Here is a 114,810-nt window from a genome sequence, read left to right on the forward strand (position 1 = left end):
GTGATGTCGGTCCATTTCATGGCAGCTCCTCAGTGCCCGCCTTCGCTGGCGTGATTGATCGTGTATTTCGGGATCTCGACGACGAGGTCCTCGTCGGCCACGATCGCCTGGCACGACAGGCGCGACTGCGCTTCCAGGCCCCAGGCCTTGTCCAGCAGGTCTTCTTCCGTATCGGTCGCCTCGTTCAGCGAATCGAAGCCTTCGCGCACGATCACGTGACAGGTGGTGCAGGCGCACGATTTTTCGCAGGCGTGCTCGATATGGATGTCGTTTTCCAGCAGGACGTCACAGACGGACTTGCCGGCTGGCGTTTCGATCACGGCGCCCTCGGGGCACAGCTTGGCGTGGGGCAGGATGACGATTTGTGGCACTTGTTACCTCTGTTGTTTTATATGTTGTGGCGACGCTTACGCCACCTGGTCCAGCGCCTTGCCGGCCAGCGCGCTGCGCACGCTGCGGTCCATGCGGCGCGACGCGAATTCCTCGGTGCCGTGCGCCAGCGCTTCCACCGCCGCCTTGACGGCCGTGTGATCCACCGTGCCGGCCTGCGACTGCGCCACGATCTCGCGGGTGCGCGCCATCAGTGCATCGACGGCGGCGCGTTCCTCGTCCGACAGCAGCGCGGCATCCTCGTCCAGCGCGGCCTGGGTGGCCAGCAGGATGCGTTCCGCCTCGACCTGCTCCTCGCGCAGCGCGCGCGCCTTCATGTCCGTCTCGGCCGAGGCGTACGAATCCTGCAGCATGCGCGCGACGTCGTCGTCGCCCAGGCCGTAGGACGGTTTGACCGTGATCGACGCTTCCACGTTCGAGCGCAACTCGCGCGCCGAGACCGACAGCAAGCCGTCGGCATCGACCTGGTAGGTGATGCGGATGCGCGCCGCGCCGGCGGCCATCGGCGGGATGCCGCGCAGCTCGAAGCGCGCCAGCGAGCGGCAGTCGGCCACCAGCTCGCGTTCGCCCTGCAGCACGTGCACCGCCAGCGCGGTCTGGCCGTCCTTGAACGTGGTGAACTCCTGGGCGCGGGCGCACGGGATCGTCGAGTTGCGCGGGATGATTTTTTCCACCAGGCCGCCCATCGTCTCGATGCCCAGCGACAGCGGGATCACGTCCAGCAGCAGCCAGTCGTCGCCCGGCGCGCGGTTCCCCGCCAGCAGGTTGGCCTGGATGGCGGCGCCCAGCGCCACCACCTTGTCCGGATCGATGTTGGCGTGCGGGATGGTGTGGAAGTATTCGCCCACGGCGCGCTGCACGTGCGGCATGCGCGTGGCGCCGCCGACCATGACGACGCCGTCGATGTCGTCCGCGTCGATGTTCGCATCGCGCAGCGCCTTCTTCACCGCGTTCATCGTCTTGGCGACCAGGTGCTTGGTGATCTCGGCGAACTTCTCGGCCGTGATCTTCAGGTGCACTTCCTCGCCGGAGGACAGGATCGCGTCGACCGTCACTTCCGCTTTCGTCGACAGCAGTTCCTTGGCCTCGCGCGCCTTGACCATCAGCACGGCGGTGTCCTCGTCGTTCAGGGGCGCCAGCTTCTCCTGCTCGTGGATCCAGCAGAACAGGCGGTGATCGAAGTCGTCGCCGCCCAGCGCGGAATCGCCGCCGGTGGACAGCACTTCGAACACGCCCTTGGACAGTTTCAGGATCGAGATGTCGAACGTGCCGCCGCCCAGGTCGTAGACGGCAAACAGGCCTTCGGACGCATTGTCCAGGCCATAGGCGATGGCAGCGGCGGTCGGCTCGGACAGCAGGCGCAGCACGTTCAGGCCGGCCAGCTGGGCCGCGTCCTTGGTCGCCTGGCGCTGCGCATCGTCGAAATACGCCGGCACGGTAATCACGGCACCGACCAGGTCATCGCCCAGCGCATCCTCGGCGCGCTGGCGCAACGTGGCCAGGATCTGGGCGGAGGTCTCGACGGGGCTCTTGACGCCGGCCACCGTTTTCAGCTGCACCATGCCGGGGGCATCGACGAAATCATATGGCAGGTTCTCGGCGTAGGCGATGTCCTTCAGGCCGCGGCCCATGAAACGCTTGACGGAAACCACCGTGTTCTTCGGGTCGGTGGTCTGCGCGGCCTGCGCCTTGTAGCCGATGTGGGCATGGCCGTTCGGCAGGTAGCGCACCACGGACGGCAGCAGCGGCCGGCCGTCCTCGTCGTTCAGCACTTCGGGAATGCTGCTGCGCACGGTCGCCACCAGCGAGTTGGTGGTGCCCAGGTCGATACCCACCGCCAGCCGGTGCTGGTGCGGCGCCGTCGACATGCCGGGTTCGGAAATTTGCAGGAGAGCCATGTGAAACCTGTTCTTGTTGTGGGCGCGGGCGCGCCGTGCCTGGGAATTACGCTTCGATCGCGTCGAAGGCGAAGCGCACTTCTTCGCCAAATTTTTCAAGGAACATCAGCGCGCGCACGCCCTGCGCGGCGGCGTGGTAGTCGCCGCCGTCCAGCTGGGCCTCGATGACCTGCAGCTGCTCCTTGCGGGCGGCGCGCAGTTGACCATCCAGCTTGTCGAGCAGGTCGGCATCCTTGCCGGCACGCGCCTCGGCCAGTTCCTCGCGCCACTCCATCTGCTGCATCAGGAAGGCCATCGGCATCGCCGTGTTCGACTCCGTCTGCAGGTCCACGCCGTGCAGCTCGCACAGGTACTGGGCGCGCTTCTGCGGGTTCTTCAGGGTCTGGTAGGCCTCGTTGGCGCGCGTGGCCCACTGCATCGCCACGCGCTTCTCGGCATCGGTGGCGTTGACGAATTTATCGGGGTGCACGCGCGACTGCACGTCGCGGTAGGCCGCGTCCAGCGCGGCGCCGTCGAGCGCGAAGCGTTGCGGCAGGTTGAAGAGCTCGAAGTGGTTTTGCACAGTCGTGGCGACGTCAGATGCGGAAGCTTTCGCCGCAGCCGCAGGCGTCTTTTTCGTTCGGGTTGTTGAACTTGAAGCCTTCGTTCAGGCCTTCGCGGGCGAAGTCCAGCTCCGTGCCGTCGATGTACGGCATGCTTTTCGGATCGACGAAGACCTTCACGCCATGCGATTCGAAGACGTGATCGTCGTCGGCCACTTCGTCCACGTACTCCAGCTTGTAGGCCAGGCCCGAGCAGCCGGTCGTGCGCACGCCGAAGCGCAGGCCGATGCCCTTGCCGCGCCGTTCGATGTAGCGGTTGATGTGCTTCGCAGCTTTTTCGGTCAACGTGATTGCCATACTTTTCCTCCTGATGCTGACGGGGCCGAGCCGGCCCCACCCTTTAGGCCGAGTGCTTGGCCTTGTAGTCCTGCACGGCGGCCTTGATCGCGTCTTCGGCCAGGATCGAGCAGTGGATCTTCACCGGCGGCAGCGCCAGCTCTTCGGCGATCTGGGTATTCTTGATCGACAGGGCCTGGTCCAGCGTCTTGCCCTTGACCCATTCCGTCACCAGCGAGCTCGAAGCGATGGCCGAGCCGCAGCCGTAGGTCTTGAATTTCGCGTCTTCGATGACGCCGTCCGCGCCAACCTTGATCTGCAGCTTCATCACGTCGCCGCAGGCCGGAGCGCCCACCATGCCCGTGCCGACGCTTTCGTCGCCCTTTTCAAAGGCGCCCACGTTGCGCGGGTTTTCGTAGTGGTCGAGAACTTTTTCCGAGTAAGCCATTTTGATACTCCTGATGTGATTGTGACGGGGCGCTTAGTGCGCGGCCCACTGGATCGAGTTGATATCGATCCCTTCCTTGAACATGTCCCACAGCGGCGACAGCTCGCGCAGCTTGCCGACCTTGGACTTCATCAGGTCCACGGCGAAGTCGATGTCCGCCTCGGTCGTGAAGCGGCCGATCGTGAAGCGGATCGAGCTGTGCGCCAGTTCGTCGGAACGGCCCAGCGCGCGCAGCACGTAGGACGGCTCCAGGCTGGCCGAGGTGCAGGCCGAACCGGACGACACGGCCAGGTCCTTGACGGCCATGATCAGCGACTCGCCTTCCACGTAGTTGAAGCTGACGTTCAGGTTGTGCGGCACGCGGTGGTCCATGTCGCCATTGATGTAGACCTCTTCGATTTCCTGCAGGCCCGAAGCCAGGCGGTCGCGCAGCGCCTTGATGCGCGCGATCTCTTCATCCATCTCGACCTTGGCCAGGCGGAACGCCTCGCCCATGCCGACGATCTGGTGCACCGGCAGCGTGCCCGAACGCAGGCCGCGCTCATGGCCGCCGCCGTGCATCTGCGCCTCGATGCGCACGCGCGGCTTGCGGCATACGTACAGCGCGCCCACGCCCTTCGGGCCATAGGTCTTGTGCGCCGTGAACGTCATCAGGTCGACCTTCAGGTCCTGCAGGTCGATCGCGACCTTGCCGGTGGCCTGGGCCGCGTCGCAATGGAAGATGATGCCCTTGGAGCGGCAGAAGGCGGCGATCTCCTTGACCGGCTGGATCACGCCGATCTCGTTATTGACCAGCATGACGGAGACCAGGATCGTGTCCGGCCGCACGGCCTCGGCCAGCTGCTCGATCGTGATCAGGCCGTTGTCCTGCGGGTCCAGGTAGGTCGCCTCGAAGCCCTGGCGTTCCAGTTCGCGCACGGTGTCCAGCACGGCCTTGTGCTCCGTCTTGACGGTGACGATGTGCTTGCCCTTGGTTTTATAGAAGTGCGCCGCGCCCTTGATCGCCAGGTTGTTGCTCTCGGTGGCGCCGGAGGTCCAGATGATCTCGCGCGGGTCGGCGTTGACCAGTGCCGCCACGTGGCCGCGCGCTTCCTCGACGGCCGCTTCCGCCGTCCAGCCGTACATGTGGCTGCGCGAGGCCGGATTACCGAACTGCTCGCGCAGGTAGGGAATCATCTTGTCGGCCACGCGCGGGTCGATCGGCGTCGTGGCCGAGTAGTCCATGTAGATCGGGAAGTGCGGCGCGGTGTGAAACTCGACCGGGGCCACCTTGGCGACGTTCTTTTCTGGGGCGTTCATCTTGTTACTCCAAAGGGTTTATCCGAGGGCGGCGTGGTTGCGGTGCATGACCACGACGTTCTGCTCGGCGTTTTTCTGTCTCTGCTGGTCGACCAGGTCCTGCAGCGAGACCGAGTCCAGGTAGTCGACCATCTTTTCGTTCAGCGTGGCCCACAGCTCGTGGGTCATGCAGCGGGCGCCGGTGGCGTGGTCGGCGCCATGGCAGTTTTCCTTGCCGCCGCATTGCGTCGCATCGAGCGGCTCATCGACGGCGATGATGATGTCGGCCACCGTCACCTTGTCGGCGCGGCGGGCCAGGCTGTAGCCGCCGCCCGGACCGCGGATCGACTCCACGATCTCGTGCCGGCGCAGCTTGCCGAACAGCTGTTCCAGGTAGGACAGCGATATGGCCTGGCGCTGGCTGATGCCAGAGAGCGTGACGGGACCCTTGCCCTGGCGCATGGCCAGGTCAATCATCGCAGTCACGGCAAAACGGCCTTTGGTAGTCAGACGCATCACAACCTCGGTTGAGTTCAGACGAGCTCAAGTGAACTGTTGAATTCGGGTAAAAACTCGTGCTCGGCAACCAATCAAAACCTGATTAGTTGATCGATTTAGTCAAGTATAACAGAGTCCTGAAAGGCTTGCCGGAGACGGCCAAGAAGGGGAGGCGCCGGGGACAGGCACCCTCGGGCTTACTCAAGCCCAACGCGCGATTATATCGGAATCCGCCGATGCCTGCAGCCGTCAGCCCCGCCCCAGCAGGTCATGGGCATCCAGGATGGCAAAGGCGATCTCGGGACGGCTTTCCAGGCAGCGCCGGATGGCGGCGGGAATGGCCTGGCGCGTCTTGCGGCACAGGCCGGGCACGGTGGCGATGTCGATGACGAAGCTGCGCACGGTGCGCACTTCGTTCGGGCCCGGTGCGATCGTCACGCGGATGCCCAGTTGCTCCTCCAGGCGCTGGCCGATGCGCAGCAGCTCGGCATAGCTGGCGATGGCCTCGATGCGCTCGATCAGCCGCTTTTCCTCTTCCCTGGTCAGGCGCAGCACGCGCAGGTCGGCCTGCGGATCGTCCAGCAACAGCTCGCGGCGGCAGTCGCAGGCGCCGGGCGGGCACTCCTTGCGTATCGGAAATGGCAGCGTGGACGGCGGCGTCAGCATGGCATCGAAAGGATGATCTGGCGTGAGAAAATCGAGTATCCCGCCGGGGCCAGGCCTTGTCAAACGTACACGACAATAACGGCGCTGGACAACGCGCCGGGAAATGTCATGTTTGACATTCCTGTTGCAGAGTTGCCACGAGGATTGCATTTCGATAAATGAATCGTGTTACACTTTCCGGCGAGCAAAAGCCGCTTCCGTCCTGACCACGATCCCATGTCCACTTCCATCGCGCACGCTGCCGTGCCGCTGTCCCGCTTCCTTTGCCTGCGCGGCATGGGGGCGCACGCGCGCGCCCGGGTCATGCGCGCCTTGGCGTGCGCGCTGGCGGGATGGCTGGCCATCGTGCTGCCGCTGGCCGCGGCGGTCGCGCCGGAGGGTGCGCCGACCGACCGCCGGGTGCTGGTGCTGTATTCGCTCGGCGCCGATTCCGTCTCGGTCTGGCAGCGGCTGGTGCACAAGGGCGTGTACGAAGAACTGGGACGCAACAACTGGGCCGTCGGCCCCGGCATTTTCGAGGAGCGCTTCGATGCCAACCGCGTCGGCGAGGGTGCCGCGCGCGCCGCCATGGCGCCCTACCTGCGCAGCAAATACGTGGACGTGAAGCTGGACGCCGTGATCGCCGAGAACCAGGTCGCGACCCGCTTCCTCAACGACCATCCGGACCTGTTCCCCGGCGTGCCGCGCTACTACGTCAACCACGGCCGCCACGACTGGCAGCCGGACGACGGCACCGGACTCGAAGTGCAACCCGACTTCGCCCGTGCCATCGGCATCATTCCGCAGGTCGCGCCGTGGGTGCGCAAGATCGTCGTCATCGGCGACCAGTCGCCGCGCGTGCGCCAGTGGCTGGCCGACGTGCGCGTGGCCGCCGCGCCGCACGAAGGCCGCATCGCCTTCGAATACCACGACCGCGACACGTTCGCCCAGCTGGAGACGCTGGTGGCGGGCCTGGACCGGCGCACCGCCGTGTTCCTGCTGCCAACGGGCCAGGACCCCAGCGGCGCGCGCATGCCGCCGCCCGCGCTGGCGCGCCGGCTGGCCGCGGCCAGCAATGCGCCGATCTTCACCAGCCTGCAGTCGCTGGTGCTGCCGGGGATCGTGGGCGGCTATGTCGTCAGCGGCGAACGCATCGGCCGCGTGATCGCCCGCATCATGCTGGGCCAGCCGGCCGACATGGGCAACGTGCAGGGCTACCATTTCGACCACCCCACCGTGCGCCGCTTCGGCCTGGGGGCGATCCCGCCCGAGGCCACGCTGGTCAACCGGCCCGACAATATCTGGGACCTGTATCGCTGGCAGATCATCGCCGGGCTGACCCTGATCGTCGTGCAGGGCGCGCTGATCACGGCACTCGTCGTGGCCCTGCGCGACCGCCGCCGCACGCTGGCCGACCTGCACGACGAGCGCAACAACCTGGAAGACCGCGTGCTGCAGCGTACGCTGGAACTGCTGATGGCGAACACCAAGCTGGAGCAGCTGGCCACGACCGACCCGCTGACGGGCATCGCCAACCGGCGCAAGATGACGGACGCCATCGCGGCCGAGCTGGAACGGGCGCGCCGCTTCCAGCACCCGCTGGCGCTGCTGATGGTCGACATCGACCACTTCAAGCGCATCAACGACACGTTCGGCCATGACGTGGGCGACCGCGCCATCGTGGCGATGGCCAACCTGCTGACGGCGTCCTTGCGCACGATCGACATGGCGGCCCGCTTCGGCGGCGAGGAATTCGTCGTGCTGATGCCGGAGACCGACGAGGCCGTGGCCGCCGTCGCGGCCGAGCGCCTGCGCGAGGCGGCCAGCGCCATCCGGCTGCCGGCCGGCGACGGCAGCGACGTCGTGCTGACGGTGACGATCGGCGTGGCCGCCGCGCGCGCGGACGATTCGCCGTCGGCCCTGCTGGTCAGGGCCGACAAGGCGCTCTACCGCGGCAAGAAATCCGGGCGCAACCGCGTGATCCGCGCCACGCAGCCCTGCGATATCCTGCCTTGATGCGCCTGCCCTGACCCTCGCGCCGGTCGGACTTACTCGGCGTCCGGTTGGGCCGACGGGTGGGCCGCCTGGAACGCCGGGATGTCGGCGCAGGTGGCGTGAATGCGCGCGACGTTCGGGTACGGCGCCAGGTCGATATTGAAGCGCTGCGCGTTGAACACCTGCGGCACCAGGCAGCAGTCGGCCAGCGTGGGCGTGTCGCCATGGCAGAAGCGTCCGGTCTCTCCCTGCGCCAGCAAGGCTTCCAGCGTCGCCAGCCCCGCCCCGGTCCAGTGGCGGTACCAGTCCGTCTTGGCGTCCTCGCCCAGGCCCAGCGGCCCGATCAGGTGCTGCAGCACGCGCAGGTTGGTCAGCGGGTGCGTGTCCGCCGCGATGGTCAGCGCCAGCGCGCGCACGCGCGCCCGGCCCGCCGCGTCCTGCGGCAGCAAGGGCATCACCGGATGCATCTCTTCCAGGTACTCGATGATGGCCAGCGATTGCGTCAGCGTGACGTCGCCATCGATCAGCGCGGGAATCAGGCCGCCCGGATTGACGGCCCGGTAGGCCGGCTGGCGCTGCTCGCCGCCGCCGCGCAGCAGGTGCACCGGTACCGCGTCGTAGGCCAGGCCCTTCAGGTTCAGCGCGATGCGCACGCGGTACGCGGCCGAGCTGCGGAAGTAGGTGTACAGCTTCATGCCTGGCCTTTTTCGCCGTAGGGCCGCACCACCTGGTCGATGCTGCCGAAGATGCTGTGGCCGGCCGCGTCCTGCATCGCGATGCGCACGCTGTCGCCGAACTTCAGGAACGGCGTCTTCGGCGCGCCACCTTCGATGGTCTCGTACATGCGCACTTCGGCCAGGCAGCAATAGCCCACGCCGCCGTTTTCCACCGACGAGCCATGCAGGCTGCCCTGCTTGTTCGACACGGTGCCGGAGCCGATGATCGTGCCGGCGCCCAGCTCGCGCGTCGTGGCCGCATGCGCCACCAGCTGGGCGAAGCTGAACGTCATGTCCTCGCCGGCATTCGGGCGGCCGAACGGCTTGCCGTTCAGGTCGACGTTCAGCGGCAGGCGCAGCTTGTTGTCCTGCCAGTGCGCGCCCAGCTCGTCGGGCGTGACGGCAACGGGTGAGAACGCGCTGGCCGGCTTCGACTGGAAGAAGCCGAAGCCCTTGGCCAGCTCGTTCGGGATCAGGTTGCGCAGCGAGACGTCGTTGACCAGCATGACCAGGCGGATGGCGCGCGCGGCCAGTTCCGGCGTGGCGCCCATCGGCACGTCGCCGGTGACCACCGCCACTTCCGCTTCCAGGTCGATGCCCCACTCTTCCGACAGCGCGTAGATCGGGTCGCGCGGACCGACGAAGCTGTCCGAGCCGCCCTGGTACATCAGCGGGTCGGTGTAGAACGAGGCCGGCACTTCCGCGTTGCGCGCCTTGCGCACCAGCTCCACGTGGTTGATGTAGGCCGAGCCGTCGGCCCACTGGTAAGCGCGCGGCAGCGGCGAGTGGCAGGCCGCCTCGTCGAATGGCTGGGCGCCGGCCGCGTCGCCGGCGTTCAGCGCGGCATAGGCGCGCTCGAGCTGGGGCGCGACGTTGTCCCAGTCGTCCAATGCGGCCTGCAGGGTGGCGGCGATGGCGGGAACGGGCTGGCACAGGCGCAGGTCGCGGCTGACGACGACCAGCTGGCCGTCGCGCTTGCCGTTTTTCAGGGTCGCTAATTTCATCGAAGTGTCCGTAAATGAGGTGCCGCTATTAAGCCCCCTGCGCGGCTATTACACAAACGATATTTTTGCCGCGATTTATCATACATTTCAATAAATCCCCGTCGCATCCGGTCGCGCGAACGGCTTCGTGGCAAGCGGTCGGCGCGCGCCGCGCAAGGCCGCCGCTCACGCCTCCAGTTTGAGGAACAGCTCCGGGTCCGGTGCGAAATTGGCGTACAGCGGCAGCAGCGCGCCGCCCAGGGCGCGGGCATCGGAACCGATGATGCCCGCATGCACCGGCGGGCGCTGCACGCCCTCCCAGTTGTAGCGCTCCAGCGCCTCGCCGAGCGCCGCCATCAGCAGTTCGAGCAGCGCACGGCTGCACGAGCCGTCGACGATCACCCCTTCCGGATCGAGCATGCAGCTGGCGCTGGTGACCACCATCGCGATCGCCCCCGCCGCCTGGCTGGCCCAGCGCACGCTGTACTCGGCCCAGGGGGCCTGGGTGGCGCGCTCGTCGTAGGCCGCCGCCGGGTCCAGTCCCGCCGCCTGGTACAGCCGCTCCAGCCCCAGCAACGAGGCAGTCGACAGCAGTTGCGCTGGCGCGCCGCCGCCCGGCGCCGCCACGCCCACCGGCAGCGAACCGATCGCGCCGGCGTTGCCGTGCAGGCCGGCATACAGGTTGCTGTCGATGACCAGTCCGCCGCCGATGAAGGTATCGACGAACAGGTACAGAAAACTCTTGATGCTGCGCCCCCGGCCAGCCACCAGTTCGGCCACGCAGGCGGCGGCCGTATCTTTTGCGAACATCACCGGCAGCCCGGTATCGGCCTCGATGCGACGGGCGATGTCGAGCTGCCGCCAGCTGCTGCCCTGCGCTGGCGCCACCCCCATCAATTCCTGCCAGCTGTCCAGCGACAGCGGTGCCGCCACGCCGATGCCGAGGATGCGGCTGCGCAAGTCCGGTGCCAGTGCGGCCTGCATCGCGCGGACCTGCTCCGCGATCGCCTGGAACACCGTATCCGGTGCGGGAAACGCATAGGCCTCTGAGTAACGCATGCGCACCGTGTTGGCGAAATCGAGCAGCAACACGTCCAGGCTGCGGCGGCCGATCTTGACGCCGATCGAAAACGCGCCATCGGGGCGCAAGGCGATCGGCACCGACGGCTGGCCGATCTTGCCGCGCAAGGGCTCGAGCTTCATGACCAGGCCGTCGTCGTGCAGGCGCGCGATGATCAGCGCCACCGTCTGCGTGCTCAAGGTGGTGAGCCGCGCCAGATCGGCCTTCGGCAGGCTGCCATGCAGGCGGATCGCCTGCAGCACGACGCGCTCGTTGAACTGGCGCATGCCGGTCTGGTTCGATCCACGCGGACGTAGATTGTCGGCGACCGCCTCCTGCGAGATGGCGGCGGAGCGGGGTGATTGCTGCATAGGTACGGCTCCTGCGTGGCGCGATGAGTGATGGTCTGGCAAGACGCGAGTCTGCACGAACGGCCCAGGGTTGGCAATGTCGGGGCAGCCAGCGGACCAGCACGGCGGCAACGGCACAAATGCCGAGCTTGCTGTTGTTGCAACGCGACGCTGGAGCCCGGCGACTAAATAAGAGAACTTGATTTATTAATTACAGCGGCATATATTTTGGTCAGCGCTTGCGCGCACTGCCCGGCTCGATCCGGGCAGCCCCTACAAAAACCAGGAGACCCGCATGACCGCAAAGCACAGGCTCGCCATGGCCCTGATCGCCTCCCTCGCCGCTACTGCCAGCGCCGCCGGCGAACCCGTCGTCGGCCTGATCACCAAGACCGAAATCAATCCCTTTTTCGTCAAGATGAAGGAAGGCGCGCAGCGCGCCGCCAAGCTGCAAGGCGCCAGGTTGCTGACCGGTGCCGGCAAGTCCGATGGCGACAATGCCGGCCAGATCGCCGCGATCGAGAACATGATCGCGGCTGGCGCCAGGGCGATCCTGATCACCCCCAGCGATTCGAAAGCCATCGTGCCGGCGCTCAAGCGGGCGCGCGACCAGGGTGTGATGGTGATCGCGCTCGACAGCCCCACCGACCCGGCCAATGCCACCGACGCCCTGTTCGCCACCGATAACTACAAGGCTGGCCTGCTGATCGGTCAGTACGCGAAGGCGGCGCTGGCCGGCAAGGCGGCGAAGATCGCCACCATCGACCTGTTCCCGGGCCACCCCGTCGGCATCGCCCGGCACAACGGCTTCCTGGCGGGCTACGGCGCGGCCGGGATCGGGCCGAAGACGGTGGAACTGGCGAAAAGTCCCGATGTCGTCTGCATGGCCGACAGCTTCGGCGACCAGGGCAAGGGGCAGACCGCGATGGAAAACTGCCTGCAGAAAAATCCCCACATCAACCTCGTCTACGCCATCAACGAGCCGGCCGCGGCCGGTGTGTACAAGGCGCTCAAGGCGGCCGGCAAGGAAAAGGACGTGCTGATCGTCTCCGTCGATGGCGGCTGCGCCGGTGTGCGCGACGTCAAGGCCGGCGTGATCGCGGCCACCGCGCAGCAGTACCCGCTGAAGATGGCCGGGCTGGCAGTCGAGGCCGGCGTCACCTATGCCCGCACCGGCAAGAAGGCCAGCGGCTATGTCGATACCGGCGTCACCCTGGTCACCGACCGGAAGATGGCGGGCGTGGACAGCCGCGACACCGCCTTCGGCCTTGGCGCCTGCTGGGGCAAGTAACCGTGGGGCGGCGCGCCGCCCTCCTCCGATCTCGCTATAGGAATCCCATGAACGCCCAACCGAATCCCGCGCTGGCGCCCGTCGCGCCGCCCTCCACCCCGGCCACGCCGCCGGCTCGCCAAGCGCGCTGGCAGGATGTGCTGCCACCGGCCGCCATCCTCGGCCCTTCGATCGCCCTGCTGGCCGCCGTGATCTTCTTCGCGACCCAGTCCGAGCGTTTCCTGACCGGACAGAATTTTTCGCTGATCCTGCAGCAGGTCATGGTGGTCGGCGTGATCGCCATCGGCCAGACCCTGATCATCCTGACGGCCGGCATCGACCTCTCCTGCGGCATGGCGATGGCGCTCGGTTCCGTGGTGCTGACCAAGTTCGCCGTCGACCACGGCATGGATCCCTACGCCGCGGTGGCATGCGGCATGGCGGTGTGCGTGCTGATCGGCTATGTCAACGGCGCGCTGGTCACGTCGATCAAGCTGCCGCCGTTCATCGTCACGCTCGGCACGATGAATATCGCCTTCGCCATCACGCAGATCTATTCGCAGGCCCAGACCGTCACGGGCCTGCCGGAAGCCATGACGTTCTTCGGCAATACCTTCCGCATCGGTGCGACCAGCATCACCTACGGCACCGTGCTGATGCTGGGCCTGTACCTGCTGACCTGGCTGTTCCTGCGTGAGACCGCGCCGGGACGGCACGTCTACGCGGTCGGCAACAACCCCGAGGCGGCGCGCCTGACCGGCATCGCCACCTCGCGCGTGCTGGTCGGCGTATACATGGTCGCCGGCCTGTTTTACGGCATCGCCGCGCTGCTGTCGGTGGCGCGCATGGGCGTGGGCGACCCGCAGGGCGGCCAGACCGACAACCTCGACAGCATCACCGCCGTGGTCCTGGGCGGCACCAGCCTGTTCGGCGGACGCGGCTCGGTCGTCGGCACACTGATCGGCGTACTGATCGTCGGCGTGTTCCGCAACGGCCTGACCTTGATGGGCGTGCCCTCGGTCTACCAGATCCTGGTGACCGGCATCCTCGTCATCCTGGCGGTCGCCACCGATCAACTGACGCACAAGAAGGGCTGAACCATGACCACGCACGTATTGGAAGCGCGCGGCCTCGTCAAACGCTATGGCGGCGTGACCGCGCTGGACGGTACCGATTTCGACTTGCGCGCGGGCGAGATCCTGGCCGTCATCGGCGACAACGGCGCCGGCAAGTCCTCGCTGATCAAGGCATTGTCCGGTGCCGTCGTGCCCGACGAGGGCCACCTGCGCCTGGACGGCGAACTGGTGCACTTCAAGTCGCCGATCGACGCACGCCGCCATGGCATCGAAACGGTCTACCAGGACCTGGCCGTGGCGCCGGCGATGACGATCGCGGAAAACCTGTTCCTGGGGCGCGAAATCCTGCGTCCCGGCCTGCTGGGCAAGTGGCTGCGCCTGATCGACAAGAAGCGCATGCTGGCCGAGGCGGTCGGCCACATGCAGGACCTGAAGATCGGCATCCGCTCGATGCAGCAGGCCGTCGGCACCCTGTCCGGCGGCCAGCGCCAGGGCGTGGCGGTGGCGCGCAGCACGGCGTTCGCGAAACACGTCGTGATCCTGGACGAACCGACCGCCGCGCTGGGCGTCAAGGAAGGCAATATGGTGCTGGAACTGATCCGGCGCGTGCGCGACCGCGGCCTGCCCGTCATCCTCATCAGCCACAACATGCCGCACGTGTTCGAGATCGCCGACCGGATCCACATCCAGCGCCTGGGCAAGCGCGTCGCGGTCGTCAATCCGAAGCACATCAGCATGTCCGACACCGTTGCCGTCATGACCGGCGCCAAGGACCCACGCGAGCTGCCGGAGCTGGCCCATGCTTAAAGGCCTCGATCCCCTGCTCAGCCCCGAGCTGCTGAAGGTGTTGGCGGAAATGGGCCATGGCGACGCGGTCGCCGTCGTCGACGCCAACTTCACGGCGATGACGCTGGCGCGCGGCAAGCGCGTGATCCGGCTGCCTGGCGTCGGCCTGGAACGGGCCTGCGCCGCCGTATTGTCGGTGCTGCCGCTCGACCTGCCCGGCCAGCCCGTCGCCTTCATGGCCGTGTGCGACCGGCCGGCCGATTACCGTTCGGCGCTGCAAGGCGAGGTGATCGCGCTGTGCCACGCAGGCGGTGGCGCGGCGCCGGCCCGGTGCGAAGCGGTCGAGCGCTTCGCCTTCTACGAGCAGGTCAAGCAGGCGTATGCGGTCGTCCAGACCGGCGAATTGCAGCCGTATGCCAATTTCCTGTTCCGCAAGGGGGTGCTGACTGGGCCGGCGGACAGCCGATGACGCCGGACGGTGCCTGGCTGCGCCCGTGCGGCTCGAGCCCGAGCGGCATGAGCCATTTCAACGAGCGCGTGCTGCTGCAGGCGATCCGCCTGAACGGCGAATTGCCGCAGGCCGACCTGGCGCGCGTGACCCGGCTCAGCACGCAGGCCGTGGCGCTGATCGTGCGCCGGCTCGCGGCCCAGGGCCTGGTCGCCAGGGGCGCGCCGCGGCGCGGCCGGGTCGGCCAGCCATCCGTGCCGATCGTGCTCGATCCGGACGGGGCCTATTTTATCGGTGTGAAAATCGGGCGCCGCGGCGTCGATCTGTTGCTGGTCGATTTTGCCGGCCAGGTGCGGGCCCGCGATTCGATCGGCTACCGCTATCCCGATCCGGAACTGCTGTTCGGGCAGATCGACGCCGGCCTGCGGGGCTTGCGCGGGCAGCTCGGGCCGCGCCAGGCGGCGCGCCTGCGCGGCATCGGTGTCGCCGCGCCGCTGAGCCTGGGCGGCTGGCAAAGCCTGTTGAATGGCGATGCGCAACAGGCCGGCCGCTGGAACCGGATCGATATCCGCGCCCGGGTACAAGCGTGCAGCGCGGTCCCGGTCGTGTTCGCCAAGGACACGGTGGCCGCCTGCGTGGCCGAGCTGGTGGCCGGGCACGGCCGCAGCCTGCGCAGCTTCGTGTACATCTTCGTCGGCACCTTCATCGGCGGCGCGCTGGTCCTCGACAGCAGCGTGCATGCCGGGCTGACCGGCAACGCCGGCGCGCTGGGGTCCATGCCGCTGGCACGCGGCGACAACGCCGCCGTGCCGGCCCAACTGCTCAGCACGGCATCGCTGTTCGCGCTGGAGCGACGCTACGCCGCCGCCGGCCTGGACGAGCGGGCCGCCCATGATGCGCGCGCGCTGCAGCGGCCCTGGCTGGCGCATACGGAAGCGTGGCTCGAGGACGCGGCGCGCGCGATCGCGTTGGCGACATGCAATGCGGCCTGCCTGGTCGACCTCGGCCATGTCGTGCTCGACGGTTCCGCCCATCCCGCGCTGCTGGGGCGCCTGCTCGAACGCAGCACGCGGGCCCTGTCGCACTATCGCTGGGACGGCGTGCGCCAGCCCACGCTGCTGGGCGGCATGGTCGGCGCCGACGCGCGAGCCGTGGGCGCGGCGCTGCTGCCGCTGCACGCCCATTTCGCGCCCGACCGCGAGCTGTTTTTGAAGATCCTGAGCGCGGCCGCGTAGCCGCTGCTCACGACTATTTTTGGACAACCGGCCGCCACGGCGGCCGATATCAGGAGACATGAAATGGTAGTGACATTCGGCGAAGCATTGGTCGACATGATAGAAATGCCGGACGGCCGCTTTGCCGCGGCGCTGGGCGGTGCGGTGTGCAATTTCGCGATCGCCGCGGCGCGGCAGGGGCTGGACGTGACGTATCTGAACCCACTGTCGCAGGACAGCTTCGGCCAGCGCTTCGTCAACCTGCTCGAACAGGAACGCGTGCACCTGCCCGGCGCCGTGCGCAGCGCCAGCCCCACGTCGCTGGCCATCGTGACGCTGGACGCCAGCGGCTCGCCCAGCTATGCGTTCCACCGCGAGCGTGTGGCCGACCGGGACATCACGCCGGCGCGGGCGCGCGCGGCACTGCCGTCCGGCATGCGCCTGTTCCATACGGGCGGGCTGGCGCTGGTGCCGGACGAGATCGACGCGACGCTGGAGGTCATCCAGGCCGCGGCGGCGGCCGGTGCGCTGGTCTCGGTCGATGCCAACCTGCGCCCGCTGGCGTGCGCCGACCTGCCGGGCTACGCCGCCGGCGTGCGCCGCGCGCTGGCGCGGGCCCACCTGATCAAGGTCAGCGAGGAAGACCTGCACCACCTCGGCTATGAGGGCGTGGCGCCGCTGGCGGCCGCGCGCACGTTGCTCGACACGGTGGACGCGCAGCTGATCGCGTTGACGCTGGGGGCGCAGGGCGCCGTGCTGCTGTCGCGCCGCGCCTGCGTCACGCTGGCCGCGCCCGCGGGCATCGAGGTCATGGACACCGTCGGCTGTGGCGACAGTTTCCTGGCCGGGCTGGTGAGCAGCCTGGCCGCCGGCGGCAAGCTGTCGGTCGCCGCGCTGGCCGATGCCGATGCGGCCGTGCTGGGGCCGGCGCTGCGCCATGCCGTCGCCACCGCCAGCCTGAATGCGATGCGCGTCGGTTGCCAGCCGCCCGAGGCGGCCGACGTCGCGCTCTACCTGCAATCGGGCGCGGTGGCGCAGCCTTCGTAGCCTTCAGGGTGGCGCGATGGGATATCATAGAAAGGGTCTCTCAACAGCCATTTATCAGTATCTTCAATGAATCCTACCCTGCGCCAGATGCGTGCCCTGGTCGCCGTCGCCCGCACCGGCAGCTTTACGCAGGCGGCGGCGCTGCTGCACCTGACACAGTCGGCCCTGTCCGGCCAGATCAAGGAACTGGAGACGCTGCTGGGCGTAAAGGTGGTGGAACGCAGCACGCGGCGCGTCGAGCTGTCCGACGTCGGGCGTGAGCTGGTGCCGCTGTTCGACAAGATGCTGCAGGACCTGGACGGCGCGCTGGCCGACATCGCCAGCCGCAAGGCATTGCGCCGTGGCGTGGTGCGGGTGGCGGCGCCGCAGATGATGGCCTGCACGCTGCTGCCGCAGGCCATCGCCGCCTACCGCGCCCAGTATCCGGACATCCAGGTGCTGCTGGTCGATTGCCCGGTCGACAACGTGGCGCAGCGGGTGTTCAGCGGCGAGGTGGACATCGGCGTGGGACCGGAGCGCGACGCGCTGCCCGACATCGAGGCGCAGCTGCTGTTCGAGATGCCGTTCGTCGCCGTCTGCCCGCCCGGCCATGCGCTGGCCGCGCAGGAGACGGTGCGCTGGGCGGACCTGGGCCGCCATCCGTTCATCGCCTTGCAGGGCCAGTTCACGGAACGCCTGCTGCGCGACATGAAGCGCGGCAGCCTGGCCGACCCGCTGCACCCGTACAGCGAAGTGACGTTCATGACAACGGCGCTGGCGCTGGTCGCGGCCGGCCAGGGCGTGACGGCCTGCCTGCCGTACGCCGCGCCGATGGTGCGCCTGCACGGGCTGGAGATGCGGCCGCTGATCGAACCCGAGCTGACGCGCAAGTTCCATATCCATACCAAGACCACGCGCTCGCCGTCGCCGGCGGCAGCCAGCTTTGCCGCGTTCCTGGCGCGGTTCGTGCAGCGCCCCGGCCTATAATCGCGGTTCCGTCACTTCCCGGTTCGCCCATGTCGCACAACACCATCGAGATCAACCGCGCGATGGATCGATTCGACGGTCACCACAGCGTGTGGCTGTTCGGCTACGGCTCCCTGATCTGGAAAGCCGATTTCCCCTACCTGGAGCGCAGGAGCGCCAGCATCGCCGGCTGGACGCGCCGTTTCTGGCAAGGCTCGCACGACCATCGCGGCACGCCCGAAGCGCCGGGCCGCGTCGCCACGATCGTCCCTTGCGAAGGCGCCATCTGTCACGGCATGGCGTATCTGGTCACGCCGGAGGAGTTCGCCCACCTGGACCATCGGGAAAAGAACGGCTACCTGCGCGTGGCCATCGACATCCGTTTCGACGACGGCGGTGTCGAGGAAGGCCTGGTCTACGTGGCGCGGCACGACAACGCGGCCTACCTGGGCGAAGCTTCCGAGCTGGAGATCGCGCGCCACATCGCCGCCGCGCGCGGGCCGAGCGGGCCGAATGCGGAGTACCTGCTGCACCTGGCACAGGCGCTCAGGGAGCTGGGGCATCGGGATGAGCATGTGTTTGCGATCGAGGATTACCTTGTCGAACTGAGTCGGTCGCGTTGATGACCCATGGTGTCAGGCACCTGTTTGCGAGTCTCCGACTCGCAAACAGGTGCCTGACACCGGGGGTTTCTACCACCGTCCCGAAACCGCGAGCGATCTAGAACAACTCCATCTGCCCCGCCCGCGCCGCCGCCTTGGCGCGCGTACCCGCCGGGGGCGCCACGAGCGGCCGCTTGAACGATGCGCAGTCCAGGTGCTTGAAGCGCATGCCGCGCCCGCCGCCCAGGTCGTAGCGCACGATGGCCTTTTCCACCCGTTGCCGGATCAGGTCGGCCCAGATGCCTTCGCCGTGCATGCGGCTGCCGAACGTGGCGTCGTAGTCCTTGCCGCCGTGCATTTCGCGCACCCGGTTCATCACGCGCTGGGCGCGGTCGGGGAAATGCGCCTCCAGCCATTGCTGGAACAATGGATTGACCTCCCATGGCAGCCGTAGCACGACATAGCTGGCCGCGATCGCGCCGGCGTCACGCGCCGCTTCCATGATCTTTTCGATTTCCGGCTCCGTCACGAACGGGATGATCGGGGCGATCGAGACGCCGACCGGAATGCCCGCTTCCGTGAGCGTGCGGATCGTGCGCAGCCGGCGTTCCGGCGCCGCCGCGCGCGGTTCCAGGGTGCGGGCGATCTTCGGGTCCAGCGTTGTCAGGGTGATCGACGCGGCGGCGAGGCGCTTCGCCGCCATCGGCGCCAGGATGTCCAGGTCGCGCTCGATCAGCGACGATTTCGTGATCAGCCCTACCGGGTGGTTGCACTCTTGCAGCACCTCCAGCACACGGCGCGTCAGCTTGTAGTCGCGCTCGCACGGCTGGTAGGCATCCGTGTTCACGCCCAGCGCGATCGGCTCGACCTGGTAGCCCGGCTTGCACAGCTCGCTGCGCAACAGTTCCGGCGCGTTCACCTTGGCATACAGCCGGCTTTCGAAATCCAGGCCCGGCGACAAGCCCAGGTAGCTGTGCGACGGCCGCGCGAAGCAATAGATGCAGCCGTGCTCGCAGCCCCGGTATGGGTTGAGCGATACGCCGAATGGAATATCCGGCGACTGGTTACGGCTGAGGATGGTTTTCGCCATTTCCTCCGTCACGTGGGTGCGCCAGATCCGCGGCGCCTCGTCCTCGCTCTCCCAACCGTCGTCGAACGCCTCGCGGCCGTTCACCTCGTAGCGCCCCTGGATGTTGGCGACAGCGCCGCGCCCCTTCAGCGGCTGCAAGGGACGGGGCGGCAGCATTACCTGGCCTTCATACTGATCATTACGCATCGACTCACCGATAACTGTATATGCATACAGTATTGTAGGCCGATCCGCCCGCCGCTGCAACGCGCACGTGGCAATTGTGCGGCTCTTGTCATACCGCCAACGCGGTCCCTGCTGGTATCATTCGCCATTCCGCAGGTCGGCGCCGGTACACGGCACGCCCGACCCAACCCAATATCAAGAGCAAAATGAGCACATCGAACAATCTGCCGTCGTTCTGGAGCCGGATTCCCCTCGCCTTCAGCGCCTTCTTCAAGACCCTCGGCGACGCCGAATTCGCCGCCCGCATCCAGCAGGGCCCGGCCCCAGTGCCGGCCGCCGCGCCGGTGACGCCGGCGCCGGCGCCTGCACCGGCGCCGGCGCCGGCCCCGCTGCGCGAAGCGACGCCGGATGCGGCCCTGCAACTGCTCGCACTGCTGCAGCGCGAAGCGCGCCTGATCGACTTCACCCAGGAAAGCCTGGCCGGCTATGCCGACGCCGACATCGGCGCGGCCGCCCGCGTCGTCCACGAGGGCTGCGCCAAGGTGCTGCGCGAGCACTTCACCATCGAACCCGTGCGCAGCGAAGCCGAAGGCAGCCGCGTGACCCTGGACGCGGGCTTCGACGCCGCCGCCGTGCGCCTGACCGGCAACGTCGTCGGCCAGCCGCCGTTCAAGGGCGCGCTGAGCCACCGCGGCTGGCGCGCCACCAGCGTGCGCCTGCCGAAGCTGGCCGAAGCGCATGACGCCAAGATCCTGGCGCCGGCGGAGGTGGAACTGTGAGCGATCCGCGCTACGCCATCGGCATCGACCTGGGCACGACGCACAGCGCCCTGTCTTATGTGGACCTGGCCGGCAGCGACGGCGAGAAGACCCGGCAGGCCGTGCTGGGCGTGCCCCAGCTGACCGGTCCCGGCACCGTTGAGGACCTGCCGCTGCTGCCCTCCTTCCTGTACCTGCCGCACCCGGACGAGATGGCCGCCGCCGAACTGGCGCTGCCATGGAACGCCAGCGGCACCGGCCCGGTGGCGGGCGAGATGGCCCGCGCGCGCGGCGCCACCACGCCGATCCGCCTGGTCTCCAGTGCCAAGAGCTGGCTGTGCCACCCCGGCGTGGACCGGCGCGCCCCGATCCTGCCGAACGACGCGCCGGAGGAAGTCACGCGCGTGTCGCCGCTGGAAGCCTCCACGCGCTACCTGCAGCACCTGCGCCAGGCCTGGGACACGGCCCACCCGGACGCGCCGTTCACGCAGCAGGCCGTGACGGTGACGATCCCGGCGTCCTTCGACCCGGGCGCGCGCGAGCTGACCGCCGAGGCGGCGCGCAACGCCGGCTATGAAGCCGTCACCTTGCTGGAAGAACCGCAGGCCGCGCTGTACAGCTGGATCCAGGGCAGCGACGGCCGCTGGCGCAAGGACGTCAAGCCGGGCGACATCATCCTGGTGGTGGACGTGGGCGGCGGTACCAGCGACTTCTCGCTGATCGCCATCACCGAGCGCGACGGCAAGCTGGAGCCGCACCGCGTGGCGGTGGGCGACCATATCCTGCTGGGTGGCGACAATATGGACCTGGCGCTGGCCCACCTGGTGGCGCGCAAGCTGGCCACCAACGGCACGCAACTGGACCCGTGGCAGCTGCGGGCGCTGACCTACGGCTGCCGCGCGGCCAAGGAAAACCTGCTGGCCGACGCCAGCGCGGAAAGCTGGCCGATCGTGGTGCCGAGCCGCGGCTCGAAGCTGATCGGCGGTTCGATCCGCACCGAACTGACGCGCGCCGAAGTGACCACCTTCATCACGGACGGCTTCTTCCCGAAAGTCGAAGCCTCCGCGCGCCCGGCCGTGCGCACCCGCGCCGGCCTGACGCAACTGGGCCTGCCGTACGCGCAGGACGCCGCCATCACCCGCCACCTGGCCGCCTTCCTGGCCCGCCAGGTCGGCGCGACGGCCGACGTGCCGGGCTTCGCCGAGCGCCAGAACCCGGAGCACACCTTCCTGCATCCGAGCGCGGTGCTGTTCAACGGCGGCGTGTTCAAGTCGGCCCTCTTGGCCCAGCGCGTGATGGACACCATCAACGACTGGCTGTACATGGAAGGCGCCGAGCCCGCGCGCATGCTGGGCGGCGCGGACCTGGACCTGGCCGTGGCGCGCGGCGCCGCGTACTACAGCTACGTGCGGCGCGGCGCCGGCGTGCGCATCCGCGGCGGCACGGCCCGTTCGTACTACGTGGCCGTCGAGTCGTCGATGCCGGCCATCCCAGGCATGGAGCCGCCGATCCAGGCGCTGTGCGTGGCGCCGTTCGGCATGGAGGAAGGCAGCGAGCTGGAACTGCCGGGCCAGGAGTTCGGCCTGGTGGTCGGCGAGCCTGTACAGTTCCGCTTCTTCGGCTCCTCCACCCGTCGCCAGGACCAGATCGGCGACGTGCTGGACTTCTGGGGTCCGGAAGAGCTGATCGAGATGAACGAGATCCAGGCCAACCTGTCGCCCGAAGGCCGCCAGGCCGGCGACGTGGTGCAGGTGCGCCTGCACGCGCGCGCCACCGAGGCCGGCACGCTGGAACTGCTGGCGGTGGCCCGCGACGGCCAGCGCTGGAAGGTCGAGTTCGACGTGCGCGCGCAGGACGCCCAATAAGCCCGCGCGCATGAAGCCGAGCCACGGCCAGTACCTGGTCAGCATCGACCTGGGCACCACCAACACGGTCCTGGCGTATGCCGCGCCGGGGTCGCGCGACATCGAGCTGTTCGCCATCGAGCAGCTCACGGCGCCCGGCGAAGTGGGCGCCGCCACCCTGCTGCCGTCCGCACGCTACCACCCGGCCATGGGCGAACTGGCCGCCGGCGACCTGCAACTGCCGTGGCGCGAGGCCGACGTGGCCGGCGTGCCGGAAGTCGTGATCGGCCGTTTGGCGCGGCGCCTGGGCGCGCAGGTGCCGGGCCGCATGGTGGCCAGCGCCAAGAGCTGGCTGTCGCACCCCGGCGTCGACCGCACGGCGCCCATCCTGCCCTGGGGCGCCAGCCACGAGGTGGCGCAAGTCTCGCCCGTCGCCGCCAGCGCCAGCTACCTGGCACACCTGCGCGGTGCCTGGAACACCCGCTTCCCTGCCCACCCGCTCGAGCGCCAGCAGATCGTGCTGACGATTCCCGCGTCGTTCGACGAGGGTGCCCGCGCGCTGACCCTGGAAGCGGCCCGCCTGGCCGGCCTGGCCGACGTGCGCCTGCTGGAGGAACCGCAGGCCGCCCTGTACGACTGGCTGTACCGCCATCGCGACACGCTGGCGGCCGACCTGCACGACACCCGCCTGGTCTTGGTGGCGGACGTGGGCGGCGGCACCACCGACTTCTCGCTGGTGCGGGTGGATATCGAACATGGCGAACCCGTGCTGACCCGGATCGGCGTGGGCAACCACCTGATCCTGGGCGGCGACAATATGGACCTGGCGCTGGCGCACCTGGCCGAATCGCGCCTGCCGGCCCAGCAGGCGACTGCAGAAGCGGCCCCGGCGCGGCTGACGGCCGGCCGCCTGGCGCAGCTGACGGAACGCTGCCGCGGCGCCAAGGAGGAGCTGCTGGCGCAGGATGCGCCGGCGCAGGTCAACGTCACGCTGCTGGGCAGCGGCTCCAAGCTGATCGGCGGCAGCCGCACCGTCACCTTGACGAAACAGGATGTCGAAGGCATCGTGGTGGACGGCTTCTTCCCGCTGAACGCCGGACAGGAAGGCGCGCGCCGCGGCCGCGGCGCCATCGTCGAATTCGGCCTGCCGTATGCCAGCGACGCGGCCGTCACGCGCCACTTGGTCTCGTTCCTGCGCCAGCACCAGGTCGCCGCGCACGCCGCGCTGGGCAGCGAAGGGGACAGCCTGCCCGTGCCCGATACCTTGCTGCTGAACGGCGGCGTGTTCCGCGCCGATGCGCTGGCGCGCCGTCTCGAGGCCACGCTGGACGGCTGGCGCGGCGCGCCCGTCAAGGTACTCCACAACGACAATCCCGACGTTGCCGTGGCCCGCGGCGGCGTCGCCTACACGCTGGCGCGGCACGGCTTCGCGCCCGCCATCGAGGGCGGCTCGCCGCGCAGCTACTGGCTGCTGCTCGATGGCGACAAGGCGCCCGGCGTGGCGCGCCGCGGCGTCTGCATCCTGCCGCGCGGCACCCAGCCGGGCCGCGAGGTCAGGCTGACCGACCGCACCTTCGCGCTGCGCGTGGGCCGGCCGGTGCGCTTCCACCTCGTCTCCACCGTGGCCGATGCCGGCGAACGCGCCGGCGACGTGGGCGAACTCGATCCGGCCGACTTCATCGCGCTGCCGCCGATCGCCATGGTGCTGCAGCTGGCCGGCAGCGCGGCGCGCAAGGAGGTGCCGGTGCAGCTGGCGGTGGCACTTTCCGAGGTCGGCACGCTGGAGGTGCACTGCGTCGAAGCGGGTCGCGCCGACGGCCAGCGCTGGCTGCTGGAATTCCAGCTGCGCGGCCAGGAAGAGGAAGGCGCCGAGGTGCAGGAAGAGGCGCCGCCGCCGCGCTTTGCCGATGCAGTCGAACGGATCGAGCGCATCTTCGGCGGCCGCGCGCAGCAGGTCGACGTCAAGGAAGTACGGCAGCTGCGCGGCCAGCTCGAGCAGCTCCTGGGCAGCCGCGAACGCTGGGCCACGCCGCTGCTGAGGCGCCTGTTCGACGCGCTGATGGAACGCGCCAAGGGGCGGCGCCGCTCGCCCGAGCACGAGCGCGTCTGGATGAATCTCGCCGGCTTCTGCCTGCGCCCCGGCTTCGGCCATCCGCTCGACGACTGGCGCATCGGCCAGCTGTGGGCGCTGTTCGAGAGCGGCGTGCAGTACCAGAAGGAGCGCCAGGTGCGCGCCGAATGGTGGACGTTATGGCGCCGCGTGGCCGGTGGCCTGGACAAGGACGCGCAATTGCGCCTGCTGGACGACTTCGCGTTCAACCTGCAGGCCAGCGGCGAGGAGCGCAGCCGCCGCCCCGTGACCCTGGTCGAGGGCGCGGAGGAAGACATGCTGCGCCTGGGCGCCGCGCTGGAGCGCATCCCGTCCGCCTACAAGGCGGAGATCGGCAACTGGATGCTGGGCCAGATCGTCGCGCTGCCCGCTGCCGGTCCCAAGTTCGACGCCAAGGCGGCCGCCGCCTTCACGCGCTACCTGTGGGCGCTGGGCCGGGTCGGCGCGCGCCAGCCGTTCCACGGCAGCGCGCACGAAGTCGCCCCCAAGGCCACCGTCGAGGAATGGCTGCAGGCCATCCTGCAGCTGGACTGGAAGAAGATCGAGCCGGCCGGCTTTGCCGCCGCGCACCTGGCGCGCCGCACGGGCGACCGCTCGCGCGACATCGACGACACCTTGCGCGCCGAGATCGTGCGGCGCTTGACAAGCGTGGGCGCCCCGCCCACCTGGGCGGCAATGGTGCGCGACGTGGTGGAACTGGACCACGCCAGCGAACAGCGCATGTTCGGCGAGGCGCTGCCGCCCGGCTTGAAGCTGATCGGCTAGCCGCGCGCCGTGGCCAGCGCCTGCTGCTGGCCGACGAAGCCGTCGAACGCGTTCAACAGCGGCGCATAACGCCCCGTATCGTCTTCCAGCTGCGCCAGCGCGTGCACGGCCGCTTCCAGCGTCGAAAGCTGGCCGGGCGCGTGCGCCTTGCGGATGTCGTACCGCGACGGTGCCACGTCGCGCAGAGCCAGGCGCGGCAAGGCCTGCAATGCCGGATTCAGGTACAGCATCTTGCGGCTCTTGCGCCATGTCGCATCCAGCACCACCAGCAGCAGATTGGCCGGGTCAATCGCCCATGCCGGCTCGAACGGCGGTGGCGGCGCGATGCCCAGCGACGCGTCACCGGGCGTATCGGGGTACAGCAGCACGGCACGGCGCGGGCCGGCCAGCAGGGTTTGCAGCGTGCTGGCCGCGAAGGTTTCGCCGATGACCAGCACGCTGCCGGGCAGCGACAGGTGCAGCAGGCGGGCGCTGTTTTTCGCGTTGTGCACTTCAAGCGGGTGCTGCAGCAGCAGGACACCAGCACGCATCGGAGTTGGCGTGATCCATTGGCAGATGCAGGTGGTGGCTGGGCGCAGGCAGGTTGCGCACGTGAGGCGTTTCGAGGTCATCGGGGCATTGTAGCTGCTCGAGACGCCTGGTGTCAGGCACCTGATTGCGGGTCGCAGACCCACAATCAAGTGCCTGACACCGGTGGGTTCGACAGCGCTCAGGCCGTCAAGCGCGGCACCACGGCCCGATCGTCACGCCGCCGCGCCGGCCGCTCCCCATCGACACCGACGCGGAACACGGCCACGGCATCGGCAAGGCGCGAGGATTGTTCCTGCATCGCCTCGGCGGCTGCTGCCGCCTGCTCCACCAGCGCCGCGTTCTGCTGCGTTACCTGGTCCATCTGCGTGATGGCCTGGTTGACCTGTTCGATGCCGCTCTGCTGCTGGGCGCTGGCATCGGCGATGCGATCCATGATGGCCGTCACCTGCTGGATCGCGCCGACGACTTCCTGCATGGTCGCGCCGGCGCGGCCCACCAGCGCGCCGCCGGCCTGCACCTGCTGGGCCGATTCGCCGATCAGCGCGGCGATCTCCCTGGCCGCGGTGGCCGAACGCTGCGCCAGCGCGCGCACTTCCGAGGCGACCACCGCGAAACCGCGTCCCTGTTCGCCGGCGCGGGCCGCTTCCACGGCCGCGTTCAGCGCCAGGATATTGGTCTGGAACGCGATGCTGTCGATGACGCCGACGATGTCCACCACCCGGCCGGACGACGCGCTGATGGCGTCCATCGTACGTACCACGTCGCCCACGACGGCGCCGCCCTGCACGGCCGTCTCGACGGCCGCGCGCGCCAGTTCGCGCGCCGTGCGCGCGTTGTCGGCGTTGAGGCGCACGGTGGAGGTCAGCTCGTCCATCGAGGACGCCGTCTCCTGCAAAGAGCTGGCCTGCTGTTCGGTGCGCGACGACAGGTCCAGGTTGCCGGCCGCGATTTCGGTCGAGGCGGTCGTGATCGTCTCGGTGCCGTTGCGTACCTGGCCGACGATCGTCATCAGGCTGCCATTCATCTTCTTCAGCGCCTGCATCAGCTGGCCCATCTCGTCGCGCGCCTCGCCGTCGATGATGCTGGTCAGGTCGCCCGCCGAAACCCGCTCGGCCACCGTTACCGCCTCGTGCAACGGTTGCGTGATCGTGCGGGTGATGCGCCAGGCCAGCAGCATGCCCGTCGCGATGGCCAGCAGGCCCAGCCCCAGCAGCAGGTTGCGGCCGCTCTCGTACGTGCGCTGGATCTCGGCCGCCGTGTCGTCCAGGGCCTTCTGTTCGGTGCGCAGCAGCGCGCCCAGCGCGTCCAGGTAGGCCACGCGGCGTGTTTCCAGTTCCGTCGTGTACAGCCGGCGTGCGCCGGCGGGATCGTTGGCCTTGCTCGTCAGGACGGTCTTGCGCGTGGCGACGTAGGCCTTGCGGGCCGCCAGCACGGCGGCGTGCGCGGCACGGGCGGACGGTTCGGTCAGCTCGCGGCCGAGCAGGTCCTGGATTTCGGTGGCGCGCGCCGAGGACTGCGCCATTGTCGCCTCGATGGCCTTCTGCTCGGCGGGATCGACTGCCAGGAAGGCGGCGCTGGCGCGCGCCGCGTTGACCTCGATGATCTTGGTCCACTCGGCCATCAGGCGCTCGTTGCGGGCATGCTCGGCAACGAGCCTTTCCGTCATGCGGCTGGCCTGCTGCATGCGCAGCACGCCAAACAGGGTCATCAGGGCCAGCAGCGCCAGCACCACCGCGAAGCCGAACCCCAGCCTCGTGCCGATTCGAAGATTGCGCAGATGCATCGTCCCTCCCGGAGCGTACCGTACGGCCAGTCTGCCGCCATTGCAGAGAGAATGCAAGCGTGCCCGCTTCAGGCCGCGCGCAGGCGCTGCGGCACGGCGATCGGGCGATCGACGGGATAGAACGGCACCAGCTGCAGCCGGTCCAGCAACGGCGCGCCGAACTGGCGCACCAGCGCTGGCCGGATCAGCAGTTCCAGCTCCAGCGGCGCCGGCAGCGCCGGGCCGGCGCGGCCACGGCAGGCCTGGGCGATGGTCTGCACGCCGATATCGGTGGTGGCCATGACGATGGCCTGGCGCACGTCGGCGCCGTCCAGCGTCCCGTGCGCCAGCACCTGGCGCAACAGCGTGAGGGTGGCCGGGTGGGCCCGTTCCAGGCGGTCCAGCAGCAGCACGCGGTGCGGATCGCGGCGCAGCAGGTCGGCCAGCACATGCCGCAGCGCCAGCACTTCATGCTGCCGGGTGCATGCCGCCATGTCGACGGCGATCAGCGCATGGGCGCCGCCGTACACCAGTTCGGCCAGCGCCAGCGCCGTGCGCGTGCGACCGGCTTCGCCCGGACCGACGAACAGGCCGGACGCCAACGGCCCGTCCGGATCGCCCCGGCCGGCACGGGCGGCACGCAGGCGCTGCGTCACGGTGGCGATCGCGTGCAGCTGGCCGGGCACGCGGTCGTGCAGGCGCAGGTGCAGGTCGTGCGGTATCGTGGTTGCAAGACTCATCATGCTCGGTTCTCTCGAAAAAAAGCCGCGACGAACGCCGCGGCAAGCGTCGCAGACGCAGCTCAGACAATGCGGTTGGCGGCCAGGTCCCAGCCGCCGGAGGTGTTGCCGCCGGCGCCGCCAGTGATCTTCTGCTGGGTGTAGCGCCAGCGCACCTTGGAGAACTTCAGCGCCACCGATTCGGTCAGGATGTCGCCTTCCTTCACTTCCGGCGTGACCTTGCCGATCAGGACGTTCTCGATCTCGATCTCGTAGTACTTGATGCGCTCGCCCATCGCGTCGGCGCGCATGAATTCCAGCTTCGCTTTCGGGATGGTCTTGCCCGCGGCGCATGTCTGCAGCAGCACCGGCGAGGACAGGTCGGCCAGCTTGGTGATGAGAATGTCCTGGTGCTCGCAGCGCTCGGCCGTGTGGCCGCCGCCGGTGGAGGCGGTGGCGGACTTGGGCTGCAGCACGCCCCAGCCCACCGATTTGCATTCGATCCATTCCTTGTGTTTTTCGTCCGTGGACTCCCCCTTGATGCCGTCAATTTGCAAGTAGACGTCGATAGCCATCGTGTGCTCCTCTCGTTGGTGGATGAAAGATCGGGTTGGTCGTGTGCCGCCGCTCCGCGACCAGTCGGAGTGAAACTACTTCAGCGCGCCGAACGGATCGGCGCCGCCCGACTGCGAGGTCACGGCCGTCGTCGGCGCGCGCCCCTGGGCGCCACTGTTGACGGTGACCGCACGGGGCTTGGCGACCGGCCGGATCGGCTTCTGCACCGCCGGCACCAGCACGTCTTCGCCCAGGCTGCTGCGCAGCAGGCCGGCCAGGTGCTGGGCCTCGGTGCGCAGCGGGCCGCCCAGATGGTTCTGCTTGCTCAGGTCGGCCAGGGCCTTGGTCGACAGGCGCAGGCCGCCGACGGCCACGATGCTGTTGCCCTGGCGGTCGTTTGGATCGCGCTGCAAGCCCGCCAGCGCGGCGCTGATCGCCTCGCCGTAGGCGCCCCGGTCGAACTTCAGTTGCGCGAGCTGGATCAGCGGCGCCTTCTCGGCCGGGAATTTCGCGCTCGCCCCACGCAGGATCGCGTATGCGCGCTCGACGTCGCCGGATGCGACGCTGCGCTCGGCATCGGCCAGTGCGGCAGCCACGGTCGGGGCGCCGGCGCCGGTGGCGGGATCGGTCGCGCATGCACTCAGCAACAGCAGGCTCGTCACGAGTGGCAGGACGGTTCGTACAGTGTTTCTCATAGTCATCTCCTAGCGGGCGGGGTGGAGGCATTATTCAAGAGTTACCCCGGCCGTCGATTGCGTTGACGCAAAGGGCGGGAACGTGCGGCGCAGGCGGCTTCGTGGCGTTTGTGACGCCGCAAGGGCGCCCGGGAGTGCCTTGGGTTAAATGAACGTCCCGAAATTGTTGTCGTCTGGAATGAAAGGACCGCCCATGAAACGCATTGCAAGCTGCGCGCTGCTGGCACTGGCGGCCGGCACGCTGAGCGCATGCGGCGGCGCCGCGCTGGCCGGCGCCGTGCTGCAGATGGCTGGCGTGCAGCGCCCGCCCGAGGTGCCGGACGCGCAGAAGCCGCCGCGCACGGTCAGCATCCGCCTGCACGCCGCCAGCACCCTGAACGGGGGTGCCGGCGGCCCGCCGCTGGCACTGGTGGCACGTATCTACATGCTGCGCCAGGCCGAGGCGTTCGAGCGCGTGCCGTACGCCGGCTTCACCGATCCGCAGACGGAACGCGCGCTGCTCGGCCCCGACCTGCTCGGCGTCAAGGAGGTGCTGCTGATTCCGGGCCAGCACTACGAAGTGCAGGAAAAAGTCAGCCGCGAGGCCGGTTTCATCGGCGTCGTGGCACTGTTCCGCGCGCCGGACGGCCAGCGTTGGCGTGCCGCCTTCCCCGCCGCCGCCGCCGAACAGGGCGGCATCACGCTGGGCCTGCACGGCTGCGCGATGACGGCCGGCACCGGCGCTTCGCCGCGCCAGCGCCAGCTGGCCCGCCCGCTGTCCGAAGCGCATTGCATCTGAGAGGAGACCATCATGACCACCGCACCTGACGTCGCGGGCACCGGGCCCCGGGTCGAACGCCGCGCCGCACCGAGCCTGTTCGGCACGCGCACCGCCGCGCCCGACGGCGCGCATGGCCACACCCTGCTGGACCTGCTGCACGAAGGGTTCCACATGCTGTTCCTGCTGAAGTCCGGCGCCACGCCGCCGGACGGCACCGAGTTCTCCGACCAGGTGGTGGCCTACCTGCGCGACTTCGAGCGCGAGGCCCACAAGCTGCGCGCGCAGGTCGAGGACATCGAGGCCGCCAAGTATGCCTACTGCGCCGCGCTCGACGAGTTCGTGCTGGCCTCCGGCCACGCGCTGCAGGAGGCGTGGCAGCGCCGCCCGCTGCAGCTGATCCTGTTCGGCGACCAGCTGGCGGGCGAGCACTTCTTCGACCGGCTGGAGGCGCTGCGCGTGAGCGGCGCGCCGCGGCTGCAGGCGCTGCAGGTGTTCCACATGTGCCTGCTGCTGGGCTTTCACGGCAAGTACGCACTGGACAGCACCGACAAGCTGGCCTACCTGACCGCGCGGCTGGGCGACGAGATCGCCCACCTGAAGGGCCGCCGCGCCGGGTTCGCGCCGCGCGCCGAGCGGCCCGACCAGGTGGCGCACAAGCTGCGCGCCAATGTGCCGCTGTGGGCGCTGTCGGCGGTGTTCGCGCTGCTGGGCGCCGGCGTCTACACGGGTCTGCGCACGTCGCTGGACCATGGAACGCGCGACGCGATCGCCGGCTATGCGGACCTCGTCAAGCTGGCGCCACGGCCTGCCAGCTTCGTGCTCACGCTTCCTTAGGGCGCTGTGCCCTCGTCCTAATGAATTTTCCTTCCGGCATACACCCGCGCTCAAATGACGATGAGAAACAGCGTCACGCGCAGCAACTGCTGCGGCGTCGCCACGCAGCCGGCATCGAGCGCATGGCGCCAGCCCAGGTAGTTGGGCAGGTATTTACTGGCGACACCATGGAAACGCTTGAGCCAGTTCTTGAACCGGCCGTGGCAACTGTTGACGGTCTGGAGGTGAATGACCTCGTCCACGACGCGCTGCCCCGCCGCCACGTTGACGGCGCGGTGCGCGATCCCTGTCGCCTTGGCAAAGGCCTGGTAGGCACGCGCCCCGTCGGTTGCGAGCAGGACGCCGGGTGCCAGGACCGGCGGCAGGCATTGCTTTAATTGTGCGGCCGTTACCGGTCCGCGCCCGGTGATGAAATCGCTGGCCTTGCCGCTGCGGTCACACGCGACCAGGATGCAGTCGTGGTCCTTGCCAGGGCCGCGGTGACTGGCCGTGCCGCCCCGCCGCCGCGCCGGTCGCGTCAGGTGGCGCGAGCCCTTTTGCGACTCGAGGAGGTAGGTCTCGCCCGCCTCGACGATGCCGGCCAGCGGCAAGGCCCGCGCATCCTTGGCCATCATCATGAAACGGTGGCGCCAGCGAAAACTGGTGTTGCGATGGATGCCGGTCGCCTGTGCCGCGCCGCGCACCGTCATCGAGTTCAACATGCATTGCAGGAACGGCAGCCATTTGTCGCGCAGGCGGATGAACGCCAGGGGCGTGCCGGTCAGTGCGTTGAAACTCTTGCCGCACTCACGGCAACGATAGCGTTGCAGGCCGTAAAAGACACCGTGGCGGTATAGGCGTTCGCCCTGGCAATGGGGGCAACGGCGCGTCCGCTGACCGCGCGCTTCGATGATGGCAAGGCACTCCGCCAGTGAGGTACAGCGGTCGAACGCCTCGCGCAGCTCGTCCACTTGTTTGCCGGTGAGTTGCATCAGCATCTGCCGCACCTGCGCCTGCATTGCCTGGAATTGCCGCGAGTCCATGGTTGCTCTCCGGTTGAGTTAACTGGAGGTAGGACCGTGGTTGAGTCGGAAAGTTCATTGGGACCAGGGCACAGCGCCTTCCTTAGTCGGCGACGCGGAACTCGATGCGGCGGTTGCGGGCGCGCCCGTCCGCCGTGGCGTTGTCGGCCACCGGACGGTCGGGCCCCTGCCCCGAGACGGCGATCATCGCGCCATCGATACCCTTGCCGGCCAGGTAGGCTCGGACCGCCTCGGCGCGGGCCAGGCTCAATGCCAGGTTGCTTTCGCGCAGGCCCTTGTTGTCCGTGTGGCCGATCACCTCGACCTGCTTGCCCTGCACGCGCGCCAGCGCGGCCGCCATCTCGTCCAGGATGACCAGGCCGGAGGGACGGAGCACGGCCTGGCCGCTCTCGAATTCGATGATGCGCCTGCCCAGCGCCGCATCGAGCATCTCCTGTTCGGCGGCGGCCACGCGCAACGCATTGCGCACCACGTAGGTCGGATTCAGGCTCGTCGCGATGGCACTGGCGACCTGCTCGCGCTGCGCCTCGCTGGCCACCTCGCCGCGCACGCTGACGTCCGTCCCCTCGACGCGCAACTGGCCCTTCGAGACCAGCTTCAAGTTGGCCCCGATCAGCTTCTGCACGTGGCCGTGCCAGTTCGGCGGCAATACCACGTTGCCGATCGCCAGCTGGTCGACCACGCGGTCGAAGCCATACAACTCGCGCACGCGCGCCAGCAGCATCGCCTTGGTGCCTTCGTCGGGCACCGTGCCGCTGACCAGCACCTGGCCCGGCAGCGGCGTGACGGGCGCGGGCACCTGCGCCGCGGCGGTGGCGGCGGCGAGCGACAGCAGCAGCGGCAGCCAAGGGGACAATGAACGCATGATGGGCTCCTTCACGAAAAAGTGGCGTGGAACAGGTCGGCACAGGCGCGCAGCGACAGCGTATCCTGCGCCAGGCAGGCGGCCAGGCGCGACATGGCGGGGTCCTGGCCGATCGCGTCGCCGACCCATCCCGTATCGTCGAACGTGATCAGCTGCTCGGCGGCGAATTCCGGATCGATGATGGCGCGCAGCGTGCCGGGCGTTGCGCCACCGAAGCCGATCAGGAACTGCGGGGCGCCGCGCAGCTCTGTCATGAACAGGGCCAGTTCGATGTCGCGCTGGCGCAGGAACGGCGCCACCAGCGCCAGCCAGAACGCCGCCACCGCCGGCCGCAGCACTTCCTCGCGTGGCAGCGGCAAGGCCAGGCTGCGCTCGAGCCGGCGCCCACCGGCGCTCTGGCACGGTTGCAGCAGCAGGCCGATGCCCAGCACGATGCCGCGCACGTCGTGGCGCCGCGTGTCGTCCGCCAGCATCGCCTGCAGGCTGGCGATGTCATACGCGCTGCAGAACGCGGCCAGCGCGCCGGCATGGTCGCCCCGTACCGTTGCGCTGTCGACGGTGGCCGCCGTCAGCGCCTGCAGGGGGCCGGCCGGATCGTCGGCCGCGTGCACGCCGGCGGCCAGGCGGCCCAGCTGGCGCCATGCGTCGGCCAGCGCCAGCGGGCTGGCGGGCAGGAAGGCGTGCGGCTGCGCCACCTCGAGCGCGCTCATTGCGATGAACGGAAAGCGCCGGCCCGACAGGTCGCCGCTGGCCAGCAGGTGCCCGGCCACGACATGCCGGCTGGTCGGACCGACGAACGCGAAGTGCAGCGGCGGCAACGCGTCGTAGTGCAGCTTCCAGCGCGCATTGCTGGCCAGCTCCGTCAGCGTGGCCGCGACCCATGCGTCCAGCAGGGCGCCCAGCGCGTGCTGTGCGCCGGAGCGGACGAAATCGGAGCGGGCCGCCAGCTTGCCGAAATAGCCGATGGCTGCGTTCATTGGGCACCTCCGTTGACGACGGTGGCCGGCGCCGCAGCCACCGTGGTCGCGGCTGCCGGGACGGGCGGCTGGGGTGGCGGCGCCGGCTCGGCGCGCGGCGCGCCGACGATGGTTTCGGGCAGGCGCATGCCGCCATAGCCCTGCGTCGGCGGCGCGCCGGCACTGCTGGTGATGCGCAGGTCCACGGCCACGCTGATGCCGCCCGCCGTCCAGCGCAACTCGTGCACGCCGCCTTCCTTGCGTGTCTTGCTGGCCGCGTCGATCATGCGTTTCAGGCCGAACTGGCCCGGTTCGTTGAACAGCTCGACGTTGCGGCCGTCGAACGCCACGGCGCTGATGCGCGCCCCCGGCATGCCCTGCGTGCCGGGATGGACCATGCTGGCCCATTGCGGCGGCGTGTTGCGGTAGCGCAGTTGCTGGCCATCGATCTCCACCGTGTATTCGACGGTGCCCGGCGCCGGAAGCGGCAGGATCTGGAACAACGTCTGGCTGGTCCCGTTCGCCACCGCGCCGCCGGCGCCAGCTGCCGCGATCCAGCCGGGGAAGCGCTGCACGGCCTGCGGCTGCAGGGTGATGCCCATGTCGGCCCAGGTGCGCGGCGCCAGCACGTCGCCACGGCGCACCACCAGGGGCCCCATCGCCGTCGTGACGAATTTCGCCACCAGCCCTTCTGGCCCGAAGAACTGGCCGATCTCGGCCTGGGTGGCCTCGATGCGCGCGCCCGGCGCGAACGGATACTTGTGCGCCAGCGAGCGGTTGAACGGCTCGTACACCTGCGCCAGCCAGGTCTTGTTGATCTCGTTCTCCGTCGGCCCGACGATGACGGCGAACGTCTGCATCAGCGGCCGCACCAGCAGCGGCCGCACGGCCTGGCGCTGGCCGTCGCTGATCCCGTTCAGCATCTGCTCGTCGACGAAGCGCAACGCCTCGGCCAGCTCGGAGCCGCTGCCCTCGAGTGTCTGCTGCATGAACTGGCGCGCGCCCGGGCCCGGGTCGCCCTGGTTCTTCAGCTGGTTCAGCCGGGTGCGCAGGCGCGACAGCGCGTCGAGGTAGGAGCGCAGCAGCGAAGCGTCGCGCTCGCGGGTGCCGACGATGCGCGCCACCGCCGCGAACTCGCGGGCGACAGGCCCCGCCTCGAGCGGCGCGGCTGGCCCCAGGTTGACGTTGACCGGCGCCGGCGCTCGCCGCAGCACAGTGGACTTGAACCACGCCGCGAAGCCGGTCTGCGCCTGCCGCAGGGCGGCGTTGCCGGCACCCGGGTGGTCCCACGACGTCTGCTCGTGGATCGTGCGCAGCACCTTCGCGATCGGCGATGCCTGCGGGTCGCCCAGCCGGTTCATCGCCGCCACGGCGCCGTTGAAGCCGCCCATGTCGGCGATGGCGATGCCCTGCACGAACTTCTGCCACTCGCGCGTGTACTCGGCCATGTACATCCCGGTCAGGTTGCGGCGGATCTGTTCCGGGCTTCCTTCCAGGGTCAGGTCATCGCGGCTGGACGTCTTCAACACCCAGTCCGTGCTCTGCAGTTCCTGGCCGGCCGCCGTGCGGATCGCACCCTCGACGTATTTTTCCCACGCCTCGCGCGTGAAGGTGCCGGAGATCGCGTGGCTGCCTTGCACCAGAGCCGCGTCGGTCTCGCCGACGATGCGCTGCACCGTCATCGCCGGGAAGCGCGTGGCGGCGCGCGCCTTGATCTCGCCATACACGCGGTCGCGCGCCGGCATGCCGCGCACCACGCGGCGCAGGTTCTCGCGCGCCGTGTCGACCAGTGCCAGCTTCTCTTCGATGCGCGGCCAGGACGGGTCGCGTACCTGTGCCAGGTAGAACGTCATCAGCCGTTCGGCACTGCGGATCAGCTGCTCGCGCGGCATCGCGCCGCGGTTGGTTTCCAGCCAGCCGCGCCAGAAGCGGGTCAGTTGGTCGTTCAGGTGGCCCGGCTCGGCGCGCGCCGGATCGGCCAGCATCAGGTAGGTCTTCAGCGCGTTGTACGCATCCTCGACGTTGGTGGGCGACGCGTCGGCATAGGCCCGCGCCGTCGTCGCGGCCGGCGCCGCGGCCTGCGCGGCGGCGGCCGGCGTGACGAGCTGCCCGGCGTTGGCGTTCATCTCGTACAGCAACGTCTCCAGGTTGGCGGCGACGGGCTTGACCATGACCTCGCGCACGCCGGCGAAATACTCCTCGCGCAGCTTGCGCTCCAGCAGGCCGCCCTGGTACAGGCCAAGCCCCAGCGCCCACGGCCGTTCGTCGCGGTAGCGCTCGAGCTGCTCGATGCGGTCCTGCAGCACCTCCAGTGCCTGCAGGCGAGCCTGCAGGTCGAGGCGGCGGTCCTGCAGGCGGATCACCTTGTCCAGGTCTTCCCGCACCGTGGCGACCAGCTGGCGGTTGGCCTGGTAGGACCAGCTCCAGCCGCCCAGTGCGACGCCCAGCAGCACGGCCACGGCAACGAACGCGCCGTATTTCAGCCGCGTGCGCGCCGGGCTGGCGTACTGCGAGACCAGCTCGCGGTCGGCGAACACCACCTTGCGGAACAGGTCCAGCAGGAAGTAGCCGCCCTGCCGGGCCGGCGCCGGCCCGCCGGCGGCCGGCGCGGCGCCGAGATGGAAGCGTTGCCCGACGCGGCGCGACTGGGCCGATTCCGGCTGGCCTTCCTGCAGCGCGCTGGTGAAGTAGAAGCCGCGGAACAGCGGCTTGAACTGGAACGGGTTCTCCTCGAACAGCGTGGCCAGGAAGGCTCGCAGCGGCACCCGCAGCGACGCGAACTCCAGCGGGAACGTGAACACGCCCGGGGCCATCGTGCGGCGTTGCTGCGTCATGTTGACGATGCTGGTTTCCTGCAGGCCTTCATGCAGCTCGTCGAACGCCGTGTCGAAAAAGCTCAAGATGTCCTGCGTGCCGGCTTGGCGGCGGTACGGCATCGTCGCACCCCACGTCCGTTCGCGTTCGCCCGGCTCGAAGCGCTCGAAGAACTCGCCGAAGCCGGCCACCAGGTCGACCTTGGTAAACACGACGTAGACCGGGGCGAACACTTCGAGCTGCTCGATCAGGTCCTGCACGCGCTTGCGCAGGCTGCGCGCGAGGCGCACGCAGGCGTCGCCATCGACGGCGCGCAGCTCGGCGATGCTGACGGCGACGATCACACCATTGATCGGCGCGCGCGGCCGGTATTTCTTCAGCAGGCCGAGGAAACCGGACCATTCGGCACGGTAGTCGTCGTCGGCGGCGTAGCGTCCCGCCGTGTCCAGCACGATGCCTTCCGTCGTGAAGAACCAGTCGCAGTTGCGCGTGCCCCCGACCCCCTGCACCACCTTGCTGTCGCCGATGGGGAACTGCAGGCCCGAGTGCTTGATGGCGCTGCTCTTGCCGGCCGCCGGATTGCCGATGATCATGTACCAGGGCAGCTCGTACAGCGCCCGCTTGCCGGCGCGCAGGCCCAGCTTGGACGTGCGAATGGTGGCGATCGCCCCGCGCAGCCGCCCGCGCAGCGCTTCGATGTCGGCCTTGGTGGCCGCGTCCGCGGGGGCGGCCTGCACAGCCGTGTCGATCGCCTCTTCCAGTTGCGCCGCACGGCGCCCGGCCAAGTGCCGCCGCAACCACCAGATGCCGAGCCACAGCAGCGCCACGATGGCGGTCGCCGCGATGGCCCAGATCAGCGCCAGCTCCAGCAGCTCCGCGCCCAGCCAGAAGAACAGCGCCAGCGCCGCCAGGCCGACGATCGACAGGGTGCGGTGGTCCGTCAAAAACAGCCAGAGTCGTTGCAGCATGATGGCTTCCTTAGTCCAGGCAGGAGCGCTTGATGTTGCCACTGGACATCAGGAACTCTATTGACTAGCCGCAACCCCGGGAACTCAACGCCGCCGCACGCGCAGTTCGGTGTGGCCGAAATCCATCATCTTCCACCGGCCGCCCCAGGTCAGCCCGGCGGCCTCGGCCACCTCGCCGTACAGCTGGTAGCCGCGCATGGCCCAGGCATCGCGCTCTGAGATGACGAGCTTGCCGTCGCGCAGGAAGGCGCAGTCGCCGGCCAGGCCGAACTGGTGATAACTCTGGAACGCGCGCGCGTTGGTGACGTGGCCACCGGCGTCGGCCAGCTCGTTCTGCCGCGCCGGACTGCGGTAGCCTTCCAGCAGCACCATTTCGTAACCATGCTGCTCGCGCATGACGCGAAACACCGTCAGCAGGCGCTGGGCGAAGTCCTGGTCCAGCAGGTCCCAGTTGCGGTTGGCGCCGGCCAGTTGCGGCCGCACCAGCGTTACTTCCGCCGTCGTGAAGACGGCCGGCGGCGGCGCCGGCGGCGCCACCAGGCGCTCGCCACGCAGCAGCGCCGCCACCTGCTCGTTGACGGCGCGCTGGCGCTCGTCCACTTCCGGCAGCGGCTGGCGGCTGGCCACCAGCAAGGCGCCTAGCGGCGGCAGCAGGACCAACAGCAGGACGGCGCCGGCCAGCAGCGGGTGCTGGCGCATCAAGGCGGCCAGCCGTCCTGCTCCGCCGCGCGCCGCGTCCAGCGCGCCGGCGGCATGGCCGTGGCCGCGCCGCTGCGCGGTTTGCCAGCGTTGCCCGGCCTGGCGCGCCAGCCGCGCCAAGGCATCCGCCAGCGCATCGCGGCCGTCCGGGAACAGCGCCAGCCAGCCGCCCACGCAGGTGGCAATAAACAACAACAGCATCGAAAACAGCAACATGGTGCGCTCCGTCAAAGTAGGCCCTTGCCACGCGCGCGACACTGGCGAGCGGTAACGTTGCCCTATCGTAATATGCGTGCCGGCCGGGCCGGACCGCTTACATCAAGCTTTGGAGGTGCGCGAGGATGAATGCGTCGAAAACGGGGAGAGAGACAGCGGCGGTGGGCGGCTACGGCATCCTGGCAAGCCTGGACCGGGAGACGGCCGGGGGTGCCGGCCGGGATGCTGGCCAGCGCGACGGCGGGGCCTCGCGCTACGTGCTGCTCGCGGGCGCGGGGCTGGTGGCGCTGCTGGCGTGGTGGTGGTGCAGCAATTCGCCACCGGCCGTGACGCTGGCGCCCAAGCCCGTGTGGCATGCGCCCGTGGCGCGGCCGGCATTGCCACCGGTCGCGCCGCCGGTCCACAACGAACCGGCGCTGATCGTCAACGATACGCCGGCGGTGGCGCCAGCGAAGCCGGCCCTGGTAGTGGCATCGGCGCGACCGGCGGCAGCGCCGGCCGGCGCGCGCCAGGTGCCCGTTCCGGTTTCGACACGCCGCGAGCGCGCGGCGGCCCACCCTTCGGCCAGGCCGGCGCGGCGCGAAGCGGTCCACCCCACGCCAGTGCCCAGGGTGCAGGTCGCCGTGACGCCGCCGGACCATGACGTCTCGCTGCTGACAGCCCTCGTGGCGCACCAGAACGGCGTCGCGCTGACCAGCCGCGACGTGGTCGAGCCGCACCTGGCCGACAGCACGGCGGCGCTGCTGCAGCGCTGCGGCCGCGTGGGTGGCGAGGAAGGCCGGCTGTGCCGGGTGCGGATCTGTGCGGGGCGGCAGCTGGATGCGGGGTGTGCGGGCGACTAGCCCAGCACCTCGCCGCAAAACGCTGCGATCAGTCCCACCAGCACGTCCGGCGTTTCCGCGTGCGGCGCGTGCCCGCGCCCTTCCAGGATCCGCACCTGCGCACCCGGCACGCCGGCGGCGATGGCGTCCAGCTGCGCCGCGGTGCCATACTGGTCGGCGCTGCCCTGCAGCGCCAGCACCGGGCAGGCGACCGAAGGCAGCAGGTAGCGGATATCCCAATGGGCGAACGCGGGCCGCAGCCAGGTATCGGCCCAGGCGCGGAAGATCTGGTCGGTCTTGGCGCCGTGGTAGCGTTCCAGCGCGCGCAGCTTGCCGTCGTCGTAGGCGGCGCGGGCGGAGCGGATACCCGCGAGCGTCACGTCCTCGACGATAACGTGCGCCGCCAGCGTCACGATGCCGCGCAGCCCCGCCGGCTGGCCGGCCGCGTGGATCAGGGCGATGCTGCCGCCATCGGAGTGGCCCACCATGATGTGGGGCCGCCCCGCCAGGTATCGTTCCAGCACGGCGGGCAGTTCCTGCAGCGCGTAGTCGTGCAGGTAGTGGATCGAGCGCTCGCGCCGCAGTGGCGTGGACTGCCCGTACCCCAGCCGGTCATAGACGATGCCCGGGCAGCCCGTGGCCTGGCATACGCGGCGCGGAAAATCGCGCCACAGCGCCACGCTGCCCAGTCCTTCGTGCAGGAAGACCAGCACCGGGCGGCCGGCGGCGCCGTCGATGGTCTCCACGTACAGTTCATCCGTGTCATTCAATCGCATGCGTTCCTTTCGAATGTTCGTGCGCGCACAGCGCGGCACGAGCCATTGTGACATGCTGGGCGTCCGATTTTCAGCAAGGAGGAATCACGATGGCACAAGACAAGGCATTGGCAGGCAAGCAGGTCGCGATCCTGATGACGGACGGCGTCGAGCAGGTCGAATACACCGGCCCGCGCGGCTTTCTGGAGCAGCATGGCGCGCAGGTGACGCTGGTGTCGCCCAAGGGGCAAGGCGAGGAGATCCAGGGCTTCGATCACCTGGACCACGGCGCCAAGTTCAAGGTGGAACGCGACGTGCGCGACGCCCGCCCCGGCGACTTCGACGCGCTGGTGCTGCCAGGCGGCGTCGCCAACCCCGACCAGCTGCGGCTCTCGACCGAGGCGATCACCTTCATCCGCGAATTCGCGCGCGAGAACAAGCCGATCGCGGCGATCTGCCATGGTCCCTGGACCTTGATCGACGCCGATGTCGTCAAGGGCAAGCGGGTGACGAGCTGGCCGACGCTTCGTACGGACCTGACCAATGCCGGGGCGCAGTGGAGCGACGAGCAGGTGGTGGTGGATGGCAAGCTGGTGACGAGCCGGAAGCCGGATGATATTCCGGCGTTTAATGCGGCGATCCTGGAGCAGCTGACTCCAGCGTAAGCGCTTGGCAAAAAGGGCGGCAGGATTGCTCGTGTCGCCCCTCATCGGCACGCCCGGACAAGCATCCGGGCCGGCAAGTACCTGCCGAGCAATATCATATGGCCTCAACCTGTTGTTTTCCTGCCCCCCTCCATCAGGAGACTGCCCTGCCTGACCACGGAAGCATACGCTGGCGATGTGCTTGAATCACATCGACAACTGCAATGCTTGGGAGGCGATTATGGATCGGTTACGTACAGTCAGGCTGTTGTGCATGGGTCTGTTGTTGGCAATTTCCGCCAGCGGTTGCGCAACGTATGAAGCGACGTCCGGAGAAATATCCTCTTCCTCATCCTCTCCGCCCACCCACGCTACCGCCCCGCCGCAAGTCTCGATACCGACACCGCCTGCTGCCGCCGTCCCACCGGAAGCAGTACCGCCCGTGTCCGAGCCCAGAGCGAAGTTATACAAGGTATGGTATGCCACCAACCGCTTGCCGGTGCTGGTCAAGAACGAAGTGGTGGGCTACTCGCAACAGCGTGATGCCCAGCGCTCGCACTACGGCACGCTGTATGCGGAGATTCCCGCGGACTTCATGGCCGAGCGGGCCAGCATGAGCTTCCTGCGCCGGCTGTTCCCCACTGCCGAAGCCAAACTGCGGCTGACCAAACCTGTCCAGGTCAGCGCTGCGGCTTTCGTCGACCAGCTGAAAAATGCGATGCGGGCGGAGGGAGCAAACGAACGACCACTGCTCATTTATCTACACGGCTTTAACACGACGTTCAACGAAGCGGCGCAGAGAGCCGCAAGCATCGGCTATCAACTCAAAATGCCTGTAACGGCATTCTTCAGCTGGCCGTCGCAAGGGGGCATGATGAAGTACCTGGCGGACAAGGATCTTGCCGAAATCAGCGAGGACAGCATCGCCGACTTCATCGTGAAGGCTACCGCGGAAGCCGGCGCGACAAAAGTACACCTGATCGCGCACAGCATGGGAAATCACGCCCTCCTTAATGCGATGTATCGCCCAAGAATGCAGCGCGCAATCCGGGACGGGCTGCGCTTCGGCCAGATCATCCTGGCCGCACCCGATGTGGACACGGACAAGTTCATCCGGGATGCGGGCATTTTTGCGACTGTCGCCGACCGTGTCTCGCTATATGTCTCGGACGGCGACCAGGCGTTGAATTTGTCGAGAAGAATCGCGGCGAATCGCACGCGCGCCGGCTTGCGCCCACCTGTCGTTGTCGTCAAGAATATCGACACCGTGGATGTCAGCTCGACCAACCTGACCGCGCTGGGCCATGCATTCATCAGCCAGGAAATCGCCGTCTTGAACGATATGCACAGCCTTATCAATCACAATACGCCGCCCGCTAAACGGATAAGGATTTTCCGCAAGGACAACTACTGGGCATTGCAGTAGCGCGCATAAAAAAAGCCACGTGATCGACACGTGGCTTTCGTATTCTGGCTCCCCGACCTGGACTCGAACCAGGGACCTGCGGATTAACAGTCCGTCGCTCTACCGACTGAGCTATCAGGGAAAAGAGGCCGCATTATATACAGCCGATTTTTAACTGTCCAGTGAGCACGAAAATTTTTTTGCTCATCCGGGAAAAGCCGGGGTCGGACCCGGCGGGTCCGACCCGTCCGACACGGGCTTAGAACGCGCCCTTGACCTGCACACCCCACTGGCGCGGCTCGTTGATGAAGCCCGTCAGGTTGTTGAAGTCGATGGCGCCCGTCACGCGTTGCTGGTTGGTGATGTTGCGGCCGAAGGCGGCCACTTCATATTTGCCGCCCGCCCAGTTGTAGCCCACGCGCAGGCCGCCTTCCGTCAGCGGCTTGCCGGTGAATTCGGCTGCCTCGTACAGGAAGAAGTTGACCTTGCTGCGGTACGACCAGTCGGTCAGCACGAACAGGTTGCCGTCTTCCAGTGCCCAGTTGTAGCGGGCCGACAGGTTGACGATCCACTTCGGTGCCTGCGGCAGCGCGTTGCCGTCGATGACGACGCGGCCGGCGGCGTTGATCGGGTCCGTGATCGTGCACTGCGCGCACTTGTTCACGGACAGCGACGGGTCGCGGATCTCCGTGAAGTTGTAGCTGGTGCTGGCGGCGAGCTTGAAGTCCGGCGTGACGAAGCCTTCGATCTCGGCCTCGATGCCGCGGCCCTTGGTCTTGGCAGCGTTGATCAGCTTCGTGACGTTGGAATTGCCGCCGACGACGGTCAGCTGCTGGTTCTTGACGTCGTAGTCGTACACCGACAGCGAGGCGCGCGCGCGGCGGTTCAAGAGGTCGGCCTTCAGGCCTGCCTCGTACGACGTGATCGTCTCGGCATCGGCCACCGTGATCGGCACGGAAGCCGACGGCGCCGCGATGCTCGGGGCGCGGAAGCCGGTCGCCACGCGGGCGTACAGCGACACGTCCTGGTTCAGCGCATACGTGCCGGACAGGTCCCAGTTCGCCTTGTGCTTGCTGGTGCTGACGGACGACGGGCCGATCAGGGTCACATTGGTGGCTTCCAGTGTGGCGAAGTCCTTCTTGTCGTTGGTGTAGCGCAGGCCGCCACGCACGGTGAACTTGTCGTTGATGGCGTAGTTGACGGAGCCGAACGCGGCCCAGGCCTTGTTCTGCTGGTTGCTGACGACGCGGCTGGTGCGGGCACCGGCCACGTTGTAGTTGTCGCTGCCGCCGGTCGCGTCTTCATCGAAGTAGTAGACGCCGGCCTGCCACGACAGCGGGCCCGCCTTCTTCGACTCGACACGGAACTCCTGCGAGTACTGCTTCAGGTCCGGCAGCACGGAGGCCGTCTCGACCTGGAACGGGATGAAGCCCGGGCCATTGCTTGGCGTGCCGCCGTCGATGTCGCCGCGGCTGTTGTAGCTGGCGATGGTCTCGTAGCCGGTGATCGAGTACAGCTTGACGGCGCCCAGGTCCCACGACAGGCGCACGTTGCCGCCGCGCGTCGTCAGGTTCTGGTAGTTCTGGCCGTTGGTGGTGATGCTGTTGGCGTCGAAGCCGTCCACCAGGCTGTTGGTGCCCTTCTTGATGATATTGGCGCGGAACAGGCGCGAGCTGCCGGCGGCCGTGCGCTGGTGCACGTTGAACAGCGCATTGAACGTGCCGTTCGGCTGGTACAGCACCTGCACGCGCTCGGCGTGCTCGTTGTAGCCTTCCAGCGAATCGGGCTGGTTGGTGTACGCATTGGTCACGTAGTCGTCGCGGTGCTGGCGCAGGGTCGAGACGCGCAGCGCCCATTCGTTCGACAGCGGGATGTTGGCGGCGCCTTCCACGTTGACGGTGCCGTGCGTGGCCTGCGAGTAGTTGACGTAGCCTTCCACGCCCTTCAGGCTCGGCTTGGCCGACTCGAACTTGACGACGCCGGCCGGGGTGTTGCGGCCGAACAGCGTGCCCTGCGGGCCGCGCAGCACTTCCACGCCGGCCAGGTCGAACATCGGGTAGCCCTTCAGGATCGGGTTTTCCTGCACCACGTCGTCATAGATCAGCGAGACGGGCTGCGAGGCGAAGATCGAGAAGTCCGCGTTGCCGTAGCCGCGGATGTAGAAGCGCGGGAACACGCGGCCCGTGGAGGACTCGATGTTCAGGCTCGGCACCTTGCCCGACAGGACACGGATGTCCTGGCCGCCGGACAGGATCACGTCCAGCTTCTCGTTCTGCAGCGTGGAGACCGAGACCGGCACTTCCTTGATGTTTTCGGTGCGGCGCTGGGCCGTCACGGTCACGGTTTCGAGCTGGCCGCTGGCTGTTTGAGTGGTCGCTTGCGTGACTTCCTGCGCGAAGGCTGGCAGCACGGCCGGCATCGCGGCGGTCAGAGCGATCAGACGCTTATGCATCCGGGAGAGTTTCATCATTTGCCTTCCTGAGTTTAAAGAAAAAGGTATACAACGTCGTCTCCGCTCTTGTGCCGGGTGCGGTCCTGCCGCGCGCTGCTTGTGGCCGCGCCGTGTCGCCCATGTCTCGTGGTGCGCACGCTCCGATATTCTGGCTTGCTGTGTTCCGTACTGCTGCAGCTGGCTTTGATCCAGATATGAAAAAGCCGCGTATCAAACGCGGCTTTCGAATTCTGGCTCCCCGACCTGGACTCGAACCAGGGACCTGCGGATTAACAGTCCGTCGCTCTACCGACTGAGCTATCAGGGAAAAGAGGCCGCATTATATACGGCGATCGGCCAGTCAACAATAGTCTTTTTTCATTTCGTTGTCACATTTGCCGGAACAGGTGGGCGTACAGGGGGCTGACCCGCACTTTCTCGGGCCGGCCGCGCAGCTGCAGCGTCAGTTTGCCCAGCTCGTCGCGCTGGGCCGCCAGCACGGCGGCCGAGTTGACGATGGTGCCGCGGTGCACCTGCCAGAAGCACGTCTCGTCCAGCTGCGCCAGCAGTTCCTTCAGGCTGGTGCGGATCAGCGCCTCGCCGTCGCATGTGACCACGTTGACGTATTTGTCCAGCGCCTCGAAATACAGCACGTCGCCGATCGGAATCATCCTGACCTGGTTGCCGACGGCGGCGCGGATCAGCGACAGGCGTTCCGGCCGGGCCGCCGGCGCCGTCGCCGGCACCAGTGCGCGCAGCTGCTCGAGCAACGCGTCCATGCCACCACCCGCCGGCCGCGTGCCCAGACGCTCCTTCAGGCGCCGCACGGTGCGCGCCAGGCGCTCGTCGCTGACGGGTTTGAGCACGTAATCGGCCGCCGCGTTGTCGAAGGCCTGCACGGCGTAGTCGTCGTAGGCCGTCACGAACACCACCTGCGGAAACGGCTTCGATCCGGGCCACTGCTCGGCCAGTTCCTCGGCCGCCTCCAGCCCAGTCTTGCCGGGCATCTTAATGTCGAGGAACAGCACGTCCGGCTGCAATGCCAGCGCGCGCTCCAGCGCGGCCTGGCCGTGGCCGACGCTGGCCACGATCGCAAGTTCGGGCCACAGGCGGCCTAGCGTTGCGGCCAGCGTGGCGGCCAAAATCGGTTCGTCTTCGGCGATCAGCGCCGTGGTCTTGTCGTTCATGCGTTCACTCATGGTTGGTCGATCGGCAGCACGATGCTGGCGATGGCGCCGCCACCGGGGTTGGCGGCCAGGGTCACGTCGGCACGCGCGCCAAACAACGCCTTGACGCGCTCGCGCGTGTTGGCCAGCCCCACGTTGGTGCCCTCTTTGCCCGGACCCGCATCCGGGCCGCGGCCGTCGTCCGTCACGCTCAGCACCAGCCGGTCGCCGTCGCGCCGCGCCGCCACTGTCACGTGGCCGCCGGCGATGGTCGGTTCCAGCCCGTGTGCGATGGCATTTTCCACCAGCGGCTGCAGCAGCATGGGCGGGATGCGCTGGCCGCGCAGCGCCTCCGGCAGGTCGAACGAATACGTGAGCCGCTCGCCCATGCGCACCGCCATCAGGCCCAGGTAGGCCTCCTGCAGCGCGAACTCCTGGGCCAGCGTGGTGGTTTCGGCGCGCGAGGACGACAGCGTGCCGCGCAGGAACTGGATCAGCTGGTCCAGCATGCGCTGCGCCCGCGCCGGATCGAGCGCGATCAGGCCCTGCAGGTTGGCCAGCGTATTGAACAGCATGTGCGGCTCGATCTGGGCCTGCAACAGCTGCAACTGCGCTTGCAAGGCCTGGCGCTCGATGGCTTCGGCGCGGGCCTTTTCCTGCGCGGCGGCGGCCTGGGCGCGGATCAGCCGGTCACGGCTGGTGTAGTACAGGCTGGCGCCGCCGGTGGTCAGCAGCGTAAACAGCAGCATGCCGCTGGTGCGCGTCGTGCCGAGCGTATGCAGCTCGCGCAGCTCCATGCCCAGCAGCAGGCCGGCCAGGCGTGCGCCCAGAACCTGCCCGGCCACCACGCCCACGCCGACCAGCGCCGCGAAGGCCAACCAGTGCGGCCGGCGCTCGTCGCGCCAGACCCACAGGCGCACGCCGTCGATGATGCTGAACGCGATGCTGCCGATGCAGGCGGAAATCGCGAGGTTCCTCAGGAACTGGCTGCCGTTGCCGAACGCATAGGTAATGATCAAAGCACAGATGACGATCAGCACGGCCAGCGCGGCGGCGTCGAGGGCCAGCCGGCGCCACGGAAAAGGGCGTGGCGTGGCGGCAGGAGCGGCAATGGCGGAATCGGTCATGGCGTCGTGGCTGATAAACAGATAACGCATTCTGGCCTTGCCCCGGCGTTCTGGCAACGCCGCGGCGACGAAACGGCCGTACCCAGGCGTGGAGCTGTCCCCACGCGGCGCGAACCGGTGGAGGCGACCGTTGTGCGCGCGCAAATGCCACCCGGGTTTGATCTGCCGCAGTCAACCGCGGCGGCGGATGCCTATCATCGATCGGGTCACCGCCCTGTCGAGGCCCAGCCATGCACCCTACCCCATCCGTCCAGACCGAGTCCGCCGCGACCCGGGACGGCGCTGCCCCGCACTTCAGCTATTCCGTCAAGTTCGTCTGCGGCTTGCAACCGGAAGCGTGCGGCTGCACACCCGTGCGCCCCGGCCGCTACGCCACCCAGATCAGCATCCACAACCAGTCGTCCGAGTCCGTCACCGTGCGCAAGCGGCTGATTCCCGTGGTCCTGGGCGGCGCGCCGCTGGGGCGGGAGCCGGGCTTCGGCAGCAGCCGCGCCGAGGACAGCATCGAGCTGCCGCCGCACACGGCCACGCTGGACGACTGCTGCCGCATCGCCGAGCTGCTGTTCGGCGCCGCCGGCAGCGCGCTGACGATCGGCCTGATGGAAATCACCGTGCCGCGTGACGTCAGCGTTACCGCCATCTACACCACCGACCGGGCCATCGACGTCATGCCCGTCGCCGGCATCCAGGCCTGACAGGAGAGCATCATGTCCCACATCACCGGTATCGTGCAGGTCCTGGGCGCCCCCGCCGCGATCGGCCCCGACACGGGCGCCCCACCCACGTCGCCCGGCGTCTGGGAACTCGCGTTCGCCCACACGCCCGCACCCGGCGGCACCAAGCTCGTCATGCTGCATTTCCAGAACGTCAGCCTGCCCGGCAGCAACCGGCTGGAAGTGGACCTGGGCTACGACACGGACGTGTTCACGGCAGCGGACGGCGCGGCGTTCTGGACCCGTCCCGTCAACGTCAATGCCTTTGGCGGCGGTACGATCCCCGTGCGCTACGTCGAGGTCGGCGGGGCCGGCGGCAGCGCCGAGATCGACCGCTACGGCCGCGGCGAGCGGCACGACGGCGGACCGGGCCACCCGTCGTTCTCCAACAGCGATCCGTTCCTGCCCGATCCGGTCTACACGGAACCGACCTACGATCCGTTCTGGTTCTGCAGCCCGCCGCCGAACTGGGAAAACGTGCGCTGCATCCCGGCCGCCGACCTGCGCGCCCAGGTCGCCCGCAGCGTCGGCATGATCGTCTCGATCCACCCGCCCGATACGTACTCGCCGGTGGAATATGTCTCCACCTGCACCGTGACCCTGGTGGACGCGGACAAGGTGATCTCGGCGGGTCACTGCCACGCGCCGGCCGAGGCGCTGACGAGCTCCGTCACCTTCGACTACGAGACCGATTGCGCCGGCAACCGGCTGGCCGGCTACAACGCCATGTTCCACAAGGTGGCAGCGGCGCTGCAGCAGCGCTATGACTCGGGCTACGACTACAGCCTGCTGCAGCTGAAGACGGCGCCGCCCGGCATCGCGCCGATCCAGCTGCGGCACGACCTGCCGGACGTGGGCGAGCAGGTGTTCGGCATCCATCACCCGAATGGCGCGGTGAAGAAGATCTCGCTGCCGCATGCGTCGTTCGCCACCGTCACGGCCAGGAATGCAATGGGCGTGCGCGTGCCCACCACGTTCCACGTCAGCGGCGGCAGCTCCGGCTCGGGGCTGTTCGACGCCGCCGGCCGCATCGTCGGCGTGCTGTCGAACGGGGCGCCCTGCGCCGGCTCCCAGCTGCTGTACTTCCCCACCGCGACGATCCTGACGGAGATCGCGCCGGCGCCGCCGCCACCGGTCACGCGCGACGTCGTTTTGGTCATCGACCGCTCCGGCAGCATGGACGAGCCGGACGGCACCGGGCGCCGCAAGATCGACGCGGCCAAGGACGCCGTCTCGCTGTTCGTCCAGCTGGTACAGGCCGACACGGGCAACCGCGTCGGCCTGGTCTCGTTCAGCAGCACGGCGGGCGCGCCCACCTTCGCCATCGCCGCCGTCACCGGCGCGAACAAGAACACGCTGATCGGCGGCCCGCCGTATGCGGGCGGCGTGGTCGGCAGCCTGACACCGGGCGGCGCCACCAGCATCGGCGGCGGCCTGGATGCGGCGCGCGGCCAGTTCCCGATGCCGGGCGCGAATCCGCGTGCCATCCTGCTGCTGACGGATGGCCTGCAGAACCGGGCACCGTCGATCGAATCGGTAGAGCCGGCGCTGGAGGGCATCGCCGTGCACGCGATCGGCCTCGGTTCCGACTCTAACCTGGACAGCATGCTGCTCAGCACCCTGGCGGGCGCGCACGGCGGCCTGTATACCCGCGCCAGCGGCGGACTGGCGCTGCTGAAGTTCTTCTCGCAGGCGTTCGGCAATATCTTCGAAGCGGGCGTGCTGCTCGATCCCGAGCGCGACCTGCCGGCCAACCAGGATGCGCCGCCACTGTCGCTGCGCGTCTGCGGCGAGGAAAGGCTGACGGCCGTGGTGGGCTGGGACCGCATGGATGCGTCCCTGCTGGTGCGCCTGCGCACGCCGGCCGGCAATGTGGTGCCAATGGGTGCGCCCGGCGTCGAGAGCTCGATGGGGCGCAACTGGGTCTACCTGCGTGTGCCGCTGCCGCAGGGAGCGGAGCGCGACGGCGTGTGGCAGGTGGAAGTGCTGCGGCCGGGCGGCAGCGAGTTTCCGCCGCCCGCGCCGGCGCTGCGCTACTTCGTCTCCGTCATCCCGGCCGGCGGCCCGCGCCTGCTGCGCGAGCCCGAGGAATATGAACGCAACCGTGCCTACACGGGCGACGACCTCTCGCCGCTGCTGCGGCTGCGCCAGGCCAACGGCGACTGGCCGCATCACGTCGCGATGACCTTGACCGTGTCGCGTCCCGATGCCGGCATCGGCAACCTGCTGAGCGAGCATGGGCTGGGGCCGGAGCAGGTCGTCAATGGCGACGTCCTGCCGGCACGCCAGGCCACGCTGCAGGCCATTGAGGCCAACGGCCCCGCCATCCGCTACATCGACGAGCAGTTCATCCTGAAGGAAGACGCGGCCAACACCCGCGGCGCCTTCGAAGCCGCCGGCTCGCTGGGCATCGCCCTGCCGGACTACCTGCGCATGGAGGGCAACTATACCTTCCACGCCCGTGCCACCTACGGTGAATGCGACGGCATGCGCGAACTGGTGTGGACGATGCACGTGGACGTCGGCATCGATGGCGGCCGCACTTTGGTCAGCACGGAACCGCTGGGCGCGGACGCGGACGGGCGCGATTGCCTGCGCCTGACCTTCACGCCGCGCGACCGCTACGGCAACCGCTTCGGTCCGGGCCGGGCGGCGGACATGACGGTGGCGCCCCGCACCGGCACGGTGCTGACGAGTCCCGTCACGGACCTCGGCAACGGCAGCTACCGGGTCGACCTGTGCTGGGACCTGGCCGCGGGCGAGCCGCCCGGCATCACGATCGGCCAGCCGGGCCGTCCACCGGTCGTGGTGGGTCCGGCCGAAAGGCGCCTGTACGTGTACAGCGTGACCTTCGTCTGCGGTGAGCAGCGCGACAACTGCTGCGGCTGCACGCCGGTACGGCCCGGCAGCTATGGCACCGAGATCAACATCCACAACGTCGGCAACACGGCGGCGCCGGTGCTCAAGCGCATCATCCCCCTGGTGTTCGCGGGCGCCGTGATCGGCCGGGAGCCACAGGTCGCGACGGTGAAGACGGCGGCCGTCATCACGCTGCCGCCGCATGCCGCCACGATGGACGACTGCTGCCGGCTGCAGGAAATGCTGCTGGGCGCGGCGGTGGATACGGTGGCGCTGACGACGGGTGTGCTGGAGATTATCAGCACCGTGGAGCTGGCGGTGACGGCGGTCTACACGCGTGAGGATGGCGCCATCGACGTGCGGGCGATCGCGCCGCGGCGGCTATGACAGGCACCGGTGACAGGCTCCCATCCGTGCGCCGCCCGGCGCGCGGATAGGTGCCCGTCACCTCGGGTTTCGAGGGGGCGCCAAGGCAGCCCCCGCCAGCGCAACCGTCAGCCCAGGCGCCTGCGGCTGGCGAAGCCCACGGCGGCCAGGCCCAGGCCCAGCATCAGGTAGGTAGCCGGCTCTGGGACGGAAGGCGCGATGGACCACGTGCCCTGGTTGCTGTACACCCAAGCGTTCCCCGTCGTATCAAGGATGATGTCATGGGCTTCGTTCGGCGCGAAGAAAATGAAATTTTCCGAGAGCGATTGAATGTTCTGCGTGTACTGCGTGTAGTCCAGAGAATCGCTGGCGTTAAAGAACCAACCAGTCACGTTCCTTTCCGCGTCGAAAGTGAATTGATTCAACAGTCCGTTGCCGGCCGCGGAACTCAGCTTGATTCCCCCGTAGCTGACGTCCCAGGATTTGAAGGTGTAGGTGTCATACGCGGCACCCGGCGAATTTTCGAAATCGAATTCAAAGTGCGCCACGACATGCGTCGGTGCGCTGTTGATGTCATCGCGCTCGGTGATGTTGCCGGTGTACGTGTACACGGCAGCCTGTGCAGAACAGACCGATACGAGCGCCAGCGCGACGGCGGAGACAGCGGAGCGAAGTTTCATGACCACCCTTATTAAAAAATTAGCAAAACTTGAGTGTATGAAATAACTTTCGTTTACTCAACAACAATCGCGGTAACTGCTGAGTTAGCGGCTTCCCGTAGCAAAAACACCACAGACGCGAACGTCACAATTCCGCGTTGATCCTGATAGCGCTATCAACGAAAAGGCTTCCACCGTAGGGAAGCTGCATGAAATCGGCCGCATTCCACCGCTTGCACTCGTCGCGTGCTGCACCGCATCGTCGATAAACGCTTTACAAATCCACACGCATGTTGAAAACTACAGCGATACTGATAGCGCTATCTGCACCACGACGACGATCGGGGCAGCCAGGCGCAGCATGCCACATCGCCCGTTCCGGCCAGGCCCGCCATCCGAGCCCAGGCCACATAAAAATGGAGACATCATGCGTACACCGTTCCGCCCCACCCTGATCCGCCTCGCCATCGCCGGCGCGTTCGCCCTTCCCGGCATCGACGCAACCGCGCAGCTGATCGCCCTCGCGCCAAGCGAAGCCGAACCCGTGGCGCCAGCGGCCCAAAGCGGCGCCGCACAGGCCACGCCATCCGCCGACGCGGCGGCGTCCACACCCGTCGCTGCCGCCACCGCCCAGGCGGTCGTCACGTCCGGCGCCTCCGCCGAACCGGAAAGTCCGACATCCGTCGTACGCATCTCCGGCTCACGCATCGTCGCCCGCGGCTTCACCCAGCCCACGCCGACGACCAGCCTGACCACCGCCGACCTGGAAAAGGCCGCCAAGCCAAACCTGTTCAACACGCTGGCCGAACTGCCGGCGCTGCAAGGCAGCACGGGCCGCACCACCAGCACCAACAGCACCAGCAGCGGTATCCAGGGCCTGTCGTCCCTCAGCCTGCGCGGCCTGGGCACGATCCGCACCCTGACCTTGCTGGACGGCCAGCGCGTGGTCGGCGCCAATGTCACCGGCGTGACGGACGTCAGCCAGTTCCCGCAACTGCTGGTCAAGCGCGTCGATGTGGTGACGGGCGGCGCCTCCGCCTCGTATGGTTCGGACGCCGTCGGCGGCGTCGTCAACTTCGTCACCGACAAGAAGTTCACCGGCTTCAAGGCCAACGTCCAGGGCGGCATGACGAAGTACAGCGACGACAAGGGCGGCACCTTGCAAGCGGCTTGGGGCCGCGGTTTCCTGGACGACCGCCTGCACGTGGCGGTCAGCGGCGAGTTCACCAAGGAGAACGGCATCGATTCGCCCGGCTTCGGCGAGGTGGGACCGAACGGCCGCACCTGGTACAAGAACCCCGCTTACTCCGTGCGGCCGCTGGCGCAGACGAACGACGGGCTGCCGCAATACCGCGTCATCGAACACGCGCAGCAGTACCAGTACGCGAAATATGGCCTGATCACCAGCGGCCCGCTGCAGGGCACCGCGTTCGGCCCGGGCGGGGTGCCGTTTCCGTTCCAGTACGGCTCGAACGGCGTGCCGGACGGCCGCGGCGGCGTGACGGGCTGCGTCAACCCGTTCTGCATCGGCGGCGACCTCTCGGGCAGCGTGGGCGCCGGCACCAACCTGGCGATGAACTTCAAGCGCCAGGTGGCATACACGCGCATGTCGTGGGACCTGACACCGGACCACGAGATCTACTTCACGGCCAACTACGCCCAGGTGGCCTCGCACTTCTCGCCCAACCCGGGCGCCGCGAAGAACGGTAACCTGACGATCCAGTGCTCGAACCCGTTCCTGCCCGCCTCCATCGTGGCCGCCTGCGCGCAGAACAACATCACCAGCTTCGCCTACGGCACCGCCAACGCCATCTTCCCGGCCAATATCAACGTGCACCCGACGCGCACGCAGCGCCGCTTCGTGCTGGGCGCGGACGGCAAATTCCAGCTGCTGGGCCGCGAATGGTCGTACGACGCCTACGTGACGCATGGCGAGAACAAGACCAATATCGACGTGCACGACATCACCTTGAACGCGCGCTACAACGCCGCCATCGACGCCGTGCGCGGCCCGGACGGGCGGATCGTCTGCCGTAATCCGGTTGCGGCGGCATCGGGTTGCGTGCCGCTCAACATCATCGGCGACAATCCGGTCGACCCGGCCGCATGGGCCTATATCGCGCCGGCGCAAGGGCCGCGCCAGCGCACCACGCAAAGCCAGGACGTGGCCAGCTTCAACCTGAACGGCGAACTGTTCGAAGGCTGGGCCGGTCCCGTCTCGCTGGCGACAGGTGCCGAATACCGCCGTGAAAAATACCGCGTGCGTGGCGACGCCTACGGTGCCGGCGTGTCGCCCGACTCGCCCAACAACGCGTTCTATCCAGCCGACCCGCTGCTCAACACCACGGTCGGCAACAACTGGTACGCCGGGAATTACCACAACGGCCAAGGCTCGTACAACGTGCGCGAAGCCTACGTGGAACTGAACATCCCCATCCTGAAATCGGCCATCTGGGGCGAGGCCAACCTCAACCTGGCCGACCGCGAGACCAAGTACAGCACCGCCGGCAGCGTGGGCAGCTGGAAGCTGGGCGCCAGCTGGCAGACGCCGATCGACGGCCTGCGCCTGCGCGGCGTGACCTCGAAGGACGTGCGCGCGCCCAACCTCTCCGAGCTGTTCGCCGCACCGGTCGTCGTCAACAACATCGTGCAATACCAGGGCAACACGATCACTGTGCAGGAGCGCACCGTCGGCAATACCGCGCTGCGGCCGGAGATCGCGCGCAACAACTCGTTCGGCATCGTATTGAACCAGCCGAAGTGGGCGCCCGGCTTTTCCATCTCGGCCGACTACTTCGACATCAAGGTGCGCGGCGTGATCTCGGCGCTGACGATCCAGCAGGAAGTGGACCTGTGCGTGGCGGGCAACCAGGAGATCTGTTCGGCGATGGTGCTGAACAGCCCCGGCAACAACTACGTCACGGTGCAGAACTTCAACCTCGCTTCGCTGCACACCAAGGGCGTGGACATCGAGACGGCCTACCGCACCAATCTCGACAAATTCGGCCTGCCCGGCCGCTTCACGTTCCGCGCGCTGGGGACCCGCATGCTGCACTTCATCACCGACTCCGGCGTGGTCGGCACGATCCCGGTGGACGGCGCCGGTTCCAATATGGGCAATACGCCGAAGTGGAAAGTGCTGGCGCAGCAGACCTGGGAGCACGACAAGCTGTCGCTGTCGCTGACGGAACGCTGGATCAGCGACGGTACCTATCGCAACGACTTCATCGAATGCCAGAGCAACTGCCCTGTCTCCACGCTGATCCACCCGACCATCCACAGCAACCGGATGAAGGGCGCCACCTACCTGGACATCGGCGGCAGCTGGAACTTCAGCAAGCAGCTGCAGGCCTACTTCAAGATCGACAATGTCACCGACCGCGATCCGGAGCCCGCGCCGCAGACCAATGCCAGCTACGGCATCAACCCGGCGCTGTACGATGTGGTCGGGCGTGCCTACCGGGCCGGCCTGCGCTACAGCTTCTGACGCGCCATGGGACATCTTGCCTCCGTCCTGCTGGCGGTCGGCCTGCTGACCGCCATGATCGCCTGGGCCAAGGTGCAGCCGCTGCTGGCGTTCGTCGTGGCCGCGCTGGTGGCGGCCCTTCTTCTCGGCGTGCCGCCCGGGCAGATCCCCGGCGCCATCGAGAAAGGCATCGGCGACCTGCTGGGCTCTCTCGTCGTCGTCATCTGCCTGGGCGCGGTGTTCGGCAAGCTGATTGCCGACAGCGGCGCGGCACGGCGCATCGCCACCTGCCTGATCGGCTTCATGGGGCCGTCCCGCCTGCCCGTCGCGCTGACGGTGACCGGACTGGTGGTCGGCGTGCCGCTGTACTACAACGTCGGCTTCGTGCTGCTGGTGCCGCTGATCCTGTCGCTGGTGTTCCAGTCCGGCCGGCCCGCCGTCGCGCTGGCCGTGCCGCTGCTGGCCGGCCTGTCGATCGCGCATGGCTTCCTGCCGCCGCACCCGGCGCCGACCGCGCTGGTCTCCACCGTGCACGCAGACATGGGCACGACGCTGCTGTACGGGCTTGTCGTCGCCATCCCGACGCTGATCGTCGCCGGCCCACTGTTCGCCACCACGCTGCGCCGCATCCGGGCCGCACCGCCGCTGTTCGCCAACACCGCCGTGGCGGATGGCGACCTGCCGGGCACCTTCAACAGCTTTGCGACGGCACTGCTGCCGGTACTGCTGCTGGGCGCCGGCACGCTGGCGACGATGGCCCGGCCGGACCTGGCGCCCGTTCTCGCCTTCTGGACCAATCCCCTCACCGTGATGCTGCTGTCGTATGGCGTGGCGGCCATCACGCTCGGGCTGGCGCGCGGCCAGCGCCTGCCGGCCGTGATGGCCGGCGCGCAGGACGCGATGCGCGAGATCGCGCCGATCCTGCTGATCATCGCCGGTGCCGGCGCGCTCAAGCAGGTGCTGGTGGTGTCGGGCGTCAGTGCGGAGCTGGGCGACATGCTGGGCGCTCTGCCGGTGCCGCCGCTGGTGCTGGGTTGGTCGGTGGCCACGGTGATCCGCATCTGCCTGGGCTCGGCCACCGTGGCGGGCGTCACGGCCGGCGGCATCGTCGCGCCGCTGGCGCAAAGTTCCGGCGTGGACGCCAACCTGATGGTACTGGCCATCGGTGCCGGCAGCCTGATGTGCAGCCACGTCAATGACTCGGGCTTCTGGATGTTCAAGGAATATTTCGGGCTGTCGCTGGCGGACACGTTCCGCTCGTGGACCCTGATGGAGACGCTGGTCGGCGTGTTCGGCCTGCTGTTCGTGCTGCTGTTGTCGCTGTTGATCGGATAATCGATGAGAACCATGCTTGCCACGCTTGCCCTGCTGCTGGCCGCCACCACGGCTGCCGCCTCCCCGTCCGCCTACCAGTCGCTGCCGGCCGATCCGCGTGCCATCGTCGTGCGCGCGCCGTCCGACGGCAAGACCGATGCCAGCGCCGCGCTGCAGCAGGCGATCGACCGCGCCGCCAACGACGGCGAAGGCGGCGTCGTGTTCCTGCCGTCCGGCCGCTACCGCATCACGCGCAGCATCCTGATTCCGCTGGCCGTGCGCGTGTACGGCGTCGGCCCGACCCGTCCCGTGTTCGTGCTGGCGCCGCGCACGCCCGGCTTCCAGCAGGGCGTGGCGAACATGGTGATCTTCACGGGCGGCGACCAATACAACGTGGGCAAGGTGCCGATGCCCGTGCCCGGCGCGGTGCCGCGCGACCGGCCACCGGTACGCGATGCCAATTCCTCGACGTTCTACTCGGCGTTGTCGAACGTGGACTTCGAGATCGGCGACGGCAACCCGGCCGCGGCCGCCGTGCGCATGCACACGGCCCAGCACTCGAACCTGAGCCACATCGACTTCCATCTCGGCTCCGCGCTGGCCGGCATCTACCAGGTCGGCAATATCGCCTACAACCTGCGCTTCCACGGCGGGCGCTACGGCATCCTCAGCGAGAAGACGTCGCCGGCCTGGCAGTTCACGCTGCTGGATTCGTCATTCGACGGCCAGCGCGATGCCGCCATCCGCGAACACGAGGCGGGGCTCACGCTCGTCAACACGACGATCCGCGACACGCCGGTGGGCATCGAGATCGACCGCGGCTATGGCGACTGGCTGTGGGGCAAGGACGTGCGCTTCGAGAACGTGGCCAAGGCCGCGCTCATCGTCAGCAACGAGAACAACGTCTACACGCAGGTCGGTTTCGACAACGCCAGCGCGCGCAACGTGCCCACCTTCGTGCGCTTTCGCGACAGCGGCCGCACGCTCGCCGGCGCCGGCGCGGCCTACCGCGTCAGCGAGTTCACCTACGGCCTGACCCTGGACCGGCTGGGCGAACCGGGCCGCTTCGATACGCGCTACCGCACCGCGCCCGCGAGCGCCGCGGGCACGGTACCGGCCCTGCGCGCGCTGCCGCCGACGGCCGAGTGGAGCAACGTGCACCGCTTCGGCGCGCGCGGCGACGGCGTCAGCGACGACACGGCCGCCATCCAGAAGGCCATCGACAGCAGCCGCGTGGTCTACCTGCCGCTGGGCTTCTACGTGGTCAACGACACCATCCGGCTGCGCCCGGACAGTGTGCTCGTCGGCCTGCACCCCGGCCTGACGCAGCTGCTGCTGCCGAACGGCTCGCCCGCCTACCAGGGCGCCGGCGCGCCGAAGGCGCTGCTGGAGAGCGCGCGCGGCGGCGATGCGATCGTGTCCGGCATCGGGCTGGCGACGGGGGAAGTCAACCAGCGCGCGGTGGCATTGCTGTGGCGCGCAGGCGCACAATCGCTGGTGGACGACGTGCGCATCCAGGGCGGCCACGGCACCCGCCTGTACGACGGCAGCCGCAACGACCCGTATCGCAAGGATGCCAAGTTCGACACCACCGCGCACTGGGACCGCCAGTACCCCAGCATCTGGGTCACGGACAATGGCGGCGGCACCTTCTCCGGCATCTGGTCGCCCAGCGGCTACGCGCAGGCCGGTTTCTACGTGACGAACACGAAGACGCCGGGCCGCGTGTACGAGCTGTCCGCCGAGCACCACGTGCGTGCCGAGATCGTCTTGGACAACGTGGAGAACTGGGAATTCCTGGCGCCGCAGACGGAGGAGGAAGTGCGCGACGGCGCCGACGCGGTGTCGCTGGAGATCCGCAACAGCCGCAACCTGCTGTTCGCGAACTACCACGCCTATCGCGTCACGCGCTCCATCAAGCCCATGCCGGCGGCGGCGCTGATCACGAACTCCAGCGACATCCGCTTCCGCAACGTGCACGTCAACGGCGAGAGCGGCTTCGCCACCTGCGACGACAACGGCTGCACCACCTTCCTGCGCGCCAGCAAATACCCGTACGAGAACGCGATCCGCGACGTCACGCACGGCATCGACGTGCGCGAGCGCGAGTTTGCCGTCCTCGATTACACCGGCCGGCAGAAAGCTGCCCCGCTCCCGCAAGGTAAAGTGGAAAAGCTGGCCGACGGTTTCCATTCGATCGCCGGCGCGGCTGTCGATGCGCGCGGCAAGCTGTATTTCGTCGACCGCCACTGGCGCCGCATCCACAGCTGGGCACGGGATGAAGGCCTGGCTGTCGTACGCGACGCGCCACTCGATCCCGTCAACCTCGCCATCGACGCCAGCGGCAATGTGCTGGTGCTGTCGTCGTTCGGACCGCAGGCCACCGTGTATGCCTTCAAGCCGCGCGCTCCCGCGACGGAGGTCACCATGATCCAGCCGACGCCGGTCGCACCACGGTCCGGCGCCCAGGTCGCGGTGCCCGTCAACTTCTGGCAGAACGGCGAGTTCCGCGACCAGCTCGACCCGCGCACCATGGAATTCACGACCCTGGCCGAGATGTTCGCGCGCGACGTGGCGCAGCCGCAGGCGCGCGAATACGTGTCGCCGGACGGCAGCCTGGTACTGCCGGCCTACCGTGTGCTGCGCCAGGGCGCGGCCGATCACCTGGGCTACCGCTGGTCGCATGGCCTGAACGCGCACGGCTTCGTCAGCGCGCCGGTGGGCCAGCGTGTGGTGTTCACCAACGGCTCGGAGAACCGCACCTTCAGCGGCGTGGTGGGCGCAGGCGGCGCCATCACGGAGCTGAAGCAGGTCGCGGACCGCGGCGGCGAGAGCGCGGCGGTGGACGACGCGGGCAACGTCTACGTGGCCAACGGCCAGGTGTTCGTGTACGGCCCCGACGGCAAAGAGCGTGGCCGCATCGACGTGCCGGAACGCCCGCTGCAACTGATCTTCGGCGGCGCCGACCGGCGCACGCTGTTCATCCTGGCGCACCGTGCGCTGTATGCGGCGCGCATCGAATGAAGGGAGAACACATGAAACGCATCGCCATCGCAGCCCTGGCACTGGCGGCAGGCACCGACGCGCTGGCCGACAGCCAGTTCAAGCTGCTGGTGCTGGCGATGCCGGGCAAGTACCACTACGAATACATCCCGATCGCGCGCGACAGCCTGGAAAAGCTGGGCAAGCTGCATTCGTTCGAGGTCACGTACACGCACCGTCCCGAGGCCTTCGACGGCGACCTGAAACAGTACGCGGCCGTCATGTTCCTCAACACGCCGGGCGAAGAGCTGAACGCTCGCCAGCGCGCCGGCTTCGAGGCCTACATGAAAGGCGGCGGCAATGCCATCGTCGTGCACCGCGCCGCGATCACGCCGCCAAACGCATGGCCGTGGTACGAGAAGCTGGTCGGCCGCCGCGTGGGCGTGCATCCGATGCTGCAGACGGGTGTCGTCACCGTCGTGGACAGGGGTTTCCCGGCCACGTTCGGCCTGCCGGAGCGCTGGATCTGGAGCGACGAGTTCTACGTCACCACCAATCCCTACAACGTGACGATCCAGCCGGTGCTGAACGTGGACGAATCCAGCTACGACCCGACGAAGATCTGGCCGGGCCAGGTGGCGAAGGGCATGGGGCGCGAGCACCCGGTGGCGTGGTACCACCGGGTGGAACAGGGGCGTGTGTTCGTCACCACGCTGGGGCACAACGGCGAGATGTACCGCGATGCGCAGTACCTGGGGCATTTGATGGGTGGGATTTACTGGGCGGCGCAAGGACGAGGACAGACCGCACGCTAGCGGCTTACGGTCAGCTCCTCGAGCGCGCGGCGGGAAGCCACCATGGAAGGTTCAACACACCTTGTTTGCAGAGAGATCCCAACCGCCCGTGGTACTGCCACCAGCTCCGCCCGTTATTTTCTGCTGCGTGTACTTCCACTTCACCTTGGCGAACTTCAGGCTTACGTGCTCCGTCAGGATGGAACCAGCCATCACGTTCGGTACGACAGCACCGATCAGCACATTCTCGAGCTCGATCTCAAAGTACTTCACGCGCTCGCCATGTCCATCGGCGCGCATGAATTCGAATTTCGCTTTTGGGATCGTCCTGCCTGCCGAGCAGGTCTGCAACAGCATCGGTGACGCAAGGTCGGTGAGCTTTGAAATCACGACGTCGCCATGCTCGCACCGTTCGGCCGTGTGCCCCCCGCCGGTAGACGCGGTAGCCGACTTCGGCTGCATGACGCTCCAGACCGCGGATGTACATTCGATCCATTCCTTGTGCTTCTCGTCCGCCGACTCGCCCTTGATTCCATCAATTTGCAGATACACATCGATTGCCATAACGCCTCCCAAGACATGGAACATCGAAACATGCAGGTATCCGCCGATGCTCTATCGGACTGCTGTTCGCCATGTTGAGGGAGCGCAGGTACACACGGCTGCGATGGGGGCATGCTGAGGCCACGCAGAACGCCCGGTTATGCGAATCGCCAATGTAAAGCTTCTCGGAGGAGTTCGATGCATACGATCTCGAAATTTTTTTCGTGCGCAGTCATGTCCGTTTTCGCCACAGACAGGCTCGCGGAAGAAGACTATAGATTCGCCTTCAGTCCACTCGCTGGTAAGTCATGTGTGACGCAGGTGGACGATAGAGCCACTGGTGCCCGGACGACCGAGTGCCCAGGCGTGCATGGCTATCGACTGCATATCATCGAGGACGACGAGCGCGTTACCGTGAATGTCATCGCACCGGACCGTCGCTCGTTTGCCCTGGACTACTGGGGAGTCATTACGCGCGGGTTCTCGACGCTGGGTCGGCGGGCAGAGTGGGTGATCCATACGGACGGCGGCAGGTCTATCCCTGTCGCAGTCATTGTTCGCGTCGATACGCTGGATCAGCGCGACCCCGAGCATCCGCAAGCGCGCCCGCTACTTGCCGTAGCGAAGATCCGTCGTGATACAGCGTGTGTAACCCACCGAATTGATGCCAGCAAGCCAGGGGCCGCCGCGCTTGCGCGCGAAGCAGCGTCGGAGTCGGCCGCTCCCTGCCTGCACGAGATCGCTGCAACCACACCGGAGAAAGGATGACCTATGCCTCAGCCCTCAGCCGCATGCAAGCGAGCGCTTGCCGATGCCACCGCACTGTGCCCCAACCGGAACCGTGACGCGGACGGACTAATGGGAGACGCGGCGCATCAAAAAAGAAAGAGCGACCACAACGACGGCAACGCGTTCGATCTGACCCACGACCCGGCCAATGGCGTAGACTGCCATTTCTTCGCCAAGCTCGCGCTGCTGGATTATCGGGTAAGTTACGTGATATGGAACCGGCAGATCTACAACACATCGTCTGCCGGCGAAGGGTGGCGCCCCTACCATGGCAAGAACGGCCATACGCATCATATGCACGTATCGATCAAGGCTGCCCTGCGGGACATCGCCTCGCCATGGCCTTGGGCATCGCTCGAGTGCTAGCGCACCCCGCGAGCTCACTGCCCCACGCAAATAATCTTCGTCACATATTCGCTGGCAGCCGCCTTCTTCCTGCCCGCCCAATCGATGACTTCCTGCGCCTGCGCCACCGTCATCACAGTTGCCTTGTCCTTGTTGCGGATGAAGGAAACGCCTTCGAACACCCCTTCCTTGCTGCGCATGACCTTGGCGAACACCGGTGGCTTCCTGTCGCCATCGCTGATCTTGTTTTGTTGTACGAGGTAGCGCTGGTCGACGTTGTCCATGGTGGCTGCTTGAAGAAATGATGAAAGGGCTATCCGACGCCGGAAAGCAAAAAGCCCAACCGGTAAAGGCTGGGCTTTCGCTTGAATTCTGGCTCCCCGACCTGGACTCGAACCAGGGACCTGCGGATTAACAGTCCGTCGCTCTACCGACTGAGCTATCAGGGATTAGATGGCAGCATTGTAATCGTTCCGGGCAACTTGCGCAACACTATTTCTGCTGCGCTACTTTTATTACCCTGACCACCCTACTGCCAGACTACTTCCTCGCTGACTCGCACAACACAGCGTGCATCAGCGAAGAAGCAGGATTTTAGAGGACTTTGGCGATCGCGTCAACCACGGTGTCGAGGTTGCGCGAGTTCAATGCCGCCACGCAGATGCGGCCCGTGTCCACCGCGTAGATCGACTGCTCGCGCAGCTTGGCAACCTGTTCTTTCGTCAGGCCCGAGTACGAGAACATGCCGACCTGCTGGCGCACGAATTCGAAATCGTGCTGCGGTGCCTTTTCCTTCAGCTTCTTGACGAAGGCGTCGCGGGTTTCCTTGATGCGCACGCGCATCGCGGCCAGCTCGTCTTCCCACAGCTGGCGCAGTTCCGGCGTGGCCAGCACGGTGGCGACGACCTTGCCACCGTGCACCGGCGGGTTCGAATAGTTGGTGCGCACCACACGCTTCAGTTGCGACAGCAGGCGGGCCGCTTCGTCGGCGCTGGACGCCACGACGGACAGCGCGCCCACGCGCTCGCCGTACAGCGAGAACGACTTCGAGAACGAGTTCGATACCAGCAGCGGCACGCCGGTGGCGGCGAAGCGGCGCACCACGGCGCCATCCTCGGCGATGCCGGCACCGAAGCCCTGGTAGGCCATGTCCAGGAACGGGATCAGGCCGCGCGTGACGACGGCGTCGATGACCTGGTCCCACTGCTGGCTCGTCAGGTCGGCGCCGGTCGGGTTGTGGCAGCAGGCGTGCAGCACGACGACGGAGCCGGACGGCATGGCCTTCAGCGCGGCCAGCATGCCTTCGAAGTTGACGCCGTGGGTGGCCGGGTCGTAGTAGGTGTAATTGTTGACCTTGAAGCCGGCGCTTTCGAACAGCGCGCGGTGGTTTTCCCAGCTCGGGTCGCTGATGAACACTTCCGACGCCGGCGAGAAACGCTGCAGGAAGTCGGCGCCCAGCTTCAGCGCGCCGGTGCCGCCGATGGCCTGCACGGTGATCGCGCGGCGCTCTTGAACTACGGCACTGTCGGCACCAAATACCAGCTCTTGCACCGCCTTGTCGTACGCGGCCAGGCCCTCGATGGGCAGGTAGGTACGGGGAGCGGGCTGCTCAATCAGAATGTTTTCGGCCTTCTGTACGCAAGATAACAGCGGCACCTTGCCGTTGTCGTCATAATAGACACCGACGCCCAGGTTGATCTTGGCGGGATTGGTGTCTGCGTTAAATGCTTCGGTGATACCCAGGATCGGGTCGCGCGGAGCCATCTCGATGGCACTGAAAACGGAAGGGTTCGTCATGATAAGATTGGATTCGATTGGAAGCGGTTCGCAGCGGATTGATGACAGATGCCGCCGGGTTGCACACACGGCTGACTGTCAGCTCACTATTCTAACAAAGGTCTGACTTCATGGCTGATTTATCACTTGCCGGTAGCCCCGAGCCTACCGTCATCGCCTTTCCGGATTCGCCCTTCAAGCTGCACCAGCCCTTCCCGCCCGCCGGCGACCAGCCCACCGCCATCGAACAGCTGTGCGAGGGGATTTCCGACGGCCTGTCGTACCAGACCCTGCTGGGCGTGACCGGTTCCGGCAAGACCTACACGATGGCCAACGTGATCGCCCGCATGGGCCGGCCCGCCATCGTGTTCGCGCCGAACAAGACGCTGGCCGCCCAGCTGTACAGCGAGTTCCGCGAGTTCTTCCCGCAGAACGCCGTCGAGTACTTCGTCTCGTACTACGACTACTACCAGCCGGAAGCCTACGTGCCGCAGCGCGACCTGTTCATCGAGAAGGACTCGTCGATCAACGAGCACATCGAGCAGATGCGGCTGTCGTGCACCAAGTCGCTGATGGAGCGGCGCGACGTCGTCATCGTCGCCACCGTCTCGGCCATCTACGGTATCGGTAATCCGAACGAATACCACCAGATGATCCTGACCCTGCGCGCCAAGGACAAGGTCAGCCAGCGCGACATCATCGCCCGCCTGATCCAGATGCAGTACACCCGCAACGAGGTGGACTTCGGCCGCGGCACGTTCCGCGTGCGCGGCGATACCGTCGACATCTTCCCGGCCGAACACGCCGAGCTGGCCGTGCGCCTGGAAATGTTCGACGACGAGCTGGAATCGATCCAGCTGTTCGACCCGCTGACGGGCCGGGTGCGCCAGAAGATCCCCCGCTTCACCGTCTACCCGGGCTCGCACTACGTGACGCCGCGCTCGACGGTGCTGCGAGCCATCGAAAGCATCAAGGCCGAGCTGCGCGACCGACTCGAATTCTTCCGCAACGAAGGCAAGCTGATCGAGGAACAGCGGCTGGAACAGCGCACCCGTTTCGACCTGGAGATGATGGCGGAGATCGGCTTCACCAAGGGCATCGAGAACTACTCGCGCCACCTGTCCGGCGCCATGCCGGGCCATCCGCCACCGACCCTGATCGACTACCTGCCGAAGGACGCGCTGATGTTCCTGGACGAGTCGCACGTCCTGATCGGCCAGCTCTCCGCGATGTACAACGGCGACCGCTCGCGCAAGACCAACCTGGTGGACTACGGTTTCCGCCTGCCGTCCGCGCTGGACAACCGGCCGCTGAAGTTCGAGGAGTTCGAGGCCAAGATGCGCCAGACCATCTTCGTCTCGGCCACGCCGGCGGACTACGAGAATTCGCATGCCGACCAGGTGGTCGAGCAGGTGGTGCGCCCCACCGGCCTGGTCGATCCGCAGGTCATCGTGCGGCCGGCCCGCACGCAGGTGGACGACCTGATGTCCGAGATCACCGACCGCATCGCCAAGAACGAGCGCGTGCTGGTGACGACGCTGACGAAGCGGATGGCCGAGCAGCTGACCGAGTACCTGTCCGACCATGGCATCAAGGTGCGCTACCTGCACAGCGATATCGAGACGGTGGAGCGGGTGGAAATCCTGCGCGACCTGCGCATCGGCACCTTCGACGTGGTGGTCGGCATCAACCTGCTGCGCGAGGGCCTGGACCTGCCGGAGGTGTCGCTGGTGGCGATCCTGGACGCCGACAAGGAAGGCTTCCTGCGCTCCGAGCGCTCGCTGATCCAGACCATCGGCCGCGCCGCCCGCAACCTGAACGGCGTCGCCCTGCTGTACGCGGACCAGATGACGGACTCGATGAAGAAGGCCATCGACGAGACCGAACGCCGCCGCGCCAAGCAGATCGCCTACAACGCGGAGCATGGCATCGTCGCGCGCGGCGTCAACAAGGTCATCAAGGACATGATCGACGGCGTCTACGACCCGAACAAGGAGTCGACGCAGTTGCAGGCGGCGCAGGAGACGGCCAAGTACGAGACGATGAGCCAGAAGCAGGTGTCGAAGGAAATCAAGCGCCTGGAAAAACTCATGGTCGACCACGCCAAGAACCTGGAGTTCGAGAAGGCCGCGCAAGTGCGCGACCAGTTGCACCTGCTGAAGGAGCAGCTGTTCGGGGCGCCTGGGGCGGACGTCATTTCGATCACGGGCAAGTAAGAACCCCTGGGGACAGGCACCGATCTGCGGGTCTCAGACCCGCAGATCGGTGCCTGTCGCCGGTGCTATCTCATGTCAAACCATATCACCACCGCACTGGAAAACCTGGGCACGTCGTCCGACACCGCCCAGGGGATCGGGCGTGATGTCGCACGCGGCGACGCTCGCTCGCTGTTCGGCGAGCTGTTGCTGCGCGGCCTGTGGGCCAACGTCATCGATGAGAAGCAGCCGCTCGACCCGGCACGCTCGGGCGGCGCCGCGCTGCAGCGCTTGCTGGACAGCGGCGCCGATCCGGCCGACCTGGTCGACCTGATGCGCGAAACGCAGGTGGACCTGATCTACAACGTGGCGCAACTGATCGACGATCCCGCCGAGGCGCTAGGGCTCGACGAGCCGGTCGAGCTGGAGCTGTCGGTCAGGCTCGCGGGAACGGATGGCAAGGCGGCGCCGATTCATTCGCTGCATTCCAGCCTGATGGAACTGGACCCGAGCGGACGCCATGGCGAGCCGCGCTCGCTGGCCGAGCGCCAGTTGCAGCAACTGGACGAGTCCACCCGTGCGCAATTCATGGAACTGCTCGCTGCCCGCAAGCTGTCGGCCGCGGCGGCGCTGTGGAAGAAGCAGGTCGGCGGCGACCTGGCAGGCGCGCTGGCTGCCGTACAGGACTTATCGGGGCAGCGCTAGAACCACATCCTGTGTTGTCAGGCCACGGCCGGGTCGACGATCATCAGGGTGCCGTGGCTGCCCGGCTCAACCGCATGCGCGACGCCGGCACGCATGAGGTACATCTCTCCCGCCGGCACCTCGACCGGCTCGCCTTCCACGGTGAGGAACATCTTTCCGTCGAGCACAATGAGCGCTTCCGCGTAGTCGTGCGTCTCCGCTGGATAGCTCTGCCCATCCATCTTGAGAATCTTGATGTTGCTGTTCCCCGCCTGCGCCACGATGCTGGACTTCCAGAACGTCGGTAACGCGTCGGCGAAATCTTTCAGCTTGGTTTGCGACATGCGGGTCTGCCTCCAAAAACGCCCGGCCAGCGAGCCGGTGCACCACTATAACGCAACGCCTGCACCGCCGCGATGGCGAGGAAGTCGGGTCTGTCCCCGCATGGGGACTGACCCTGAAGTTGTCTCAGGCTTCAGCAATATGCGAGGAAACTTCGGGGTCAGCCCCTTGCAGGGACAGACCCCAGCCGTGCCTGTCACCGGTGCTTCAGCTGCGGCGGGCACTACTGGTAATGCCCGTGCCCACGCTCGAGCATGTCCTTCAGCATTTTCGTGCGCTGCTGCGTCAGGTCCTTCTTGCGCATCAGGTAGGACATTCCCTCCATCGAACCCCAGCACATGCGGCTGTTGTCGCTGTCGCAGGCGAAGTGGGCTTCCAGTTCGGCATCGCGGAAAGCCAGCCAGGCTTTCTGCGCCGTGCGCAGCTTGGCGATGAAGACCTTGTCGTCAGCTTCCTTGCGCAGCAATGCCTGCCACGTGGCGTTCAGTTCCTTGTCGGCCTTCTTGAAATCGTCGGCCGCGCAGGCTTCCAGCTCGGGCTGGATGCCGGCGCGGTTGCAGCGGTATTCCTGGGCCGCCGCCAGCGTGGAGGACAGCACGAGGCTGGCGACCAAGATGTGCAATGTTCGCTTGATCATATTCAGGTTCTGTTCACGGCAATGGACGGCCAGCGCGTTAATTCTTGCCGACGAGGGCACCGCTTGGCAGCTCGTTCAACTCCGGCTGCCCTTCCAGGCGCACCATCTTCGCGCCGGTGGCGGCTTCGATCGAACGCACCGTGTCGAGGATGGTCTTGGTCACCCACTGCTCCGGCGTGCCGACCAGCGAGCTCGCGATGTCGCGCGACACCTGGGCCAAGCCACCTTCGGTCTTGTTGAAGACGGCGTACGTGTCGAGGTGGTAGCCAGCCTGGTATTTGTACAGGCAGCTGTACAGCGTCAGGTTGTTGGAGCCGGCGATGCTGCGCAAGGCGCGCGACGTCCATACCGCGCCGTCGCACTTGGCCGTCTTCAGGCCGACGCCACCGTTCTTCATCGCGGCCATCTGCAGCATGGCGCCCATGCCGGTGTTGGAGCCCGCCAGCTTGGCACCGATATCCTCGATCACGAAGCGGCCCGGCTCGACGGGTACGGTTTTGCCAAGCTGCAGCGGCGTGTTTTGGTGGATTTCGTTCGTGTTACGGGCCAGGCCATCGGCCGCCGCCTTGATGACGGTCGCGGTTGGCGCGTCTGTCTTGATATCGAAGATGTGATACATCTCGACCGTGCTGTTGCGCTGGGCAAGGTAGCTGTTGCTGCTGCCGCAGCCCGCGAGCAGTACCAATGCCGGGAGTACAAGTGCTATTTTTTTCATCTGACATCCTGTTGAATACGACGCTGGGAAGGAGGTGCCCAGTCATGCAAGCAGCCGCGGGGCGGCCTGCAGTGGCGCAGCACAGGATGATAGCAGTCAGATAAATATCAAAAAGTCACCAATTCTCACGGAAATGACCCTACCTACAGAGTCTTGACAAACTCCCGCACGCCACCCAACAACATCTCCACCGAGATCGCCGCCAGGATCAGCCCCATCAGCCGCTCGAACGCCGTCATCACCTGCGTGCCCAGCACCTTCTGCAGCTTCTCGGCGCCCAGGAACACGGCCAGCCAGACCACGACCACGGCAGCCAAGGCGGCGACGTGGATCGCCACCTCGCCCGCGCTCTCGCGCGAGAACAGCAGCACGGTCGCCAGCGCGGACGGGCCGGCCAGCGCGGGAATCGCCAGCGGCACGATGAACGGCTCGCCACCGTCGGTCTTGCCCAGTACCCCGTCCGGATGCGGGAACACCATGCGGATCGCGATCATCATCAGAATCACGCTGCCGGCGATGCGCAGCGACACTTCCGACAGCGACAGCGCCTGCAGGAAGTGGCGGCCGAAGAACATGAAGGTCAGCAGTACGATAAACGCGATCAGGCATTCGCGCACGACGATCCTGGGCCGCTTGGCCGGAGCGACGGGCGCCAGCGCCGTGGCGAACAGCGGCACGTTGCCGAACGGGTCGGTCACGAGCAGCAGCAGGATGAAGGTCTGGAAAAAGTTTTCGGTCATGGTGTTCTCTTGTTCTTATCGGCCTGCCACGATGGTAGCAGCGACCATAAAAAAATGGCGGAGGGCTGGGCAGCCTTCCGCCATCGTCGCGCGAGCGCCAGCGCTTAGGCTTGCGTTTCGCCCTTCTTGATCCAGGCCGCCAGCTGGTGCGGGCGGATGCCGTCGTAGTCTTCGAACGGCTGGTGGATCCATGGATTGTGCGGCAGCTCTTCCATGTGGTAGTCCGGCTTGAAGGCCGAGCAGCCCTTGGTCCAGATCACGGCGGACTTCACTTCCGTCACGCCTTCGAAATTGTCCTGCAGGTGCTTGACCACCTTGGTCAGGGTGACGCCCGAATCGGCCAGGTCGTCGACCAGCAGGATCTTGCCTTTCAGCGGACCCTTGGTCATCGTCATGTACTTGGCGATGTCCAGGTCGCCCTGCACGGTGCCCTTGTCTTCGCGGTAGGAGCTGGTCGACAGGATCGCCAGCGGCACGTCGAAGATGCGCGAGAACACGTCGCCGGGACGCACGCCGCCGCGCGCCAGGCACAGCACCATGTCGAACTTCCAGCCCGATTCGTACACCTTCAGCGCCAGGCGCTCGATCAGGCGGTGGTATTCATCCCAGGACACCCACAGGTGCTTTTCGTTGGATTGAGGGGCGTTCATGTAATTCCTCTGCTTCGTGTTTCTTGTTATTCGAACGGGTGGCGCAGGACGATCGTCTCTTCGCGGTCAGGACCGGTGGAGACCATGTCGACCGGCACGCCGACCAGTTCTTCGATGCGCTTGATGTAGGCGCGGGCGTTGGCCGGCAGGGCCGCCAGCGACTTGGCGCCCACGGTGCTCTCGGTCCAGCCAGGCATCTCTTCGTAGATCGGTTCGCAACGCGCGGCTTCCTCGGCGCCGACCGGGAAGATGTCGGTCTTGACGCCATCGACCATGTAGCCGGTGCACAGCTTGAGCGATTCCAGGCCGTCCAGCACGTCCAGCTTGGTCAGGCACATGCCCGACACGCCGTTGATCTGCACCGAGCGGCGCAGCAGCGCGGCATCGAACCAGCCGCAGCGGCGGGCGCGGCCCGTCACGGTGCCGAACTCGTGGCCCACTTGCGCCAGGTGGTGGCCCACGCCGGCATCGGTCGGCAGCTCGGACGGGAACGGACCCGAACCGACGCGCGTCGTGTAGGCCTTGGTGATGCCCAGGATGTAGTGCAGCATGTTCGGGCCGACGCCGGCACCGGCGGCGGCGTTACCGGCCACGCAGTTGGACGAGGTGACGAACGGATAGGTGCCGTGGTCGACGTCCAGCAGCGAGCCTTGCGCGCCTTCGAACAGCAGGTTGGCGCCGGCCTTGTGGGCGGCGTACAGGGCGCTCGACACGTCGGTCACCATCGGACGCAGGCGCGGCACGTAGGCCAGCGCGTCGTCCAGGGTCTTCTGGTACTCGACCTTCGGTGCCTTCAGATAGTTTTCCAGCACGAAGTTGTGGTAGTCCAGGTTCTCGGCCAGCTTCTCGGCGAAACGCTTTTCGTTCAGCAGGTCGGCGACGCGGATGGCGCGGCGCGCCACCTTGTCTTCGTAGGCCGGGCCGATGCCCTTGCCGGTCGTGCCGATCTTGGCGGCGCCGCGGGCCGCTTCACGGGCCGCATCCAGCGCGCTGTGGTAAGGCAGGATCACCGGGCAGGCTTCCGACACCTTCAGGCGCGACGCGACTTCCACGCCGACCGCTTCCAGCTTGTCGATTTCGCGCAGCACGTCCGGCACGGAGACCACGACGCCGTTGCCGATGTAGCAGGCCACGCCCGGGCGCATGATGCCCGACGGGATCAGCTGCAGCGCGGTCTTCACGCCGCCGATGACGAGCGTGTGGCCCGCATTGTGGCCGCCCTGGAAGCGCACCACGCCTTGCGCGTGTTCCGTCAGCCAGTCGACGATTTTGCCCTTGCCTTCATCGCCCCACTGGGTACCGATGACGACCACGTTTTTTGCAGTGATTTTCTTTGACATCACACTCAACCTAAGTTTTTAAGAATCCAGTTACTACCACTATCGTCGAGCACCAGCGCGCGGTCGCACTCGAACTCGTCCTGTTCATTGCTGTGACCCGGCAAGGACTGGATCACGACTTCGCCGGCCCTGCGCAGCTCGGCGATCTTGTCTTTCAGTTCGGGCGCGTTGCCCCACGGCGCGCGGATCGCATGCTTGCGGTCCGCCGTCGGCAACAGGCGCGCCAGCTCGCGCAGGTCCATCGAGAACCCGGTCGCGGGACGGGCGCGGCCGAAGGCCTCGCCCACGTGGTCGTAGCGCCCGCCCCTGGCCACCGCGTTCGGCAGGCCCGGCACGTACAGCGCGAAGGTGGCACCGCTTTCGTACTGGTAGCCGCGCAGGTCCGCGAGGTCGATCGCCACGTCGGCGCGGCCGATGGCCGATGCCGCCAGCGCCGCCAGTTCGGCCAGCGCCTTGGCGATGCCCGGCACGTCCGGCAGCGCGGCGCGCGCCGTCTTCAGGATGTCGACGTCGCCGTACAGGTTCGGCAGGGCCAGCAGCGCGTCGCGCGTGGCCGGAGCAAAGCCGGCGGCCAGCTCGCGCAGGCCCGGCACGTCCTTGGCGCGCAGCAGCTGCACGATGGCGATGTGCTGCTTGCCGGCGGCCGCGTCCAGGTCGAGGATCGCGCGCAGCACGCCCACGTGGGCCAGGTCGAGCCGCACTTCCGAGAAGCCGGCCAGGTCGAGCGACGCCAGGGCGAGCTCCTGGATCTCGGCATCGGCTTCCAGGCCGGCATGGCCGTAGATCTCGGCACCGATCTGCAGCGGCTCACGGGTCGTGTGCAGGCCCGACGGACGGGTATGCAGCACCGGGCCGGCATAGCACAGGCGCGTGACGGTGGCGCGATTGAGCAGGTGGGCGTCGATGCGGGCGACTTGCGTCGTCATGTCGGCGCGCAGGCCCAGCATGCGGCCGGAGATCTGGTCGACCAGCTTGAAGGTGCGCAGGTCGGTGTCCTGGCCGGCGCCGGCCAGCAGGGATTCGACGTATTCCAGCAGCGGCGGCATCACGAGCTCGTAGCCGTAGCTGCGGAAGTTATCCAGCATCAGGCGGCGCAGTTCTTCGATCTTGCGCGCCTCGGACGGCAGGACGTCGGCGATATGTTCAGGCAAAAGCCAATTCGGCATGGGAGAACCGGTTGTTCGCGTAGTTAAAAAACGATCAAGCGCGCAGGCGCGCCACTCGGCGGCTGAGGCCGAACCGCATATTTTACGCGAAAACCGTGATAAAGAGGAAAAAAAGGCCGCTTCCGCGGCCCTTGATGCATTGGTGGCGGGCAGCTATGCCCTGGGGTTGGGGTCTGTCCCTATGGGACTGACCCAGAAGTTCGCATCCGTATCGATAACGCTGGCAAACTTCAGGGACAGTCCCCTGCGGGGACAGTCCCTTATGCCTCACTTGCCCGAACCAGCGCCCTTGAAGTACTTGAAGAACTCCGAGTTCGGATCGACCAGCATCACGTCGGCCTTGGTCTTGAACGACGAACGGTAGGCTTCCAGGCTGCGGTAGAACTTGTAGAACTCCGGATTGCGGCCGAACGCCTCGGCATAGATCGCGCTGGCCTTGGCATCGCCTTCGCCGCGGATGCGCTCGGCGTCGCGGTAGGCTTCGGCCAGGATCACCGTGCGCTGCTTGTCGGCGTCGGCGCGGATCTTCTCGGAGTCGGCCGAACCGGTCGAACGCAGTTCGTTGGCCACGCGCACGCGCTCGGCCTTCATGCGCTCATACACCGAGTTGTTGATCTGCTCGACGTAATCGACCCGCTTCAGGCGCACGTCGACGATCTGCACGCCGATCTGCTTGGCTTCCACGATCACCTTGGTACGGATCGCCTCCATCACCTTGCCGCGCTGGCCGGAGATCACTTCGCGCACGGTGCGCTTGGTGATCTCGTCGTTCAGCGCCGCCTTGACGATCTGCGACAGCCGGTCGCGCGCGCGGCCTTCGTCGCCGCTGAAGCTGACGAAGTACAGCTTCGGATCGGTGATGCGCCACTTGACGAAGGAATCGACCAGGATGTTCATCTTCTCGGCCGTGATGAAGCGGTCCGCTTCGGGCGAGTCGAGCGTCAGGATGCGCTTGTCCAGGTACAGGATGTTCTGGAACGGCGGCGGCAGCTTGAAGTGCAGGCCCGGTTCGCTGATGACCTGCCTGACTTCACCCAGCGCGAACACGATGGCGAACTTGCGCTGGTCGACCACGAAGACGGTCGACGACAGCAGCATCACGGCGATGAAGCCCGTGACGAGGAACGTAACGATGCGGTTCATTTAACGGCTCTCCCGGTCGCGCGACGATTCACGGGCGCGGTTGCTGTCGCGGCGCGGATCGGTCGAGCTCATGGTGTTCTCGGGCGGCGGCAGCAGCACGGCCGACGGTGGCGGCGCGCTGATGTTGCTGCGGTTCGCTTCGGTCGCGGCGACCTGGGCGATCAGCTTGTCCAGCGGCAGGTACAAGAGGTTGCTGCCGGCCTTGGCATCGACCATCACCTTGCTGGTGTTGGCGAAGATTTGCTGCATCGTCTCCAGGTACATGCGGTCGCGCGTGACGGCCGGGGCCTTCTGGTATTCCACCAGCACGGCCTTGAAGCGGTCGGCGTTACCCAGCGCGTTCTCGGTCACCATCGAGCGGTAGGCTTCCGCCTCCTGCTGCAGGCGGAACGCGAAGCCGCGCGCCTTCGGGATGATGTCGTTGGCGTAGGCCTGGCCTTCGTTTTTCTGGCGCTCGCGGTCCTGGCCGGCCTTGACGGCGTCGTCGAACGCGGCCTGCACCTGCTCGGGCGGCTGCACGGCCTGCATCGTCACGTTGGTGACCATCGCGCCGGACGCGTAGCGGTCCAGGATCTGCTGCATCAGCTGCTGCGTCTCGAACGCGACCTTCTCGCGGCCCTCGTACAGCACGAAGTCCATCTTGCTCTTGCCGACGATTTCGCGGATCGACGTCTCGGCCACCTGGCGCACCGTGTCTTCCGCGTCGCGGTTGTTGTACAGCCAGGCCTTCGGATCGGACAGGCGGTACTGCACGGCGAACTGGATGTCGATGATGTTCTCGTCGTCGGTCAGCATCAGCGACTCGGCGGCCTGCTTGTTGCGCACATTGGTACGGTAGCCCACCTCGACGGTGCGCACCTGCGACACGTTGACGGTCTCGTTGGCCTGGAACGGATACGGCCAGCGCCAGTTGAAGCCGGCCGGCGTCTCGTGGCTGTAGCGCCCGAACGTCGTGACGATGCCCTTCTGGCCTTCCTGCACGATGAACGCACCGCTGGCCAGCCACACCAGCACGGCGATGGTCGCGACGGCGCCGACGGTAATGCCGGCGCCCTTCAGTTCGCCACCGCCGCCGCCGCCGCCGCCGCCACCGCCGTTATTGCGGTTCTTGTTGCCGAACAGGCCGTTCAGGCGCTGGTTGAAATCGCGCCACAACTGATCGAGATCCGGCGGACCTTCACCGGGCTTTTTGCCTTCCTGGGCTTGCCTGTTGCCGTCCTTGTCCGAGCCCCAGCGGGGATCGTTCAACGACAGTTTCAGGCCTTTTCTCTTCTTGAAGTAGGAAAGAGGCATCTTATTAGTGTGTTCCGACATGGGTGAATGTGGAAATAGCGTCCGGCGCTACATCGTCCCGGGGATGGGCGTCGGCTTCCTGCTGGTCCCTGGCTGCCTCGATGATGGCGTCGCGCAGCAGGTCCAGTCCGGCTCCCGTGCGCGCGCTGATGAAAACGCGTGAAATCTTATCATATTCATCACGCTCCACGGCCGGTTCCTGCCCCGCCGCGTCGATCTTGTTCCACACCAGGATCTGGGGGATGTGATCGGCGCCGATCTCGCGCAGGACCATGTTGACCTGCTCGATCTGCTCCATCTTGACGGGGCTGGCCGCATCGACGACGTGCAGCAGCAGGTCCGCATGGATGGTTTCCTCCAGCGTGGCGCGGAACGCCGCCACCAGCTGGTGGGGCAGCTCGCGCACGAAGCCGACCGTGTCGGAAAGGACCACGTGGCCCGTCTCCTCGCCCATGTACATGCGGCGCGAGGTGGTGTCCAGCGTGGCGAACAGCTGGTCGGCGACGTACACGCCGGCCTTGGTCATCGTGTTGAACAGCGTGGACTTGCCGGCGTTGGTATAACCGACCAGCGAGACGGAGAAGGTCTTGTTGCGGCCGCGCGCGCGGCGCTGGGTCTCGTGCTGCTTGCGCAGCTTGGCCAGCCGCGCGCGCAGCATCTTGACGCGCTCGCCGATCAGCCGGCGGTCGGTCTCCAGCTGGGTTTCGCCGGGACCGCGCAAGCCGATACCGCCCTTCTGCCGCTCCAGGTGAGTCCAGCCGCGGATCAGCCGCGTGGACAGGTGCTGCAGCTGCGCCAGCTCGACCTGCAGCTTGCCCTCGTGGCTCTGCGCCCGCTGGGCGAAGATGTCGAGGATCAGGCTGGTACGGTCGAGCACGCGCACGTTCAGGCGTTTCTCGAGGTTGCGCTGCTGGGCAGGCGACAGCGCATGGTTGAAGATGACGATCTCCAGCTTCAGGTCCTGCACGGCATGGCCGATCTCGTCGGCCTTGCCGCTGCCGACGAAATAGGCTGCATCCGGACTGGAGCGTTTGCCGGTAACGGTCGTGACGGGCTCCGCCCCCGCGGAACGCGCGAGCAAGGTCAACTCCTCGATACTGGCGGCGAAGTCGCCCTGACCGAAATCGACTCCGACTAAGGCTGCGCGCATACGACGGTCAGGCGAGGTTGAAGCGAACGAGCGGGGAACGGCGTTGTCTCATCGATCAACGCGTTCACTCGGCCTCGGATTCGATGTTGAGGTTGACGGCGCGTGCGGGAACCACGGTCGAGATGGCGTGCTTGTAGACCATCTGGGTGACGGTGTTACGCAGCAGGACGACGTACTGGTCGAACGACTCGATATGGCCTTGCAGTTTGATACCGTTGACCAGGTAGATCGAGACGGGAACGTGCTCTTTACGCAGCGCATTCAGAAATGGGTCTTGTAACAATTGCCCTTTATTGCTCATAACAGCTCCAGTTTATGTTGTTGTGTTGGAATTGGAGGCGAAACGCTTGAATTCAAGTGCCGGCCACACCCCTTTTACAGAGGGAAAACGCGCCCTCCGCATGGCAGGAATGCTTTGGGGCTACTGTAACCTGTTTTCGTGTTTTATGCAGTGTCGCGGGAGATAAATCGTGTGCTTGGGGTCTGTCCCCGGTAAGGGTTGGCTGGGACGAAGTCAGCAGCGGCTTTAGGGGACTGACCCCGGTTTTTATCGCAGCAGCTTGCAAGTCGAGACGTCCACGCGGCGCCCGAAGAACCCCGCAGGTGACAGGCACCTATCTTGGGGCGTTTCCGCCCCAAGATAGGTGCCTGTCACCATGGGTCTGTTGCGGCTCGGCCGCTGCGATAAAAACCGGGGTCAGTCCCCTAGATACGTCGCTAGCGAGCGCTGAGGCCGCTACTTACCGGGGACAGACCCCTGCCAACTATTCCTTGCGCTTGTCGAAAGGATTCTTGCCGGTACGCAGCTCGATACGCAGCGGCGTGCCGACCAGGTTGAACGTGTCGCGGAAGTGCTTTTCCAGGTAGCGCTTGTACGGCTCGCTGATCGCGTCCAGCGAGTTGCCGTGGATGACGATGATCGGCGGGTTCATGCCGCCCTGGTGGGCGTAGCGCATCTTCGGCCGCATGCCGCCCTTGCGCTTGGGCTCCTGCTTCTCGACCGCCTCGGCCAGCGCGCGCGTCAGCTTCGGCGTCGACAGGTCGGCCATTGCCGCGGCGTAGGCGCCGTCCACGGACTTCATCAGCTGCACCACGCCGGTGCCCTTCAGTGCGGAGATGAAGTGGGTCTTGGCGAAGCCGAGGAAGTCCAGCTTGCGGTCCAGGTCCATCTTGATCTGGTCGCGCTGGTCGGAGGTCAGGCCGTCCCACTTGTTGACGGCGACGACCAGCGCGCGCCCGCTTTCCAGGATGAAGCCGGCGATGTGGGCGTCCTGCTCCGAGACGTCCTGCTGGGCGTCCAGCATCAGCACGACCACGTTCGCTTCCGAGATCGACTGCAGCGTCTTCACGACCGAGAACTTCTCGACCGCCTCGAACACCTTGCCGCGGCGGCGGATGCCGGCCGTGTCGATCAGCGTGTAGTGCTTGCCGTCGCGCTCGAACGGGATCTCGATCGAGTCGCGCGTGGTACCCGGCATGTCGAAGGCGATGACGCGCTCCTCGCCCACCAGCGTGTTGATCAGGGTGGACTTGCCCACGTTCGGGCGGCCCACCAGCGCCAGCTTGATGCCGCGCTCGGACGGCAGCAGCTCTTCCGCATCGCTTGGCCGCGACGCGAACGCCTTGTCCAGCGCTTCCTGCACCAGGTCGTGCACGCCGTCGCCGTGCGCGCCGGAGATCGCGTACGGATCGCCCAGGCCCAGCTCATAGAAGTCGGAGACGGCCGACGTGTACTTCATGCCTTCGGCCTTGTTCACCACCAGCAGCACGGGGCGGCCGCTCTTGCGCAGGAAGTCGGTGATGGTCTTATCGTGCGGCGTCATGCCCTGGCGGCCATCGACGAGGAACACGACCACGTCCGCTTCGGCCACGGCCTGCTTGGTCTGCAGCGCCATCTGGAACATGATGCCTTCCTTCGCGACCGGTTCGAAACCGCCGGTATCGATGACCAGGAAGGGACGTTCGCCGACGCGGCCCTCGCCATAGTGACGATCGCGCGTCAGACCTGGCAAGTCCGCCACCAGCGCGTCGCGCGAGCGGGTCAGACGATTGAATAGGGTCGATTTCCCGACGTTCGGGCGGCCCACGAGTGCAATTACCGGCTTCATTCTTTTTCAACTCAACCGCGCGAGGCGGTATCAATACTGCTTGGTGTTTAAAATTCCGCGGGCGGCCCCTGCGGCCGCCCGGTAGGGCGTTACTCGACCGCGATCGCGGCCACGGTGCCGTCCTGCGTCTGGAAGATCATGTTGGACCCCGCGACGACCGGCACCGACTTGATGGCGCTGCCGTCCACCTGGACGCGGCCCAGCATGGCGCCGTCCTCGCGCGACAGCAGGTGCACATAGCCCTGGTAGTCGCCCACGGCCACCACGCGGCCGTACGACAGCGGCGTGGACAGCACGCGGTTGGCCAGCGAGTCGTTCTTCCACGCGCTGGCGCCGGCGTCACGGCCATATGCGGCCACGGCGCCCTTGTCGTCCGCCACGAAGACGAAGCGCTGGTCGACGGCCACGCCCACGTCCGACGACGTCGGCTTGGTCCAGCGCGGCACGCCGGTCTGCACATCGAAGCAGCCGACCTTGCCCTGGTACGTGACGGCGCAGATGTCGTTGCCCAGCACGACCGGGTTGCCACCGATGTCGGACACGCGCTCCAGCTCCGTGGTACCGCGCGGCTCGGCCACCGGCACCTCGAAGCGCGGCACGCCGTTCGACAGGGCCAGCGCCAGCAGGCGCCCGGCCGGCTGCGCCACGTAGACGTTCGGCGCGGCCACCACCACACCCGGCGCATTGCGCAGGGTCAGCGGCGGCGTGGTGCGCTGGATGAACCATTTGCGCTCGCCGGTCTTGATGTCATAGGCCGTGATCTTGTTGTCCATGCTGCGCACGATCACCAGCTCGTCGCTGACGGCCGGGGCCGACAGCACTTCCGACGAAGCCTGCACCTTCCACAGCTGGCTGCCGTTGGCGGCGTCCAGGGCGATGACCTGGCCCTTGGTGCCGCCGACTGCCACCACCTTGCCGTTCGAGCCAACGCCGGCCGTGAGGTCGGTGCCGGCCTTGATGCGCCACTGCGACTTGCCGGTGGCGGCATCGAGGCGTTCGACGTTGCCGCCGTTGTCCGCCACGTACAGGCTGTTCTCGGCCAGCGCCGGCGAGAATACGTACAGGCCGGCCTTGCCGGCCGAATGCTTCCAGACGATGCGCGCCGGGATCGGCGACTTGATGTCGACCAGCTTCGCGGGCGGGTTCTTGTCCTTTTCCTTGAACGGATTCAGGGAGCCCAGGGTGCCGCAGCCGGCCGTCATTGCCAGCAGGCTTACGCCGATTACTTTTCCGGTGATACGCATAGGTTCTTGTCTGCTCCTCTTGATATGGGGCTGTCGCGCGGCCTGCTTACGCGGCCGGCTTTTCTTCCGGCAGCACGCCGCCGACGGCTTCGAATTTCAGTTCGATCAGTTGGCGTGCCGGGCTTTTCTTGTCGGTCTTGTCCAGCGCGGCCTGGTAGGCCGTGCGGGCTTCGGCCAGCTTCTGCTGGGCCGCCAGGATGTCGCCCTTGCGGTCGTTGACGCTGGCGGCGAACTGCGCCGGCATGTCGCCCGACAGCGTCTTCAGCGCCTCATCGTAAGCCTTCTCGTCCAGCAGCACGCCGGCCAGGCGCACTTTCGCCATCGCCTTGTACTCGTCGCTGCCATGCTCGATCACCCACTGCAGCTGGGCCTTGGCGGCCTTGTTGTCCTTGGCTTCGAACGCGGCCTTGGCGGCCGTCAGCGCGCCCAGTTCGGCGTACAGCGTCTTGCCGTAGCGGCTTTCGATGTCGGCGGCGGCGCGCTGCACCTTGGCGTTGTCCTTGCCCACCGCATTGCGCAGTTCGTCGTACAGGGCCGACGCCTCCGCGGCCTGGGTGCGCTGGTAGTAGTTCCAGCCGGTCCAGCCGGAGTACGCGGCGAGACCCGCCACGACGACCCAGGTCGCCGCATTGCCGTACTTTGCCCACCACGCCTTCAGGGTGGCGAGCTGTTCTTGTTCTTCGAGATCGTATGCCATGGATGCTTTTCGCCTTCAGGTTTTAATGGTGGTAATGCACGTGCTTTTGATCGTGCTCGTGTTCGTGATCGTCGCCGCCACCGACGACCTGGTCGACGATGTAGTCGACCACGTCGTCGTACGGCACGGTGGCTTGCTGCTGCTCGCCCTCTTCACCGCGCAGCGCCTTGACGTTGGCGGTCTTGTTCGCGACTTCGTCGTCGCCGATGATGACGGCGAAGGCCGCGCCGCTGCCGTCGGCCTTCTTCATCTGGCTCTTGAAGCTGCCGGCGCCCGCTGGCGTCGCGCAGTGCAGCATCACGTCCAGGCCGGCGTCACGCAGGCGCTCGCCCAGGATGAACGCCTGGATCTGCGCTTCCTCGCCCTGGTGCACCAGGTAGACGTCGCACTGGTTCGGCGCGGCCGTCTCGCCGGCCGATTTCATCAGCTCGATCAGGCGCTCGATGCCCATCGCAAAACCGACGGCCGGCGTCGGCTTCCCGCCGAACATCTCGATCAGCGGATCGTAGCGGCCGCCGGCGCAAACGGTGCCCTGCGCGCCCAGTTCGTCCGTCACCCATTCGAACACGGTGCGGTTGTAGTAGTCGATGCCGCGCACCAGGCGCGTGTTGACGACGTACGGCACGTTGTTGCGATCCAGGATCTTCTTCACGCCTTCGAAGTGGGCGCGCGATTCGTCGCCCAGGTAGTCCAGCAGCTTCGGCGCGCCATTGACCATGTCCTGCATGGCAGGATTCTTGGTGTCCAGGATGCGCAGCGGGTTGGAATGCAGGCGGCGCTTGGCTTCCGCGTCGAGGATGTCCTGGTGCTGCTCCAGATAGGCGATCAGGTCGACGCGGTGGCGCGCGCGCTCCTCGGCGTCGCCGATCGAGTTCAGCTCCAGGCGGATATTCGAGAGGCCCAGGTCGTCCCACAGGCGGCGGCACAGCATGATCAGTTCCGCGTCGATGTCCGGGCCCGTGAAGCCGACGGCTTCGGCGCCGAACTGGTGGAACTGGCGGTAGCGGCCGCGCTGCGGACGCTCGTGGCGGAACATCTGGCCCTTGTACCACAGGCGCTTCGGCCCCTCATAGGTCAGGTTATGTTCCAGCACGGCGCGCACGACGCCGGCGGTGCCCTCCGGGCGCAGGGTCAGCTGGTCGCCGTTCATCGAATCGGTGAAGGAGTACATCTCCTTCTCGACGATGTCGGTGACGGCGCCGATGGCGCGCGCGAACAGGCGCGTTTCCTCGACGATCGGCGTGCGGATGTTCTGGTAGCCGTAGCTTTGCAGGATCGATTGCGCGGTGTTCTCGAAGATCTCCCACAGGTGGGCGTCGGCCGGCAGGATGTCGTTCATCCCCTTGATCGCCACAATCTTTTCAGGTTTTTTATTGTCAGACATTGTTCTATTAAGCGGTAACTGGTGAGTAATTCTTTTGCACGTAGTCCAGCACGATCTGCTGGAATTCCTGCACGATGCCTTCGCCGCGCAAGGTGGCGACCTTCTGGCCGTCCACGAACACCGGCGCGGCCGGCGATTCGCCCGTGCCGGGCAGGCTGATGCCGATATTGGCGTGCTTCGATTCGCCCGGACCGTTGACGATGCAGCCCATCACGGCCACGTTCATCGCCTCCACGCCCGGGTACAGCTTTTTCCATTCCGGCATCTGCTCGCGCAGGAAGGTCTGGATGTCGTCCGCCAGCTCCTGGAACACGGTGGACGTGGTGCGCCCGCAGCCCGGGCAGGCGATCACCATCGGCGCGAACTTGCGCAGGCCCATCGTCTGCAGGATCTCCTGGCCCACCACCACCTCCTTGGTGCGGTCGCCGCCCGGTTCCGGCGTCAGCGAGATGCGGATCGTGTCGCCGATGCCTTCCTGCAGCAGCACGGACAGGGCGGCGGTCGAGGCGACGATGCCCTTGCTGCCCATGCCCGCTTCCGTCAGGCCCAGGTGCAGCGGGTAGTCGCAGCGCTTGGCCAGCTCGCGGTAGACGGCGATCAGGTCCTGCACGCCCGACACTTTACAGGACAGGATGATCTTGTCCTTCGACAGGCCGATTTCCTCGGCGCGCACGGCGTTCTCGATGGCCGACGTGATCAGCGCTTCGTACATCACGGCCTGCGCGCTCCACGGCTGCGCGCGGGCCGCGTTCTCGTCCATGATGCGCGCCAGCAGGGCCTGGTCCAGCGAGCCCCAGTTGACGCCGATGCGCACCGGCTTGTCGTGGCGGATCGCCACTTCGATCATCTGGGCGAACTGGGTGTCGCGCTTGGCGCCCTTGCCCACGTTGCCCGGATTGATGCGGTACTTCGACAAGGCCGCGGCGCAGTCCGGATACTCGGTCAGCAAGGTGTGGCCGTTGTAGTGGAAGTCGCCCACCAGCGGCACGTCGATGTCCATCTTGTCGAGCTGCTCGCGGATGTACGGCACGGCGGCGGCGGCCTCGGGCCGGTCCACCGTCAGGCGCACCAGCTCGGAGCCGGCGCGTGCCAGCTCCTTGATCTGGATCGCGGTGCCGACGGCATCGGCCGTGTCGGTATTGGTCATCGACTGCACGACGACGGGATTGTCGCCGCCGACCCACACCTTGCGGTTGCCGTGCGCCACCAGCACGCCATGGCTGGCGCGGCGCGGCGTGGGGCCGGACGGGATGGCCTGCGCGGACGCGGCCGGGAGTATCAGGGAAGACATGCTCGTTACACTCATCAATGCTTATTTGACCTGGACACGCGAGATCGTGCGGTTCGGCAGCTTCGGCAGGTCCAGCGGCTGGCCGCGCAGCGTCGCGCGCACCCCATCCGGGTTGCCGACCACCAGGGTCGACTGCTTGTCGATCTCGACCGTTTCGGTGCTGCCCGCCTTGACCAGGCGCGAGATCAGCGGCTTGCTGCCGGGGCTGCGCACTTCGATCCAGGAGTCCTGGTTCACCGTCAGTACCAGCGCGTTCGCACCGGCGGCGGGTGCCGCCGCGGTGGCCGGCGCCGGCGTCGCGACGACCGGCGTGGCCGGTGCCGTCGCTACCGGCGCGGGGGCCGCGGTGGTGGCCGGTGCCGTTTCGGTGACCGGTGCGGCTGGCGCAGTCGCGACCGGCTGCTCAGCCGTCGCCGGTGCCGGCGTGGTCGGCTGCACCAGCGGCACGTGCGGCGCCGGCAACGCCGTCGTGGCCGTGCCCGGCTGGGACGCCACCGGGGCCGGATCGGCGGCACTGCTGGAGCGTTTGAACAGGTCGGTCGAGATGACGCCCGACTGCCAGGCGGCGGCCGCGGCAGCCAGCACCAGCACGACGGCGCCGCCAACCAGCCAGCGCGTGGGCTTCGGCCGGCTTTCCGTCAGCGACGGGAAGCGCGATTCGCTGAACGATGTCGAGATCTTTTCGCGCCGCACGGTGCCGTGGTCGGCCGTGGGGGCGACGGTGGGCGTCACTTCGATCTGCGCCACCAGGGGCGCCGGATCGAGCCGCACCACCTTGGCATAGGCGCGGATGAAGCCGCGCGTGACGGCCATGTTCGGCAGCGACGCATAGTCGCCCTGCTCGATCGCCACCACCTGGCGCGGCGCCAGCTTGAGCTGGTCGGCGATCTGGTCGATCGAAAGACCCATCGCCTGGCGCTGGGCTGCCAGCTGTGCTCCGGGCGCCTGAGCCTGCTGGTTATTAGGCTGTTCCTGCCGTTCTGAATCCATTGTTACCCCTGTATCACTCATCAAACGCCCCACGTTGATACGCAGCATACTCGGGCGAGGCGGCATGGTGGCGGCGCAATTGCGTCACCCACCCCTGCTCCGCGCCAGTGTCCCCCATCTTATGCTGCACCCTGATCGCCAGCCACAATACGTCGGCCGGCAGGCTGTCGGCCCTGGCGACCTTGCCCAGCCGGGTGATAAAGAAATTCGCGCGCACGTAGTCGCGGCGCTCATAATAAACCCGCGCCAGGCTGGCATTCGTCGACGGCTGGTCCGGTGTCAGCTGCAGCGCCTGCAGCAGGTACTTCTCGGCCGTGTCGAACTCGCGTGCCTTGAGCGCGCAGTTGCCCGCGTTGTTCAGCGCCTTTTCCGGCGAGGCATACTGCCGGCTGGCCAGCGCGGTGTCGAAATACTTGAACGATTCCTTGACCCGGCCGTTCTGGCACAGGAAGGAGCCGTAGTTGTTGGCGATGTCCGGATTGCCGGGCGCCAGCTGCAGCGCATGGCGGAAGTTGTCGTCCGCCAGGGCCGTTTCGCCCATCGCCATGTAGATCAGCGCGCGCATGCCCCACGCATCCGCGTAGTCGGGGTCGGCGGCGACGGCTTTCTTGATCTCGTCCAGCGCGATCGGCAGCTGGCCCTGCTCGTAATAGCCGACCGCCAGCTGCATGCGGATCTGGGCGCGCTTCTGCGCCGCCGTCGTATCCGACAGGGTGGGCAGGTCCTTGCCGCTGCTGGCGGCGTCCCCGGCGCCCGCGCACGCCGCCAGCAGCCCGGCCATGCCGAGGGCCGCCAGGAGCGCCGTGCTGCGCTGGGCGAAGGACGTCATCAGGACCGGATCTCCACGATCTTGCCGAAGTTGGCACCGAATTTCTGCTGGTATTCCGTCATCTTTTCCATGCGTTCCTGCACGCGGGTGCGGTCCTTGACCTCGCCCGCCAGCTGGCCGCAGGCGGCGTCGATATCGTCGCCGCGGGTCTTGCGGATCGTCGTCACGATGCCCGCGTTCATCAGGATTTCCGAGAACGCCTTGATACGGGGGTTCTTCGAACGCGTCAGGCCCGATTCCGGGAACGGATTGAACGGAATCAGGTTGAACTTGCAGTTGACGCCGTACTCGGGGTGGTTCACCAGCGCGATCAGTTCGCGGGCATGCTCGTCGCTGTCGTTGAAGCCGTCCAGCATGCAGTATTCGAACGTGATGAAGTCGCGCGGCGCGTATTCCAGGTAGCGCTTGCAGGCCGCCAGCAGCTCGGCCAGCGGGTATTTCTTGTTCAGAGGCACCAGGCCGTTGCGCAGCTCGTCGTTGGAGGCGTGCAGCGACACGGCCAGCGCCACCGGCACGTCCTGCGCCAGCTTGTCGATCATCGGCACCACGCCGGAAGTGGACAGGGTGACGCGGCGGCGCGACAGGCCGTAGGCGTTATCGTCCAGCATCAGCTTCAGCGCGGTGGCGGTCGGCTCGTAGTTCAGCAGCGGCTCGCCCATGCCCATCATGACGACGTTGGTGATCTGGCGCTCGCCCTTCGGGCCCGGTTCGATGCCCTTGGTGCGGCGCAGCTCGAACTCGGCCATCCACAGCTGGCCGATGATCTCGGCCACCGTCAGGTTGCGGTTGAAGCCCTGCTTGCCCGTCGAGCAGAAGCGGCAGTTGACGGCGCAGCCGGCCTGGGTGGAAATGCACAGGGTGCCGCGGTTTTCTTCCGGGATGAACACGGTCTCGACGGCATTGCCGTTGCCGACGTCCACCAGCCATTTGCGGGTGCCGTCGGAGGACGTGTGGTCGCTGATGATGGCGGGAGCCGTGATGTGCGCGCGCGTCTTGAGCTTCTCGCGCAGCGACTTGGCCAGGTCGGTCATGCTGTCGAAGTCGGATGCACCGAACTGGTGGATCCAGCGTTGCAGCTGTTTTGCACGGAACGGCTTCTCACCCAACTGAGCACAGTAATCGATCAGTTGCGCGGGATCCAGGTCCAGCAGGTTGGTGAGCGTCGTTTCCATAAGCAGATTTCAATACCATTTCAAAACGCCCGCACCCCGGACGGTGCCCGGGGCGCGCGCGGTACAACTCTACAGCAGGCAAAGCGCCTGCGACTGCGCCGTTATCGCCGCAGCGATTAACGGGAGTACACGTTCAGTGCTGGGAAGAAGTAAGCGATTTCCACAGCGGCCGTTTCGGCGGCGTCCGAACCGTGCACGGCGTTGGCGTCGATCGAGTCGGCGAAATCGGCGCGGATGGTGCCTTTGTCGGCCTTCTTCGGATCGGTAGCGCCCATCAGGTCGCGGTTCTTGGCAATGGCGCCTTCGCCTTCCAGGACGGTGACCATGACCGGGCCGGAAACCATGAAGTCGACCAGGTCCTTGAAGAACGGACGGGCAGCGTGCACGGCGTAGAAGCCTTCGGCTTCAGCGCGCGACAGTTGGGTCATGCGAGCAGCCACGATCTTCAGGCCAGCGCCTTCGAAACGGCTGTAGATCTGGCCGATTACGTTCTTCGCGACTGCGTCTGGTTTGATGATCGACAGGGTGCGTTCGATTGCCATTATGAAAAACTCCAATAAAAAGAAAGGTTTAAAACAAAATTGATTTCTGGATCAACCTTTGATTTTACCATACAACACCCCATATACTATGCATATAGGGGCGGAAGATGGCGCGACAAGCGGTGAAATCCGCGCGGCAGCCCCCTGTACCACCGCTGCGGCGGGCCGACCGGCTGGGGAGCACGGTCGCCCGGCGGCAGTCGGCGGCGGTGCGGGGTGTGGCCAACGACAGACCATCCCGGCGGGCGCAAGCCCTTTTCCCGGCACCGCGGACCACCGCGCGTGCTATGCTTTGGCAAGGGTACACCGTACCGATCCAAAAGGAGTGCAATGATGGAATACAATCTAAACAAGAGCTTTGACCAGTCCGCGGGCCGCCTGGCGACCCGCAACAGCGTGCTGCGCAATACGTACTGGCTGCTGGCGCTGTCGATGATCCCGACCGTGCTGGGCGCAGCCATCGGCGTGATGTTCGGCGTGCCGATGCCGCGCGGCTTCATGGGCGCCCTGCTGTTCCTGGGCGTTGCCTTCGGCTTCATCTGGGCCATCGAGAAAAACAAGCACAGCGGCGTGGGTGTCGCGTTGCTGCTGGGCTTCACCTTCTTCATGGGCCTGATGCTGACGCCGCTGCTGACCCGCACGCTGGGCTACGGCAATGGCGGCACCCTGATCATGCTGGCGTTCGGCGGTACCGCGTCGATCTTCGCCGTGCTGGCCAGTATCGCGACGGTATCCAAGCGCGATTTCAGCGGCGTGGCCAAGTTCGCGTTCGTGGGCCTGGTGCTGATCATCCTGGCTTCGCTGGCAAACATCTTCTTCCAGATCCCGGCGCTGACGCTGACGATCTCGGTGCTGGCCATCGGCATCTTCTCCGCGTTCATCCTGTATGACGTGCAGCGGATCGTGAACGGCGGCGAAACCAACTACATCAGCGCCACGCTGGCGTTGTACCTGGACGTGTACAACATCTTCACCAGCCTGCTGCAGATCCTGGGCTTCACCAGCGGCAGCCGCGAGTAAACACTAATCGCTCTCGAAAAAGCCGGCCTCGTGCCGGCTTTTTTTCGTCTCGCCTGCGGCCGCGCCGGGAACTTCCGCCCGGCGTAAAGTTCCGTACCGAGGCGTGAGGCATCCTAAACGGCGCCAACGCCGGCCTCCTATGATGACGGCACCGTTACCTCATCAGGAGCTTGTCATGACGCATCCGTTGTTCCGCCCGCTCGCCGTCATATCGCTGTGCCTGACCACCCTGCCGAACACCGCCCTCGCACGTGCCGGCGGCACGGCGGATGCCGCCATCGGCAACGTGCGGCTGGGCGTGCTCGACCTGACGCCGGCCGACGGCCTGGCGGCTGGCTTCGACCTGCTGGCGGTCGCACCGTCGCTGTACGCCAGCCTGAACGCGGCACCGGCCGAGTATTACGCCGCCGGATCGCCCGGGCCAGGCATCGCCGCCACGGTCGCCGTCGGCTTCGGCGCCAGCGGCGGCACGGCGGCAACCAGCGGCGCGCTGGCCGACGTGGCCGCGCACGCGACAGGCGCCGCCAATCTGGGCGAATACGGCTATGCGGCAGCTTCCGGCAACCAGGAAGTCAGGCTGACATTACACCCGTACAGCGTGCTGACCGTCGCGGGCCACCTGTCTTCCCAGGCCGCGCGCGACGCCGACGCCTGGCACTACGACGCGGTCGGCATGACCAGCATCAGCATCGTCGACGCCAACGGCTACACGTACACGCAGCACACGCGCCAAAGCCTGTCGTATGCGGACTGGCCGGCGCACATGGCGATCGAGGAGGATTTCACGCTGGCCTACGCCAACGGCGGCGCCGAGGCGCAGGCGGTGACGCTGTATTTCCAGACCTGGTCGAACGTGACGCGGATCGCCGCGCCGGTGCCGGAGCCGTCGATGGCGGCGCTGCTGGCTGCCGGCGCACTGTGCCTGGTCGGCTGGCGATCGGGCTGGCGCTCGCGGGCGCCAAAACGACAACGCCGCCCGGTTGCCTGGGCGGCGTGTCCATGGCGCAAGCGGTGCCCGGCTTAGACCAGGTCGAACACCGCCATCGACTCCACGTGCGAGGTGTGCGGGAACATGTTGACGACACCGGCCTGCTTCAACGCATAGCCGGCGCGGTGCACCAGCACGCCGGCGTCGCGCGCCAGCGTGGACGGGCTGCACGAGACGTAGACGATGCGGCGCGGCAGCAGCCCGGGGTGGGTTTCCTTCAGCTCCGCCAGCGCCAGCACCAGCGCCATCGCGCCGTCGCGCGGCGGGTCGATCAGCATGCGGTCGAACCTGCCCAGGGCGATCAGGTCGTCCTTGGTGATCTCGAACAGGTTGCGGGTCGAGAACGAGGTTTTCGCATCCAGGCCGTTGACCTTGGCATTGGCCAGCGCACGCTCCGTCAGCGCCGTGCTGCCCTCGATGCCGACCACCTCGCGCGCCTGCGTCGCCAGCGGCAGCGTGAAGTTGCCCAGGCCGCAGAACAGGTCGGCGACACGGTCGGTCGGCTGCACTTCCAGCAGGCGCAGCGCCTTGTGCACCAGCACGCGGTTGATGTGGTGGTTGACCTGCGTGAAATCGACCGGCTTGAACGGCATGCGCACATTGAACTCGGGCAGCAGGTAGTGCAGCTGCTTGTCCAGCGGATAGAACGGATACGCGGTATCCGGGCCTTTCGGCTGCAGCCACCACTGGATGTCGTACTGGTCGGCGAAGGCTTTCACCTTGACTTCGTCGTCGGCCGTCAGCGGTTCCATATTGCGCATCACCAGCACCGTCAGGTCCTCGCCGATGGCCAGCTCGATCTGCGGCACCTTGTCGAAGATCGACAGGGAGCCGATCAGGGCGCGCAGCGGCATCATCATGTCCGACACATGCTTCGGCAGGATCTGGCAGCTCTGGATGTCGGCCACGTAGACGGATTTCTTCTCGTGGAAGCCCACCAGCACCGTGCCCTTCTTCGCCACGAAGCGCGAGGACAGGCGGGCGCGATAGCGGTAGCCCCAGGTCGGGCCGTACATCGGCCGCATCATCAGTTCCGGCTTGACCTTCGACAGGTGCCACAGGTTATCCTCCAGCACGCGCTGCTTGATCGCCACCTGCGCGGACGGCTCCAGGTGCTGCATCGAGCAGCCGCCGCAGTAGTCGAAGTGGACGCATTTCGGCTGCACGCGCAGCGCCGATTCGCGGTGCAGCTGCGTCATGCGCGCCGCTTCCCAGTTCTTCTTCTTGCGGAAGGTCTCGAAGCTGACGCGCTCGCCCGGCAGCGCGCCTTCCACGAATACCACCTTGCCCGGCGTGCCGTCTTCGTTGTCCTGCATATGACCGACGCCACGCGCGTCCATGTCGAGCGATTTGATATCGATGATGTTTTCTTGCATGAGAGTCTCGGTTGGCGCCTGCGACGGCATGCGGCGGCGCGGGGGAAGGCGATTCGGAAGGGCGATATGATAGCAGAGATGTAGGGACGGATCGAGGTAGACCCTAGGTGACAGGCACCAATCTTGGGGTCGAAGACCCCAAGATTGGTGCCTGTCACCGGTGTTGCGGTGCTAACAGCGGTCGGATGCCTTCAGAGCAGCGAATCGCGCACGACGCCGCGTGCGGCCATTGCGCGCTTGAGCTTGACCAGCGCTTCCTGCTGGATCTGGCGCACCCGCTCGCGCGTCACCCCCATTTCCTCGGCCAGCGTCTCGAGGGTGGCCGGATCGTCGTTGTCCAGGCCGAAACGGCGCATGATGACGATGCGCTGCTTGTCCGGCAGCTTCATCAGCCAGTCGCGCACCAGTTGCGTCATCTCGTGGTGTTCCGCGCGCGCGTCCGGACTGTCGTCGGCGTCGCCGGGCAGCATGTCCATCAGCGACGACTGCGGGTCGTTGTCCAGCGGCGCATCGAGCGAGGTGGCGTGCTCGGACAGCGCCAGGATGTCCTGCACCTCCTCGACCGGGCGGCCGACCAGTTCGGCGATGTCCTCGGCCGTCGCATCCTTGCCGTTGTGGTGCTGTGCTTCCAGCGCGTATTTGCCGCGCAGGATCTGGTTCAGCTCGCGCACCATGTGCACGGGCAGGCGCACGGTGCGGGCCTGGTTCATGATGGCGCGCTCGATGCTTTGCCTTATCCACCAGGTGGCATAAGTGGAAAAGCGGAAGCCGCGCTCCGGCTCGAACTTGTCGATGGCGCGCATCAGGCCGATATTGCCCTCCTCGATCATGTCGAGCAGGACCACGCCGCGGTTGATGTAGTGCTTGGCGATGGAGACGACGAGCCGCAGGTTGTGCTCGATCATTTTCTGGCGTGCGGCGAAGTCGCCGGCCTTGGCCAGGGTGGCGTAATGCACTTCCTGCTGCGCCGTCAGCAGCGGCCGCGTGCCGATCTGGTTCAGGTAGTGCTGGGTAGTGTCGGTGGACAGCTCGGCGGCCAGCACCTTTTTCAGTTCATCGACGGTTTCCAGCACCGTCGCCGCTTCGGCGACGGTGCCATTGCCGTCGAGCCCGCTATCAAGCCCGCTATCGAGCCCGTCGCCTTCGTCGATCCGCTCCGCCGGATAATCGTCCGGTAGTGAATCTTCTTCCAGATGATCGTGCGGCGAGCTTGTCATGGCGGTCCCTAGCGGTTGGGCAGGAATTTCGACGGATCCACCGGCTTGCCCTGCTGCCTTATCTCGAAGTGCAGCTTGACCGTGTCCGAATCGGAATCCCCCATCTCGGCGATGGCCTGGCCGCGGTTGACCGTCTGGCCTTCCTTGACGAGGATGGACCGGTTGTGGGCATATGCGGACAGCAGGCCGTTACTGTGCTTCACGATGACGAGATTACCATAACCGCGAATGCCGCTGCCGGCATACATCACCTTCCCTGCACCTGCCGCAAGCACCTGCTGGCCGGGCCGGCCGGCGATGTCGATGCCCTTGTTCTTGCCTTCGTCGAAACCGGCGATGACCTTGCCGTCCGAAGGCCAGGTCCAGCTGACTTCGCGATCCTCGGCGCTGAGCGCCGGTGCCGCCGGCGCCGACGGCTTGATGCTGGCGACCTGCGTCGGCTTCGTCGCCGGCGCATCCGGCTTGCCGTCGCCGTCCTTGTCGACCTTCTGCAGGTCGACCAGGGCGCCTTCCGTGTACGGCTTCTTGTCGGCTTTCGGTTCCGTCTTCTTCGGCGGCGCTGGCGTCGTGACCTTGGTCTCCGGCGGCATCACGACGGCGGCGGTACGCACGCCCGGCGCATCCTCCGGCGGCGCCACGCGCAGCACCTGGTCGACCTTGATGTCGTTCGGGTTCGCCAGGTTGTTCCAGGCCACCAGGTCACGGTAGTTCTGGCCGTGATCGAGCGCGATGCGCAGCAGCGTGTCGCCCTTGCGCACGGTGTAGTAGCCGTCACGGTCCTTCTGGTCCTGGACGGGCGCTGCGGGCGGTGCCGGGGTATGGCGCACGATGGGACGCTCGATCACGGGTGCCTGGTTCGGCGGGGAAGTACAGGCGCTCAGCACCGCGAGCGGCAGTAACATCAACAGGGAACTTTTTTTCGTCATACTCATCTGATCTTCTAATAGTTCATTCTCTACCCCGCCGGACCGCAGCCCGGCAGGCTTGTGGGCAGGCATGTACGCACGTATGTGACCCTGCCCGGGACCGGTGCTGATCCCAGGCGTACGCAAATTCGTTCGAGGCCCATCGTCGCGGGCCATTGCACGCGACCGGCTTGCCGCAACCGTCATGGCGCGCGTTCCCGCAGCTGCAAGGGCGAAGTATAAGCCGTGTCCAGCCCGCGCGGGCGCCTGCCCGCATGGCCAGCTGGCCGTCTCCACCGGTAACGCTGCCGCAACGGTTGCCGATGACGCAGCGCCGGACCGTTACATTTTTTACATTCGCGGGAGGTACGCCGCGGCGCCGTGCTAGACGGTACCCGGGCGCAGTGGCACGAAATGGCAGCCTTCCAGCGTCTGGCGCGTCCACTCGGTCTTGCCGACCCGGGTCATCAGCTCCAGGTGCTGGGTACGGTCGCCAATCGGCGCGACCAGCCGGCCCCCGATGGCCAGTTGCTCGAGCAGCGCCTGCGGTACCTGCAGGCCGGCTGCCGCGAGGATGATGCCGTCGAACGGCGCGACCTGGGGCAACCCAAGCATACCATCTCCGTAATGCAGGCGCAGGTTCGGCACCCGCAATGGCCGCAGGTTGGCCTTGGCCAGCTCGTGCAGCGGCTTGATGCGCTCGATCGAATAGACTTCCTGCGCGATGCAGGACAGCACGGCCGCCTGGTAGCCGCAGCCGGTGCCGATCTCCAGCACCCGCGTCAATTGCGCGCCGTTGCGCATCACCTCGAGCATGCGCGCCACGATGTACGGCTGCGAAATCGTCTGCTGGTGGCCGATCGGCAGCGAGGCGTCGATATAGGCCTGGGCCGCCAGTCCTTCGTCCATGAACATGTGCCGCGGCACGGTGTCGAGAGCGGCCAGCACGACCGGGTCGTGCACGCCCTGCTTTGCCACCCGCGTCACCATGGCCCGGCGAACGGCGTCCGAAACCAGGGCATACTGGCGCGGCGGCGCGACCCGTTCCGGCAGCGGCGCGCGCAGCGGCACGCTGGCCGGCTGCGCCTTGCGCGCCTGCTGCGCGGCGCCGTGCGCGGCATTGTGCGCCGCGTTCCGCGTCGCCGTCTGCGGCGTCGCCACCGGCGAGAACACCGGCTGCTTTTTCTGCGCCTTGTCCGTCACGGACGACAGCGGCAAGGGGAAGGAACGGGGCTTGTCGCTCATCCGAGGGCCTTTGCCAGGAGGTCGAGTTGCATCTTGTGGGTCAGGTCGATCTGCAGCGGCGTCATCGAGATCCGGCCCTGGGCCACGGCATGGAAATCGGTGCCCTCGCCCGCATCCTTGCAGGCGCCCGGCGGGCCGATCCAGTAGATCTCGCGGCCGCGCGGATCGAGCGCCTTGATGACGGGTTCGGCCTGGTGGCGCCGGCCCAGCCGGGTCGCCAGCGGCTGCCCCAGCGCGTCGTACGGCAGGTTGGGGATGTTCACGTTCAGCAGATACGGCTTCTGCAGGGCGTCGGCATAGCGCTGCACGATATCGCGCGCCGCCTTCGCGGCGGCGTCGACGTGGCTCCAGCCGTAACTGCCCTGGGAAAAGGCGATGGCGGGAATACCGAACAGATAACCTTCGGTGGCGGCCGCCACGGTACCCGAGTACAGCGTGTCGTCGCCCATATTGGGCCCGTGGTTGATGCCGGAGACGACCAGGTCGGGCGGTTCCGTCAACAGCCCCGTCAGCGCGATGTGCACGCAGTCGGTCGGCGTGCCGTTGACAAAATAAAAACCGTTGGCCGCCTGCTGCATCGACAGCGGCCGGTCCAGCGACAGCGAGTTGGAAGCGCCCGAGCGGTTGCTGTCGGGCGCCACCACGACAATATCGGCGATCTGGCTGAGCGCGTCGGCCAGCGCGTTGATGCCCGGCGCAAGGTAGCCGTCGTCGTTACTGATCAGGATTTTCATACGAAGAATTTTACCTGAAGCAACGACGCGCCAGCGCATGCGTGCCCGCGTGCGTGCCAAAAAAAGTGGCGCAGGTGGCGCTGGGTACACGCGCCTCAGCGCATGCCGATGCGCGTTTCCGACAGTTCGCCGTCGTCCGCCAGCTCGCCTTGCTCGTCCAGGCGGGGCGGGTGCGCGGCACGGTAGGCGGCGCGCGGCTGCTCCACGCCGACGATCTGGTGGCAGCCGTGGTGGCTTTCGCGCACGGCCCGGCCGCCGTCCTTCAGGCGGGTGCGCGCCTGCGCCAGCGCCTTGCGGGTGCGCACGGTGTCGGCATGTTCGGCGCCCAGCAGGCGGGTACGCAGTGTCATGACCCGCTCCAGCAGCGTGCCGGCCTGTTCCAACTCCTCCGCGTGAACCAGGATGTCGGCCCGCACGGCCAGGCTGTCCACCGTCGCAAGGTGCTCGCCGCCCAGCAGCCGCTCGTGCGAATCGATGACGGCATCCTGCAGCGCCAGCGCCTCGGGGAACTGGCCCAGCTGGGCCAGCGTGGCCGCCAGCGCCGTCGAGGCCTCCAGGGTCGCCGCCGCGCCCGCGCCCTGCATCCGTTCGCGCGCCTCCAGCACCGCTTCCTGCTGCAGCCGCGCTTCCTCGAACTTGCCCTGCTCGTACAGCACCTCGGCCAGCACGGCCTTGCTGGCCAGCGTATCGCCATGCTCGTCGCCCAGCATCAGCACGTGCAGCGCCAGGCTTTCCTCGGCACAGGCGGCCGCCCGTTCCAGCTGGCCCTCGCGCCGGTACAGCGCCGCTAGGCGCGCGAGGTCGCGCGCCAGCGGCAGCGCCACGCCGCGCCCGCCGCCCTGCTCCATCGCGGCGCGTCCTTGCTGTACCGCCGTCACGAGCGGAATCTCGGCGCGCGACTGCCACGGGCAATAGCCGCCCTCGAACCAGGCCAGGAACGCCTCGAACGCGCGCGTGACGGAAAAACGGTCGCCGTCCTCCTGTCGGCCGGCCGGCAGGTGCTCGCCGGCCGACAGGCCGCGCGACTGCTGCACCTGCACCTCGTCGAAATAGCTTTCCAGCGACATGCGCGCGTGGCCATAGGCCTGCGCCAGCAGCCGCTCGAACAGCGGCTGGTAGCCGGGCACGCCGCGCTGGACGTCGCCGCGCCGCCACAATGCGCGCTGGGCCGGATCGTCCATTTCGATGCGCGACGGCAGCGGATAGATCAGCAGCGGACGCTGCTCGTCCTCATGGCTGCGGCGCCAGGCCGTGGCGCGCTGGACCAGCGCGTCCAGCCCCTCCAGATGCTGCCGGTTCGGGGTAAACACCAGCACCAGCTTGGTGGGCAGCAGCGTCGTGCAGATGCCCGCGCTGTCGTTGCGACCGGCACGCGAGTCCACCAGCACGTGACGGAACCGGCGCGCCAGGTTGGCCGCGAACACGCGGAACAACGCGGGGCAGGCGGCAAACAGCGCCTCCCAGTCCAGCCGCGCCAGCCGCTCCGCGTGGCTTGCGTCGAGCCGGCCCGCGCGCAGCAGATACAGTGGGCGGCTGTGGTCCGCCCGCACGACATACTGCTCCCAGCCGACGGCGTCGAGCACGGCCTGCGCCAGGTCCGCGTCGTCGCGCGCGCCCGGCAGCCGGCTGCGCCGCAACAGCTGGTCGCGGCATGCCTCGAACAACTCCAGCACGCCCGGCCCTTCACCGCCGGTCCGGAAGTAGTGGTGCAGGCCGGGCGCTTCCAGGTCCCAGTCGACCATCAGGGTGGGCACCGTCGCATTGTCGCGGCGCGCCAGCAGGACGGCCAGGTTGGCGAGGGCCATCGTGCGCCCCGCGCCGCCCTTGTGCGAATGGAAGGTGACCACTTCTCCGGGTTCGTCGAGCGGTGGCAGAGACAAGCGATGCGTTTCCATGGCGGACCTTTTCAATGAGCGGATAAGCAAAATGGCGGAACTGAGCCGTTGCGCGGCGCGCGGCGGATCAGCGCGGGAAACTGGGCGGCGGGGTCGGACGCCATGGCGGCGGGATGGGCGGCAACTCGAAGCTGGCGCAATCGTGTCCGGCCGGGATGCAGTACTTCAGGTAGTGATAATGGGCGACGATGCGCTGGACGATCTTGTCGATGTCCGGCAGAAAATCGGGATTGGTCTTCAAATCGCCCGTCGCCAGCGTGTAGCGCGAGAAATCCACGTACATGCCGTCCGAGATCTGCGCCGGCAGGCTGAGCGGGTGCCGGGTCATGATGACGGGGATGATCAGGTGGCTGGGCAGCGTGTACCAGTTGCGCCGTTCCGCCTCGATCAGCTGCATCGCGGCGAACTCGCGGCGGGTATAGGCATGCGCTTCGTACTTGGGCGTGTAGATCACGATCATGCAGACGCTTTCGCACAGCGCCAGCGCGATCTTGCGATCGATATCGTCGCCGCCGCCCAGCTGCTCGCTGTCGACGAACAGTTCCTTTTCGGTGTCGAAGTGCGGCTCCAGGTAGCAGCGCAGCGCATCGATCAGGTCGTTCTTGAACTTGCTCATGTACGCATGCTGGCCGTGCGCATAGCTGAAGAAACAGCCGTAGCGGATCGTCATCTCGTCCCCTCCTGTTTCTCCCCGTATGATTTTGGCAACGTCCGATGCCAACTGTAGCAACCCGGCCGCAGGCCGGCTTTGCGCTGGCGCAAAGCCCGACTGCGCAGTCAACGACCGGTGGGGAAAAGACGGGCGAATGTTTTCTGGAAAATAGGGTCTGTCCCCATTTTCCAGGAAAGCTTGCCTTGGGACGGGGGGCTGCCCCGGTTTTGTCAGGCGCGCTTGCCGGCGCCGGTGCGGAAGAATTCGATGACTTCGGCCTGTTCGCGCGTGCGCTTGAACGGCGGCAGGCTTTGCCAGATGCGGCGGCCATATGGCTTGCTGATCACGCGCGGGTCGCACAGCATCAGCACGCCGCGGTCGCCTTCGTCGCGGATCAGGCGGCCGGCGCCCTGCTTCAGGTTGATGATCGCCTCGGGCAGCGTGTGGTGGACGAAACCGTTCATGCCCTTCTTTTCCATCACTTCGATGCGCGCGGCCAACACCGGATCGTCCGGCGGCGCGAACGGCAGCTTGTCGATGATGACGAGCGACAGCGCATCACCGCGCACGTCGACGCCTTCCCAGAAGCTCTGGCTGCCGATCAGCACGCCGTTGCCGGCCTTGCGGAACTGGTCCAGCAGCTCGGTGCGGCCACGGTCGCCCTGGACGAACAGGGGAAACTTCAGGCCGCGCTTGTCGAATTCGTCGCGCAGCCGTTCCGCCGCCCGCTTCACTGCGCGCAAGGTGGTACACAGCAGGAAGGTGCGGCCGCCCGCCGCCTCGATGACGGGCAGCGCCAGGTCCAGCACCGCGTCCGTATAGCCCATCGAATTCGGGTCGGGCAGCCCTTGTGGCACGTACAGGATGCCCTGCTCGCCGTAGTTGAACGGGCTGGGCCAGGACATGGCCGGCTCGTCGTACAGCCCCAGCTGGTGGGCGAAATGCTTGAAGTCGTTCTTTACCGCCAGGGTGGCCGACGTGAAGATCCAGCTGCGCGGCACGCCCTCGCGCTGGTTGTTGAAGATCTGCGCGATCGACAGCGGCGTCTTGTGCAGTTGCAGCGAGCTGGCGAACGCCTCGACCCAGTACACGGCTTCCTGTCCGGCCGGCACCTTGGCCTTCGGGTCGTACTGCCAGTCCTTGAACTTCTGCGCCAGCTCCACGCCGCGCACGCGGCACTGCTCCAGCGTCTCGGCCCGTTCGGCCTGGCCTTCCAGCACCTCCAGCATGCCGTCCAGCTCTTCCTTCAGCTTGGCCAGCGCGGGGAAGAAGTCGGAGGACGGCGCGATCTGCGGCAGCGACAGCCGCACGATGTCCTGCGGGAAGGTCAGGCGCAGGTCGCGCGCGGCCTTTTCCACCACCGAGACGACCGCGCCCCAGTTGGCGCCGTCGCGGGCATGCGCCAGGCCCTCGGCCAGCACGTCGCGGCACAGTTCCAGCACCTGCGCCGTCGATACGCTCTCGCCGAAGAACAGGGTCGCGGTGTCGGGCAGCTGGTGCGCCTCGTCGAAGATGATGGTGTTGGCGGACGGCAGCAGCTCGGCCACGCCGGTATCCTTCAGCGCCACGTCGGCAAAGAACAGGTGGTGGTTGACGACGACCACGTCGGCCTGCTGCGCCTCGCGCCGCGCCTTCATGACGAAGCAGTCCTCATAATACTGGCATTCCTGGCCGACGCAATTCTCGCGCGTCGACGTCACCAGGTTCCATACCGGGGCATTCTCGGGCACGCGCGCCAGCTCGGCCTTGTCGCCCGTCTGCGTCATCTTCAGGAAGCGCGAAATCTCGCGCAGGTAGCCGACGTCCTCGCGCGACGTCATGCGGCCGTTCGCCAGCGTGCGTTCCAGGTGGTAGTGGCACAGGTAGTTGGCGCGGCCCTTCAGCAGCGCCACCGAGACGGGCGCCTGCAGCGCCTTGCGCACGGTCGGGATGTCGCGCGAAAACAGCTGGTCCTGCAGGTTCTTGGTACCGGTCGAGACGATGGTCTTGCCGCCCCACAGCAGCGCGGGGACCAGGTAGGCGAACGTCTTGCCCGTGCCCGTGCCGGCCTCGGCAATCAGGGTCTGCTGCTCGGCGATCGCATGGGCGATGGCCTTGGCCATCTCGGTTTGCGATTTGCGCGGGCGAAAACCGCCCACCGCCGGCCCCAGCGGGCCGCCGGTGCCGAACAGGCGCTCGACTTCGGCATCGTGCTTGCCGACGATCGCGGCCATGGTGTCGGCAGCAGCGGAGGCAGAAGCGGCGGCGGCTCCGCTGCCCGGTACGGGCGCGGCAGGCGTCTGGTCTTGGTCGGTCAAAATAATCCAGCGAGGGTAAGCTCGGCCGCGTGGGCCGGTTGACGGCAGGTTTATGCCGGTACGTCGGGCACCAGCTGCATCTTCAGCAGCGTGATGTAATCTTTCAGTTGCAGTTTGCGTTTCTTCAAGCGGCGCAGCTGCAACTGGTCGTGGTGGCCGTCCAGCGTCAGCATTTCGATCACGGCGTCGAGGTCGCGGTGTTCCACGTCCAGTTCGATGATGCGCCGCCGGATCTCGTCTTCGTTTTTCATGGGGATACGCTACCGTAAAAACGCCCGCGCCGCAGCGCCATCGTGAGCCAATATTTTCAGCCAAGCAACAATCTATGCTGCAACAATTCGGGCTTGCAACAAAACTGCTAACCGGTGCATAGTTTAACCCAGGTAACGATGAGAAAGAAGCCACCGGCATTTTTATGAGCGAGTACAAGATCGAGGCCGGCACGGCACAACACGTCGGCAACCGCGCCGCCCAGCACGACCGCGTTGCCCTTTTTACGAGCGCGCGCGCGCCCGGCTACGTGCTGGCCGTGCTGGCCGATGGCGGTGAACGCAATGCACTGGGCGCCGACCAGGCGCTGCTGACGGCGAAACAGCTGTTCGACGAGTACAAGCCCGGCGACCCGCCCAGCCCGGAGCGCATCGGTGCGCTGCTGCGCGACATCGCGCAGGAAACCCACGATGTCCTGCTGATGAATCCGCTTGCTGCCAGTGCCGAGGCCCGTTCGACCCTGGTCCTGCTGGTGCTGACGCCGCAACGCCAGGCCGTCTGGGCGACGGTGGGCGACTCCCGGCTGTATCGTTTCGCCAACGGTGCCTGCGCGGAACGCTCCAGCGACGCCGCCTATATCGACCACCTGGTCACCATCGACAAGCTGCCACTGGAAGCCGCCCGCAAGCATCGCGGCTCGCGCCTGCTGGCCAACGTGGTCGGCAACCCCCTGAAGGCGCCGTTCGTTACCGCCGGTATGCGCGCGGACCTGCAGGCCGGCGACGCATTCCTGCTGTGCTCGGACGGCCTGTGGTCCTGGTTTTCCGACAATGAACTGGCCGCCGCCGTCTCGCGCCGGCGCCCGCGCGAAGCGGCCGAACTGCTGATCGACAAGGCACGCGAACGCGCGGCCGGCAACGGCGACAACTGCTCGATGGCGATCGTGCGGCTGGTGCCGCGCTAGCGCGCCACGCGCGCATCGTTTGACGGATTCGGCCTGCCCCCCCCGGCCGGCGGTCTACGATGAATGGCTGGCGCCGCGTCACGCGGACAGATCGGCCAGCGGGAGCTCCCATGCAGATCGACATCGACGACACGACCCTCACCGGCTTCAACACGCCTGCCAAGGCAGAAGTGAAGAAGGCTACGCAGCAGTTCGCCACCGACCTGATTGCCGAAGCGAATCGCATCGAAGGGTCGCGCAATGCGAACGCCGGTCCGCCCGAGGTGGTCAGCAGCATGGTCGTGGAAGCGACGTTGCTCGTGCGCCGCGGGCTCAGCCAGCCAAGGAAGAAATATGGCGTGAAGCTGATGCGAATATGCGCCGCGGTGCTGTCACTGGTGGTAGGCTTCTGCTACGACGCGACGAAATTGCAGGACAAGACGTATATGCTGATCTTCGTTCTTGTAGTCGCGCTCGCTATCGTTTCCGTCACGATTTCCACCATCAAGGAGTGATGCCATGGTCACGGCTGGCACTTCCCCCACCCTGCCCTACGAGCTGTTCCAGCTTAAGCAGCGCCGCGCCGACGTTCACCGCATGCGTCTGGCGTTCCAGCTGTATGCCGTGGGCGGCGCACTGGTCGGGATCGTCGCGCTGGCGCTGTATTTCCTGCGCCAGCTGCGCGTCACGCTCACCACGGCCGACGTCGCCATCCTCGTGACGGCGGGCGTCGGTCTTGCCACGTCGGTGCTGTCGGTCCTCTACCTTGCCGTGGTCCGGATGCGCGCGCGCGCCTCGATTTGTAACGATAATTATGTAGTGGCCGCCGCCGACCTGCTGGCCGAATGGATGCGCTTCGAAACGGGCGGTCGCGGCAGGCTGCAGCAGGCACACGTCGAGTTCAACCCGGCATCCGTGCGCGACATCGTCGGCCATCTGTACAGGCTCGAGCTCATCTCGCAAGACGACCGCGATACCCTCGGGGCGGCGCTGCGGCTGCGCAATGAGCTCGTGCATGGCCGGTCGCCGGCCGACCGCCGCCGGATCGAGAATATGGCGTCGATGGTGCGCGACATCACGCGTCGCATCCAGTGCGTCACACCGGCCTGCCAGCGTGAGCAGGGCACGTCGGTGCATTAGAGCGCTTATCGCGCGACAGCAAACAAAAAGCCGGCAAGCGCCGGCCTTTTCGCACCCTGGGACGGCTTATCTCGCCTGGGCCTTCTGCCTGGCCTTCTCCGCATCCGCCGCGGCCTTGGCCGCCGCTTCCTCCGCACGTTTGGCCTGCTTGGCGGCGCGCTCGGCCTTCTTGCGCGCGATCTCTTCCTGGCGCTGCTGCGACTCGCGCTGCTTCTCCTCGAAGCGCTCGACCTTCTTCGCGCGCTCGCCCGCCTCGCTGGCCCGTTGCGCGTCACGCTCGCGCAGGCGTGCCGCGTGTTCGGCCTGGCGCTGCGCCGGCGTCGTCTTCAGCGGTCGCGGCGCCGGCTTGTCGGCCGGGTTGGCGCGCGGCTTGGGCGGGTTGGCGGCCTGCTTCGCCGCGTCTTCCGCATCCTTGCGGGCACGCTCCTCCAGGTCGCGGTCGCGCTCTTCCACCGCGTGCTTGCGCTTGAAGTGGTTGGCCTCGACTTCGACCGAGCGCAGCGCCGACAGGCGCAGGCGGCGCTCTTCCTTGGCCTTGTCCAGGCAGTTGTTGACGAAGAATTTGTCGTAGCAGACGGCTTCCTGGGCCGCGTACTTGCGCTCGGCCTCGGCGCGCTCCCGCGCCACCTCGGCCAGCTTCGCGTCCGCCTCGGCGACCGTCTGCGTCGGCGCCACGGTCGTCGCCGCCGGCGCGGCAAAGGCGCCGCCCGCGAGGCCCGCCAGCAGAATCAGGGATGTCAATCGTAATGCCATATTGTTCTTGTCCGCTCCAGTTCAGGTCAGGGCCGCGGCGGCGCCGCGCTGGGCCTTTTCCATGTACTCGCGCGACTGCATCTCGACGATGCGCGACACGGTGCGATGGAATTCGTTGGCCAGCATGCCGCTCGTGTACAGCTCCTCGGGCTCCACCTCGGCCGACATGATCAGCTTGACGCCCTGGTCGTAGAACACGTCGATCAGCCAAGTGAAACGGCGCGCCTCGGACGACTGCCCGGCCGACATCATCGGCACCCCGGACAATATCACGGTATGGAAGCGGCTGGCGATTTCGAGGTAGTCGTTCTGCGAGCGCGGGCCGCCGCACAGCGTCTTGAAATCGAACCAGATCACGGTGCCGGCGCGGCGCAGCGCGCGGATCTCGCGGTTCTCGATGACGATGCGCGGGTCCTCGTCCTTCTGCGTCTCGGCCAGGCCGGCGAAGGCGGCCCGCAGCTTCTCGTCGGTCGCCGTGTTGAGCGGCATGTAGTAGGCCTGCACCTGCTCCAGCGCGCGGCCGCGGTAGTCCACGCCCGCGTCCACGTTCAGCACGTCCATCTTTTCCTTCAAGAGCGCGATGGTGGGCAGGATCCGGTCGCGGTGCAGGCCGTCCGGGTACAGCGTGGAGGGCTCGTAGTTCGAGGTCATGATGAACGACACGCCATTGTCGTACAGCGCCTTCATCAGGTTGTACAGGATCATCGCGTCGGCCACGTCGGAAACGTGGAACTCGTCGAAGCAGATCAGGCGGTATTTCTTGGCGATGCGCTTGGCGACCTCGTCGAGCGGGTCGGCGATGCCCATCAGCTCGTCGAGCTGCAGGTGCACTGCGCGCATGAATTCATGGAAGTGCAGGCGCGTCTTGCGCACCACCGGCACGACCGAGTAGAACGAATCCATCAGGAACGACTTGCCGCGCCCCACCCCGCCCCACATGTAGACGCCGCGCGGCGGTTCCGGCCGGTTGATCAGGCGCTTGAAGCTGTTCGAGCGCTGGGCCTTGTAGGCCACCCATTCGTCGTAGCACTGCTGCAGCCGCTCGACGGCGCGACGTTGCGCTTCGTCCGGCTTGAAATTGCGCTGCTCCAGCGCGTGCTGGTAGAACTCGAGGACGTTCATCGTTGGATTCGTTTCGTACAAAGACACCGGGCCGGCACAGGGCCGGCCCGGTCAGGCGTCAAGCGATGCTTAGAAGTTCAGCGTGCGCTTGTCGATTGCCAGGGCCGCTTCCTTGGTCGCTTCGGACAGCGACGGGTGGGCGTGGCAGATGCGGGCGATGTCCTCGGCCGAAGCCTTGAACTCCATCGCCACGACGGCTTCGGAGATCAGCTCGGAAGCCATCGGGCCGATGATGTGGACGCCCAGGATTTCATCGGTCGTCGCGTCGGCCAGGAACTTGACCATGCCGGAAGTGTCGCCCAGCGCGCGGGCGCGGCCGTTCGCCAGGAACGGGAACGTGCCGGCCTTGTAGGCCACGCCGTCCGCCTTCAGCTGCTGCTCGGTACGACCGACCCAGGCGATTTCCGGCGAGGTGTAGATCACCCAAGGAATCGTGTCGAAGTTGGTGTGACCGTGCTGGCCGGCGATACGCTCGGCCACGGCAACGCCTTCCTCTTCCGCCTTGTGCGCCAGCATCGGGCCGCGCACGACGTCGCCGATCGCCCACACGTTCGGCAGGTTGGTCTTGCAGTCGCCGTCGACGGCGATGAAGCCGCGCTCGTCCAGCTTCAGGCCGGCCTTGTCGGCGTTCAGGCCGTTGGTGTTCGGCGTGCGGCCGATCGAGACGATCAGCTTGTCGAACGTGCCTTCCTGCGCGGCGCCCTTGGCGTCCGTGTACTTGACGGTGACGTTGTTCTCGCCCGTCGTCACGCTGTCGATCTTCACGCCCAGGTGGATGCCCAGGCCCTGCTTGGTGAACATCTTGAACGCTTCCTTGGCGATCTGCTCGTCGACCGCGCCCAGGAACGTCGGCAGGCCTTCCAGCACGGTCACTTCCGCGCCCAGGCGGCGCCACACCGAGCCCATTTCCAGGCCGATCACGCCGGCGCCGATGACGCCCAGCTTGGCCGGCACGGCATCGATCGCCAGCGCGCCCGTGTTCGACAGGATCAGTTTCTCGTCGAACGGTGCGCCCGGCAGCGCGCGGGCATTCGAGCCCGTCGCCACGATGATCTGCTTGCCGACGATCGTTTCAGCCGTCGGGCCGGAGATCTCGATCGGGTAGCCTTCGCCGGTGGCGGCACCGGCGAACGCGCCGCGGCCGTGGAAGAAGGTGACCTTGTTCTTCTTGAACAGGAACAGGATGCCGTCGTTGTTCTGCTTGACGACCGTGTTCTTACGCTTGAGCATCTGCGGCAGGTTCAGCGACAGGCCGGCGACGTCGATGCCGTGTTCCTTGAACGCGTGGCCCGCATGCTCGAAGTGCTCGGACGACTGCAGCAATGCCTTGGACGGGATGCAGCCCACGTTGGTGCAGGTGCCGCCCGGTGCCGGGCCGCCTTTTTCGTTGGCCCACTCGTCGATACAGGCGACGGAGAAGCCCAGCTGAGCCGCGCGGATCGCCGCGATATAGCCGCCGGGACCGGCGCCGATCACTACCACATCAAATTGCTTACTCATATTTTTTTCCAATCAGGTCGCTTCCGGGCAGCGTTTCTTCCGGAACGAATATCCACAACAGTATGTAAATCACCAGCCCGAAGCCGAACGACACCGTAAACAGCACGAACACCAGGCGCCAGATCCATGCCTCGACACCCGAGACCTGGCCGATGCCGCCGCACACGCCGCCGATCCAGCGGTCGGTGCGCGAACGGCGCAGGCGCGAGAACTCGCTGGCCAGGTCGCCGTTGCCGGCCGGCGCCGCTTGCGGCGCGTCCAGCAGGCGCGCCTTGGCGCGGGCGAATTCCTCGTCGCTCAGCGCGCCGGCCTGGTGCAGCTCGTGCAGGCGCTTGATTTCATCGGAGATCATGGTTGGCTCCTTGGGGTTGGGGTCTGTCCCCGCAGGGGACTGACCCCGGTTTTATCTGCGGCGGTGGTGAAAACCGGGGACAGTCCCGTAGGGACAGTCCCCAAGCATCCAGCGCAGCTGGTGCGCCGCGATTACAGGTCCAGCAGCAGGCGCGCCGGATCTTCCAGCGCTTCCTTCATCGCCACCAGGCCCAGCACGGCTTCGCGGCCGTCGATGATACGGTGGTCGTACGACATCGCCAGGTAGTTCATCGGGCGGATGACGATCTCGCCGTTCTCGACGACAGCGCGGTCCTTGGTCGCGTGCACGCCCAGGATGGCCGACTGCGGCGGGTTGATGATCGGGGTCGACAGCATCGAGCCGAACGTACCGCCGTTCGAGATCGAGAACGTGCCGCCGGTCAGGTCGTCCAGGGTCAGCTTGCCTTCCTTGGCTTTTTGGCCGAATTCGCCGATCTTCTTCTCGATCTCGGCGATGCTCATCTGGTCGGCGTCGCGCAGGATCGGCACGACCAGGCCGCGTGGCGAACCGACGGCGATACCGATGTCGAAGTAGCCGTGGTAGACGATGTCGTTACCGTCGACCGAGGCGTTCAGGATCGGGTACTTCTTCAGCGCGGCCACGGCGGCCTTGACGAAGAAGGACATGAAGCCCAGCTTGACGCCGTGCTCCTTCTCGAACTTGTCCTTGTACTTGTTGCGCAGGTCCATCACCGGCTTCATGTTCACTTCGTTGAACGTGGTCAGGATGGCGTTGGTCGACTGCGATTCCACCAGGCGCTCGGCGATACGGGCGCGCAAGCGGCTCATCGGCACGCGCTCTTCCGGACGGTCGCCCAGCTTCAGCGCGGACGGCGCCGAGACTTGCTGCAGGGCCGGCTTGGCGGCGGCCGGCTTAGCGGCCGGTGCCGCGGCTGGGGCCGCGGCTGGCTTGGCGGAGGCGGCCAGGGCGTCGCCCTTGGTCACGCGGCCGTCCTTGCCGGAGCCGGCGACGTCGGTCGCGGACAGGCCTTTTTCGGACAGGATCTTGGCGGCAGCCGGCATGGCGACGTCGCCCTTGGCGCCACCGGTGACAGCGGCGGCGGCCGGTGCGGCAGCAGGTGCCTCGGTCTGGACCGGCGCGGCGGTCACCGGCAGCGGCGAGGCCATGGCGGTGCCTTCGGTATCGATGATGGCGATCACTTCGTCGGCGACGACGGTGGCGCCGTCGTTCTTGATGATCTGTACCACGACGCCGGCGGCCGGGGCCGGCAGTTCCAGGACGACCTTGTCGGTCTCGATGTCGATCAGGTTTTCGTCACGGGCGACGGACTCGCCCAGTTTCTTGTGCCAGGACAGCAGGGTCGCTTCGGCGACGGATTCCGACAGTTGTGGAACTTTGACTTCGATTTGTGCCATTGATTACTCCGTGAATTCGATTATGCGTGGGTGGCCATGCGCGCCGGTGTCCCCAGGCGCGCATGGCATGCCGTTTACTTGGTCAGGATGAAGCCCTTCAGCTTCGAGAACGCCGTTTCCAGCAGTTCCTTCTGCTGGGCGTAGTGCTTGTCGTAGTAACCCACGGCAGGCGACGCGGAGGCTGGGCGGCCGGCATATGCCAGGCGCTGGCCCGCTTCCATCGACTCGAAGATGTTGTGCTGGATCTGGAACCATGGACCCTGGTTCTGCGGCTCGTCCTGCGCCCACACCACTTCGGTGGCGGCCGGGAACTTCTTCAGTTCGGCAGCAAACGCCTTGTGCGGGAACGGGTACAGCTGTTCGATACGGATGATGGCCGTATCGGATTGGCCGCGGGTCTTGCGGGCATTGGCCAGGTCGTAATACACCTTGCCGGAGCAGGCGATCACGCGCTTGACCTTCTTGGCGTCGATTTTCTCGTCGACTTCACCGATCACGGTCTGGAACGCACCTTTGGCCAGTTCGGACAGCGGCGAACCGGCATCCTTGTTACGCAGCAGCGACTTCGGCGTCAGCACGACCAGGGGCTTCCTGAACTGGCGCACCATCTGGCGGCGCAGCAGGTGGAAGATCTGCGACGCGGTGGTCGGCTGCACCACTTGCATATTGTTGTCCGCGCACAGCTGCAGGAAGCGCTCCGGGCGCGCGGAGCTGTGCTCCGGACCCTGGCCTTCGTAGCCGTGCGGCAGCAGCATCACGAGGCCGGAAGCGCGGCCCCACTTGACTTCGCCGGAGCTGATGAACTGGTCGATGACGACCTGCGCGCCATTGACGAAGTCGCCGAACTGGGCTTCCCAGATCGTCAGCGTGTTCGGCTCGGCGGTCGAGTAGCCGTATTCGAAGCCCAGCACCGCTTCTTCCGACAGCACGGAGTCGATCACGGTGAACGGTGCCTGGTTGTCCGAGATGTTCTGCAGCGGCACGTAGGTGCCCGCATCCCAGCGCTCGCGGTTCTGATCGTGCAGCACGGCGTGGCGGTGCGTGAACGTGCCGCGGCCGGCGTCCTGGCCGGTCAGGCGCACGGCATAGCCGGACGACACCAGCGAGGCGTAGGCCAGGTGTTCGCCCATGCCCCAGTCCAGGTTCAGTTCGCCTTTACCCATGTTGGCACGGTCGGCCAGCACTTTTTCCACCAGCGAGTGCACCTTGAAGCCTTCCGGCACGGTGGTGATGCGGGTGGCCAGGCGCTTCAGTTCCGTCAGCGGCACGGCGGTGTCGGCCGCGTCGGTCCACTTGCGGTTCAGGAACGGCAGCCAGTCGACGGCGAACTTGTTCTTGAAATTCGAGATGACCGGATCGACCGTGTGCTTGCCGGCGTCCATGGCGGCGCGGTAGGCCGCGACCATCTGGTCGCCGCCGTCGGCCGGGATCACGCCCTGCGCGGCCAGCTTTTCGGCGTACAGGCGGCGGGTGCCCGGATGCTGGGCGATCTTCTTGTACATCAGCGGCTGCGTCAGCGCCGGCGTGTCCTGCTCGTTGTGACCCAGCTTGCGGTAGCAGATGATGTCGACCACGATGTCCTTCTGGAACTGCGCGCGGTAGTCCAGCGCGATCTGCGAGGCCAGCACGCAGGCTTCCGGATCGTCGGCATTCACGTGCAGCACCGGTGCCTCGATCATCTTGACGACGTCGGAGCAGTAGATCGTCGACCGCGCGTCGCGCGGGTCGGACGTGGTGAAGCCGATCTGGTTGTTGATGACGATGTGCACCGTGCCGCCCGTGCCGTAGCCGCGGGTCTGCGCCAGGTTCAGCGTCTCCATCACGACGCCCTGGCCGGCGAAGGCGGCGTCGCCGTGCACCAGGATCGGCAGCACTTGCTTGCCTTCCTTGTCGCCGCGGCGGTCCATGCGCGCCTTGACGGAACCCTCGACCACCGGGTTGACGATCTCCAGGTGGGAAGGATTGAACGCCAGCGACAGGTGGACCGGGCCACCGGCGGTGGAGATGTCGGACGAGAAGCCCTGGTGGTATTTCACGTCGCCGGCCGGCAGGTCGTCGCCGTGCTTGCCTTCGAATTCCTCGAACAGGTCTTTCGGGGCCTTGCCCAGGGTGTTGACCAGCACGTTCAGGCGGCCACGGTGGGCCATGCCGATGACGATTTCCTGCACGCCTTTTTCACCGGCGCGCTGGATGATCTCGTCGATCGAGGCGATGAACGTCTCGCCGCCTTCCAGCGAGAAGCGCTTCTGGCCGACGTATTTGGTGTGGAGGTAGCGTTCCAGGCCTTCGGCCGCGGTCAGGCGCTCCAGGATGTGCTTTTTCTTTTCCGGGGAGAAGTTCGGCGTGGAGCGGATCGACTCCAGGCGTTCCTGCAGCCAGCGCTTCTCGGCCGGGTCGGAGATGTACATGAATTCCGCGCCGATCGAACGGGTGTACGTGTCGCGCAGGAAGTTGGTCAGGTCGCGCAGGGACGCGGTTTCCGGACCAAAGTAGGTGTTGCTGATGTTGAACACGGTGTCCATGTCCGCATCCGTGAAACCGTAGGACGCAGGGTCCAGTTCCGGGATGGACGGACGCTCCTGGCGCTGCAGCGGGTCCAGGTTGGCCCAGCGCGAACCCAGGTAGCGGTAGGCGGCGATCAGTTGCGTGGCGGCAACGCGCTTGCGGCCCATTTCCGGGTCGCCCGAGGCGACCACGGTGCGGATCGGGCCGGCCTTGGCGCGCTCGGCGAACGAGGCGATGACGGAGGCGTGGGCGACGTCCGGTTTATTGGAGCCATCGACGGCAGGCACGTGCTGCATGGCGTCGAAATACGCGCGCCAGTTGTCGGGAACGGAACCTGGATTCTCCAGGTACGCCTCGTAGAGCTCCTCTACGTACGGCGCATTCCCACCGAACAGGTAGGAGTTGGACGTCAGTTGTTGCATCATTCTTGCTCACCTTTCTTCGCGCTTCGCGAGGAATTAGCGGGTTAATCTAACCTTCCGCGACACGGCCTGACCGGTTAGCGGATCGCACATCAAGTTGTGGGGGGAAGGACTGTACACCTAAGAGAGAACCGGAAATGGCAGCCGCCCGCGCGGATATTTGGCAGGCAACAGCTCCTCCGAAATTTCAACAATGGTTGTTTAGCATAGCACGGCGCGTTGAGGTACGACAACCGAAGCTTGTAACAGTCATGTTAAACACGGCGCGCCGTTACCGGGAAAATGGGGACAGACCCCATTTTTTCAGCAATGTTCTGCCGGACGGCTCGCTGGACTTCGCCATCTAGATCATTTATTCTAGATACACGTCCCTCAAGAGCCGCACGATGACCGCCCCTGCCCTGCCGAAACCCACGCCGTCCGAACTGGAGATGCTGCGCCTGCTGTACGCGCTCGGGCCCGCCACGGCCAAGCAGGTCCATGCAGCGGCGCTGGAAACCCGGCCGGAGCAGACCTACGCGACCGTGCTGCGGCTGCTGCAGGTAATGCACGGCAAGGGCCTGCTGACGCGCGACGAGAGCGCCCGCGCCCACGTGTACGCGCCGGCCCAGGCGCAGGATGCCGTCCAGACCAGCCTGCTCAAGGACCTGATCCACAAAGCCTTTGCCGGCTCCGGCAAGGCGCTGGTGATGGCGGCGCTGCGCGGCGGCCACGTCAGCGCGCGCGAGCGGGCCGAGATCCAGGCCCTGCTCGACGAAGACAACGGCCGCGCCTGACTTATCCCCTGTCATCACCGTGACACCGCGTCGCCAAACGCGCGGCACAAATTTGTTTTTTCGATCACACTGAGGTGGTACGAAACGGCCGCCCGCCGGCAGCGGCCGAGCCCCACGCGCCGGCACGTTCCAGGAAGGAATGGGTACCAGATCGGCATCGAAACAGCATCATCTTGCTTTGCTAAAAATTAAGAACACAGCGATTTTGCGACTTCGGGGGAAGTATGGGTGAAAGTGGGCTGCAGTCTGCCGTGGACGTCGGCGACTTGCCGTTACGCGATGTAATGGACTTGCTGGCCGGGACCTTCTACGTCCTGGACGAATCGGGATACTTCGTATTGTGGAACCAGCAGGTGGAACGGGTCACGGGCCTGTCGGGCGAGCGACTGCGCGGACTGCACATGCTGGAGGTGTTCGAGCCGGCCGACCGCCCGACGGTGGCAAAAGCGTTCTGCACCGTGTTCCAGCAGGACGAGCGCGTGCAGATCGAAGCGCGGGTACGCTCGGCCGACGGCGAGACCATCCCCTTCGCATTCTGCGCGTCGCGCCTGCTGGTCGGCGGTGGCGGCAGTTATATGTGCGGCATGGGCATGGACTTGTCGCAGCACCACCGCCAGCGCGAAAAGCTGGAACTGTTCGAGCGTGGCCTGACGGCGGCCAGCAACGGCATCGTCATCACGCGCCACGAGGGCGTCGACAACCCGATCGAATACGTCAACCCGGCCTTCGAGCGCATCAGCGGCTACGGGGCGGAGGAAGTGATGGGGCGCGATTCGCGCTTCATGGCCGCGCCGGGGCTGGACGAGGACCAGCGCGCCAGGCTGGGCGAAGCGGTGCGGGCACAGCAACCCGCCTCGGTCGTGTTCCGCAACAAGCGCAAGAACGGCGAACTGTTCTGGAATCACCTGTCCGTCACGCCCGTGCGCGACCACAGCCGCCGCGTCACCCACTTCATCGGCATCATCGAGGACATCACGGCCACCAAGCAGCGCACTTCGCAGCTGGAGCACCTCGTCACGCACGACGCGCTGACGGGCCTGGCCAACCGGGTACTGCTGCGCGACCGGCTCGACCATGCGATCCACTCGGCGCAGCGCAACCACGAGCAGGTCGCCGTCGTCATGATGGACCTGAACAAGTTCAAGGAAATCAACGACACGCTGGGCCACAACGCGGGCGACCAGGTGCTGAAGAATGTCGCGCAGCGCCTGCAGTCGGCGCTGCGCGAATCCGATACCGTGGCGCGCCTGGGCGGCGACGAGTTCGTGCTGGTGCTGGCCGAGCAGCCCAACCTGCGCTTCACCTTGCGCATGATCGACCGCGTGCGCCGCGCGATGGCGGGCGACATGGACGTCGAGGGCCGCATCCTGTCGGTGGGTGCCAGCATGGGCGTCGCCGTCTACCCGAGCGATGGCCGCAACGTGCACGACCTGTTGCAGGCGGCGGACGCGGCGATGTACGAGAGCAAGCACGGCGGGCCGGACGCCGTCCACTTCTACTCGCCGGCGATGGCCAGCACGACAGCGGCGCGCCAGCACATGGAAAACGCGCTGCGCGAAGCACTGGACCGCGACGATCTCTATCTGCTGTTCCAGCCGGACGTGTGCGTCGAAACCGGCAAGATCCTCGGCCTGGAAGCGCTGTTGCGCTGGCGCCACCCGGAGCGGGGCGAGCTGCTGCCGGCGGACTTCCTGCCGGAAGCGGAGGAAAACGGCCTGATCGTGCCGCTGGGCCGGCGCGTGCTGGAGGATGTCTGCAGCACCTTGCGCTTCCTGGCCGAGCTGGGCTACCCGGACCTGCCGATCTCGATCAACGCGTCCAGCCGCGAGTTCACGCAGCGCGACTACCTGCTGCACCTGGGCCGGCGCGTCGCCCACCACGGCATCAAGCCCACCAGCCTGGCGCTCGAACTGCACGAGGAACAGCTGATGCACGACCCGGAGCAGGCCACGCGGCTGGCCAACGGGCTGCAGGAGCTGGGCATCAGGCTGTCGGTGGACGAGTTCGGCGCGGGGCTGAACAACCTGTCCTGCCTGCGTCGCCTGCCCGTCAGCCAGCTGAAGATGACGCGGCGCCGGGTGCAGGAAATCGGCGCCACGCCCAGCGACGGCATGCTGGCCAAGACCATGCTCGACATCGGCCACAACCTGAACATCCCGGTCGTGGCGACGGGTGTCGAAACGCGCGACCAGCATGAGTTTCTGGCGGCGCACGGCTGCAGCCGGGTGCAAGGCAACTACATCAGCCAGCCGCTGGCACGGCCCGCGCTGGCGGCCTGGTTGACGGCGCATTAGCACGCTCATGCGCCGCGCCCGCTGAACCGATAGGGCGCGTAGCGCTGGCAGCACGCATGGACCCGCCGCACGACGGCCTGGCCGTAGCGGTTGCGCAACGTCAGCACGCAGTCGAACGGCTCGCCCGTGGTCCGATAGGCGTTCGGCGGCAGGGCCGGCGGCGTATCGAACGTCACCTCGACGGTCGCCTCGACCAGGTCATCCGGCGCCATCGCCAGATTTGGCAACGCACGCCGCAACCGCTCGCCATAGTTACGGGCGACCGTAACGGTGCAGGACGTTGCGGGCGCGGCCTCCCAGCGCAGCAGATCGAGCAGCACCCGGCCGGCCGGGGCGTCCGCGTACAGCTTGCCCAGCGCCCAGTGGCCTTGTACGTCGTTGTTCCTGTTGACGAACGAGTCCTGCAGGCCGGCCGCCAGGTGGCGCAATTTTCCGATGCGTCGCAATGAATGATCCCCGTATCTTGCACGCCTCCATTTTGCGCCCGAAGCGTGCGCGGCATAGCTGCACGAGCTGACAGGAGGACGGCGCCGGTCGCGCTGGCGTATGATGTGACAGTCAGGGTGCGAGCGGCGCACCCGCTCATCATGAGGCGCGCCCGGCGCGAAACTCGCTTGCACATCCATACTACGCACCGCAGCTCCGGTATCGACGCCGTCGGCAGCATCCCGTGGGGCTCGCACTTCTGCCAGTTCTACCGCACCGAGGCCGACCTGGCCGAAACGCTGGTACCCTTCTTCCAGGCCGGGCTGGACGCCAACGAATCCTGCCTGTGGGTGACCTCGCAGTCGCTGGATGCCGGCCGCGCCGCCGCGCTGATGGCGCAGGCGATTCCCGGCTTCGACGCTTACGTGGCCAGCGGCCAGATGGAAATCGTCTCGATCTCGGACTGGTACAAGCCGGGCGACAAGTTCGACCCCGACATCGTGCTGAACGGCTGGATCGAGCGCGAACGCCGCTCGCGCGCCCTCGGCTTCGCCGGCCTGCGCCTGACGGGCGACACGATCTGGGTCGAGCGCTCCGGCTGGGCCGATTTCATGGACTACGAGCGCAAGGTCAACGGTGCCTTCCGCCACTACAACCTGGTGGCGTTGTGTACCTATTGCATGGAGACATGCAGCGCGGAGGATGTGATCGACGTCTGCCGCCACCACGAGTTCGCGCTGACCCGCCGCGACGGCGCCTGGGAAGTGCTGGAAAGCTCGTCGCTGAAGCTGGCGAAGGAAGAGCTGGTGCGGCTGAACGCGGAACTGGAGGACCGGGTCGAGTCGCGCACCGCCGCGCTGAACGCGGCCGTGCGGGCGCGCGACGAGTTCCTGGCCATGCTGGGCCACGAGCTGCGCAATCCGCTGGCGCCGATCCGCTCGGCGGCGGACGTGATCCGCGCGCTGGCGCCAGCCGGTTCGCCCATTGCCGACAGCTCGACGATCCTGACCCGCCAGGTCGGGCACCTGACGCGCCTCGTCGACGACCTGCTGGACGTGGCCCGCATCACGCAAGGCCATATCCAGGTCAACCTGCAGGAAACGGCGCTGGCGGACATCGTCGACATGGCCGTCGAGCAGGCTCGCCCGCTGATCGACCAGCGCGGCCATGCGCTGACGGTCACCCTGCCTGGCCGCGGCGTCAAGGTGCTGGCCGACGGCACCCGCCTGGCCCAGGTGTTCGGCAACCTGCTGCACAACGCCGCCAAGTACACGCCCAATGGCGGCAGCGTCGGTATCGCGGCCAGCGTCGACGACGGCACGGCCGTCATCACCGTCACGGACTCCGGCGCCGGCATCCCGGCCGACATGCTCGATGCCGTGTTCGGCCTGTTCACCCAACTGCCGCGCTCGCTGGACCGTTCCGATGGCGGCCTGGGCATCGGCCTGACCTTGGCGCGCCGCATCGTCGAGCTGCATGGCGGCAGCATCGCCGCGCACAGCGACGGTCCGGACCGGGGCAGCCGCTTTACGGTGGAACTGGCGCTGGCCACGCCCGCCGTTGCCACGACACCCGCCCTGGCCGCACCGGCCGCGGTCGAGCCAGCGGTGAGCCGCCGCGTGCTGATCGTCGACGACAACGCCGACGCGCGCGAATTGATGGCAACGCTGTTGTCGTTGCACGGCTACGAGGTGGACACGGCGGCCGACGGCGAAAGCGCCCTGCTGCAGGCCGCGACGCTGACGCCGGACGTCGTCATGCTCGACATCGGCCTGCCCGGCATCGACGGCTACGAAACGGCGCGGCGCCTGCGCGCCATGCCCGCCATGGCGCACAAGCGCCTGATCGCGCTGACGGGTTACGGCCAGCCGGGCGACCTGGCTGCCTCGCGGGCGGCCGGCTTCGACGAGCATATCTTGAAACCGGCGCAGCTGGACGACGTGCTGGCAAAGGTGGCGGTAGCGGCCCAAGGCCGCAACGAACCCCAGGTATCTGGCCACTGAAGCGAGGAAGGCATGTCGAAGGCCGTTCCGCTGGGGTCTGTCCCTGTACAGGGACTGACCCCGAAGTTCTTCAGCGTTGCGTGTTCGTTGATGACAAACTTCAGGGTCAGTCCCCGCAAGGGGGACAGACCCTAAGCGGATCGGCATGCGGCATCACTTGCCTTTGTTCGTGACCCCTCAGCTGAAGTACAAGCCAAATCCAACAATCGCCAGCACGGCGGCTCCGAACAGCACGTTCGGCACCTGGGCAACGACGCGCGCCCTGTTGCGCGGATCGACGCGCAGCATTTTCAGTACCAGCAGCACCAGCAGCGACACGGCGCCGGTCACGAAGACCAGCAGCAGGTGCCGCTCAAAAAACACCATCAGATCATTTCCGGTCATGTTCGACCGCTCTCCCCATTTCAACTGACGGCCGGCGCGAACCCCTGGTGGGTTTGGCACTGCGCCAACGATAAAAAAAGCGGACCCGAAGGTCCGCTTTTTTCATTCCACCCGAAGCCGCAAGGATTACTTGCGATCCTTCAGCGGCGGCACGTCGCGCGTGGTGGCGCCGACGAACAGCTGGCGTGGACGGCCGATCTTCTGTTCCGGATCGGCGATCATCTCGTTCCACTGGGCGATCCAGCCGATGGTGCGGGCCATCGCGAAGATACCGGTGAACAGCGAGACCGGGATGCCCAGGGCCGACTGCACGATGCCCGAGTAGAAGTCGA

The 114,810-nt window shown here is 66.8% G+C and carries 104 protein-coding genes and 3 tRNA genes (2 of these 107 only partly in view); 35 read left to right on the forward strand and 72 right to left on the reverse strand.

The genetic code is table 11. From position 1 onward, the window contains the following. From iscX to E7V67_018585, 9 genes are all read right to left on the reverse strand, one after another. Positions 1-20, reverse strand: the 5' end (the start) of a protein-coding gene (gene iscX / locus E7V67_018545; GenBank protein WUR11689.1) for a Fe-S cluster assembly protein IscX. The gene continues 175 nt to the left of window position 1, outside the view; only the first 20 of its 195 coding nucleotides appear in the window; the start codon lies at positions 18-20; its stop codon lies off the left edge, out of view. A gap of 9 nt (positions 21-29) precedes the next feature. Beyond that, the gene (gene fdx, locus E7V67_018550) at positions 30-371 is read right to left on the reverse strand and encodes an ISC system 2Fe-2S type ferredoxin (protein ID WUR11690.1); all 342 of its coding nucleotides are present in this window, start codon (positions 369-371) and stop codon (positions 30-32) included. 36 nt (positions 372-407) lie between these two features. Continuing rightward, on the reverse strand, positions 408-2,288 hold the full coding sequence (hscA, locus tag E7V67_018555; GenBank protein WUR11691.1) for a Fe-S protein assembly chaperone HscA: 1,881 nt from the start codon (positions 2,286-2,288) through the stop codon (positions 408-410). Positions 2,289-2,334: 46 nt separating this feature from the next. Further along, positions 2,335-2,850, reverse strand: coding sequence for a Fe-S protein assembly co-chaperone HscB (hscB, locus tag E7V67_018560; GenBank protein ID WUR11692.1), 516 nt, complete (start codon positions 2,848-2,850; stop codon positions 2,335-2,337). A 13-nt stretch (positions 2,851-2,863) separates the two neighbouring features. Continuing rightward, positions 2,864-3,187, reverse strand: a complete 324-nt coding sequence (iscA, locus tag E7V67_018565) for an iron-sulfur cluster assembly protein IscA (GenBank protein ID WUR11693.1) — start codon at positions 3,185-3,187, stop codon at positions 2,864-2,866. Between the two features lie 43 nt (positions 3,188-3,230). Next, complete coding sequence (gene iscU / locus E7V67_018570; protein ID WUR11694.1) at positions 3,231-3,614, reverse strand: Fe-S cluster assembly scaffold IscU; 384 nt, start codon at positions 3,612-3,614, stop codon at positions 3,231-3,233. Between the two features lie 33 nt (positions 3,615-3,647). Continuing rightward, positions 3,648-4,913 carry an IscS subfamily cysteine desulfurase gene (locus E7V67_018575; GenBank protein ID WUR11695.1) on the reverse strand — a complete coding sequence of 422 codons (1,266 nt, stop codon included), beginning with the start codon at positions 4,911-4,913 and terminating at the stop codon, positions 3,648-3,650. Positions 4,914-4,931: 18 nt separating this feature from the next. Further along, on the reverse strand, positions 4,932-5,408 hold the full coding sequence (gene iscR, locus E7V67_018580) for a Fe-S cluster assembly transcriptional regulator IscR (protein WUR11696.1): 477 nt from the start codon (positions 5,406-5,408) through the stop codon (positions 4,932-4,934). A gap of 231 nt (positions 5,409-5,639) precedes the next feature. Beyond that, entirely contained in the window at positions 5,640-6,056 is a 417-nt protein-coding gene (locus E7V67_018585; GenBank protein WUR11697.1) for a hypothetical protein, read from the reverse strand. A 216-nt stretch (positions 6,057-6,272) separates the two neighbouring features. On the opposite strand from E7V67_018585, the gene E7V67_018590 reads away from it, so the two are divergent. Then, a complete protein-coding gene (locus tag E7V67_018590; GenBank protein WUR11698.1) occupies positions 6,273-8,051 on the forward strand; it encodes a GGDEF domain-containing protein in 1,779 nt (592 codons plus the stop codon). A 32-nt stretch (positions 8,052-8,083) separates the two neighbouring features. Here the strand turns inward: E7V67_018590 and maiA are convergent, their stop codons facing one another. From maiA to E7V67_018605, 3 genes are all read right to left on the reverse strand, one after another. Further along, positions 8,084-8,725 carry a maleylacetoacetate isomerase gene (gene maiA / locus E7V67_018595; GenBank protein ID WUR11699.1) on the reverse strand — a complete coding sequence of 214 codons (642 nt, stop codon included), beginning with the start codon at positions 8,723-8,725 and terminating at the stop codon, positions 8,084-8,086. After that, positions 8,722-9,750 carry a fumarylacetoacetate hydrolase family protein gene (locus E7V67_018600; protein WUR11700.1) on the reverse strand — a complete coding sequence of 343 codons (1,029 nt, stop codon included), beginning with the start codon at positions 9,748-9,750 and terminating at the stop codon, positions 8,722-8,724. The genes maiA and E7V67_018600 overlap by 4 nt, the downstream gene beginning before the upstream one ends. A 165-nt stretch (positions 9,751-9,915) precedes the next feature. Beyond that, a complete protein-coding gene (locus E7V67_018605; GenBank protein WUR11701.1) occupies positions 9,916-11,160 on the reverse strand; it encodes an ROK family transcriptional regulator in 1,245 nt (414 codons plus the stop codon). A 274-nt stretch (positions 11,161-11,434) separates the two neighbouring features. Between E7V67_018605 and E7V67_018610 the strand changes: the two genes are divergently transcribed. The 8 genes from E7V67_018610 (at position 11,435) to E7V67_018645 (ending at position 18,548) form a co-directional block, all read left to right on the forward strand. Further along, entirely contained in the window at positions 11,435-12,430 is a 996-nt protein-coding gene (locus E7V67_018610; GenBank protein ID WUR11702.1) for a sugar ABC transporter substrate-binding protein, read from the forward strand. A gap of 47 nt (positions 12,431-12,477) precedes the next feature. Beyond that, entirely contained in the window at positions 12,478-13,506 is a 1,029-nt protein-coding gene (locus tag E7V67_018615) for an ABC transporter permease (GenBank protein WUR11703.1), read from the forward strand. 3 nt (positions 13,507-13,509) lie between these two features. Further along, the gene (locus E7V67_018620; GenBank protein WUR11704.1) at positions 13,510-14,292 is read left to right on the forward strand and encodes an ATP-binding cassette domain-containing protein; all 783 of its coding nucleotides are present in this window, start codon (positions 13,510-13,512) and stop codon (positions 14,290-14,292) included. Next, complete coding sequence (locus tag E7V67_018625) at positions 14,285-14,740, forward strand: RbsD/FucU domain-containing protein (protein WUR11705.1); 456 nt, start codon at positions 14,285-14,287, stop codon at positions 14,738-14,740. The genes E7V67_018620 and E7V67_018625 overlap by 8 nt, the downstream gene beginning before the upstream one ends. Then, positions 14,737-15,954, forward strand: coding sequence for an ROK family transcriptional regulator (locus tag E7V67_018630; protein WUR11706.1), 1,218 nt, complete (start codon positions 14,737-14,739; stop codon positions 15,952-15,954). Before E7V67_018625 ends, E7V67_018630 begins: the two co-directional genes overlap by 4 nt. 63 nt (positions 15,955-16,017) lie before the next feature. After that, entirely contained in the window at positions 16,018-16,980 is a 963-nt protein-coding gene (locus E7V67_018635) for a PfkB family carbohydrate kinase (GenBank protein ID WUR11707.1), read from the forward strand. Between the two features lie 66 nt (positions 16,981-17,046). After that, positions 17,047-17,946, forward strand: a complete 900-nt coding sequence (locus tag E7V67_018640) for a LysR family transcriptional regulator (protein WUR11708.1) — start codon at positions 17,047-17,049, stop codon at positions 17,944-17,946. Between the two features lie 29 nt (positions 17,947-17,975). Continuing rightward, positions 17,976-18,548: a gamma-glutamylcyclotransferase gene (locus E7V67_018645; protein WUR11709.1), complete on the forward strand. Its 573-nt coding sequence runs from the start codon at positions 17,976-17,978 to the stop codon at positions 18,546-18,548. A 97-nt stretch (positions 18,549-18,645) separates the two neighbouring features. On the opposite strand, the gene E7V67_018650 is transcribed toward E7V67_018645, so the two are convergent. Further along, on the reverse strand, positions 18,646-19,803 hold the full coding sequence (locus tag E7V67_018650; protein ID WUR11710.1) for a PA0069 family radical SAM protein: 1,158 nt from the start codon (positions 19,801-19,803) through the stop codon (positions 18,646-18,648). A gap of 185 nt (positions 19,804-19,988) precedes the next feature. Here E7V67_018650 and E7V67_018655 point away from each other — a divergent pair, with 185 nt between their 5' ends. Genes E7V67_018655 through E7V67_018665 form a run of 3 tightly spaced genes read left to right on the forward strand, consistent with a single transcriptional unit; the run spans position 19,989 to position 25,259 of the window. Continuing rightward, positions 19,989-20,561 carry a DUF2760 domain-containing protein gene (locus E7V67_018655; protein ID WUR11711.1) on the forward strand — a complete coding sequence of 191 codons (573 nt, stop codon included), beginning with the start codon at positions 19,989-19,991 and terminating at the stop codon, positions 20,559-20,561. Further along, positions 20,558-22,405 carry an Hsp70 family protein gene (locus E7V67_018660; GenBank protein ID WUR11712.1) on the forward strand — a complete coding sequence of 616 codons (1,848 nt, stop codon included), beginning with the start codon at positions 20,558-20,560 and terminating at the stop codon, positions 22,403-22,405. Before E7V67_018655 ends, E7V67_018660 begins: the two co-directional genes overlap by 4 nt. Positions 22,406-22,415: 10 nt before the next feature. Then, positions 22,416-25,259: an Hsp70 family protein gene (locus tag E7V67_018665; protein WUR11713.1), complete on the forward strand. Its 2,844-nt coding sequence runs from the start codon at positions 22,416-22,418 to the stop codon at positions 25,257-25,259. On the opposite strand, the gene E7V67_018670 is transcribed toward E7V67_018665, so the two are convergent. From E7V67_018670 to E7V67_018690, 5 genes are all read right to left on the reverse strand, one after another. Beyond that, on the reverse strand, positions 25,256-25,870 hold the full coding sequence (locus E7V67_018670) for a tRNA-uridine aminocarboxypropyltransferase (protein WUR11714.1): 615 nt from the start codon (positions 25,868-25,870) through the stop codon (positions 25,256-25,258). The genes E7V67_018665 and E7V67_018670 overlap by 4 nt on opposite strands. A 98-nt stretch (positions 25,871-25,968) precedes the next feature. Further along, on the reverse strand, positions 25,969-27,573 hold the full coding sequence (locus E7V67_018675; GenBank protein WUR11715.1) for a methyl-accepting chemotaxis protein: 1,605 nt from the start codon (positions 27,571-27,573) through the stop codon (positions 25,969-25,971). Positions 27,574-27,641: 68 nt separating this feature from the next. Next, a complete protein-coding gene (locus E7V67_018680; GenBank protein WUR11716.1) occupies positions 27,642-28,295 on the reverse strand; it encodes an AAA family ATPase in 654 nt (217 codons plus the stop codon). 59 nt (positions 28,296-28,354) lie between these two features. After that, on the reverse strand, positions 28,355-28,846 hold the full coding sequence (locus tag E7V67_018685) for a type VI secretion system tube protein Hcp (GenBank protein ID WUR11717.1): 492 nt from the start codon (positions 28,844-28,846) through the stop codon (positions 28,355-28,357). A gap of 75 nt (positions 28,847-28,921) precedes the next feature. Continuing rightward, positions 28,922-29,521, reverse strand: coding sequence for a tetratricopeptide repeat protein (locus tag E7V67_018690; GenBank protein WUR11718.1), 600 nt, complete (start codon positions 29,519-29,521; stop codon positions 28,922-28,924). Positions 29,522-29,714: 193 nt separating this feature from the next. On the opposite strand from E7V67_018690, the gene tssJ reads away from it, so the two are divergent. Both tssJ and icmH read left to right on the forward strand, forming a co-directional pair. Continuing rightward, positions 29,715-30,299 (forward strand): type VI secretion system lipoprotein TssJ, encoded by a 585-nt coding sequence (gene tssJ / locus E7V67_018695; GenBank protein WUR11719.1) that lies wholly within the window; start codon positions 29,715-29,717, stop codon positions 30,297-30,299. Positions 30,300-30,311: 12 nt separating this feature from the next. Continuing rightward, the gene (icmH, locus tag E7V67_018700; protein WUR11720.1) at positions 30,312-31,115 is read left to right on the forward strand and encodes a type IVB secretion system protein IcmH/DotU; all 804 of its coding nucleotides are present in this window, start codon (positions 30,312-30,314) and stop codon (positions 31,113-31,115) included. A gap of 50 nt (positions 31,116-31,165) precedes the next feature. Here icmH and E7V67_018705 read toward each other — a convergent pair whose 3' ends face one another. The 5 genes from E7V67_018705 to E7V67_018725 all read right to left on the reverse strand — a co-directional run bounded on the left by E7V67_018705 (position 31,166) and on the right by E7V67_018725 (position 38,655). Next, positions 31,166-32,113: an IS1595 family transposase gene (locus tag E7V67_018705; GenBank protein WUR11721.1), complete on the reverse strand. Its 948-nt coding sequence runs from the start codon at positions 32,111-32,113 to the stop codon at positions 31,166-31,168. Between the two features lie 106 nt (positions 32,114-32,219). After that, on the reverse strand, positions 32,220-33,002 hold the full coding sequence (locus E7V67_018710; GenBank protein ID WUR11722.1) for an OmpA family protein: 783 nt from the start codon (positions 33,000-33,002) through the stop codon (positions 32,220-32,222). A gap of 11 nt (positions 33,003-33,013) precedes the next feature. Then, complete coding sequence (gene tagF, locus E7V67_018715; protein WUR11723.1) at positions 33,014-33,979, reverse strand: type VI secretion system-associated protein TagF; 966 nt, start codon at positions 33,977-33,979, stop codon at positions 33,014-33,016. After that, positions 33,976-37,740 carry a type VI secretion system membrane subunit TssM gene (tssM, locus tag E7V67_018720; protein ID WUR11724.1) on the reverse strand — a complete coding sequence of 1,255 codons (3,765 nt, stop codon included), beginning with the start codon at positions 37,738-37,740 and terminating at the stop codon, positions 33,976-33,978. The genes tagF and tssM overlap by 4 nt, the downstream gene beginning before the upstream one ends. An 84-nt stretch (positions 37,741-37,824) precedes the next feature. Continuing rightward, entirely contained in the window at positions 37,825-38,655 is an 831-nt protein-coding gene (locus tag E7V67_018725; protein ID WUR11725.1) for a M15 family metallopeptidase, read from the reverse strand. Positions 38,656-38,780: 125 nt separating this feature from the next. On the opposite strand from E7V67_018725, the gene E7V67_018730 reads away from it, so the two are divergent. Beyond that, positions 38,781-39,497, forward strand: a complete 717-nt coding sequence (locus tag E7V67_018730; protein WUR11726.1) for a hypothetical protein — start codon at positions 38,781-38,783, stop codon at positions 39,495-39,497. Here the strand turns inward: E7V67_018730 and E7V67_018735 are convergent. Next, a complete protein-coding gene (locus E7V67_018735; protein ID WUR11727.1) occupies positions 39,494-40,252 on the reverse strand; it encodes an alpha/beta hydrolase in 759 nt (252 codons plus the stop codon). The genes E7V67_018730 and E7V67_018735 overlap by 4 nt on opposite strands. Positions 40,253-40,341: 89 nt before the next feature. On the opposite strand from E7V67_018735, the gene E7V67_018740 reads away from it, so the two are divergent. Then, positions 40,342-40,896: a type 1 glutamine amidotransferase domain-containing protein gene (locus E7V67_018740; GenBank protein WUR11728.1), complete on the forward strand. Its 555-nt coding sequence runs from the start codon at positions 40,342-40,344 to the stop codon at positions 40,894-40,896. A gap of 181 nt (positions 40,897-41,077) precedes the next feature. Beyond that, entirely contained in the window at positions 41,078-42,301 is a 1,224-nt protein-coding gene (locus E7V67_018745) for an alpha/beta hydrolase (protein ID WUR11729.1), read from the forward strand. A gap of 45 nt (positions 42,302-42,346) precedes the next feature. On the opposite strand, the gene E7V67_018750 is transcribed toward E7V67_018745, so the two are convergent. The 5 genes from E7V67_018750 to E7V67_018770 form a co-directional block, all read right to left on the reverse strand. Continuing rightward, a tRNA-Asn gene (locus tag E7V67_018750) sits at positions 42,347-42,422 on the reverse strand. Between the two features lie 117 nt (positions 42,423-42,539). Beyond that, complete coding sequence (locus E7V67_018755; GenBank protein ID WUR11730.1) at positions 42,540-44,750, reverse strand: TonB-dependent receptor; 2,211 nt, start codon at positions 44,748-44,750, stop codon at positions 42,540-42,542. A 213-nt stretch (positions 44,751-44,963) separates the two neighbouring features. Next, positions 44,964-45,039, reverse strand: a tRNA-Asn gene (locus E7V67_018760). 61 nt (positions 45,040-45,100) lie between these two features. Beyond that, positions 45,101-45,898, reverse strand: a complete 798-nt coding sequence (locus E7V67_018765; GenBank protein WUR11731.1) for a LytTR family DNA-binding domain-containing protein — start codon at positions 45,896-45,898, stop codon at positions 45,101-45,103. Between the two features lie 8 nt (positions 45,899-45,906). Continuing rightward, positions 45,907-47,034 (reverse strand): histidine kinase, encoded by a 1,128-nt coding sequence (locus E7V67_018770; GenBank protein WUR11732.1) that lies wholly within the window; start codon positions 47,032-47,034, stop codon positions 45,907-45,909. A gap of 200 nt (positions 47,035-47,234) precedes the next feature. On the opposite strand from E7V67_018770, the gene E7V67_018775 reads away from it, so the two are divergent. Next, positions 47,235-47,699, forward strand: a complete 465-nt coding sequence (locus tag E7V67_018775) for a hypothetical protein (protein ID WUR11733.1) — start codon at positions 47,235-47,237, stop codon at positions 47,697-47,699. Between the two features lie 12 nt (positions 47,700-47,711). After that, complete coding sequence (locus E7V67_018780; GenBank protein WUR11734.1) at positions 47,712-50,963, forward strand: vWA domain-containing protein; 3,252 nt, start codon at positions 47,712-47,714, stop codon at positions 50,961-50,963. 107 nt (positions 50,964-51,070) lie between these two features. Here the strand turns inward: E7V67_018780 and E7V67_018785 are convergent, their stop codons facing one another. Then, a complete protein-coding gene (locus E7V67_018785; protein WUR11735.1) occupies positions 51,071-51,622 on the reverse strand; it encodes an FxDxF family PEP-CTERM protein in 552 nt (183 codons plus the stop codon). A 406-nt stretch (positions 51,623-52,028) separates the two neighbouring features. Between E7V67_018785 and E7V67_018790 the strand changes: the two genes are divergently transcribed. The 4 genes from E7V67_018790 to E7V67_018805 are packed head-to-tail and all read left to right on the forward strand — an operon-like array spanning position 52,029 to position 60,178. Next, complete coding sequence (locus E7V67_018790) at positions 52,029-55,088, forward strand: TonB-dependent receptor (GenBank protein ID WUR11736.1); 3,060 nt, start codon at positions 52,029-52,031, stop codon at positions 55,086-55,088. 6 nt (positions 55,089-55,094) lie between these two features. Further along, positions 55,095-56,402: a gluconate:H+ symporter gene (locus tag E7V67_018795; GenBank protein WUR11737.1), complete on the forward strand. Its 1,308-nt coding sequence runs from the start codon at positions 55,095-55,097 to the stop codon at positions 56,400-56,402. Between the two features lie 3 nt (positions 56,403-56,405). Continuing rightward, positions 56,406-59,405 (forward strand): glycosyl hydrolase family 28-related protein, encoded by a 3,000-nt coding sequence (locus E7V67_018800; protein WUR11738.1) that lies wholly within the window; start codon positions 56,406-56,408, stop codon positions 59,403-59,405. Between the two features lie 11 nt (positions 59,406-59,416). After that, positions 59,417-60,178, forward strand: coding sequence for a ThuA domain-containing protein (locus tag E7V67_018805; protein ID WUR11739.1), 762 nt, complete (start codon positions 59,417-59,419; stop codon positions 60,176-60,178). Positions 60,179-60,229: 51 nt separating this feature from the next. Here E7V67_018805 and E7V67_018810 read toward each other — a convergent pair whose 3' ends face one another. Beyond that, the gene (locus E7V67_018810; GenBank protein ID WUR11740.1) at positions 60,230-60,721 is read right to left on the reverse strand and encodes a type VI secretion system tube protein Hcp; all 492 of its coding nucleotides are present in this window, start codon (positions 60,719-60,721) and stop codon (positions 60,230-60,232) included. A gap of 177 nt (positions 60,722-60,898) precedes the next feature. Here E7V67_018810 and E7V67_018815 point away from each other — a divergent pair, with 177 nt between their 5' ends. Next, positions 60,899-61,468 carry a hypothetical protein gene (locus tag E7V67_018815; protein ID WUR11741.1) on the forward strand — a complete coding sequence of 190 codons (570 nt, stop codon included), beginning with the start codon at positions 60,899-60,901 and terminating at the stop codon, positions 61,466-61,468. A gap of 3 nt (positions 61,469-61,471) precedes the next feature. After that, complete coding sequence (locus tag E7V67_018820; GenBank protein ID WUR11742.1) at positions 61,472-61,855, forward strand: hypothetical protein; 384 nt, start codon at positions 61,472-61,474, stop codon at positions 61,853-61,855. A gap of 14 nt (positions 61,856-61,869) precedes the next feature. Here E7V67_018820 and E7V67_018825 read toward each other — a convergent pair whose 3' ends face one another. The 3 genes from E7V67_018825 to E7V67_018835 all read right to left on the reverse strand — a co-directional run bounded on the left by E7V67_018825 (position 61,870) and on the right by E7V67_018835 (position 63,631). Then, a complete protein-coding gene (locus E7V67_018825) occupies positions 61,870-62,118 on the reverse strand; it encodes a hypothetical protein (GenBank protein WUR11743.1) in 249 nt (82 codons plus the stop codon). 89 nt (positions 62,119-62,207) lie between these two features. Beyond that, a tRNA-Asn gene (locus E7V67_018830) sits at positions 62,208-62,283 on the reverse strand. A gap of 145 nt (positions 62,284-62,428) precedes the next feature. Next, on the reverse strand, positions 62,429-63,631 hold the full coding sequence (locus tag E7V67_018835; protein ID WUR11744.1) for an amino acid aminotransferase: 1,203 nt from the start codon (positions 63,629-63,631) through the stop codon (positions 62,429-62,431). 110 nt (positions 63,632-63,741) lie between these two features. Here E7V67_018835 and uvrB point away from each other — a divergent pair, with 110 nt between their 5' ends. Both uvrB and E7V67_018845 read left to right on the forward strand, forming a co-directional pair. Further along, positions 63,742-65,826 (forward strand): excinuclease ABC subunit UvrB, encoded by a 2,085-nt coding sequence (gene uvrB, locus E7V67_018840; GenBank protein ID WUR11745.1) that lies wholly within the window; start codon positions 63,742-63,744, stop codon positions 65,824-65,826. Between the two features lie 72 nt (positions 65,827-65,898). Beyond that, positions 65,899-66,510 (forward strand): hypothetical protein, encoded by a 612-nt coding sequence (locus tag E7V67_018845; GenBank protein ID WUR11746.1) that lies wholly within the window; start codon positions 65,899-65,901, stop codon positions 66,508-66,510. Positions 66,511-66,527: 17 nt separating this feature from the next. On the opposite strand, the gene E7V67_018850 is transcribed toward E7V67_018845, so the two are convergent. The 20 genes from E7V67_018850 to ndk form a co-directional block, all read right to left on the reverse strand. Then, the gene (locus E7V67_018850) at positions 66,528-66,833 is read right to left on the reverse strand and encodes a cupin domain-containing protein (protein ID WUR11747.1); all 306 of its coding nucleotides are present in this window, start codon (positions 66,831-66,833) and stop codon (positions 66,528-66,530) included. Positions 66,834-67,054: 221 nt separating this feature from the next. Further along, on the reverse strand, positions 67,055-67,468 hold the full coding sequence (locus tag E7V67_018855) for a lysozyme inhibitor LprI family protein (protein ID WUR11748.1): 414 nt from the start codon (positions 67,466-67,468) through the stop codon (positions 67,055-67,057). Positions 67,469-67,505: 37 nt separating this feature from the next. Further along, complete coding sequence (locus E7V67_018860) at positions 67,506-68,183, reverse strand: hypothetical protein (protein WUR11749.1); 678 nt, start codon at positions 68,181-68,183, stop codon at positions 67,506-67,508. 143 nt (positions 68,184-68,326) lie between these two features. After that, the gene (locus tag E7V67_018865) at positions 68,327-68,923 is read right to left on the reverse strand and encodes a MarC family protein (GenBank protein WUR11750.1); all 597 of its coding nucleotides are present in this window, start codon (positions 68,921-68,923) and stop codon (positions 68,327-68,329) included. Between the two features lie 104 nt (positions 68,924-69,027). Beyond that, positions 69,028-69,573 (reverse strand): phosphoribosyltransferase, encoded by a 546-nt coding sequence (locus tag E7V67_018870; GenBank protein WUR11751.1) that lies wholly within the window; start codon positions 69,571-69,573, stop codon positions 69,028-69,030. Between the two features lie 26 nt (positions 69,574-69,599). After that, a complete protein-coding gene (locus tag E7V67_018875; protein ID WUR11752.1) occupies positions 69,600-70,913 on the reverse strand; it encodes an adenylosuccinate synthase in 1,314 nt (437 codons plus the stop codon). Between the two features lie 5 nt (positions 70,914-70,918). Continuing rightward, positions 70,919-72,079, reverse strand: a complete 1,161-nt coding sequence (locus E7V67_018880; protein WUR11753.1) for an ATP phosphoribosyltransferase regulatory subunit — start codon at positions 72,077-72,079, stop codon at positions 70,919-70,921. A gap of 267 nt (positions 72,080-72,346) precedes the next feature. After that, positions 72,347-73,222, reverse strand: a complete 876-nt coding sequence (hflC, locus tag E7V67_018885) for a protease modulator HflC (protein WUR11754.1) — start codon at positions 73,220-73,222, stop codon at positions 72,347-72,349. After that, entirely contained in the window at positions 73,223-74,515 is a 1,293-nt protein-coding gene (gene hflK / locus E7V67_018890) for an FtsH protease activity modulator HflK (GenBank protein WUR11755.1), read from the reverse strand. It abuts the gene before it with no gap. A 4-nt stretch (positions 74,516-74,519) separates the two neighbouring features. Beyond that, complete coding sequence (gene hflX / locus E7V67_018895) at positions 74,520-75,665, reverse strand: GTPase HflX (protein ID WUR11756.1); 1,146 nt, start codon at positions 75,663-75,665, stop codon at positions 74,520-74,522. A 64-nt stretch (positions 75,666-75,729) separates the two neighbouring features. Then, on the reverse strand, positions 75,730-75,966 hold the full coding sequence (gene hfq / locus E7V67_018900) for an RNA chaperone Hfq (GenBank protein WUR11757.1): 237 nt from the start codon (positions 75,964-75,966) through the stop codon (positions 75,730-75,732). A gap of 463 nt (positions 75,967-76,429) precedes the next feature. Continuing rightward, positions 76,430-77,773 carry a ribosome biogenesis GTPase Der gene (der, locus tag E7V67_018905; GenBank protein ID WUR11758.1) on the reverse strand — a complete coding sequence of 448 codons (1,344 nt, stop codon included), beginning with the start codon at positions 77,771-77,773 and terminating at the stop codon, positions 76,430-76,432. Between the two features lie 89 nt (positions 77,774-77,862). After that, entirely contained in the window at positions 77,863-79,017 is a 1,155-nt protein-coding gene (gene bamB / locus E7V67_018910; protein WUR11759.1) for an outer membrane protein assembly factor BamB, read from the reverse strand. Between the two features lie 46 nt (positions 79,018-79,063). After that, a complete protein-coding gene (locus tag E7V67_018915) occupies positions 79,064-79,714 on the reverse strand; it encodes a tetratricopeptide repeat protein (GenBank protein WUR11760.1) in 651 nt (216 codons plus the stop codon). Positions 79,715-79,736: 22 nt separating this feature from the next. Then, complete coding sequence (gene hisS, locus E7V67_018920; protein WUR11761.1) at positions 79,737-81,098, reverse strand: histidine--tRNA ligase; 1,362 nt, start codon at positions 81,096-81,098, stop codon at positions 79,737-79,739. 7 nt (positions 81,099-81,105) lie between these two features. After that, positions 81,106-82,389 (reverse strand): flavodoxin-dependent (E)-4-hydroxy-3-methylbut-2-enyl-diphosphate synthase, encoded by a 1,284-nt coding sequence (gene ispG / locus E7V67_018925; GenBank protein ID WUR11762.1) that lies wholly within the window; start codon positions 82,387-82,389, stop codon positions 81,106-81,108. 21 nt (positions 82,390-82,410) lie between these two features. Further along, positions 82,411-83,379, reverse strand: coding sequence for a DUF4115 domain-containing protein (locus E7V67_018930; GenBank protein ID WUR11763.1), 969 nt, complete (start codon positions 83,377-83,379; stop codon positions 82,411-82,413). A 13-nt stretch (positions 83,380-83,392) separates the two neighbouring features. Then, complete coding sequence (gene pilW, locus E7V67_018935; GenBank protein ID WUR11764.1) at positions 83,393-84,208, reverse strand: type IV pilus biogenesis/stability protein PilW; 816 nt, start codon at positions 84,206-84,208, stop codon at positions 83,393-83,395. Beyond that, the gene (rlmN, locus tag E7V67_018940; GenBank protein ID WUR11765.1) at positions 84,208-85,380 is read right to left on the reverse strand and encodes a 23S rRNA (adenine(2503)-C(2))-methyltransferase RlmN; all 1,173 of its coding nucleotides are present in this window, start codon (positions 85,378-85,380) and stop codon (positions 84,208-84,210) included. The genes pilW and rlmN overlap by 1 nt, the downstream gene beginning before the upstream one ends. Positions 85,381-85,496: 116 nt before the next feature. Next, on the reverse strand, positions 85,497-85,922 hold the full coding sequence (gene ndk / locus E7V67_018945; GenBank protein ID WUR11766.1) for a nucleoside-diphosphate kinase: 426 nt from the start codon (positions 85,920-85,922) through the stop codon (positions 85,497-85,499). Positions 85,923-86,255: 333 nt separating this feature from the next. Here ndk and E7V67_018950 point away from each other — a divergent pair, with 333 nt between their 5' ends. Both E7V67_018950 and E7V67_018955 read left to right on the forward strand, forming a co-directional pair. Further along, positions 86,256-86,942 carry a Bax inhibitor-1/YccA family protein gene (locus E7V67_018950; protein ID WUR11767.1) on the forward strand — a complete coding sequence of 229 codons (687 nt, stop codon included), beginning with the start codon at positions 86,256-86,258 and terminating at the stop codon, positions 86,940-86,942. Between the two features lie 175 nt (positions 86,943-87,117). Next, positions 87,118-87,966, forward strand: a complete 849-nt coding sequence (locus E7V67_018955) for a hypothetical protein (protein ID WUR11768.1) — start codon at positions 87,118-87,120, stop codon at positions 87,964-87,966. Here E7V67_018955 and rlmD read toward each other — a convergent pair. The 9 genes from rlmD to E7V67_019000 form a co-directional block, all read right to left on the reverse strand. After that, positions 87,963-89,306 (reverse strand): 23S rRNA (uracil(1939)-C(5))-methyltransferase RlmD, encoded by a 1,344-nt coding sequence (rlmD, locus tag E7V67_018960; protein ID WUR11769.1) that lies wholly within the window; start codon positions 89,304-89,306, stop codon positions 87,963-87,965. The genes E7V67_018955 and rlmD overlap by 4 nt on opposite strands. Positions 89,307-89,497: 191 nt before the next feature. Then, a complete protein-coding gene (gene rpoS, locus E7V67_018965; GenBank protein WUR11770.1) occupies positions 89,498-90,523 on the reverse strand; it encodes an RNA polymerase sigma factor RpoS in 1,026 nt (341 codons plus the stop codon). An 8-nt stretch (positions 90,524-90,531) separates the two neighbouring features. Continuing rightward, positions 90,532-91,449: a peptidoglycan DD-metalloendopeptidase family protein gene (locus tag E7V67_018970; GenBank protein WUR16312.1), complete on the reverse strand. Its 918-nt coding sequence runs from the start codon at positions 91,447-91,449 to the stop codon at positions 90,532-90,534. Positions 91,450-91,812: 363 nt separating this feature from the next. Then, a complete protein-coding gene (locus tag E7V67_018975) occupies positions 91,813-92,673 on the reverse strand; it encodes a protein-L-isoaspartate(D-aspartate) O-methyltransferase (protein WUR11771.1) in 861 nt (286 codons plus the stop codon). Next, on the reverse strand, positions 92,670-93,407 hold the full coding sequence (surE, locus tag E7V67_018980; protein WUR11772.1) for a 5'/3'-nucleotidase SurE: 738 nt from the start codon (positions 93,405-93,407) through the stop codon (positions 92,670-92,672). The genes E7V67_018975 and surE overlap by 4 nt, the downstream gene beginning before the upstream one ends. Positions 93,408-93,502: 95 nt before the next feature. Continuing rightward, positions 93,503-95,287: a tetratricopeptide repeat protein gene (locus E7V67_018985; GenBank protein ID WUR11773.1), complete on the reverse strand. Its 1,785-nt coding sequence runs from the start codon at positions 95,285-95,287 to the stop codon at positions 93,503-93,505. 82 nt (positions 95,288-95,369) lie between these two features. Then, positions 95,370-95,972 (reverse strand): toll/interleukin-1 receptor domain-containing protein, encoded by a 603-nt coding sequence (locus E7V67_018990; protein ID WUR11774.1) that lies wholly within the window; start codon positions 95,970-95,972, stop codon positions 95,370-95,372. Between the two features lie 212 nt (positions 95,973-96,184). Then, positions 96,185-98,167, reverse strand: coding sequence for an ATP-dependent DNA helicase (locus E7V67_018995; protein WUR16313.1), 1,983 nt, complete (start codon positions 98,165-98,167; stop codon positions 96,185-96,187). Between the two features lie 134 nt (positions 98,168-98,301). Continuing rightward, the gene (locus tag E7V67_019000; protein ID WUR11775.1) at positions 98,302-98,502 is read right to left on the reverse strand and encodes a DUF465 domain-containing protein; all 201 of its coding nucleotides are present in this window, start codon (positions 98,500-98,502) and stop codon (positions 98,302-98,304) included. A gap of 164 nt (positions 98,503-98,666) precedes the next feature. On the opposite strand from E7V67_019000, the gene E7V67_019005 reads away from it, so the two are divergent. From E7V67_019005 to E7V67_019015, 3 genes are all read left to right on the forward strand, one after another. Then, positions 98,667-99,425, forward strand: a complete 759-nt coding sequence (locus E7V67_019005; GenBank protein WUR11776.1) for a protein phosphatase 2C domain-containing protein — start codon at positions 98,667-98,669, stop codon at positions 99,423-99,425. A gap of 110 nt (positions 99,426-99,535) precedes the next feature. Further along, complete coding sequence (locus E7V67_019010) at positions 99,536-99,919, forward strand: hypothetical protein (protein ID WUR11777.1); 384 nt, start codon at positions 99,536-99,538, stop codon at positions 99,917-99,919. 4 nt (positions 99,920-99,923) lie between these two features. Next, positions 99,924-100,544: a hypothetical protein gene (locus E7V67_019015; GenBank protein ID WUR11778.1), complete on the forward strand. Its 621-nt coding sequence runs from the start codon at positions 99,924-99,926 to the stop codon at positions 100,542-100,544. Between the two features lie 66 nt (positions 100,545-100,610). On the opposite strand, the gene E7V67_019020 is transcribed toward E7V67_019015, so the two are convergent. From E7V67_019020 to E7V67_019045, 6 genes are all read right to left on the reverse strand, one after another. After that, positions 100,611-101,285: a hypothetical protein gene (locus E7V67_019020; GenBank protein ID WUR11779.1), complete on the reverse strand. Its 675-nt coding sequence runs from the start codon at positions 101,283-101,285 to the stop codon at positions 100,611-100,613. 33 nt (positions 101,286-101,318) lie between these two features. Continuing rightward, the gene (gene zapE, locus E7V67_019025) at positions 101,319-102,419 is read right to left on the reverse strand and encodes a cell division protein ZapE (protein WUR11780.1); all 1,101 of its coding nucleotides are present in this window, start codon (positions 102,417-102,419) and stop codon (positions 101,319-101,321) included. Positions 102,420-102,488: 69 nt separating this feature from the next. Continuing rightward, on the reverse strand, positions 102,489-103,919 hold the full coding sequence (lpdA, locus tag E7V67_019030) for a dihydrolipoyl dehydrogenase (protein WUR11781.1): 1,431 nt from the start codon (positions 103,917-103,919) through the stop codon (positions 102,489-102,491). After that, positions 103,912-104,271: a PspC domain-containing protein gene (locus E7V67_019035; GenBank protein WUR11782.1), complete on the reverse strand. Its 360-nt coding sequence runs from the start codon at positions 104,269-104,271 to the stop codon at positions 103,912-103,914. Before E7V67_019035 ends, lpdA begins: the two co-directional genes overlap by 8 nt. A gap of 131 nt (positions 104,272-104,402) precedes the next feature. After that, positions 104,403-105,668 carry a 2-oxoglutarate dehydrogenase complex dihydrolipoyllysine-residue succinyltransferase gene (gene odhB, locus E7V67_019040; GenBank protein ID WUR11783.1) on the reverse strand — a complete coding sequence of 422 codons (1,266 nt, stop codon included), beginning with the start codon at positions 105,666-105,668 and terminating at the stop codon, positions 104,403-104,405. A 74-nt stretch (positions 105,669-105,742) separates the two neighbouring features. Beyond that, positions 105,743-108,598, reverse strand: coding sequence for a 2-oxoglutarate dehydrogenase E1 component (locus E7V67_019045; GenBank protein WUR11784.1), 2,856 nt, complete (start codon positions 108,596-108,598; stop codon positions 105,743-105,745). Positions 108,599-108,981: 383 nt separating this feature from the next. Here E7V67_019045 and E7V67_019050 point away from each other — a divergent pair, with 383 nt between their 5' ends. After that, a complete protein-coding gene (locus E7V67_019050; protein ID WUR11785.1) occupies positions 108,982-109,371 on the forward strand; it encodes a BlaI/MecI/CopY family transcriptional regulator in 390 nt (129 codons plus the stop codon). Between the two features lie 284 nt (positions 109,372-109,655). Next, entirely contained in the window at positions 109,656-111,665 is a 2,010-nt protein-coding gene (locus E7V67_019055; GenBank protein WUR11786.1) for an EAL domain-containing protein, read from the forward strand. A 5-nt stretch (positions 111,666-111,670) separates the two neighbouring features. On the opposite strand, the gene E7V67_019060 is transcribed toward E7V67_019055, so the two are convergent. Continuing rightward, a complete protein-coding gene (locus tag E7V67_019060) occupies positions 111,671-112,111 on the reverse strand; it encodes a hypothetical protein (GenBank protein WUR11787.1) in 441 nt (146 codons plus the stop codon). A gap of 168 nt (positions 112,112-112,279) precedes the next feature. On the opposite strand from E7V67_019060, the gene E7V67_019065 reads away from it, so the two are divergent. After that, complete coding sequence (locus E7V67_019065; protein WUR11788.1) at positions 112,280-114,094, forward strand: MEDS domain-containing protein; 1,815 nt, start codon at positions 112,280-112,282, stop codon at positions 114,092-114,094. A gap of 177 nt (positions 114,095-114,271) precedes the next feature. On the opposite strand, the gene E7V67_019070 is transcribed toward E7V67_019065, so the two are convergent. Further along, positions 114,272-114,478: a hypothetical protein gene (locus E7V67_019070; GenBank protein ID WUR11789.1), complete on the reverse strand. Its 207-nt coding sequence runs from the start codon at positions 114,476-114,478 to the stop codon at positions 114,272-114,274. 126 nt (positions 114,479-114,604) lie between these two features. Next, positions 114,605-114,810: the final stretch of a citrate synthase gene (gltA, locus tag E7V67_019075; protein WUR11790.1), read on the reverse strand. The gene runs 1,099 nt beyond the window's last position; 206 of the gene's 1,305 nt are visible here — the last part of the coding sequence; its start codon lies off the right edge, out of view; the stop codon is at positions 114,605-114,607.

Origin of the sequence: [Empedobacter] haloabium, from assembly GCA_008011715.2 — a bacterium.
Classification (GTDB): domain Bacteria; phylum Pseudomonadota; class Gammaproteobacteria; order Burkholderiales; family Burkholderiaceae_D; genus Rugamonas; species Rugamonas haloabia.

Coding starts and splice junctions, on each gene's coding strand:
- E7V67_018685 (WUR11717.1), bottom strand. CDS start 28,846: ATGGCTATCGACGTCTACTTGCAAATTGACGGCATCAAGGGGGAGTCC.
- zapE (WUR11780.1), bottom strand. CDS start 102,419: ATGAACGTCCTCGAGTTCTACCAGCACGCGCTGGAGCAGCGCAATTTC.
- E7V67_018995 (WUR16313.1), bottom strand. CDS start 98,167: ATGGCCGCGATCGTCGGCAAGCACGATGCCGAAGTCGAGCGCCTGTTC.
- hflX (WUR11756.1), bottom strand. CDS start 75,665: ATGCGCGCAGCCTTAGTCGGAGTCGATTTCGGTCAGGGCGACTTCGCC.
- iscR (WUR11696.1), bottom strand. CDS start 5,408: ATGCGTCTGACTACCAAAGGCCGTTTTGCCGTGACTGCGATGATTGAC.
- E7V67_018590 (WUR11698.1), top strand. CDS start 6,273: ATGTCCACTTCCATCGCGCACGCTGCCGTGCCGCTGTCCCGCTTCCTT.
- rlmD (WUR11769.1), bottom strand. CDS start 89,306: ATGCAAGAAAACATCATCGATATCAAATCGCTCGACATGGACGCGCGT.
- hisS (WUR11761.1), bottom strand. CDS start 81,098: ATGTCTGACAATAAAAAACCTGAAAAGATTGTGGCGATCAAGGGGATG.
- E7V67_018600 (WUR11700.1), bottom strand. CDS start 9,750: ATGAAATTAGCGACCCTGAAAAACGGCAAGCGCGACGGCCAGCTGGTC.
- E7V67_019010 (WUR11777.1), top strand. CDS start 99,536: ATGCAGATCGACATCGACGACACGACCCTCACCGGCTTCAACACGCCT.
- E7V67_018735 (WUR11727.1), bottom strand. CDS start 40,252: ATGCGATTGAATGACACGGATGAACTGTACGTGGAGACCATCGACGGC.
- E7V67_018585 (WUR11697.1), bottom strand. CDS start 6,056: ATGCTGACGCCGCCGTCCACGCTGCCATTTCCGATACGCAAGGAGTGC.
- E7V67_018610 (WUR11702.1), top strand. CDS start 11,435: ATGACCGCAAAGCACAGGCTCGCCATGGCCCTGATCGCCTCCCTCGCC.
- E7V67_018615 (WUR11703.1), top strand. CDS start 12,478: ATGAACGCCCAACCGAATCCCGCGCTGGCGCCCGTCGCGCCGCCCTCC.
- E7V67_019055 (WUR11786.1), top strand. CDS start 109,656: ATGGACTTGCTGGCCGGGACCTTCTACGTCCTGGACGAATCGGGATAC.
- iscU (WUR11694.1), bottom strand. CDS start 3,614: ATGGCTTACTCGGAAAAAGTTCTCGACCACTACGAAAACCCGCGCAAC.
- E7V67_018875 (WUR11752.1), bottom strand. CDS start 70,913: ATGTCAAAGAAAATCACTGCAAAAAACGTGGTCGTCATCGGTACCCAG.
- E7V67_018860 (WUR11749.1), bottom strand. CDS start 68,183: ATGAAAAAAATAGCACTTGTACTCCCGGCATTGGTACTGCTCGCGGGC.
- E7V67_018655 (WUR11711.1), top strand. CDS start 19,989: ATGAGCACATCGAACAATCTGCCGTCGTTCTGGAGCCGGATTCCCCTC.
- E7V67_018800 (WUR11738.1), top strand. CDS start 56,406: ATGAGAACCATGCTTGCCACGCTTGCCCTGCTGCTGGCCGCCACCACG.
- E7V67_018665 (WUR11713.1), top strand. CDS start 22,416: ATGAAGCCGAGCCACGGCCAGTACCTGGTCAGCATCGACCTGGGCACC.
- E7V67_018705 (WUR11721.1), bottom strand. CDS start 32,113: ATGCAGGCGCAGGTGCGGCAGATGCTGATGCAACTCACCGGCAAACAA.
- E7V67_018930 (WUR11763.1), bottom strand. CDS start 83,379: ATGGATTCAGAACGGCAGGAACAGCCTAATAACCAGCAGGCTCAGGCG.
- bamB (WUR11759.1), bottom strand. CDS start 79,017: ATGCGTATCACCGGAAAAGTAATCGGCGTAAGCCTGCTGGCAATGACG.
- E7V67_018725 (WUR11725.1), bottom strand. CDS start 38,655: ATGTTGCTGTTTTCGATGCTGTTGTTGTTTATTGCCACCTGCGTGGGC.
- E7V67_019050 (WUR11785.1), top strand. CDS start 108,982: ATGACCGCCCCTGCCCTGCCGAAACCCACGCCGTCCGAACTGGAGATG.
- E7V67_018575 (WUR11695.1), bottom strand. CDS start 4,913: ATGAACGCCCCAGAAAAGAACGTCGCCAAGGTGGCCCCGGTCGAGTTT.
- maiA (WUR11699.1), bottom strand. CDS start 8,725: ATGAAGCTGTACACCTACTTCCGCAGCTCGGCCGCGTACCGCGTGCGC.
- E7V67_018675 (WUR11715.1), bottom strand. CDS start 27,573: ATGCATCTGCGCAATCTTCGAATCGGCACGAGGCTGGGGTTCGGCTTC.
- ndk (WUR11766.1), bottom strand. CDS start 85,922: ATGGCAATCGAACGCACCCTGTCGATCATCAAACCAGACGCAGTCGCG.
- der (WUR11758.1), bottom strand. CDS start 77,773: ATGAAGCCGGTAATTGCACTCGTGGGCCGCCCGAACGTCGGGAAATCG.
- tagF (WUR11723.1), bottom strand. CDS start 33,979: ATGAACGCAGCCATCGGCTATTTCGGCAAGCTGGCGGCCCGCTCCGAT.
- E7V67_019035 (WUR11782.1), bottom strand. CDS start 104,271: ATGATCTCCGATGAAATCAAGCGCCTGCACGAGCTGCACCAGGCCGGC.
- E7V67_018950 (WUR11767.1), top strand. CDS start 86,256: ATGGAATACAATCTAAACAAGAGCTTTGACCAGTCCGCGGGCCGCCTG.
- E7V67_018680 (WUR11716.1), bottom strand. CDS start 28,295: ATGATGAGTCTTGCAACCACGATACCGCACGACCTGCACCTGCGCCTG.
- E7V67_019070 (WUR11789.1), bottom strand. CDS start 114,478: ATGACCGGAAATGATCTGATGGTGTTTTTTGAGCGGCACCTGCTGCTG.
- E7V67_018775 (WUR11733.1), top strand. CDS start 47,235: ATGCACCCTACCCCATCCGTCCAGACCGAGTCCGCCGCGACCCGGGAC.
- E7V67_018755 (WUR11730.1), bottom strand. CDS start 44,750: ATGATGAAACTCTCCCGGATGCATAAGCGTCTGATCGCTCTGACCGCC.
- uvrB (WUR11745.1), top strand. CDS start 63,742: ATGGCTGATTTATCACTTGCCGGTAGCCCCGAGCCTACCGTCATCGCC.
- E7V67_018710 (WUR11722.1), bottom strand. CDS start 33,002: ATGCGTTCATTGTCCCCTTGGCTGCCGCTGCTGCTGTCGCTCGCCGCC.
- E7V67_018880 (WUR11753.1), bottom strand. CDS start 72,079: ATGCCGAATTGGCTTTTGCCTGAACATATCGCCGACGTCCTGCCGTCC.
- E7V67_018730 (WUR11726.1), top strand. CDS start 38,781: ATGAATGCGTCGAAAACGGGGAGAGAGACAGCGGCGGTGGGCGGCTAC.
- E7V67_018835 (WUR11744.1), bottom strand. CDS start 63,631: ATGACGAACCCTTCCGTTTTCAGTGCCATCGAGATGGCTCCGCGCGAC.
- E7V67_018855 (WUR11748.1), bottom strand. CDS start 67,468: ATGATCAAGCGAACATTGCACATCTTGGTCGCCAGCCTCGTGCTGTCC.
- E7V67_019015 (WUR11778.1), top strand. CDS start 99,924: ATGGTCACGGCTGGCACTTCCCCCACCCTGCCCTACGAGCTGTTCCAG.
- odhB (WUR11783.1), bottom strand. CDS start 105,668: ATGGCACAAATCGAAGTCAAAGTTCCACAACTGTCGGAATCCGTCGCC.
- E7V67_018850 (WUR11747.1), bottom strand. CDS start 66,833: ATGTCGCAAACCAAGCTGAAAGATTTCGCCGACGCGTTACCGACGTTC.
- tssM (WUR11724.1), bottom strand. CDS start 37,740: ATGCTGCAACGACTCTGGCTGTTTTTGACGGACCACCGCACCCTGTCG.
- E7V67_018955 (WUR11768.1), top strand. CDS start 87,118: ATGACGCATCCGTTGTTCCGCCCGCTCGCCGTCATATCGCTGTGCCTG.
- E7V67_018845 (WUR11746.1), top strand. CDS start 65,899: ATGTCAAACCATATCACCACCGCACTGGAAAACCTGGGCACGTCGTCC.
- surE (WUR11772.1), bottom strand. CDS start 93,407: ATGAAAATCCTGATCAGTAACGACGACGGCTACCTTGCGCCGGGCATC.
- E7V67_018605 (WUR11701.1), bottom strand. CDS start 11,160: ATGCAGCAATCACCCCGCTCCGCCGCCATCTCGCAGGAGGCGGTCGCC.
- iscA (WUR11693.1), bottom strand. CDS start 3,187: ATGGCAATCACGTTGACCGAAAAAGCTGCGAAGCACATCAACCGCTAC.
- E7V67_019000 (WUR11775.1), bottom strand. CDS start 98,502: ATGAAAAACGAAGACGAGATCCGGCGGCGCATCATCGAACTGGACGTG.
- rlmN (WUR11765.1), bottom strand. CDS start 85,380: ATGGAAACGACGCTCACCAACCTGCTGGACCTGGATCCCGCGCAACTG.
- E7V67_018915 (WUR11760.1), bottom strand. CDS start 79,714: ATGGCATACGATCTCGAAGAACAAGAACAGCTCGCCACCCTGAAGGCG.
- E7V67_018785 (WUR11735.1), bottom strand. CDS start 51,622: ATGAAACTTCGCTCCGCTGTCTCCGCCGTCGCGCTGGCGCTCGTATCG.
- E7V67_018780 (WUR11734.1), top strand. CDS start 47,712: ATGTCCCACATCACCGGTATCGTGCAGGTCCTGGGCGCCCCCGCCGCG.
- E7V67_018790 (WUR11736.1), top strand. CDS start 52,029: ATGCGTACACCGTTCCGCCCCACCCTGATCCGCCTCGCCATCGCCGGC.
- hflC (WUR11754.1), bottom strand. CDS start 73,222: ATGAACCGCATCGTTACGTTCCTCGTCACGGGCTTCATCGCCGTGATG.
- E7V67_018670 (WUR11714.1), bottom strand. CDS start 25,870: ATGACCTCGAAACGCCTCACGTGCGCAACCTGCCTGCGCCCAGCCACC.
- lpdA (WUR11781.1), bottom strand. CDS start 103,919: ATGAGTAAGCAATTTGATGTGGTAGTGATCGGCGCCGGTCCCGGCGGC.
- E7V67_018805 (WUR11739.1), top strand. CDS start 59,417: ATGAAACGCATCGCCATCGCAGCCCTGGCACTGGCGGCAGGCACCGAC.
- E7V67_018645 (WUR11709.1), top strand. CDS start 17,976: ATGTCGCACAACACCATCGAGATCAACCGCGCGATGGATCGATTCGAC.
- hfq (WUR11757.1), bottom strand. CDS start 75,966: ATGAGCAATAAAGGGCAATTGTTACAAGACCCATTTCTGAATGCGCTG.
- E7V67_018765 (WUR11731.1), bottom strand. CDS start 45,898: ATGAACGACAAGACCACGGCGCTGATCGCCGAAGACGAACCGATTTTG.
- E7V67_018815 (WUR11741.1), top strand. CDS start 60,899: ATGCATACGATCTCGAAATTTTTTTCGTGCGCAGTCATGTCCGTTTTC.
- E7V67_019005 (WUR11776.1), top strand. CDS start 98,667: ATGAGCGAGTACAAGATCGAGGCCGGCACGGCACAACACGTCGGCAAC.
- E7V67_018770 (WUR11732.1), bottom strand. CDS start 47,034: ATGCGTTATCTGTTTATCAGCCACGACGCCATGACCGATTCCGCCATT.
- E7V67_018635 (WUR11707.1), top strand. CDS start 16,018: ATGGTAGTGACATTCGGCGAAGCATTGGTCGACATGATAGAAATGCCG.
- E7V67_018650 (WUR11710.1), bottom strand. CDS start 19,803: ATGCGTAATGATCAGTATGAAGGCCAGGTAATGCTGCCGCCCCGTCCC.
- rpoS (WUR11770.1), bottom strand. CDS start 90,523: ATGACAAGCTCGCCGCACGATCATCTGGAAGAAGATTCACTACCGGAC.
- E7V67_018690 (WUR11718.1), bottom strand. CDS start 29,521: ATGAGAAACACTGTACGAACCGTCCTGCCACTCGTGACGAGCCTGCTG.
- E7V67_019045 (WUR11784.1), bottom strand. CDS start 108,598: ATGATGCAACAACTGACGTCCAACTCCTACCTGTTCGGTGGGAATGCG.
- E7V67_018795 (WUR11737.1), top strand. CDS start 55,095: ATGGGACATCTTGCCTCCGTCCTGCTGGCGGTCGGCCTGCTGACCGCC.
- E7V67_018865 (WUR11750.1), bottom strand. CDS start 68,923: ATGACCGAAAACTTTTTCCAGACCTTCATCCTGCTGCTGCTCGTGACC.
- E7V67_018740 (WUR11728.1), top strand. CDS start 40,342: ATGGCACAAGACAAGGCATTGGCAGGCAAGCAGGTCGCGATCCTGATG.
- E7V67_018820 (WUR11742.1), top strand. CDS start 61,472: ATGCCTCAGCCCTCAGCCGCATGCAAGCGAGCGCTTGCCGATGCCACC.
- E7V67_018640 (WUR11708.1), top strand. CDS start 17,047: ATGAATCCTACCCTGCGCCAGATGCGTGCCCTGGTCGCCGTCGCCCGC.
- hflK (WUR11755.1), bottom strand. CDS start 74,515: ATGCCTCTTTCCTACTTCAAGAAGAGAAAAGGCCTGAAACTGTCGTTG.
- ispG (WUR11762.1), bottom strand. CDS start 82,389: ATGTCTTCCCTGATACTCCCGGCCGCGTCCGCGCAGGCCATCCCGTCC.
- E7V67_018625 (WUR11705.1), top strand. CDS start 14,285: ATGCTTAAAGGCCTCGATCCCCTGCTCAGCCCCGAGCTGCTGAAGGTG.
- E7V67_018970 (WUR16312.1), bottom strand. CDS start 91,449: ATGACGAAAAAAAGTTCCCTGTTGATGTTACTGCCGCTCGCGGTGCTG.
- E7V67_018810 (WUR11740.1), bottom strand. CDS start 60,721: ATGGCAATCGATGTGTATCTGCAAATTGATGGAATCAAGGGCGAGTCG.
- E7V67_018870 (WUR11751.1), bottom strand. CDS start 69,573: ATGAACGCCCCTCAATCCAACGAAAAGCACCTGTGGGTGTCCTGGGAT.
- tssJ (WUR11719.1), top strand. CDS start 29,715: ATGAAACGCATTGCAAGCTGCGCGCTGCTGGCACTGGCGGCCGGCACG.
- hscA (WUR11691.1), bottom strand. CDS start 2,288: ATGGCTCTCCTGCAAATTTCCGAACCCGGCATGTCGACGGCGCCGCAC.
- E7V67_018990 (WUR11774.1), bottom strand. CDS start 95,972: ATGACGATCCGCTACGGCTGTTTCTTCAGCTATGCGCACGGCCAGCAT.
- E7V67_018975 (WUR11771.1), bottom strand. CDS start 92,673: ATGAGCGACAAGCCCCGTTCCTTCCCCTTGCCGCTGTCGTCCGTGACG.
- icmH (WUR11720.1), top strand. CDS start 30,312: ATGACCACCGCACCTGACGTCGCGGGCACCGGGCCCCGGGTCGAACGC.
- E7V67_018630 (WUR11706.1), top strand. CDS start 14,737: ATGACGCCGGACGGTGCCTGGCTGCGCCCGTGCGGCTCGAGCCCGAGC.
- E7V67_018825 (WUR11743.1), bottom strand. CDS start 62,118: ATGGACAACGTCGACCAGCGCTACCTCGTACAACAAAACAAGATCAGC.
- pilW (WUR11764.1), bottom strand. CDS start 84,208: ATGACGTCCTTCGCCCAGCGCAGCACGGCGCTCCTGGCGGCCCTCGGC.
- E7V67_018620 (WUR11704.1), top strand. CDS start 13,510: ATGACCACGCACGTATTGGAAGCGCGCGGCCTCGTCAAACGCTATGGC.